The following is a 115,343-nucleotide window of genomic DNA, read 5'->3' as shown; positions in this document are numbered from 1 at the left end:
GAAGAGCGCGGCGAGGTCGAGCACGGCGCGGGACTGGAGCATCAGCGCCTGGGCGCGGGCCGCCACCGCGTCGGTGTCGTCGCCCTCGTCGGGGGCGTCGAAGGCGAGCTGGCCGGACTCGGCGACGGGGGCCGGGGCGAGCGAGCGGGCCAGGTACTCCTCGGCGAGCACCTCCAGGGTGAAGGTGCGGCGGCCGGGCTTCTCCAGGTAGGCGGCGAGGGCGGTGTCGGCGACGACGCCCTCGATGGTCCAGCCGCGTTCGGCGAAGGCGCGCATGACCTGCTTGGCGATGTGCAGGGCCTTGGGGGCGGCCGGGTCGGCCAGCCAGGCGGCGAAGGCGCGTTCGTCCTCCTCGGCGAGCAGCGCCGGGTCGAACCAGGCGGCGGCCTCTCCGGTGGCGAGCGCCACCTCGGTGACCTCGCCGGTGCCGAGCGCCCACCGGTAGACGGCGGCGAGTGCGACGGGCGCCTTGCCGGCGGCGTGCTGCCGGAGCCAGGCGGCGAGCGTGCCCGGGTCGGTGAGCAGCTCGCCGTCCACCTCGACGCCGGGGGCGAGCTCGGCGGCGGCCTCGGGCTCGGCGGCGGCCGGGTCGATGCCGTGGACGCGGTCGCGGAAGTTGGCGTTGCGGAACTCCAGCGACTCCATCAGGGTGGCGACGGCCTCGCGGTCGAACGCGGTGCGGCCCAGGTCGTCGATGCCGAGGGGGAGTTCGACGTCGCGGACGAGTTCGGTGAGGATGCGGTTGCGCTTGACCGAGTCGAGGTGCTCGCGCAGCTTCTCGCCGATCTTGCCCTTCACCTCGTCGGCGCGGGCGACGAGTTCGTCGAAGGAGCCGAACTGGTTGACCCACTTGGCGGCGGTCTTCTCGCCGACGCCGGGGATGCCGGGCAGGTTGTCGGACGGGTCGCCGCGCAGCGCCGCGAGGTCGGGGTACTGGCGGGGGGTGACGCCGTACTTCTCGGCGACCTTCTCCGGGGTGTAGCGGGTGAGTTCGGAGACGCCCTTGGTCGGGTAGAGGACGGTGACGTGCTCGGTGACCAGCTGGAGGGAGTCCCGGTCGCCGGTGACGATGTCGACGTCGAAACCGGCCGCCTCGGCGGCGGTGGCCAGGGTGGCGATGATGTCGTCGGCCTCGAAGCCCTCGACGGTCATCCGCGGGATGCGCATGGCGTCGAGGAGTTCACCGATCAGGGGGACCTGGCTGCGGAACTCGTCCGGCGTCTTGGCCCGGTTGGCCTTGTAGTCGGGGAACTCGGCGGAGCGGAACGTCTGCCGGGAGAGGTCGAAGGCCACCGCGAGGTGGGTGGGCTGCTCGTCCCGGACGGTGTTGGCGAGCATCGAGGCGAAGCCGTACACCGCGTTGGTGGGCTGGCCGGTGGAGGTGTTGAAGTTCTCCACGGGCAGCGCGTAGAACGCCCGGTAGGCCATCGAGTGCCCGTCGAGCAGCATCAGCCGGGGCCGGGCCCCGCCGCCACCCGCCGCGCTCTTGTCCGTACTCTGCGTAGCCACGTCAACGTCCGTTCCTGCCGATTCCACTGCCGGTCACCGATCCTATGGCCCGGCACCGACAAAAAGGGCGCGCCGGAGGCGCTGCCCGCCGCCCTCAGTGGCCGCCCGCCAGGCCGGGCCGCCGACGCGCCAGCCTCCCGAGGCGACCGCTACCGCCGAGTAGGACGGTCGTACGATCACTGGCAGCACGATGACGTGACCCCAAGCGGCAGGAGCTCCCCCATGACCGAAGCTGCCCCCGACGCGGCCCCCGTCCTGAAGGTCCCGCAGGAGGTGCTGGACCACTTCGCCAAGCTCGGCGTCGACCCGGCCACCTTCTCCGGCGGCCACCTCGGCGAGAAGCTCGGCATCCGGATCGTCGAGGCCTCGGGCGACCGCGTGGTCGGCACCATGCCGGTCGAGGGCAACCAGCAGCCGTACGGGCTGCTGCACGGCGGCGCCTCGGCGGCGCTGGCCGAGACCCTCGGCTCGGTCGGCGCGATGCTGCACGCCGGCCCGGGCCGGTACGCGGTGGGCGTGGACCTCAACGCCACCCACCACCGCTCGGCCACCTCCGGGCTGGTCACCGGGGTGGCGACCGCCGTGTTCAAGGGGCGCACCGCCGCCACCTACGAGATCGCGATCACCGACGACACCGGCCGGCGGGTCACCAGCTGCCGGCTGACCTGCATGCTCCGCGACCTCTGACGCACCGTCGGCCGGCCGGTCATCCCCGGACGTCCCGGGCGACCGTCAATTCCCTTGTCCGCCCCCTTGTTTGACCTTCGACTGCCCTGGGCAGGCGTTGGTCTATACAAGGGGGCATTGTCATGTTGGCAGACATTCAGAATGTAACACTGCGTAACAGGTAGGAAATCCGAGCATTCCGCACCTCCCGGACCCCCGTCTCGGCCCGGGATTCCGGCGTCCACCCCTCCACCGTCCGTTATTCGGACGCACACGCCCGAAACCAGTACCGCGAACGGTCGCGTCCGATTATCGGAGAGGCCAGGAGTGACCCGCATTTCTGGGCCTTACATCCACCTACCAGCCAGTAGACGCCCGGCAGTACAGGATCGATCGAACCGAAACGACCACATACTGAGACGGGCGCTCCGTGTGCTCATAACAAGAGAATCACAGCCTCGCCACACCACTGCCCGAGCCGCCGAACGGCATCTAGAGTCACGGCCAGTCACCGCGCCACCGGATCGGGCCAGGCCCACCGCGCATCCGGTTCCCGCCATTCCGGCGCGGCGCCCTCCCGAACCGAAGGGGACCCTCGTGCGTCACCGTTCAGCAGTTGTCGTGAGCATTGCCGTGATCGGCGCCCTGAGCCTCAGCGCCTGCGGCTCCCGCGACGAGAAGAAGTCCGGGGACGGCAACAACGCCGGGTCCAGCACCACCGTCACCATCGGTGTCGACGCCCCCCTCACCGGCGACCTCTCCGCCCTCGGCCTCGGCATCCGCAACTCCGTCGAACTCGCGGTCAAGCAGGCCAACGAGAAGAACGAGGTGCCCGGCGTCAAGTTCGAGATCAAGGCCCTGGACGACACCGCCAAGCCCGCCCCGGGCCAGCAGAACGCCACCCAGCTGGTCGCCGACAAGAACGTCATCGGCGTCGTCGGCCCGCTGAACTCCAGCGTCGCCCAGTCCATGCAGCAGATCTTCAACGACGCCAACCTCGTCCAGATCTCCCCCGCCAACACCGGCGTCGCCCTCAGCCAGGGCGAGAAGTGGGCCAGCGGCACCAAGGCCCGCCCCTTCAAGTCCTACTTCCGCACCGCCACCACCGACGCCGTGCAGGGCCCCTTCGCGGCCCAGTTCCTGGCCAAGGACGCGAAGAAGACCAAGGTCTTCCTCATCGACGACCAGAAGACCTACGGCGCCGGCCTCGCCGCCACCTTCAAGGGCGAGTTCACCAAGCAGGGCGGCACCATCGTCGGCGAAGAGCACGTCAACCCCGACGACCGCGACTTCGCCGCCGTCGTCACCAAGGTCAGGGCCTCCGGCGCCGAAGCCGTCTACTACGGCGGCGAGTACCCCGCCGCCGGCCCGCTCTCCCTCCAGCTCAAGGACGCCGGCGTCAACATCCCCCTGATGGGCGGCGACGGCATCCAGAGCGGCGACTTCATCAAGCTCAACCCCAAGAGCCAGGGCGACTACGCCACCGCCGTCGGCCTGCCCGTCGAGCAGCTCCCCACCGCCGCCAAGTTCATCGCCGACTACAAGACCGCCGGCTACAAGGACGCCTACGAGACCTACGGCGGCTACTCCTACGACAGCGCCTGGGCCATCATCCAGGGCGTCAAGGCCGTCGTGACCGCCAACAACGGCAAGCTCCCCGACAGCCCCCGCGCCAAGGTCGTCGAGGCCGTCCAGAAGGTCTCCTTCGACGGCGTCACCGGCAAGGTCTCGTTCGACGAGTTCGGCGACACCACCAACAAGCAGCTCACCGTCTACACCGTCAAGGACGGCAAGTGGGCCGTGGAGAAGTCCGGCACCTTCAACGGCTGATCCTGACCCTGCGTCAGTAGCACGACGGCACGTCGGAGTTACCCGCGCGGGGGCGCCACGAGTGCCCCCGCGCGCCTCACATCCACCACCCACGCGGACCCACCCACGCACAACGGAGGCCCAGCGGTGCACGACCTACCGCAGCAGCTGGCCAACGGCCTGATCCTCGGCGCCCTCTACGGGCTCGTCGCGATCGGCTACACGATGGTCTACGGCATCGTCCAGCTCATCAACTTCGCCCACGGCGAGATCGTCATGGTCGGCGGCTTCGGCGCCCTGACCGCCTACCTCGCCCTCCCCGGCGGCACCACACTCTGGCTGGCCCTACCGCTGATGCTGATCGCCGGCATCCTGGTCTCCACCCTCACCGCCGTCGCCGCCGAGCGCTTCGCCTACCGGCCACTGCGCAGCGCCCCCCGGCTCGCCCCGCTGATCACCGCGATCGGCCTGTCGATCGTCCTCCAGCAACTGGTCTTCTCCTTCTACCCCGACGCCAAGAAGGCCCGCGTCTTCCCGAAGATCCCCGGCGACCCCTTCGCACTCGGCTCCGTCACCATCCAGCGCAGCGACATCTTCCTGATCATCGCCGCCCCGCTCTGCATGCTCGCCCTCGGCTGGTTCGTCACCCGCACCCGCTCCGGCCGCGCCATGCAGGCCACCAGCCAGGACCCCGACACCGCCAAGCTCATGGGCATCGACACCGACCGGATCATCGTCATGGCCTTCGCCATCGGCGCCGCCTTCGCCGCCGTCGCCGCCGTCGCCTACGGCCTGCGCAGCGGCCAGGTCGACTTCCGGATGGGCTTCATCCTCGGACTCAAGGCCTTCACCGCCGCCGTCCTCGGCGGCATCGGCAACATCTACGGCGCCATGCTCGGCGGCGTCGCCCTCGGCCTCGCCGAAGCCCTCGCCACCGGGTACATCCAGCACCTCCCCGGCATGCACCTCTTCGGAGGCGGCGCCTGGAAGGACGTCTGGGCCTTCGTACTCCTCATCGTCGTGCTGCTCGTCCGGCCACAGGGCCTGCTCGGCGAGCGCGTCGCGGACAGGGCGTGACCACCATGACCACCACCCCCAACACCGAGACCACCCCGGTCATCCCCCTGCCCACCCGCGCCGCCACCCTCCTCACCGGCCTCGGCGCAGCCGCCACCGCCGGCTCCGCCCTGATGTCCTGGACCTGGACCTCCGAATTCCCCGGCGACCTCACCTACACCGGCTCCCCCGCCGGCCTCCAGTGGCTCGCCCTCACCGCCGGCCTGCTCACCCTCGCCCTGCTGCTCGCCACCCAAGGCGTCCCCGGCCTGCGCTGGGCCGCCCCCACCCGCAGCAACAACGCCGTCCTCGCCGCCGCCGCCGGCGCCTTCGCCGTCGGCTGGTTCTCCATCATCGCCATCGCCGTCGACCTCGGCGGCCTCGCCAACCTCGAACCCGGCGGCTGGGTCCTCGGCGCCGGCTCACTGCTCACCCTCGCCGGCGCCCTCGGCCTCCCCCTCGACCGGCGCACCGGCGTCAGACTGCGCATCCTCGACCGGCGGCTCTTCCTCCTCGTCCCCATCGCCCTGATCGCCTACCTCGGCGCCAACGCGATCCCCGAGAGCAAGCCCGTCGCCCCGGTCATGACCGCCCTCGCCAACGGCGTGGTCATCGCCGCAGCCGCCGTCCTCCTCATCCAGCTCGGCCACCTCGCCCACCACTGGCTTCGCCTCGGCACCATCACCCGGCCGCTCCCCGCCGCCCGCGAACTCCCCTCCTGGGCCGAGGTCCTGCTCATCGTCGCGGCCTTCGCCATCGGCCTGTTCGCCATCACCTTCGGCATCGACACCGAGTACGGCGAGCTCTTCATCGGCTACCTGCTGCTCGCCGGCGCCGTCGTGCCCGCGATCACCAAGTCCGGCCTGCTGCCCCGGCTGCGCGCCCTGACCGTCAAGTACCGCTCGGTCACCACCGGCGCCGCCTTCGCCGCCGCCGCCAGCTTCCCGTTCACCCAGACCAGCGACCAGTACACCTCGGTCGCCGCCAACATCCTGATCTTCGCCACCGTCGCCCTCGGCCTCAACATCGTCGTCGGCCTCGCCGGCCTGCTCGACCTCGGGTACGTCGCCTTCCTCGGCGTCGGCGCCTACGCCGCCGCCCTGGTCTCCGGCTCCCCCGCCTCGCCGATCCACGTCCAGTTCCCCTTCTGGGCCGCGATGCTGACCGGCGCCGTCGTCTCCATGGTCTTCGGCGTCCTCATCGGCGCCCCCACCCTGCGACTGCGCGGCGACTACCTCGCCATCGTCACCCTCGGCTTCGGCGAGATCTTCCGCATCACCATGCTCAACCTCAACGGCACCACCGGCCCCAAGATCACCAACGGCTCCAACGGCATCCCCCGGATCCCCGACCTCAACATCCTCGGCTGGGACCTCGGCAAGCCCACCACGATCTTCGGCATCGAACTCGGCCGCTTCTCCAACTACTACCTGCTGATGCTGCTGGTCACCGCCCTCGTGGTGCTGGTCTTCGCCCGCGTAGGCAACTCCCGCATCGGCCGCGCCTGGGTCGCCATCCGCGAGGACGAGACCGCCGCCGAAGCCATGGGCATCAACGGCTTCCGCCTCAAGCTCCTCGCCTTCGCCCTCGGCGCCTGCCTCGCCGGCCTCGCCGGCACCGTCCAGGCCCACGTCAGCTACACCGTCACCCCCGACCAGTACACGTTCGCCGAGGCCCTGCCGCCCAACTCCGCCTTCCTGCTCGCCGCCGTCATCCTCGGCGGCATGGGCACCATCAGCGGACCACTGGCCGGCGCCACCCTCCTCTTCCTCGTCCCGAAGAAGCTCGAATTCCTCTCCAACTACCAGCTGCTCGCCTTCGGCATCGCACTCATCGTGCTGATGCGCGTGCGCCCCGAAGGACTCATCCCCAACCGGCGCCGCCAACTGGAGTTCCACGAGGCCTCGATCCCGGCACAGCCCACCGGCGACGCCACCGCACTCACCAAGGCAGGGGCGTGAAAAGCCAGATGACCACCACCGACGCCCCCAGCACCCCCGCCGTCGCCAAGCCCCTCCTCGAGGTCTCCGGCGTCACCATGCGGTTCGGCGGCCTCACCGCCGTCAACGACGTCTCCCTCACCGTCGGCGAAGGCGAGATCATCGGTCTCATCGGCCCCAACGGCGCCGGCAAGACCACCTTCTTCAACTGCCTCACCGGGCTCTACGTCCCCACCGAAGGACGCGTCGCCTACCAGGGCACCGTGCTGCCCCCGAAGCCGCACCTCGTCACCCAGGCCGGCATCGCCCGCACCTTCCAGAACATCCGGCTCTTCGCCAACATGACCGTCCTGGAAAACGTCCTCGTCGGCCGCCACAGCCGCACCAAAGAAGGCCTCTTCTCCGCCATCCTCCGCGGCCCCGGCTACCACCGCGCCGAAGCCGAGAGCCGCGCCCGCGCCATGGAACTCCTCGAGTTCACCGGCCTCGCCGACAAGGCCGAGCACCTCGCCCGCAACCTCCCCTACGGCGAGCAGCGCAAGCTCGAAATCGCCCGCGCCCTCGCCTCCGACCCCGGCCTCCTCCTCCTCGACGAGCCCACCGCCGGCATGAACCCGCAGGAGACCAGGGCCGCCGAGGAACTCGTCTTCGCCATCCGCGACCGCGGCGTCTCCATCCTCGTCATCGAGCACGACATGCGGTTCATCTTCAACCTCTGCGACCGCACCGCCGTCCTCGTCCAGGGCCAGAAGATCGTCGAAGGCGACCGCGAAACCGTCCAGAACGACGAACGCGTCATCACCGCCTACCTCGGCGCCCCGCTCGAAGGCACCACCGCTTCGGAGGACAACCAGTGACCGCGCTCCTTGAGGTCGAGGACCTCCGCGTCTCCTACGGCAAGATCGAAGCCGTCAAGGGCATCAGCTTCACCGTCAACGAGGGCGAAGTCACCACCCTCATCGGCACCAACGGCGCCGGCAAGACCACCACCCTGCGCACCCTCTCCGGGCTCCTCAAGCCCACCAGCGGGAAGATCACCTTCGAGGGGCAGGACCTCGGCGTCGTCCCCGCCCACAAGATCGTCGCCCTCGGCCTCGCCCACTCCCCCGAAGGCCGGCACATCTTCCCCCGCATGACCATCGAGGAGAACCTCCTCCTCGGCGCCTTCCTGCGCAGCGACACCGCCGGCATCGCCGCCGACGTCGAGCGGGCCTACGGGCTCTTCCCCATCCTCGGCGAACGCCGCAAGCAGGCCGCCGGCACGCTCTCCGGCGGCGAGCAGCAGATGCTCGCCATGGGACGCGCGCTGATGTCCCAGCCCAAGCTGCTCATGCTGGACGAGCCCTCCATGGGCCTCTCGCCGCTGATGATGCAGAAGATCATGGCGACCATCGTCGAGCTCAAGGCCGGCGGGACCACGATCCTGCTCGTCGAGCAGAACGCCCAGGCGGCGCTCTCGCTCTCCGACCAGGGATACGTGATGGAGACCGGCCGCATCGTCCTCCAGGGCACCGGCGCCGACCTGCTCCACGACGAGTCCGTGCGCAAGGCGTACCTCGGCGAGGACTGACCGACCCCGCACACGGCGAGGGGCCCCGTCCGACCGGACGGGGCCCCTCTCGCGCTTCTCAGCCCTCGGACCTGCCCTCGTCGGCCTTCTTCTTGTCCTGGGCCTCGCCCTCCTCGATGACCGCCTCGGCCACCGCCGCCATCGTCATCCGGCGGTCCATCGACGTCTTCTGGATCCACCGGAACGCGGCCGGCTCGTTCAGCCCGAACTTCGTCTGCAGGACACTCTTCGCCCGGTCCACCAGCTTCCGGGTCTCCAGCCGCTGGGTGAGATCCGCGATCTCCTCCTCCAGCGTCCGCATCTCCGTGTACCGGGAGACGGCCATCTCGATCGCCGGCACCAGGTCGCTCTTGGAGAACGGCTTCACGATGTACGCCATCGCACCCGCGTCCCGGGCCCGGTCCACCAGCTCGCGCTGCGAGAACGCGGTCAGCATCAGGACGGGCGCCAGGTGCGCCTCGTGGATCTGCTCGGCGGCGGAGAGACCGTCCAGGACGGGCATCTTCACGTCCAGGATCGCCAGGTCGGGCCGGAGTTCCTCGACCAGCTTGACCGCCGTCGCCCCGTCCCCGGCCTCGCCGACGACGGTGTACCCCTCCTCTTCGAGCATCTCCTTCAGATCGAGACGGATCAACGCCTCGTCCTCGGCGATCACAATCCGGGTGATCTGGGGCATATCGGTCTCAAGCGGCTCGGCCTGCTCGTCGGCGGTGCTCACGGGGCTCCTCGTTCCGGCGGGGTACTGCATGCACGAGGGTACCTAGACACGGTATGTTTGAGACACGACGCGAGGGCAGTCGCCTTCAAATCGTAGGCCCCGATAGCCCAATTGGCATGAGGCAATGGTCTCAAACACCATACAGTGTGGGTTCGAATCCCACTCGGGGCACTTTTCCTTCAATTCGAAGGAAGTGCACACTGCAGAGCATTGGCGATCTTCATCATTGCGAGTGAAGATCCCCGGGTTCGCCCGTGCGCTTCCATCCACGCCTGCACTCTCGGCCGTATGTACGACATGGCCACACGGCAGCGAGCCATCACTCTCCACGCGTCCGGACTGACCTTCAGCCAGGTGAGCCGCGCAACGGGGATCTCCCGCTTCGCGATCCGCGAGTGGGCTTCCGGGATCGCACCCAGTCCACGCATGACCGCCGAATGCCCGGTCGTCCACGACCGGCTCGACCCCACGCGCCCACGTGCCGATTACGCCTATCTCCTCGGCCTCTACCTCGGCGACGGCTGCGTCAGCGAGGGCCGCCGCAACGTCCACGCGCTGCGCATAGCCTGTGGCGATGCCTGGCCCGGGCTCATCGACGAGTGTGCACGAGCCATCGCCGCCGTCATGCCGACGCCCCAAGTACTGACGGTGGCACGCTCCATGAGCGTGCCGCCATCGGTGAGCGGTGTCAGCCGTCCAGCGTCCCCACGTGGTGGACGCGGACGAGGTTGGTGGAGCCGGCGAGGCCGGGCGGGGAGCCGGCGGTGATGACGACGATGTCGCCCTTGCGGCAGCGGCCGAGGGAGAGCAGCGCGGCGTCGACCTGCTCGACCATCTCGTCGGTGGTGGCCGCGAAGGGGCCGAGGAAGGTCTCGACGCCCCAGGTGAGGGCGAGTTGGCTGCGGACGGCGGGTTCGTAGGTGAAGGCGAGGACGGGGATGGGCGAGCGGTAGCGGGTGAGGCGGCGGGCGGTGTCGCCGGACTGGGTGAAGGCGATGAGGTACTTGGCGCCGAGGAAGTCGCCGATCTCGGCGGCGGCGCGGGCGACGGCGCCGCCCTGGGTGCGGGGCTTGTTGGAGGCCGTGAGCGGCGGCAGGCCGGCGGCGAGGATGTCGGCTTCGGCCGCCTCGATGATGCGGCCCATGGTCCTGACCGTCTCGACGGGGTACTTGCCGACGGAGGTCTCGCCGGAGAGCATCACGGCGTCGGTCCCGTCGAGGACGGCGTTGGCGACGTCGGAGGCCTCGGCGCGGGTGGGGCGGGAGGCGTTGATCATCGAGTCGAGCATCTGGGTGGCGACGATGACCGGTTTGGCGTTGCGCCTGGCCAGCTTGATAGCGCGCTTCTGGACCATCGGGACCTGTTCGAGGGGCATCTCCACGCCCAGGTCTCCGCGGGCCACCATGATGCCGTCGAAGGCGTCCACGATGGAGTCGAGGTTCTCGACCGCCTGCGGCTTCTCGATCTTGGCGATGACGGGGACGAAGCGCCCCTCCTCCGCCATGACGCGGTGGACGTCCTCGATGTCGCGGCCGCTGCGGACGAAGGAGAGGGCGACGAGGTCGGCGCCGGTCCGCAGGGCCCACCGCAGGTCGGCGACGTCCTTGGCGCTGAGCGCGGGCACGGAGACGGCGACGCCGGGGACGTTGAGGCCCTTGTGGTCGGAGACGAGGCCGCCTTCGATGACGGTGCAGCGGACGAGGGGTCCGTCGACCTTCACGACCTCCAGGGTGACGCGGCCGTCGTCGACGAGGATCCGCTCGCCCCGGGTGACGTCGGCGGCGAGGCCGGCGTAGGTGGTGCCGCAGATGTTCTGGTCCCCGACGACGTCCTTGTCGGTGGAGATGGTGAACTCGTCGCCGCGTTCGAGAAGTACGGGCCCGTCGGCGAAGGTGTCGAGTCGGATCTTCGGACCTTGAAGGTCGGCGAGCACGCCGACGCTGCGGCCGGTCTCGTCCGCGGCCTTGCGGACCCGGCGGTAGCGCTCCTCGTGCTCGATGTGGGAGCCGTGGCTCAGGTTGAATCGGGCGATGTCCATCCCGGCGTCGACCAGGGTCTTGATCTGGTCGTACGAGTCGGTGGCGGGCCCGAGGGTACAGACGATTTTTGCTCGGCGCATGCTCCTGAGACTAGGCATTACCGGCGCGTAACATCGACGTGCGTCCGGACAGGGGGATGACCTTTGCCGGAAGGCGAGTTGAACAATCTGACACATGGTCGGACTGGTGTGCGCGCGGCGGTCGGCGGCCCGTTCGCCGATGCGATTCCGTGAAGGGGTGTTCACCCCTTGTTCACCGTGACTTCTGCCGCCGCTCGCGGCCCGGCGGGACGCTCGTCACCCGGGTGGGAGCCCGGGAAGGGAACCGACGAGGGGGAATCGTCCGGCATGAGGCGTGTGTTCGGGGTACTGACGGCGCTGGCGCTGCTTGCCGGGGTGGGAGTCGCGCTGTTCCGGGACAACGATCCCCCCGGTTCGGGCAAGGTCGTCACCATCTCCGGTCTGATCGGCTCGGAGAAACGGGAGTTCTTCGCCGACCCGGATGTCATCGCGGAGCTGCAGAAGCAGGGCCTCAAGGTGGTCACCGACACCACCGGCTCCTGGCTGATGGGAGAGAGCGACCTCACGCGGTACGACTTCGCGTTCCCGGCCAGCCTCTCGCCGGCGGAGGAGATCCGCAAGCAGCGGCAGATCAAGAGCGAGCCGGTGCGGCCGTTCTACTCGCCGCTGGTGGCGCTGGCCCACCAGTCGATGGCGGAGGTCCTCAGGGAGAACGGCCTGGCCGCCCGGAGCGAGTCGGATCCGAAGGTCTGGACGCTCAGGATGGACGCCTATCTGAAGGCCGTCCAGGAGGGCCGGAAGTGGCAGGACCTCAAGGGGGCGAGCAGCCACAACGAGTTGAAGGGCCTGCTCTTCCTGACCACGACCGACCCGTCCACCTCCTCCTCCGGGGCGCTCTACCTGGCGACGATCTCGTACCTGGCCAACGGCCACCAGGTGGTGTCGGACGATGCCGGGGTGGGCCTGGTCAAGGACGTGGTCCGGCAGGTGACGTCGGTGCAGGGCGACCAGAAGACCAGCAGTGACGGCCCGTTCAAGGACTTCCTGTCCGGGGTGGGCAACGGGCCGGTGCTGGCGTACGAGTCGCAGGTGGCGGCGCTGACCGCCAAGGGCGTGTCCACGCCGGGCGGTTCGGCGGGCGATCTGGTGGTGCTCTACCCGGACACCACGGTGTTCAGCGACCACACCCTGGTGGCGCTCAAGCCGGGGGCCGAGAAGCTCGCCGAACTGCTGCGGGACGACCAGGTGTTGCGTGATCTGGAGGCCAAGTACGGCTTCCGTCCGCAGGCCGACCCGCAGGCGCTCAGCAAGGCGGTCCGCGACAAGCAGGGCCCGGTCTACGCCCCCGACCTGGCGGCGGCGGGCGTGCAGCAGGCGCAGGTGCCGACGGTGGCGGTCCTGAACAAACTGATCAACGCTGCCAAGGGGAAGTGACGGGGATGGCGACGGCGATGCGTGTGAAGACCGCGGCTGGGCGCGGCGGCCGGGTGCTCGCGGCGGGGCTGGCCCTGCTGGTGGCGACGGCGTGCACCTCCTCCTCCGGTTCGTCTCCGGCTCCGCGGCCGACGGACGCGCCTGCGCCGACCGCGCAGGCGGGTGTGCTGCGGATTCTGGCCGGCAGTGAACTGCAGGACATGGCGCCGGTGTTGGAGGAGGCGCAGAAGGCGACGGGGGTGACGGTGCAGTTCGCCTGGACGGGTTCGCTGGACGGTGCGGACGCGGTCTCGTCGGGGCGGGCGGACGGTAAGTACGACGCGGTGTGGTTCCCGTCCAACCACTATCTGCGGTTGGACGACTCGGGCCGGTCCAAGTTGTTGTCGGAGACGCCGGTGATGGTGTCGCCGGTGGCGGTGGGTGTGCGTTCGGCGACGTTGAACGAGCTTGGCTGGGGCGATGGTTCGCAGGTGAGCTGGGCGCAGGTGGCGGACGCGGCCTCGGCCGGCAAGTTGGCGTACGGGATGGCGGACCCGTCGCGGTCGAACTCGGGTTTCTCGGCGTTGGTCGCGGTGGCGTCGGCGTTCTCGGGGGCGGAGGCGGCGCTCACGGATGCGGATGTGCAGAAGGCGACGCCGTCGCTGAAGAAGTTCTTCACCGGGCAGAAGCTGACGTCGGGTTCGTCGGGTTGGCTGGCGCAGGCGTACAGCCGGGCGGAGCAGGGCCGGGTGGGGGCGCTGGTGAACTACGAGTCGGTGTTGTTGTCGATGAACAGGACGCTGGCGGAGGGGCAGCGGCTGACGGTGGTGCGGCCGACGGACGGGGTGGTGTCGGCGGACTATCCGTTGACGCTGCTGGGTTCGTCGGCGCAGCGTGAGCGGGATTCGTTCCAGCGGCTGACGGCGTATCTGCTGAAGGACGATGTGCAGCGGCGGATTTCGGAGCTGACGTTGCGCCGCCCGGTGGCGGCGGGTGCAACGCCGGCGTCGTCGTTGCCGACTGACCGGCGGCGTGAGCTGCCTTTCCCGGGTTCGAAGTCGGTGGCGGACGGGCTGCTCGCGTCGTACCAGAACGAGCTGCGGCGGCCGTCGCGGACGGTGTACGTGCTGGATACGTCGGGTTCGATGGCGGGTGACCGGCTGGCGTCGTTGAAGAAGGCGCTGGGGCGGTTGACGGGGGCGGATGACACGCGGGGGGTGCGGCGGTTCCGCAATCGTGAGGAGGTGACGTTGATGTCGTTCGCGTCGAAGGTGAAGTCGGCGAGGACGCATGCGGTGCCGGCGGCCGATTCGCAGCAGGAGCTGGCGTCGATCAACGCGGATGTGCAGGCCTTGTCGGCGGACGGCGGTACGGCGGTGTACAGCTCGCTGGAGGAGGCGTACAAGCTGATCGAGCGGCAGCAGGCCGAGGCCCGGGACGACCGGTTCACGTCGATCGTGGTGATGACGGACGGCGAGAGCAACGAGGGTGCGTCGGACAGGGATTTCAAGGATTTCTACAACGGGCTCTCGTCGTCGCAGAAGGCGGTGCCCGTGTTCCCGATTCTGTTCGGTGATGCGGCGAAGGGGCAGTTGCAGGGGATCGCGGATCTGACCGGGGGCAAGTTGTTCGACGGGACGGGTTCGTTGGACGGGGCGTTCGAGGAGATCCGTGGGTACCAGTAGCGGTACCGGCCCTGGCCCTGGCCCCGGCTCCGGCTCCGGCTCCGGCTCCGGTGGGGCCGGGGGGCCGGGTGGCTCCAACGGTCGTGGGGGTGGCGGGGGTTCGGGCGGGCGCCGGGTACTGGGGTATCTGGAGTCGACCCGGAACCTGGTCGGTTGCGCGGCCGGTGCGGGTGGGTTGGGGTTGCACTTCGCGGGGCTGGGCGGTGCCTGGTGGCCGGGGATCGTGGCCGCGTTGTACGGCGCGGGGGTGCTGCTCTGGCCGGGCGGGCAGGGCGGACGGGGCGGCACGGGCACGCCGGGCACGCCGGGTGGGGCTGGCGGGACCGACGGGCAGGGCGGGACGGGTGGCCCGGTCCGGCCGCAGCCCTCGCAGTCCCCACGGCCCTGGCCGGAGCTGGACGAGCTGCGGGTCTACCTGCGGGGCGTGGCGCGACCGCAGGACCGGGCGAAGCTGGACGCGCTGCTGGAGGGGCTGCTGGACCGGCTGGCGGAGCTCGGGCCGCGGCCGTCCACCGAGTTGGTCGTCGGCGGGCGGCTGCCGGTGGCGGTGGACGGTTATCTGCGGGCCCGGACGTGGGAGCGGTGGCGGGCGGGGGCGGGCGATCCGGGGGCCGAGCTCGCCCACGAGGTCGAGCTGATGGCGGCGGGCCTGACCGGCTGACCGGACCGGGTGACCGGGCCCGGGGGATCGGGCCGGGCACAGGGCCCTCGGGCCCGTCTCAGCCCTCCAGCACCCGCGCCAGTTCGGCCCGGCGCCGCACGCCCAGTTTGCGGAAGCTGTTGGTCAGGTGCGTCTCCACCGTCCGCACCGCCAGGTGCAGCATCGCGGCGATCTCCGCGTTGGAGTTCCCGGCGGCCGCCAGACGGCAGATCCGCAGCTCGCTGTCGGTGAGTGCCTCGGCCCCGGCGTGCTCGCCCCGGCCGAGCCGGGCGCCGGAGACTCGTAGCGACTCCACGGCGACCGCCCTCAGCCGGACGGCGCCGAGCTGTTCGGCGCGGACGGCGGCTTCGCGCAGGGCCCGGCGGCCGGCGCCGCGCCGGCCGCCGTCGGCGAGCAGCCGGCCGTAGGTGATCAGTGCGGGGATCAGTTCGGTCTCGATCCCGGCGCCGCGCAGGAGTTCGACGGACTCGGCGGCGAGGTCGAGACCGTGCCGGCCGCCGGTGGCGGCGGCGAGGGCGCGCAGGGCACGGCCGATGGTGCGCGGGGTGCCCCAGATGCGGGCGAGCCGCAGCTCCTCCTCGGCGAGGGCGACGGCGGGGCCGGGTTCGCCGAGCAGGGTGTGGCAGTCGGCGGCGGCGGAGCGCCAGGGGGTGACGATGGGGCTCAGGACCTGCCGTTCGTCCTGCCGGCGTCCGCATTCCATCAGGTCGGCGAGGGCCGCGGCGGGCTCGCCGGTGGCGAGGTGGAGCATGCCGCGGGCGTACAGGTACTCGTTCCACTCCCAGGAGCCCTGGGCGCGGTCGGCGGCGATGGCGCGGGCCAGGCCGTGGGCCTGCCAGTAGCGGCCGGTCTCGGTGAGGGCGAGGACGGCCTGGGCGACCAGGTGGGCGTTCTGCTGGCCGAGCAGTCCGGCGTAGCGCGCGCGGGCGGCCTCGGCGCCTGCGGCTCCGTCGCGTCCGTCCCGTCCGTGCCGGTCCGGTCCGTGGCCGGCGGGGCCGGTGGCGGGCCCGTTCTCCGGTGGTGTGCCGCACCACCAGGACCAGACCGACCGCTCCTGCCGCTCGGGCTGTTCGGGCCGCTCCTGCCGCTCGGGCTGTTCGGGCCGCTCCTGCCGCTCGGGCTGTTCGGGCTGTTCCTGCCTGATCTGCGGCGTCCGGTCGCCGGCACCGCCGTGCTCGCGCACCCCCGGGCGCGGGTCCGCGGCCGGCGCCGGCCCGGTGAGGGCGAGGTCGTCCAGGAGTGCCTGGTACTCCCCCCGCATGACCCGTGCCTCGGCCCGGACGCTCAGCAGGCACTGGTAGCCCGGGTCCAGCGAGGGCCCCCGGTACGCGGTGAGGCCGTGCTCCACCAGCCGGTCGGCCTCGGGGAGCAGGTCGGCCCACTGGGCCAGGGTGGCCGCGGAGACCAGCACGTAGGAGCGGCAGAGCGGGTCGACCGGGGCGTCGAGCAGTTCCTGGATCCGTCCGGCGACCTCGGTGGCGGTCAGCACTCCGCTGGTCGAGTCGAACTCGGTGAGCAGCGCGTACGCGGGCGGCGCGGGCCGTTGGGTGCTGCGGGCGGCGAACCGCCGGACGCCCTCGACGACCTGGAGCCAGCTCTTCCCGTCGTGTGCGGCGATCAGGGCGGCGGCGGCCTGTACGGCGTGGACGAGGTCGTCGCGGTCGGCGAAGCGCTCGGCCAGCTCCTCCATCACCTCCAGCGCGGCGGGGGTGTCGCCGCGGGCGGCGAGGACGGCGCCGAGCGTGTTGGCGGTGCGGAAGACGCCCTCGTCGGACTGCTGGAGGTGGACGGCCTCGGCGAGGTGGCGGACGCCGGCGGTGCGCTCGTCCGGGCCGAGGGTCACCTCCAGGCTGCCGAGTTCGGTGAGGACCAGGCCGCGCCGGCGGTCGCCGAGTGGTTCGGCGAGGACGCGGCGCAGCAGGGTGACGGCGTCGGTGGGGCGGTCGGCGTCGGCGGCTTTGCGGGCGGCGCAGCGGAGGGTGTCGGCGGCCCAGCGGGGGCCGGGGGCGGGGGTGAGGAGCAGGTGTCCGGCGACGCGTTCGTCGGGGGCGCCGGCCCGGTGCAGGAAGGCGGCGGCGGCGCGGTGGACGTCGGCGCGGTGGCCGGGTTCGTGTCCGGTGAGGACGGCGTCGGCCAGGAGTGGGTGGGTGAAGCGGGGCCAGTGGCCGGGGCCGGGGTTGTCGAGCAGCCCCTGGGTGGTGAGGTCGGCGAGCCAGCCGGCGAGCTGGTCGGGGTCGGCGTCGGCGAGTTCGGCGAGCATGGGTGTGGGGTCGCTGTGGCCGGTGCCGGGCAGCGGTGCGGTGCGGGCGGCGGGGTGTTCCTGCATCCGGGCGATGACGCGGGCGGCGGTGAGGGCGCGCTCGCCGCCGCCGCGCAGCCAGGCCTCGACGGCTTCGGGGAAGGCGTCGCCGGGGAGCCGGGCGCAGGTGCCGGGGAGGGCCGGCGGGGTGGGTCGTTCGGGGTGGCGGTGCAGGTCGGTGAGGAGGGCGGTGAGCAGCAGGGGGTTGCCGCCGGTGGCGCGGAGGCAGTCGGTGGTGAGGGTGGTGGGGGTGGCGGGGCCGAGGTGGTGTTCGGTGAGCCGGGTGGCGGCGGGGGTGTCGAGCGGGCCGAGTGGGGTGGTCTCGGTCAGGCCGGGGGGAAGGTCCCGGCCGAAGCGGGTGGGCGGGGTGCCGAGGACGGACTGGCGGCGTTCGGTGGCGAGCAGGAGGACGGGGAGGCGGTCGATCCGGCGGGCGACCTGGAGCAGCCAGTCGTGGGAGGGGCGGTCGGCGTGGTGGATGTCGTCGACGGCGAGCAGGACGGGGCTGTGGGCGGCGTACAGGCGCAGCAGGGCCCAGAGGTCGGCGGCGGCGGGCTCTTCGGGCCGGTCGGTCCCGTGGGCGCGTCCGGCCTGTGCTGCCCGTGTTGCCCGTGCCGACGGGTCGGAGCGGTCGGCACGGGCAAGGCGTTCGGCCCGTTCAAGGCGTTCGGCCCGTTCGGCGCGGACAGGGCCGGCCTCGGGGCCGGTCTCGAACAGCTGGCGGGCGGCGGCGTAGGGGGTGCCGGCCTCGTCGGCCGCGCAGCGGGCCCACAGCACGGTGGTGCCCTCGGCGGCCGCGCGCCGGGCGGCCTCGGCGAGCAGGGTGCTGCGGCCGGTGCCGGCCGCTCCGGTGAGCAGCAGGACGCCTCCGGTGCCGGCCCGGGCGCGGTCGGCGAGGGCGGCGATCCGGTCCAGCTGGGGGTCGCGGGCCGGGAGGGTCACGCGGGGGGCCTGTTGCGGTCGGCGGATCCGGACGGTGCTCATCGGGGTCCTTTCGTGGATACCGCAGGCTTCGGCAGAGGGAGGAGGTGACACTCCTGCGGGGTGGGTCACGGATCGTCGTTTCGCCGTCACGGCGGACCGCTGTACGTCATCGAATGCCATCAGATGCCCCGGGAACGCCGAGGATTGCCGAGGTGGTCTGTGAGCCGAGGCCACTCCTGTGAAGCGGGCATTCACGTACCGCTTCCGTCCGGGCCGGCATCGCGTCGCCGGTGGCGCTTCCGGCCGCCGGCCGGGGCGGGAGCGCGGCCCGCAACGTCCTGGCCGCCGGACCGGCGGGGGTCGCAGCCTGTGGAGACGGTGTAAGACCTCAACGGAGCACTCCGGGCGGGCAGTCGTCGGTGAAGCAGGAATCAGTCCCACCGCAGCGCCACGCGCCGCGGCTCAGCCGCGAGACCGAGGGGACTTCCCCCGCGTTTCACGCGGGGGAGGAAGTCAACTGCTTCCCCTCCCCGTGGTGCCCCCTCCGGCGTGGCCGGTCGGGCACTCTTGGCCGTCATCCAGGGAAACGGATTGACTGCTTGTCAGCGCCTGGGCTAGTGATGTGATTCTCGTCGCACCCCGCCCGGGCGAGTACCGCACCCCCACCCGCGGACCCCGAGCGCCCTCTAGTTGTCCGTACAACCCGCCGTCCGGTGCCGCTCCGCAGCCTACCTCCGGGCCGCCGCCCGGGCGGCCCCTGCTGCGCCTCTGGGCTGCCCTTCCTGGCTGTGCCGAGGCCGCCGGGCGGCCCGATCTCGTGGTGGACCACGATGGCCGCGGTCACCCGTGGCGGGAAAGCATGGGAGCAACCGGGGGCAGCCGCTCCGGGTAGCCGGGGGCACCGCTGCCCCGGGACGCGTCACCGTACGGCCCCCCGTCCGGTCGAGTTCTTGCAACGCCCCCGGGGCGGCGCATACCGGCCGTCCGGGTGGCGGGCCGGGATTCTCCAGGAGGGGGCCAGATTGACTGTCCTGCACACCGAGCCCGACCACCGCGGCACGGCCCGGCGGGTGCCTGCCACGACGATGCCGCGCAGCGTCCCGGCCCAGCGGCCCGCGCCCGCACGCCACGCCCCCGCGGCCGCCGCCTCCCCGGGCGGCGGCGTCCGGACGGGCGTGGTGGTACGGGCCGCGGACCCGATCTCGCGGGCCGGTGCGGAGGCGCAGCTGCGCCGCCACCCGGGCCTGGAGCTGGCGGCGGACGACGCGACGGCGCCCGGCGCCGTCACCGTGCTGCTCGCCGAGTCGGCGGACGCCGCCGTGGTGGCGACGCTGCGCCGGCTGGTGCGCGGCGCCGACCAGAAGGTGGTGCTGGTCGTCGAGCGGATGCGCGAGGCCGAGCTGCTGGAGGCGGTGGAGTGCGGGGTGGCCGCGATCCTCTGGCGGCGGGAGGCGACCGCCGAGCGGCTGGGGCGGGCGGTACTCGCCGCGGCGCGCGGCGACGGGGACCTTCCGGCCGACCTGCTGGGCCGGCTGATCAGCCAGGTGGGCCGGTTGCAGCGGAGCGTCCAGGGGATGCCGGGGCATGCGCCGGCGGGGCTGTCCGAGCGGGAGTCGGATGTGCTGCGGCTGGTCGCCGAGGGTTGGGACACCGGGGAGATCGCGGCCCGGTTGTCGTACTCCGAGCGCACCGTCAAGAACGTGCTGCACGGCCTGACCACCCGTCTGCAGCTGCGCAACCGGGCGCACGCGGTCGCCCACGCGGTGCGCGAGGGCTACATCTAGGACGCTTGTCCGATCGTTCCGGGCAGCCATTCCACCCGCCCGCCGTGCCCGCACGGCGCGGCGGGTGGCGTGTTTTCCGGGCAGGGCTCTTCCGGGCGCACACGTCCCGCCCCACTTCCGGGCGCCGCTCTCGGACGGATCTCCCGGCCGGGCTTCCCGGGTCGGCAGGGCGCGCTCCGCGGTACGGCGAGGCTCGCTCCGGGGTACGGCCGGGCATGCCTCCCGGGTGCCGCCGGGCGCCCGTTCCCGGTACCGCCGGCGGCGTCCTCCCGGTACGGCGGGCAGCGCGGTCCGGGTACGGCCGGCAGCGCGGCCGGGGTACGGCCGGCAGCGCCTTCCGGGTACGGCCGTACCACGCAGCACCCGCCCGGCCGCGTCACGAACGAGTCGCCAAGATCTCACCTGCCGGAAACGTCCCGGGGCTATCAATCCGCGAGGCCGCGCGGCAAACTTCTACGCGCGTACCTCTACGCGCGTCACCAGACTATTGACGGTCCGTCCGCAGTCCCACCCGGGAGAGTCGTCCATGCCCCTGAACCGCCGTGACTTCGTCACCCGGTCCGCCGCCACCGCTGCCGGTGCTGCCCTCGCCGGTGGCGCCACGCTCGCCGCCGCCTCCCCCGCCGCGGCGGCCGGCCCGGACGACGCCCTCGCCAAGGGCAAGCCGGCCAAGAAGCAGGCCTTCACCGTCATGGGCACCACCGACCTGCACGGCCGGGTGCTGAACTGGGACTACTTCACCGACGCGGTGTACGCCGACAAGGCGCACAACGAGGTCGGCCTCGCCAAGATCTCCACGCTGGCCAAGCAGGTCCGCGAGGAGAAGGGCTGGGACCGCTGTCTGCTGATCGACGCCGGTGACACCATCCAGGGCACCCAGCTGACCTACTACTTCGCGCGCGTCGAGCCGATCGCCACCGACGCCGACACCGCGCCCGAGCACCCGATGGCGCTCGCCATGAACACCATGGAGTACACCGCCGCGGCGCTCGGCAACCACGAGTTCAACTACGGCATCGACACCCTGCGCGCCTACGAGGAGCAGCTGGACTTCCCGCTGCTCGGCGCCAACGCGCTGAACGCCAAGAACGACCGGCCGGCCTTCCCGCCGTACGTCATCCGCAAGCTGAAGCTGGGCAACGGCCCGGCCCTGAAGGTCGGCATCCTAGGCCTGACCAACCCGGGCATCGCGATCTGGGACAAGGCCAACGTCGCCGGCAAGATGACCTTCCCGGGCATCGTCGAGACCGCGAAGATCTGGGTGCCGAAGGTGAAGGCCGCCGGCGCCGACGTCGTCGTGGTGGCCTGCCACTCCGGCATGGACGAGGCCACCTCCTACGGCGACCAGCTGCCCTGGCCGGAGAACGCCTCGGTCGCGCTGGCCGAGCAGGTGCCCGGTATCGACGCGGTGCTGGTGGGCCACGCCCACAAGGAGATCCCGCAGCGCCTGGTCGTCAACAAGGAGACCGGCAGGACGGTCGTGCTCTCCGAGCCGCTCTGCTGGGGCCAGCGCCTGACCTGCTTCGACTTCGAGGTGGAGTTCGACAAGGGCGCCTGGAAGGTCTCCTCGCTCTCCGCCCGGGTGCTGAACTCCAACACCGTCCCGGAGGACCCGGAGATCGTCAACCTGATGACCGACCAGCACAAGAAGGTGGTCGCGTACGTCAACCAGGTGATCGGCACCGCGAAGATCGAGCTGTCGATCGCCGACGCGCCGTTCAAGGACGTCCCGATCATCGACCTGATCGGCCGCGTCCAGGCCGACGTGGTCAAGGCGGCGCTGGCCGGCGGCCAGTACGCCAAGCTGCCGGTACTCGCCCAGGCCGCGCCGTTCAACCGCACGGCGCGGATCCCGGCGGGCCAGGTCAAGCTGCGCGACGCGGCCGGCCTGTACATCTACGAGAACACCCTGGAGGCCCGCATCCTGACGGGCGCCCAGCTCAAGGACTACCTGGAGTTCTCGGCGAGGTACTACAACCAGCTCGCCCCGGGCGCCCCGGTCGACAAGGCCACCCTGACCAACGCCCAGAACACCCCGGACTACAACTACGACTCGGTGTACGGCCTGGGCTACGACATCGACATCGCCCAGCCGGCCGGCTCCCGCATCGTCAACCTCACCTTCGAGGGCAAGCCGATCGACCTCGCCGCCCAGTTCGTGCTGGCCGTCAACAACTACCGTGCCAACGGCGGCGGCAACTTCCCGCACGTCGCGGCCGCCCAGAAGGTGTGGGCCAACTCGGACGAGATCCGCAACGCGATGATCGCCTGGGTGAAGGCCAAGGGCGTCATCGACCCGGCCGACTTCGCCACCGAGTCCTGGCGCCTGGTGCGCGCCGGCCAGCCGGTCTTCTGAACCCCCTGAGCCGTACTGCGGCAGCCTCGGACGGTCCGGGGCTGCCGCACACCCGGGGTCTGCCCGTGCGGTGAGAGGATGGCGGCATGAGCGAGTTCCGCGCCCCCGAACGGCATGCCCAGCCGGTGGCCCACGCGCGGAGCCTCACCCCGCCGGCCGGCTGGAAGATCGAGGTGTCGGGCGACGAGATCATCATGATGGCCGGCCCGTCGGTGATCCATCAGCGCAAACCTGCTGATCGTCCGCGAGCAGTTCGACGCACACCGCCCGCCGGCCTGATGCCGAGCGAGGACACCGACCTGGCGTCGCCTGACGTCGGCAAGCTGCGCCATCCGGACCTCACCTACATCCCGGTCGCCACGGTCGAACTCGGCGGCAACGAAGTCCCCGCGGAGCTGGCGGCAGTTGCGATCGAGATCGTCTCGCCGTCGAACCCGGAGAACGACCTGGTCGGCAAGGTCCGGGACTATCCGCTGATGCACATCCCGCTGTACCTGGTGATCGATCCGCGCGAGGGCGTGCTCACCCTGCACTCCGAGCCCGACGGCGGCACGTACCGCGGCAGTGGGCCGGCAGGTTCGGGGACGAGGTGCCGGTCCCGGCGCCGTTCTCCTTCGGCCTCGCCACGGACGGGCTGCTCCGCTACCCGGCCGCCGGGCCGCGGGGCCCCGCCGGGCGGGGCCCCGCGCCTCCGGGTCAGAGTGGGAAGCGGCTGCGCCCGTGCTGGATGGAGATCCACTTCACGGTGGTGAAGGCGTCCACGGTGGAGTCGCCGTTGAGCCGGCCCACGCCGGAGTTCTTCTCGCCGCCGAAGGGCACGACGGGCTCGTCGGCTATGGTGCCGTCGTTGACGTGGATCATGCCGGTCTCGATCCGCTGCGCCACTCGCACACCGCGCTCGACATCGGCGGTGTGGACGGCGCCGCTGAGGCCGAAGGGGGTGTCGTTGGCAAGCCGGACGGCCTCGTCCTCGCCGTCGAAGGGCACCACCAGGACGACGGGGCCGAAGAGTTCGCGCTGGAGGATGGGCGCGCCGGCCGGCAGTCCGGCGAGGACGACCGGGTCCATCAGGCTGCCGTCGGTCCCGCCGCGCAGCAGGGCGGTGGCACCGGCGGCGATCGCCTGGTCGACCTGGGCGGTGAGGGCGTCGGCCTGGACGGGGTTGATCAGCGGGCCGATCTGGGTAGCCGGGTCCCTGGGGTCGCCGACGCGCAGGGCGGCGACCCTGGCGACGAACTTCTCGGTGAACTCGTCGGCCACGCCGCGGTCGACCAGCACCCGGTTGGCGGCCATGCAGACCTGGCCCTGGTGGGCGAAGCGGCTGAACACCGCGGCGTCCACGGCGTAGCCGACGTCGGCGTCGTCGAGGACGATCAGCGCGCTGTTGCCGCCGAGTTCGAGCACGGTCCGCTTGAAGTGCGAGGCGGCGACGGTGGCGACGTGCCGGCCGACCCTGTCGGAGCCGGTGAAGGAGATCACCTTGGGCACCGGGTGCTCGATGAAGGCGTCGCCGATCTCGGCGATGTCGGTGACGACCACGTTGAGCAGGCCGGCCGGCAGGCCCGCGTCCTCGAAGATCTTGGCGATGAGGGTGCCGCCGACGACCGGGGTCTCCTGGTGCGGCTTGAGCACGACGCCGTTGCCGAGCGCCAGCGCCGGGGCGACCGCCTTCATCGACAGGAACAGCGGGAAGTTGAACGGGCTGATCACGCCGACCACGCCGACCGGCAGGCGGTAGAGGCGGTTCTCCTTGCCCTCCACCGGCGAGGGCAGCAGCCGCCCCTCGGCGCGCAGGGAGAGCTGCATCGACTCGCGCAGCATGTCCTTGGTGAGGGCGAGTTCGAACCCGGCCTTGAGCGCGGTGCCGCCCAGCTCGGCCGCGATCGCCTCGGTGATCTCCTGCTCGCGCTCCTCGACGATGCGCAGTGCGCGCTCGAAGACCAGCCGGCGGGCGTAGGGGTTGGTGGCGGCCCACTCCTTCTGCGCCCGCTCGGCGGCCCGGTAGGCCTGGTCGACCTCCCCGACGGTGGCGACGGTGATGCCGGCGAGCTTGTCGCCGGTGTAGGGGTCGACGTCGACGATGTCCCAGGAGCCACTGCCGGCCCGCCACTCGCCGTCGATGTACTGCAGCGCCAACTCGGAAAGGTACGACATCTGGTCCCTCTCGTGCCGATGCGGGAAGACGCGCGGGCCTTCCCCGATCAGATCTGATCGGGCCTCATCGTACGTATGCTTCAAAGCTCTTGGCGTACGGAGCGAAGAAGTTCCCGTGTCCGGTCGGGGGAGAGTCCGTCCGCCGCCAGGCCGTCCATCGCGCCCGCGTACTCGGCCACCTCGGCGGGCTTGTCCAGGTACAGCGCGGTGGTGAACTGCTCCAGGTAGACGACGTCCGCGAGCTCCGGCTCGGCGAAGCCGAGCACCGAGAAGGCGCCGCCCTCCGCCCGCAGCCCTCCAAACCCCAGGGGCATCACCTGGAGCACCACGCTGGGCAGGTCGGTCAGCTCCAGCAGCCGGTCGATCTGGGCCCGCATCAGCTCCGGCCCGCCCCAGGGGCGGCGCAGCGCGGCCTCGTCCAGGACGGCGAGCAGCCGCGGCGGCCGCCCGGCGGTAAGGACCTGCTGGCGCCTCAGCCGGACCTCGACCCGCCGCTCGACCTCGCCCGGCTCGGTGACGTGGCCGCCGTGCGTGATCACGGCCCGCGCGTAGTCGGCGGTCTGCAGCAGCCCGTGGACGAACTGGACCTCGTAGCTGCGGATGTCGGAGGCGGCCTCCTCCAGCCCGAGGTAGGTCTGGAACCAGCCGGGCAGCACGTCGCCGTACGCGTGCCACCAGGACGTCGCGTTGGCGTCGCGGACGAGGCCGAGGACGGAGGCCCGCTCCTGCTCGGCCTCGACGCCGTACAGGGTGAGCAGGTCGGCGACGTCGCGCTCCTTGAAACCGACCCGGCCGAGCTCCATGCGGCTGATCTTCGACTCCGAGGCGCGGATCGAATAGCCGGCCTCCTCCCGGCTGACGCCCCTGGCCTCCCGCAGCCTGCGCAGCTGGGAGCCCAGCAGCAGGCGCCGTACCGTGGCACCCCCGGCTGCCTGAGTCATGCTCATCCTGTCAACCTCCGCACCTCGCGCAGCCCCCCGGCCGTCGGGCGCAGTCTGCCACTTGGCACCGACAAACAACAGTCCGTCAGCGGAGGCGTTCCAGGCGCAGCAGTCCGGGCACCGCGGCCAGGCTCAGCACCAGCAGGAACAGCCACGGCCAGGCGGCGCCGCGGCCGAGGAGGAGGGTGAGCAGGGCGGGGGCGACGGCCTGGCCGAGGTTCCAGGAGAGCTGGTAGACGGCGAGGTAGCGGCCGCGGCGGGCGGGGTCGGCGAGCGAGACGCTGAGCTCCTCCGCGTAGGGGGTGGCGACGGTCTCGGCGAGGTTGAAGACCGCCATCGCCGCGAACAGGCCGGCGGTGACGATCCAGCCGGGGGCGGCGGCCAGGAGCGCGAACAGGCCGAAGGAGAGCGCGTTGAGCAGGGCGCCGGCGGCGACCACCCGGGTGGGGCGGAACCGTTCGAGCCGGCGGGCCACCGCGTTCTGGGTGAGCACCACCTGGACGCCGTTGAGGACGAGCAGCGAGCCGGCCAGCCAGGCGTCGCGGTGCAGGCCCTCGGTGAGGTAGACGGCGAGCAGCATGCTGATGATCATCGAGCCGAAGACGAAGGCCAGGTGGACGACGACCAGCAGCAGGTACCGCCGGTCCCGCAGCACCGCCCGGTAGCCGCCGCGCTCCGGCTCCGCCTTCGCGGACGGTGCCTTCGCGGACGGTGCCTTCGCGGACGGCGCGGCGGGCTCCGCGGGGGCGGGCGTCGCCGCGGCCGGGCGCCAGGAGCCCAGCAGGCCCGCCGCCACCGCGTAGCTGGCCGCGTTGAGCACCACCAGTGCCCGCAGCCCGCCCGTCCCGTCGTCGGCCACCAGGACGGCGCCGAGCGCCCCGCCCAGTCCCATCCCGGTGTTGCGCAGCGTCTGCACCAGCGCGAACCAGCGGGTCCGCTCGCCCTCGGCGGAGGCCAGCACCACCAGGCCGGTGCTGGAGGTCCAGTAGGCCACGTGCCCGATCTGGGTGAGCAGGCAGACCAGCACGATCTGCCAGGCCTGCCCGGCGAGCAGGAAGCCGCCGTAGGCGAGCGCGGAGAGCGCGTTGCCGCAGGCCGCCACCGCCCGGGCGCCGTACCGGTCGATCAGCGGGCCGACGGCGATCGCGGTGGGCAGGGCCAGCAGCCGGGCCGTGGTGACGGCGGCGCCGATGGCGGCCAGGGTGAGGGTGGTGGTGCGGGCGAAGTAGACGAGTGTGAAGGCGAGGATCAGCCCGGTGCCGAGACTGTCCACGAGGTGGGCGCCGATCAGGCGGTGGCGGCCGGCGGTCTCCGGGAGGCCGAGCCGGTCCCGGAGCGGGGGGAGCGTGGCGGTGGTCATGGCACGAGCTTCCCGGGCATGATCACCTCTGCACAGAGATTCCATTCTGATCGAATCCTCGACGGAGGCCGCCATGCTCGTCTGGGAGTTCTCGGCCCAGGACCTCGCCCGGACGCGCTTCGCCGCCTCGCCGCTGTCGGAGGTCGTCACCAGCGTGGAGGTGCTGAAGGAGCCGGGCCGGCACGGCGTCCACCTGCCCTGGGTGCGGCAGGCCCGGCAGCGGCTGGCCGGTGTCCGCTGGGAGCTGCTCTCCCAGCTGGTCCGGCTGCCCACGGTGTACGTGCCCGACTTCCTGACCCCGGTACCGGTGCACTCCACGCTCACCATCGAGCAGGCGGTGGCCGAGCTGGCCGCCGCCGACCCGGCGGTGGTCCGCCGCGACCTCGCCCGGCTCGACGGAGAACTCCCTCCGCTGGTCGCCGAGTTGTGGGCCGACCCGGAGGCGGGGCTGGCCAGGCTGGCGGCCGAGGTCCAGGCGTACTGGACGGCCGCGATCGCCCCGCACTGGCCGCGCATCCAGCGGCTCACCGAGGGCGAGATCCTGCGGCGGGCCCGCCAGATGTCGGCGGGCGGGCCGGCCGCGCTCTTCGCCGACCTGCACCCCCAGGTGAGCTGGGAGCGTGACACCCTGCGGATCGCCCACCGCCTGGTGGACGTGCAGCGGCGGCTGGACGGCGAGCGCGGCCTGGTCCTCGCCCCCACCGTCTTCGCCTGGCCGGGCGTCTACTCCCAGCTGAACCCGCCGTGGCAGCCGGGCCTGGTCTACCCGCCGCGCGGGGTGGCCACGCTGTGGGAGACGTCCGGTGCCGCGGTGCCGGACGGCCTGGCCAACGTGATCGGCCGTACCCGCGCCCGGCTGCTCGCCGAGCTCGACGCGCCGGCCTCGACCACCGAACTCGCCGCCCGCACCGGCCTGTCCGCCGCCAACGTCTCGCACCACCTGACCGCGCTGACCGGGGCGGGCCTGACCGCCCGCCACCGCACCGGCCGTACGGTGCTGTACGCCCGCACCGAGGCGGCCGAACTCCTGCTGCGCCAGTGACCCGGACAGCCGGTCCCGGACGGCCGGTCCCGGACGCGAAGAGACACCGTACGCCGAGGGCCCCCGGACGCCGAGGGCCCCTGGACGCGAAGAGGCGCCCGCCCTCCACTGGTCGGGGAGAGGGCAGGCGCCTGAGTACCGCGTAGGCCCGGCGACGCTGGCGGGGGCAGCGGCTCGTACTCCCGGCAATGCGGTGCCGGGCGTTCGGGGGGGGTGGCCCGGTCCCGCCGGCGGTGGGGCCGCCGGCGGGTCGGGCGGGGCGTCAGACCACCAGCGGGCGGTCCGTGGGCCGGATCGGGGCGGGCAGCGGGGTCTTGCCGCCCAGGTACTTGTCCACCGCGGCGGCGGCCGAGCGGCCCTCCGCGATGGCCCAGACGATCAGCGACTGGCCGCGGCCGGCGTCACCGCAGACGTACACGCCGTCCACGTTGGTGGCGAACCGGCCGTCCCGCGCCACGTTGCCGCGGGCGTCCAGCTCGACGCCGAGCTGCTCGACCAGGCCGTTCCTGACGTCCGTGCCGGTGAAGCCCATGGCGAGGGTGACGAGCTGGGCCGGGATCGACCGCTCGGTGCCGGGCACCGGCTCGAACCGGCCGTCCTTGAACTCCACCTCGACGAGGTGCAGCTCCTGGACGTTGCCGTCCTCGTCGCCCGTGAAGTGGGTGGTGTTGACCGCGTAAATGCGTCCCTCCTTGCCCGCCTCCGGCGAGGAGGGTCCCTCTGCCCGGCTGTCCACCGTCTTCGTCTCCCGGACGTGGACGGCCTCCTCGTGGGCCGAGGTGACCTTGTACGTCATCGGCATGGTCGGCCAGGGCTGGTGGCCGGGGCGGTCGTCGCCGGGCCGCGGCATGATCTCCAGCTGGGTGACCGAGGCCGCCCCCTGGCGCAGTGCGGTGCCGAGGCAGTCGGCACCGGTGTCGCCGCCGCCGATGACGACGACGTGCTTGCCCTTGGCGGTGATCGGCGACTCGACGAAGTCGCCCTCCTGCACCTTGTTGGCCAGCGGCAGGTACTCCATGGCCTGGTGGATGCCCTTGAGCTCGCGCCCGGGCACCGGCAGGTCGCGGGCGGTGGTGGCGCCGGCGGCCACGACGACCGCGTCGAAGCGCTCGCGCAGCTGCTGCCCGGTGATGTCCTCGCCGACGTGGACGCCGGTGCGGAACCGGGTGCCCTCCGCGCGCATCTGCTCGATGCGGCGGTTGATGTGGCGCTTCTCCATCTTGAACTCGGGGATGCCGTAGCGCAGCAGGCCGCCGATGCGGTCGGCGCGCTCGTACACCACCACGGTGTGCCCGGCACGGGTGAGCTGCTGGGCGACGGCCAGGCCGGCCGGGCCGGAGCCGACGACGGCGACCGTCTTGCCGGACAGCCGCTCCGGGATCTGCGGCGTGACGCCGCCGCGGTCCCAGGCCTTGTCGATGATGGTGACCTCGACGTTCTTGATGGTCACCGCGTCCTGGTTGATGCCCAGCACGCACGCGGACTCGCAGGGAGCCGGGCAGAGCCGCCCGGTGAACTCCGGGAAGTTGTTGGTCGCGTGGAGCCGCTCGATCGCGCCGGCGAAGTCGTCGCGGTAGGCGAGGTCGTTCCACTCGGGGATGAGGTTCCCGAGCGGGCAGCCGTTGTGGCAGAACGGGATGCCGCAGTCCATGCAGCGGCCGGCCTGCTTGGTGATGATCGGCAGGAGGCTGCGCTCGACGTAGACCTCGTTCCAGTCCCGCAGACGGACGTCCACGGGCCGGCGCTCGGCCAGCTGCTTGCCGGTGGTCAGGAAGCCCTTGGGGTCAGCCACGTGCCGCCTCCATCATCTTGCGAGTGGTCTCGGCCTCGGAGAGGCCATCGCGCTCAGCGGCGTCCTTGGCGGCGAGCACAGCCTTGTAGTCGGTCGGCATGATCTTGGAGAAGCGGGAGACCCCGCTGCCCCAGTCGGCCAGGAGCTCGGCGGCCACGGTGGAGCCGGTCTCCTCGTAGTGCTGCTGCACGGTCTCGCGCAGCCAGTCGCGGTCGGCGGCGGTCGGGGCCTCGATGCCCACCATGCCGTCGTTCACGTTGGCGGGGCGCAGGTCCAGCGCGTAGGCGATACCGCCGGACATGCCCGCCGCCAGGTTGCGACCGGTCTCGCCGAGGATGACGACCCGGCCGCCGGTCATGTACTCCAGGCCGTGGTCGCCCACGCCCTCGACCACCAGGGTCGCACCGGAGTTGCGGACGGCGAAACGCTCGCCGGCCTTGCCGCGCAGGTGGACGCGGCCGCCGGTGGCGCCGTAGCCGATGGTGTTGCCGGCGATGACGTGGTTCTGCGCGTCGGCGCCGATCGCGGCGGCGTCCCGGGCCGGGCGGACGACGACCACACCGCCGGAGAGGCCCTTGCCGACGTAGTCGTTGGCGTCGCCCTCCAGCCGCAGCGTGACGCCCTTCGGCACGAAGGCGCCGAACGACTGGCCGGCCGAGCCGGTGAAGGTCACGTCGATGGTGCCCTCGGGCAGGCCCTCGCCGCGGTACCGCTTGGTCACCTCGTGGCCGAGCATGGTGCCGACCGTGCGGTTGACGTTGCGGATCGGCAGCTGGATGCGGACGGCGTCGCCGCGCTCCAGGGCGTCCTGGGCCAGGTCGATCAGCTGGTTGTCCAGGGCCTTGTCGAGCGCGTGGTCCTGCGTGGTGGTGCAGTGCAGGGCCGCGCCCTCGGGCAGCTCGGGCACGTGGAAGAGCGGGGCCAGGTCGAGCCCGGCGGCCTTCCAGTGGTCGATCGCGGCGGCCGCGTTGATGTGCTCGGCGTGGCCGACGGCCTCCTCGATCGAGCGGAAGCCCAGCTCGGCCAGGATCTCCCGGACCTCCTCGGCGATGAACTCGAAGAAGTTGACCACGAACTCGGGCTTGCCGGAGAAGCGGTCGCGCAGCACCGGGTTCTGGGTGGCGACGCCGACCGGGCAGGTGTCCAGGTGGCAGACGCGCATCATGATGCAGCCGGAGACGACCAGCGGGGCGGTGGCGAAGCCGAACTCCTCGGCACCCAGCAGCGCGGCGATGACCACGTCGCGGCCGGTCTTCAGCTGGCCGTCGGTCTGGACGACGATCCGGTCGCGCAGGCCGTTGAGCAGCAGGGTCTGCTGGGTCTCGGCGAGGCCGAGCTCCCAGGGGCCGCCCGCGTGCTTGAGCGAGGTCAGCGGCGAGGCGCCGGTGCCGCCGTCGTGGCCGGAGACCAGGACCACGTCCGCGTGCGCCTTGGAGACACCCGCGGCGACCGTGCCGACGCCGACCTCGGAGACCAGCTTCACGTGGATGCGGGCCGCCGGGTTGGCGTTCTTGAGGTCGTGGATCAGCTGGGCCAGGTCCTCGATGGAGTAGATGTCGTGGTGCGGCGGCGGGGAGATCAGGCCGACACCCGGGGTGGAGTGCCGGGTCTTGGCGACCCACGGGTACACCTTGTGGCCGGGCAGCTGGCCGCCCTCGCCGGGCTTGGCGCCCTGGGCCATCTTGATCTGGATGTCGTCCGCGTTGACCAGGTACTCGGAGGTGACGCCGAACCGGCCGGAGGCGACCTGCTTGATCGCCGAGCGGCGCTCCGGGTCGTACAGGCGGTCCGGGTCCTCGCCGCCCTCGCCGGTGTTGGACTTGCCGCCGAGGCGGTTCATCGCGATGGCGAGGGTCTCGTGCGCCTCGCGGGAGATCGAGCCGTACGACATGGCGCCGGTGGAGAAGCGCTTGACGATCTCGGAGACCGGCTCGACCTCGTCGACGGAGATCGGGGTGCGGCCGAGGCCGTCCAGCCGGAACAGGCCGCGCAGCGTCATCAGCCGCTCGGACTGCTCGTTCACCCGGTCCGTGTACTGCTTGAAGATGTCGTACCGGCGGTTGCGGGTGGAGTGCTGGAGCCGGAAGACGGTGTCCGGGTCGAACAGGTGCGGCTCGCCCTCGCGGCGCCACTGGTACTCGCCGCCTATGTCCAGCGCGCGGTGCGCGGCGGGGATGCCGGAGGCCGGGTACGCCTTGGCGTGGCGGGCGGCCACCTCCTTGGCGATCTGCTCCAGGCCGATTCCGCCGAGCTTGGTGGTGGTGCCGGCGAAGTAGGTGCCGACGAGCTCCTGGGAGAGGCCGATCGCCTCGAAGACCTGCGCGCCGCGGTAGGAGGCGACGGTGGAGATGCCCATCTTGGACATGACCTTGAGCACGCCCTTGCCGAGCGCCTTGATCAGGTTCTTGATGGCCTTCTCGGGCTCGACGCCCTCGATGAAGACGCCCTGGGCGACGAGGTCCTCGACGGACTCCATGGCCAGGTACGGGTTGACCGCGCCGGCGCCGTAGCCGATCAGCAGCGCGACGTGGTGCACCTCGCGGACGTCACCGGCCTCGACCAGCAGCGACACCTGGGTGCGCTGCTTGGTGCGGATGAGGTGGTGGTGGATCGCGGAGGTGAGCAGCAGCGAGGGGATCGGGGCGTGCTCGGCGTCGGAGTGCCGGTCGGAGAGCACGACGATCCGGGCGCCGTCGGCGATCGCGGCGTCGGCCTCGGCCGCGATCTCGGCCAGGCGGGCGGCCAGGCCCTCGCCGCCGGTGGCGACCTTGTAAAGGCCGGACAGGGTGACGGCCTTGAGCCCGGGCTGGTCGCCGTCGGCGTTGATGTGGACGAGCTTGGCCAGCTCGTCGTTGTCGATCACCGGGAAGGTGATGCCGACGGAACGGCAGGCGGCGGCCTCGGCGGCCAGCAGGTTGCCCTCGGGGCCGAGGTTGGACAGCAGCGAGGTGACGAGCTCCTCGCGGATGGCGTCCAGCGGCGGGTTGGTGACCTGAGCGAAGAGCTGCACGAAGTAGTCGAACAGCAGGCGCGGCTTCTCGGAGAGCGCGGCGATCGGGCTGTCGGTGCCCATCGAGCCGAGCGCCTCGCCGCCGGTCTTCGCCATCGGCGCCAGGATGACCCGCAGCTCCTCCTCGGTGTAGCCGAAGGTCTGCTGGCGGCGGGTGACCGACGCGTGGGTGTGCGCGATGTGCTCGCGCTCGGGCAGCTTGGCGAGCTGGATCTGGCCGCCGGCGACCCACTCCGCGTAGGGGTGTTCGGAGGCCAGCGCCGACTTGATCTCCTCGTCCTCGACGATGCGGTGCTCCGCGGTGTCGATGAGGAACATCTTGCCGGGCTGCAGGCGGCCCTTCTTGGCGACCTTCTCCTGCTCGATGTCGAGCACGCCGACCTCGGAGGAGAGGACGACCAGGCCGTCCTCGGTGATCCAGTAGCGGGCCGGGCGCAGGCCGTTGCGGTCCAGCACGGCGCCGATCTGGGTGCCGTCGGTGAAGGTGACGCAGGCCGGGCCGTCCCAGGGCTCCATCAGGTTGGAGTGGTACTGGTAGAACGCGCGGCGGGCCGGGTCCATGGTGGCGTGGTTCTCCCACGCCTCCGGGATCATCATCAGCACCGAGTGCGGCAGCGACCGGCCGCCGAGGTGGAGCAGCTCCAGGACCTCGTCGAAGGACGCCGAGTCGGAGTGGTCCGGGGTGCAGACGGGGAAGATCCGGCTCAGCCCCTGGCCCTTGCTGTTGGCGGGGATGAGGTCGGTGGCGAGCTGGGACTCGCGGGCGGTCATCCAGTTCCGGTTGCCCTTGACCGTGTTGATCTCGCCGTTGTGCGCGACGAAGCGGTACGGGTGGGCGAGCGGCCAGCTCGGGAAGGTGTTGGTGGAGAACCGCGAGTGCACCAGGCCGAGCGCGGAGGCGTAGAGCCGGTCCGACAGGTCGGGGAAGAAGGGCTCCAGCTGGCCGGTGGTCAGCATGCCCTTGTAGACGATGGTGCGCGCGGAGAGCGACGGGAAGTAGACGCCGGCCTCACGCTCGGAGCGCTTGCGGACGACGAAGGCGATCCGGTCCAGCGCGATGCCCTCGGCGCCGTCCTTGCCCAGGCTCTGCCCATGGCCCGCTGCCGCGAGGAATACCTGCCGGAAGCGCGGCATCACGCTGCGGGCGGTGGCGCCCAGCAGGTCCGGCGTGACCGGGACGTCGCGCCAGCCGAGGACGGTCAGGCCCTCCTCGGCGGCGATGGCCCCGATCTGCGCGACGGCGGCGGCGTCGGCCGCGTCCTCGTCGGGCAGGAAGGCGATGCCGACCGCGTACGCGCCGGCGACGGGCAGCTCGAAGTCGACCTTGGAGCGCAGGAATGCGTCCGGGACCTGCGTCAGGATGCCCGCACCGTCACCGGAGTCCGGCTCGGCGCCGGTGGCGCCGCGGTGCTCCAGGTTGCGCAGGACGGTCAGCGCCTGCTCGACGATCTTGTGGTCGGCGATGCCGGTCAGCGTGGCGACGAAGCCGACGCCACAGGCGTCGTGCTCGTTTCGCGGGTCGTACAGGCCCTGAGCAGCAGGTCGCGCATCCGGAACGAGCGCGTACGGCGGGCGCGCTGCGCCGGCCTGGGGCTCGTTGGCGGAGTGCATGGATGCAGACAGCATCGGCTCTCCCGTCGTCGTCATTCGTTACCTCCCAGCAGAGGGCTGGGGGAGCTGGTGCAGTAGGGACGACGTTGGCCCTGGTGCGATTTCGTGCAAGTTACATGATGCCCAAGATCCCGGGAAGCGGAATATCGCGTCCACATCGCGGACGGATGCGCAGGTCAAGGGCGCAATGAGAGGACGTGCCACAGCGCACGTCCCGACGATTGTGCCCGGCGGTGGGCCGCTCGAAACAGGGGCGAAATCCCCCGGCCACAGAAGCCGATCAAGGTCGCCTGCGAATCCATTCCCGGAGTCGGTCCCAGGATGCGAATCCGCGGCGCCCGGGCCCGAATGATGAGACTAGGCCAGGCGCCATCCGCCCTCTATGTGCGGAACGTCACGCGATCCATCGCATAATCATGCAGGTCGCTGTACCATCCCACGGCCCGGCCCCGGGCCGCTCACCCGCCCGACACGGCCGCTCGCCCGAGGTGGCCGCCGGCCCGCTCACCCGAGGTGGCTGCCCGGCCGATCAGCCGACGTGGCCGCCGATCAGCCAGCCCAGCAGGTACGTCACCCCGGCCGCCGCCCCGCCCAGCAGCAGCTGCCGCAGCCCGCTGAACCACCAGGTGCGCGCCGTCACCCGGGCCACCACGGCGCCGCACGCGAAGAGACCGGCCACGGAGAGCAGCAGCGCCGGCACCAGCGAGGTCGCACCCAGCAGGTACGGCAGCAGCGGCAGCAGCGCGCCGACCGCGAAGCAGACGAACGAGGAGCCGGCCGCGACCCACGGCGAGGGCAGGTCGTTGGGGTCGACGCCCAGCTCCTCCCGGACGTGCACCTCCAGCGTCCGGTTCGGGTCGGCGGAGAGCTGGCGGGCGACCTCGTGTGCCAGCGCCGGCTCCACCCCGCGCGCCACGTACAGCTCGGCCAGCTCGGCCAGCTCGCCGTGGGGGTTGCGGCTCAGCTCGAGCCGCTCGGCCTCGATCTCGGCCTGCACCAGCTCACGCTGGGAGGCCACCGAGGTGTACTCCCCCGCCGCCATCGAGCAGGCGCCCGCCGCCAGCCCGGCCAGGCCGGTCAGCACCACCGTGCTGCTGGAGACCGCGCCGCCCACCACGCCGGTCATCAGCGCGAAGTTGGAGACCAGCCCGTCCATCGCGCCGAACACGGCCGGCCGCAGCCAGCCGCCGTTCACATCGCGGTGGTGCCCGGCGGCGGGTATGCGGGGGTGGTGCCCGGCCTCGGGGTCAAGGGTGGTCGCGCTCACGGTTTCGGGCCTCCGTCCGATCGTCTGATGAATCGAACGTAGTCCGCCCGGCCTGGGCATTTCCAGCAAAGTAAGGCTGTCCGAACAGCGCTCCGGCCGCCCCCCGCGAAGCGCGGAAGAGCGGCCGGAGGCAATGGAAGTCGCTGGTCAGGTGAGGTTCTTGGCGTCCTTGCCGGCACTTCCGCGGGCCGCGTCGGCCGGCTCGGTGTCCACCTTCTTGTCCGAGGAGCGAGACTTTGCGGCGCTCCCCTCCGAGGCACCCGTCGCCTCGGAAGCACCGGACGGGTCGGTCGCCGCCGGATCGGTCGCCGTCGGGTCGATGCTCGCCGGGTCCTCCCGGCCGGGCCGCTTCTTCCCGACGATCACGAAGTAGGCGACGGCGGCCAGGAACACCGCGATCGCCACCCAGTCGTTGAGCCGCAGGCCCAGGATCACGTGCGCCTCGTCGATCCGCAGCCACTCGGTCCAGAACCGGCCGACCGTGTACGCGGCCACGTACAGCGCGAAGGCCCGGCCGTGGCCGAGGGTGAACCGGCGGTCCGCCCAGATCACCAGCAGCGCGACCCCGACGCACCAGAGCGACTCGTAGAGGAAGGTCGGGTGGTAGACCCCGGTGACGACCTCACCGTTGGGCAGCGTCTTGTCGATCTCCAGGCCCCACGGCAGCGTGGTCTCCCGGCCGTACAGCTCCTGGTTGAACCAGTTGCCCCAGCGGCCCATCGCCTGCGCGAGCGCGATGCCCGGGGCGATGGCGTCGGCGTAGGCGGGCAGCGGCACGCCCCGGCGGCGGGCGCCGATCCAGGCGCCGACCGCGCCCAGCGCGATCGCGCCCCAGATCCCGAGGCCGCCCTCCCAGATCTTGAAGGCGTTCCAGGGGTTCCTGCCCTCGCCGAAGTACAGCTGGTGGTCGGTGATCACGTGGTAGAGCCGGCCGCCGACCAGGCCGAACGGCACAGCCCAGACGGCGATGTCGCCGACCGTGTGCTTGCCACCGCCCCGGGCGACCCAGCGCTTGCTGCCGAGCCAGACGGCCACGACGACACCGAGGATGATGCAGAAGGCGTAGGCGCGCAGCGGGATCGGTCCGAGATAGAGGACACCCCGCGACGGGCTGGGAATGTAGGCGATATCCATGGCAGCTCCGACGCTACAGGGTCGGCGGCTCGCCCCGGGCACCCCCGGGGTCACAGATCCCGAACAACAGGGTGCGCAGCGGCGCGGCGCCCCCTCCGGACGGGGAGGGGGCGGCGGCGGGCGGCCCGGCCGGGCCGGTGCTCAGCCGGCCTTCGGCGACGGGTTGTTGCTCTCCGAGGCGGTGCTGGTCGGCGCCGGGGACTGGCCGTGCGAGCCGGTCGTGCCCAGCGGCTTGCCCTGGTTGGCGGCGTCCACCCACTTCACCAGGTTCTGCGGGGTGATCTCCTCGGTGCCGTTCTTCGGGTAGATCGGCTGGCCGTTGAGCAGCACCGTCGGCGTCGACTTGTAGCCGGACTTGTCGAAGTCCTGCTGGACGGCGGAGACCCAGCCGCCGTACTTGTTGTCGTTGACGCAGGCCTCGAAGGCGGGCGTGTCCAGACCGTCGACCTGCTTGGCGAGGCTGATCAGGGTGGCCTTGTCGCGGAAGGCGTCGTTGGTCTCGTCCGGCTGGTTGCGGTAGAGCACGTCGTGGTAGTCGCGGAAGTGCCCGGCGTCCTGGGCGCAGGCCAGCGCGTTGGCCCCGTACTTGGAGCCCTTGCCCGGCACGGCCCGGTCGATGAACGACACGATGTGGTAGTTGGTGTAGATCTTGCCGGCGTCCTCCAGCTGGTCGATGGTCGGCGAGAGCTCACGCTCGAAGATGCCGCAGGCGGGGCAGCGCGGGTCCTCGTAGACGGTGAGGACGGACGGGGCGTTGGCCGCGCCGACCGGGACGACCAGGTTCTTGTCGCCGATCGTGCCGGCCGGGGCGGCGGTCGGGGTCTCCGGCTTGGAGCGCTCGTTCTGCACCACGACGCCGGTGATCACGGCGGCGGCGATCACCGCCAGCACCGCCCCACCCACCAGCAGCTTCTTCTTCCGCCGGGCGCGGGCCTCGTCGGCCGCCCGCTCCGCCTGCATCCGCTCGCGGGCGGTGCGCTTGCCTTCTCGGTTCTTCTCGCTCATCTGCCTTGACATCCACAATCGGGGGGAGGGCCAGGGTCGGGGGTGGGTGCGGGGTGCCTGCCGGTCAGGTCGCCAGCCAGCCGTCCACGGAGAACTTGGTGCGGGGCCGCCAGAGCAGCCAGCCGGCCAGCAGCAGGAAGCCGGTGTCGCGCAGGATCTCCTGGAGGTACTCCGTCTGCGAGGCGTCCACCGCCCCGCCGCCGCCGAAGCAGCCGCAGTCGATCGAGATGCCGCGGGCCCAGGCGGAGGCGATCCCCCCGATGAAGGCGAGCAGCAGCAGCGCGGAGACTGCGGCCACCAGCCGCACCCCCAGCCCGATCACCAGCAGCGCCGCGAGCGCCAGTTCCAGGAACGGCAGCGCGTAGCCCACCGGTTTGACCAGCGACTCGGGCAGGATCTCGTATGCGCGCACGGCCTGGGCGGCCGCTGCCGGGTCGGAGATCTTGGCCAGACCGGCCCAGCCCCAGACCACAGCGAGGCCCAGCCGCACCGCCGTACCGACCCATTCCGTCCACACCACGCTGCTGCGCCGCACCGCCGGGCCGGCCGCCATAGAGGTAACCCCCTCGGGAAACACCTTCACTTCCTGATGAACCGTAAGAGATGAAGGGCGGTTCCTCCATATTCAGGAATTAAGCCGAAAGAGTGACGGCTTATAAGGTTCTGTCCGAATCCGCGCTAGCGGCCGCCGGTGCCGCAGCCGGGCGGGCGCCCCGGGCCGTCCAGCGCCGGGCGCCCCAGCAGATGCGACCGCGCGGCCCTGGCCACCGCGTCCGCCCGGGCCGCCTGCGCGCACACGTACGCCTCCCGCTCGGCGCGCTCCGCACCCCGCTTGGCCAGCGCCTCCCCCACCACGGTGTGGTCCGCCCCGACTGCGGCACCCAGCGCCAGCACGGCCGCGGCCGCCCGCAGCAGGACCGCTCGCTGGAGACCCGGCACCGGCGGACCCCTTCCGTTCGTCTCACGCCCCCGCGCACGTCGTTCGTGCACTCGTCCCTCCACTCAACGCCGGTCAACCCCCGCTGGTGCGTCAGAGCGCCTCTGTTCACCCGTTCGGGTTCCACCCGGGAACGACGACGGCCCGCCGCCCCCGGTGGAGGGGGCGGCGGGCCGTCACGGAGCGGGTGTGCCTACCGGCGGCGGACGCCCTCCGCCAGCTCGCCGGCCAGGGTGCGGACGGCCGCCAGTGCGGCCTGCTCGTCACCGTCGGCGTCCAGGATCCGCTGGACGAAGGCCGAGCCGACGATCACGCCGTCGGCGAAGCCGGCCACCTGGGCGGCCTGGTCGGCCGTCGAGACGCCGAGGCCGACGCAGACCGGCAGCGCCGTGGTGGCCCGGGTACGGGCGACCAGGTCCTCGGCGAGGTCACCGACCTGGGCGCGGGAGCCGGTCACGCCCATCACCGCGGCCGCGTAGACGAAGCCGGAGCCCGCCGCCGTCACCTCGGCGAGGCGCTTGTCCTTGCTGCTCGGGGCGACCACGAAGACGGTGTCGAGCCCGTGCTCGTCCGCCGCCTTGCGCCACTCCTCGGACTCCTCCACCGGCAGGTCCGGCAGGATGCAGCCGGCGCCGCCGGCGGCGGCCAGGTCGGCGGCGAACCGCGCGGGGCCGTAGCGCTCGACCGGGTTCCAGTAGGTCATGACCAGCACCGCCGCCCCGGGGTGGGCACCGGCCACCTCCTGGACGGTGCGCAGCACGTCCTTGATCCGCACACCGGCCCGCAGCGCGATGTCGTCCGCGGTCTGGATGGTCGGGCCGTCCAGCACCGGGTCGGAGTGCGGCAGGCCGACCTCGACGATGTCGCAGCCGCCCTCGACCAGCGCGTTGACGGCGCGCACGCCGCCGTCGACGCTCGGGAAGCCGGCCGGCAGGTAGCCGATCAGCGCGGCGCGGTTCTCCGCCTTGGCGGCGGCCAGGATGCCGCTGAGCTTCGAAGCCATGGTCACTTACCCCCGTTGCCGGCGCCGTCGGCCCCGTTGTCGCCGTTGTCGCCGTTGTCGCCGGCCGGGTTGTTGCCGGCCTCGTCGTACAGGCCGAAGTACTCGGCCGCGGTGTGCATGTCCTTGTCGCCGCGCCCGGAGAGCGAGACCAGGATGGTGGCCTCGGGCCCGAGCTCGCGGCCCAGCTCCAGGGCACCGGCCAGGGCGTGGGCGCTCTCGATGGCCGGGATGATGCCCTCGGTGCGGGACAGCAGCCGCAGCGCCTGCATGGCGGCGTCGTCGGTGACCGGGCGGTACTCGGCCCGGCCCGTGTCCTTCAGCCAGGCGTGCTCCGGGCCGACGCCCGGGTAGTCCAGGCCGGCCGAGATGGAGTGCGACTCGATGGTCTGGCCGTCCTCGTCCTGCAGGACGTAGGTGCGGGAGCCGTGCAGCACGCCCGGGTCGCCCTTGGTGAGGGTGGCGGCGTGCTTCGGGGTCTCGGCGCCCTCGCCGGCCGCCTCGCAGCCGATCAGGCGCACGCCCGCGTCAGGGATGAACTCGTGGAAGATGCCCATCGCGTTGGAGCCGCCGCCGACGCAGGCGACGACGGCGTCCGGCAGCCGGCCGGTCCGGTCCAGGACCTGCTGGCGCGCCTCGACGCCGATGACCCGGTGGAAGTCGCGGACCATCATCGGGAACGGGTGCGGGCCCGCCACGGTACCGAACAGGTAGTGGGTGGAGTCCACGTTGGCGACCCAGTCGCGGAACGCCTCGTTGATGGCGTCCTTGAGGGTGCGGCTGCCGGACTTCACGGCCACCACCTCGGCGCCGAGCATCCGCATCCGGGCGACGTTCAGCGCCTGGCGCTGGGTGTCGACCTCGCCCATGTAGATGGTGCAGTCGAAGCCGAACAGCGCGCAGGCGGTGGCGGTGGCCACGCCGTGCTGCCCGGCGCCGGTCTCGGCGATGATCCGGGTCTTGCCCATCCGCCGGGTGAGCAGCGCCTGGCCCAGCACGTTGTTGATCTTGTGCGAGCCGGTGTGGTTGAGGTCCTCGCGCTTGAGCAGGATGCGCGCGCCGCCCGCCTCCGCGGAGAAGCGGTGCACGTCGGTGAGCGGGCTGGGGCGGCCGGTGTAGTCCTTGAGCAGCCCGTCCAGCTCGGCGGCGAACGCCGGGTCGGCCTTGGCCTTCTCGTACTCCTCGGCGACCTGCTCCACGGCGGCGACCAGCGCCTCCGGGATGAAGCGGCCCCCGTAGGCACCGAAGTAACCGCGGGCGTCCGGCACCTCGGCGCCGGGCAGGTAGTCCTTCTCGGACATGGTGAAGTCCTTCTGGAAGATGACGACAGTGACGTCGGAACGGCTGGTCAGCCGCGCGTCCTGCGCCATCGCCGGCCCTGCACCTGCCCGGGCTCGCAGCCGATCACGTAGCGCACCCGCCTGCCCAGCACCCGGCGTGCGGGCGCGCGGCAGCCGCGCGGGCGGCAGCCGGGGGCGAGACGGGAGGCGAGTTTCATGGCGGCGGGGTCAGTCCTTGTGCCGCAGGGCGGGGTGGGCACCGGCCGCGACCAGGTCGGCCACGGCGGCGCGCGGGTCCTTGCCGGTCACCAGGGACTCGCCGACCAGCACCGCGTCGGCGCCCAGGTTGGCGTAGGAGATCACGTCCAGCGGGCCGCGCACCCCGGACTCGGCGACCTTGACGACGCTGTCCGGGATCGCGTGGACGACGTTGCCGAAGGTGTTGCGGTCCACCTCGAGGGTCTTGAGGTTGCGGGCGTTGACTCCGATGATCTTCGCGCCGGCGTCCACCGCGCGGGCGATCTCCTCCTCGTCGTGCACCTCGACCAGCGGGGTGAGGCCGATCGACTCGGCGCGCTCGATCAGCGACACCAGGGCCGGCTGGTCGAGGGCGGCGACGATCAGCAGCGCGAGGTCGGCGCCGTGGGCGCGGGCCTCCCAGAGCTGGTAGGCGGTGACGATGAAGTCCTTGCGCAGCAGCGGGGTGTCCACCGCGGCGCGGACGGCGTCCAGGTCGGCGAGCGACCCGCCGAAGCGGCGCTGCTCGGTCAGGACGCTGATCGCGGCGGCGCCGCCGGCCGCGTAGTCGGATGCCAGGGCCGCCGGATCGGCGATCGCGGCCAGTGCGCCCTTGGACGGGCTGGAGCGCTTGACCTCGCAGATCACCCGCACGCCTTCGCCCCGGAGGGCGGCGACGCCGTCCTTGGCGTCCGGAGCCTTGGCGGCGAGCTCCTTGAGCTCGTCCAGGGAGACCCGGGCCTGCCGCTCGGCGAGGTCCTCGCGGACCCCTTCGATGATCGAGTCGAGCACACTCACGCAAGCGCCCCCATCATGTCTGCTAGTTCTGCTAGCGAGGAGCCGGACGGCCAGTGGGCCCCCGGCCCTTCGATGGTATCGGCAAGGGGGGCGCGCAGCGCATCCGCCCGGCGCGCGTCTCGCGGAACGGACGCCCCCGGGGCAGCTCCGAGCTGCGATTTCACCGTCCCCACACCGACGGCCGGGTCAGACCAGCGGCGGTGCCAGCCCGGCCCCGATCGGCAGGTTGCGCACCACCGTGAACACCAGCAGGAGCAGCGCCACCAGCGCCCAGCGCCGCGCACCGAGCGCGAGCCCCGGCGCGGGCCCGCCGCTCACCGCCGCCCACACCCAGCGCACCCAGAGCACCGCCAGGACGGCGAACAGCAGCACCGCGGGCGCGTTGTCGTGCAGCGCGCCACTGAGGTCTCCGTGGGCGAGCGCGTGGACGCAGCGCAGCCCCCCGCAGCCGGGGCACCACCAGCCGGTGAAAGCCAGGAACGGGCAGGTCGGGTAGTGCCCGGGGGCGTTCGGGTCCACCACGGCGACGAACACGGTGGGGACGGTCGCCGCGGCCAGGGCGGTCAGCGGCGCGCCCAGCCGGCGCAGGACGGGCGGCCGGGCGGAGGCGGTGGAGGAGGCGGTCACGCCCATGATTGTGCCCGCCCGGCACGCCCGGCGGGCACCGTGACACCGATCGGGGAAACGAAAACGGCGGGCGTTGACGCCCGCCGTTCACAAGGTGCCGCGAGATCAGGCGGTGGCCAGCGCGGCCTGCTCCTCGTGGGTGTACACCATCGTGCTGGGCTGCCTGCCCATGCCCGCCATCGCCATGGCCTTGCCGACCACGCCGCCGAGCAGGACGACCGCGAGGCCGGCACAGACCAGCAGCACCGACGGGAGGATCATCGCGACGCCCGCGATCGCGAAGCCGACGAAGGCGATGGTCACGCCGGTCCAGGCGGCGGGGGTGTGACCGTGTGCTGCTGCTGCCATCTGATGGTGCTCCTTGGCTCTCCGGGGCCCGGCCGGGCCTGCCGGCCCCTGGCGGGTTGACGTGTTCCATTGTGCCGGGCCGCACGGCGGCGCCCCAAGGCGGGTGCTCGTCTATCGGGTCACACCGCCACGCGGCGCCCCCGGCGCGGTGCGACGCCGCGCGGGCGCAGTGCGTCGTCTCAGACCGCGGTCGGGTCCTCGCCGCGGTCCAGCGCCTTCCAGAGGTCGGCCGGGGACTCCGCGGCCTTCGCCGGCGCCTTGCGGGTGGGCGCCTCGTAGCGGCTGCCCATGGCCGGCCAGCCGCGCCCGTACCGGGCGGTGAGCAGCCCGGCCAGCGCCAGCAGCAGCCCGCCGAGCAGGGCCACCCAGGGCCAGGTGGTGTGGGCGACCTCGGTCGCGGTGGTGCTGGAGAGGGCGAGCTTGCGGGCCGCCTCGGTGTCCAGCGCGGCGGTGTCGCCGGCCCCCGCCGCTGCCGCGGCCGCCGCCCCGAGGCCGGCCAGCAGCGTCAGCAGGCCGACCGCGATCCGGCCGGCGCCGCGCACCGCGAACACCGCGACAGCTGCGGCCAGCGCCACCAGCGCCAGCCCGCCGGGCAGTTCGGAGATCTTCCCGCCGGTGACGGACACCTCCAGGGTGCCGGCCGCGCCCTCGGCCCAGACCCGGCCGGCGGCGGTCAGCACCAGCACCGCGCCCAGCACGGTCAGCAGCAACATCAGGCCGAGCGTGCGCCGCCCGGGCTTCGCCTCGGCAGGGGTGGACTGTGTCTCGGCACGGGACTGGTCAGGAACGCTCACCCGTCCACTATCCCCCGACTGATGTCTCACGCCTTACCCGGGGTGGGCCGCTCGATCGGGAACTCATCGGTCTCCACCACGAGCGTCCGATCACCGAGCGGCAGAAAAAGGTCGTTTCCGAACGGCACTCGTTCCGCCTCCCGGTACGCACCGCTGCGGGACGGAGCCGTGTGTACCGTACAGTTCCCGTCCGCCGGATCGATCACCACGTAAATCGGAATCCCGCACTCCGCATAGACCCGCACCTTCGTGACGTAGTCCTTGTCCTGACCCGACGGCGAGGCCACTTCGAGCACGGCCTCGACATCGTGCCACTCGTAACGCCCTCGACTGTTGTGCCCGGCCCCCGGAGCGATCACCGCCAAGTCGGGGGCATAGCCGAAGAGCGTGGACGGGAAGTCGATCATGACGCCCGACATGATCCGCCCGTGACCCGCGAGTTGCTCCTTGATCTGGGGCGATGCGCTGAGGATCACCTCCCACCGGCTCTCCCCCTGCGGCGTCATGATGATCCTTCCATCCGTGATCTCCACCCGGTAACCCTTCGGAAGGTTCACGCCCTCAAGAGCGTCCCAGGCACTCGCCGTAGTCGTCGAGGTCATCCTCGCCGCCTTCCTCAGCCACTCGGCGCCGTCCTCACGATAGCGGCGGGCGGAGCGTATTCGCCGTGGCCACGGCCCGCAGGACAGCGGCGGCCTTGTTGCGGCACTCGGTGTCCTCGCCGTGCGGGTCCGAGTCGGCGACCACGCCCGCGCCCGCCTGGACGTACGCGGTGCCGTCGCGCAGGACGGCGGTGCGGATGGCGATCGCGGTGTCGGAGTCCCCGGCGAAGTCCAGGTAGCCGACGCAGCCGCCGTACAGGCCCCGGCGGGTGGGCTCCAGCTCCTCGATGATGCGCATCGCGCGCGGCTTCGGCGCGCCCGAGAGGGTGCCGGCCGGGAAGCAGGCGGTCAGCACGTCGAAGGCGGTCCGCCCGGGGGCCACCTTGCCGGTCACCGTGGAGACGATGTGCATGACGTGGCTGTACCGCTCGATCTGCATGAAGTCGACCACCTCGACGCTGCCCGGCTCGCAGACCCGCCCGAGGTCGTTGCGGCCCAGGTCGACCAGCATCAGGTGCTCGGCCCGCTCCTTGGGGTCGGCGAGCAGCTCGGCGGCCAGCTCGGAGTCCTCGTGCGGGGTGGCGCCGCGGTGCCGGGTGCCGGCGATCGGGTGCACCATCGCCTCGCCCTCGGTGACCTTCACCAGCGCCTCCGGGCTGGAGCCGACGACGTCGAAGCCGCCCTCGGCGCCGCCGTCCGGGCCGGGGAAGCGGAACAGGTACATGTACGGGCTGGGGTTGGTGGTGCGCAGCACGCGGTAGACGTCCAGCGCGGAGGCCGGGCAGGGCGCCTCGAACCGCTGCGAGGGCACCACCTGGAACGCCTCGCCGGCCCGGATCCGCTCCTTGACCTCCTCGACGGCGGCCCGGTACGGCTCGCCGCCGAACGGCGAGCGGACCTCACCGGGACCGGACGGGGTGAAGGTGGCCAGGCCCGGGTCGACCGGCCCCCGCAGGTCGGCCTCCATCGCGTCGAGCCGAGCCACCGCGTCCGCGTAGGCCTCGTCGACGCCGGTGGTCAGGTCGTTGTGGTTGACCGCGTTGGCGATCAGCAGCACCGTGCCGTCGGCGTGGTCGAGCACGGCGAGGTCGGTGGCCAGCAGCATGGTGAGCTCGGGGAGCTTCAGGTCGTCCGGGTTGAGGTCGGGCAGCTTCTCCAGCCGGCGCACGACGTCGTACCCGAGGTAGCCGACCAGGCCGCCGGTGAGCGGGGGCAGGCCGTCGTCGGTGCGGCGCGGGGTGTGCAGCGTCTCCAGCGCGGCGCGCAGCACCTGGAGCGGGTCGCCGGTGGTGGGGATGCCGACCGGCGGGGCGCCGTGCCAGCGGGCCCCGCCGTCCTCGCCGGCGGTGAGCACGGCTCCACTGCGGACGCCGACGAAGGAGTACCGGGACCAGCTGCGGCCCTGCTCGGCGGACTCCAGCAGGAAGGTGCCGGGGCGCTCGTCGGCGAGGCTGCGGTAGAGGCCGATCGGGGTGAGGCCGTCCGCGAGAAGCCTGCGGGTGACCGGGATGACCCGGGTGTCGACGGCGAGCTTGCGGAAGGCTTCGAGGTCCATGGCGGGCGGCACCTTACGGGGTAGGAGAGGTCAGGAGAGCGGGAGCACGTCGGCGTCGAAGCAGGTGCGGTCGCCGGTGTGGCAGGCGGCGCCGGTCTGGTCGACCCTGACCAGCAGGGTGTCGCCGTCGCAGTCCAGCGCGACCGACCTGACCTGCTGGACGTGGCCGGAGGTGTCGCCCTTGACCCAGTACTCGCGGCGGCTGCGGCTCCAGTAGGTGCAGCGGCCGGTGGTGAGGGTGCGGTGCAGCGCCTCGTCGTCCATCCAGCCCAGCATCAGCACCTCGCCGGTGTCGTACTGCTGCGCGATGGCCGGGAGCAGGCCGTCGTCGGTGCGCTTGAGCCGCGCGGCGATCGCGGGGTCCAGGGCGGTGGAGCCGGGGGTGGCGGGTGTGGTGGGGGTGGCGGGGGTGGACATGGGGCCATTGTGTCAGCCCGGCCCGGCCCGGCGGTCCCCCGTCCGGATCCCGGCCCGGGGCCGCCACCGCCCCGGGGAGCGGCCCCGCCGGCGCAGGCCCCGGCCGCTCAGTGCGGCCGCTCGCAGCCGGCCGGCCAGATCCGGTGCACGAACAGCCCGGCCCGTCGGGCCAGTTCGGCGACCCGTGCGGGCTCGCTGCCGGATCCGCCGTCCCAGACCGCGATCAGCTCGTCGATCATTCCGACCACGGCCCGCCCGGTGTCGTCACCGGGGCCGCCGTGCTCGGCGGCGGCCAGCCGGTGGACGGCGTTGGCCTCGTTCATCAGCCGCAGCCGGGTGCCCCGGTGCGTGTGGTCGGCGCGGCCGACGACGGGTGCCCCGGCGGGGACGATGACCTCCAGCTTGCCGCCGTGCTCCAGCACGGAGTCGGCGAACCAGGTCTCCGGGCCCTCGTCCGCGCAGGTGACGCCGACCAGTTCGTACGGGCCGAAGGTGGTGACCAGCTTCCAGAGGTCCCCGCGGACCAGCATCTCGGTGATGCCCCCCGACAGGCCCCGGTGACCGGTGATTCCGACGCGCATCCGCCTACTCCTGGGATCGTGTCGTGCCGCCGGGAAGCCTAGCCGACTCCCGCGCACGGAGCCGGTCTGCTCGTACGAGTTGTGCCAACCGCCTGTCGGGCGGCCCCGGCGTGGGCCATCCTCGTGGCCATGACCTCCGAGCAGCCGCCCCCCGGGCAGTCGGGCCCCGGGCCGTCGGTCTCCGCGCAGCCGGCCGGGGCCGGCGCCGCCCGTCCGTCGCGGGGCCTGGTCCTCGCCGTCTTCGCCGTGCTGGCCGTGCTGCTCGCGGTGGTGGCCACCGTGCTGCTCTGGCCGGAGAAGAAGCCGGCCGCACTGCCGCCCCCGCCCGCCCCGAGCGTCAGCACCCCGGTCCCGACGCCCACCCCCACGCCCACGCCGACCCCGACACCCACCAAGGCGGTGCCGTACACCTTCTTCACGGCCGGCTCCTGCTTCGACCACCCGCAGCTGAACAAGTCGGTCACCAAGCCGGAGGCGCGCCCCTGCGAGGGCGCGCACGACGGCGAGGCGATCGGCAACCCGCAGCTCCCGGACGGGCTGACCGGCGACAGCCAGATCAGCAAAGCGATGCGGGACGGCTGCAAGGAGGCCCAGGCCGCGGCGGACGCCCGCCAGGGCGGCGGCGGGCCGTACTACGGCTACCCGTTCGGCCCGTCGATGACCTTCTACCAGCAGGGCTGGCGGGACTACACCTGCACCCTGACGGCCAGCAACCACCCGGGCGGCACCCGGCTCACGGGCCACCTGAAGTAGGGCCGGCCGACACGCCGTCCGCCACGCCGACCGGCACGCCCTACGCTGTGGCCATGTCGAACCACGCCCTCGCCGAGCGCCACCGGCTGGCCGCACTGCTGGCCGCCGCCGGGCCGGACGCGCCCACCCTCTGCGCCGGGTGGTCCACCCGGGACCTCGCCGCCCACCTGGTGGTCCGGGAGAGCCGGCCGGACGCCGCGGCGGGCATCCGCCTCGGCCCGCTGGCCGGCTGGACCCACCAGGTCCAGAGCGGGTACGCCGAGCGCCCCTACGAGGAGCTGGTGCGGCGGTTCCGGTCCGGGCCGCCGCTGCTCTCGCTGTTCGCCCTGCCCGGCGCCGACGAGGCCGCCAACACCGTCGAGTACTTCGTCCACGCCGAGGACGTCCGCCGCGCGGGCCCGCAGTGGCAGCCGCAGGCGGTGCCGCCGGGGCGGGCCGCGGCGCTCTGGCGCCGGCTGCCCCTGCTGGCCCGGCTGGAGGCGGGCCGCCGCTCCCCCGCCCGGCTGGAGCTGCGCCGCCCGGACGGGCAGAGCGTGACCGTCGGCCCAGCGGGCGCTCCGACCGTGCGGATCACCGGCGAGCCCGGCGAGCTGGTGCTGTTCGTCTACGGCCGCGGCGAGCGGACTGAGCTGTCGGTGGACGGTCCGCCGGACGCCGTCACCGCCCTGCGGCACGTGCTCCCGCTGCCGCCGGCGGAGCCCGTGGCCGGCGCGTAGCGGGAGTCCCCCGCACGGCCGGGGGCCTGCGGCGCGTCGGCGGCGCCCCGGCTGCGGATGTCGGTACCGGGGTGCAGACTCGCAGATGGCCGGGGTGGGGTGCGTCCACGCCCCCACGAACCCGCCCGGCCGTCCCTTCCCGTCGAAGGAGCACCACCCCATGCTCACCACCGACTTTCCCACCGGCACGCCCTGCTGGATCGACCTCGGCAGCCCGGACCCTGCCGCGGCCGCCGCCTTCTACGGCGCGGTGTTCGGCTGGACGTTCCAGGCTCTCGGCCCGGAGGCCGGCGGCTACGGCTTCCTTCAGGCCGACGGCAAGACCGTGGCCGCCGTCGGGCCGCTCACCGAGGAGGGTGCGAAGTCCACCTGGACGACGTACTTCAAGGCGCCGGACGCGGACGCCACCGCCAAGGCCGTCGAGCAGGCCGGCGGCGCCGTCCGGGTCGCGCCGTTCGACGTCATGGAGGCCGGGCGGATGGCCCAGGTCACCGACCCGCAGGGCGCCCGGTTCGCGATCTGGCAGGCGGGCACCACCCAGGGCCTGGACGCGGTGTCCACCGATAACGCGCTGGTCTGGGTGGAGCTGCACACCACCGACCCGGCGGCCGGCCTCGGCTTCTACCGGACGCTCTTCGGCTGGCGCTCGGAGAAGTTCCCGGCACCGGGCATGGAGTACCTGGTGCTCTCCACCGCCGACGGCGACCAGCGGGCCACCAGCTTCGGCGGCATCGCACCGGTGATGGGCGAGGGCCAGCCGCCGTCCTGGACGCCGTACTTCGCCACCGAGGTGGTGGACGAGCTGGTCGAGCGGGGGCGGTCGGCCGGCGGCACCGTGATGATGGGCCCGGAGCAGGTCCCGGACGTCGGCCGGATCGCCTGGCTGGCGGACCCGTTCGGCGCGCCGTTCGCCCTGATCAAGGGCGAGCCGCCGAAGGAGTCCTGAGCGCGGAGAAGAGCGGGCCCGCCCACCACGAGGGAACACATCGTGGTGGGCGGGCCCTCGCGCGTCACCGTACGGGGTGGCCGGCCTCGCGCAGCGCGGCCTTGACCTCGCCGATCCGCAGGTCGCCGAAGTGGAAGACGCTGGCGGCCAGCACCGCGTCCGCGCCGGCCTCCACCGCCGGGGCGAAGTCGGCTGCCTTGCCGGCGCCGCCGGAGGCGATCACCGGGACGGAGACGGTCTTGCGGACGGCCCGGATCATGTCCAGGTCGTAGCCGTCCTTGGTGCCGTCCGCGTCCATCGAGTTGAGCAGGATCTCGCCCGCGCCCAGATCGGCGGCCCGGCCGGCCCACTCGACGGCGTCCAGGCCGGTGCCCTTGCGCCCGCCGTGGGTGGTGACCTCGAAGCCGGACGGCGTCTCCGTGCCCTCCGGGCAGCGCCGGGCGTCCACCGACAGCACCAGCACCTGGCGGCCGAAGCGCTGCGCGATCTCGCGGATCAGCTCCGGGCGGGCGATCGCCGCGGTGTTGACGCCGACCTTGTCGGCGCCGGCCCGCAGCAGCTTGTCGACGTCCTCGACGGCGCGGATGCCGCCGCCGACGGTCAGCGGGATGAAGACCTGCTCGGCGGTGCGGCGCACCACGTCGTAGGTGGTCTCGCGGTCCCCCGAGGAGGCGGTGATGTCGAGGAAGGTGAGCTCGTCGGCGCCCTCGGCGTCGTAGAGCTTGGCCATCTCGACCGGGTCGCCGGCGTCGCGCAGGTTCTGGAAGTTGACGCCCTTGACCACTCGGCCGGCGTCGACGTCCAGGCAGGGGATGACTCGTACTGCGAGGGTCACGGCTGTTTGCCTTCCAGGGTGCTTGCGAGCCCGGCGCGGTAGGCGTCGAGTTCGACCTCGACCATCATCCGGGAGTCGATCAGTCCGGCGACCACCACCATGGTGGCGACCGGGCGGGCGGCGTCGAAGAGGGTGCGGTGGGCGCGGCCCACCTCGTCGGCGTCGCGGACGTGGGTGATGTACATCCGGGTGCGGACCACGTCGTCCGCGGTCAGGCCGTACGCGGCCAGGGCCTGGAGGCCGACGCCGAAGGCGGCGAGGGTCTGCCCGTACGGGTCTCCCTCGTGCTCGATCTTCCCGTCGACCCAGGCGGTGGAGCCGGCCACGTGCACGTGGTCCCCGGCCGCGACCGCCCGCGAGTAGCCGAACTGCCCCTCCCAGGGGGAGAATCCGGCGAGCCGGCCGCGTACGATCTGACGTTCCGTCATCCTGAAACCGCCTCCAGGGCCTCTTCGAGGGTGAACTTCTGCTCGTAGAGTGCCTTGCCCACGATGGCGCCCTCGACTCCCTCGCCGACCAGCGTGGCAATGGCGCGCAGGTCGTCCAGCGAGGAGACGCCACCGGAGGCGACGACCGGCTTGTCGGTGGCGGCGCAGACGTCGCGCAGCAGCTGGAGGTTGGGGCCGGTCAGGGTGCCGTCCCGGTTGACGTCGGTGACGACGTAGCGGGCGCAGCCCTCGGCGTCCAGGCGGGCCAGCACGTCGAAGAGCTGGCCGCCGTCGCGGGTCCAGCCGCGGCCGCGCAGGGTGGTGCCGACCACGTCGAGGCCGACGGCGATCTTGTCACCGTGCTCGGCGATGACCTTGGCGACCCACTCGGGGCTCTCCAGCGCGGCGGTGCCCAGGTTGACCCGGGTGCAGCCGGTGGCGAGGGCGGCGGCCAGCGACTCGTCGTCGCGGATGCCGCCGGAGAGCTCGACCTTGATGTCCAGCGCGCCGGTGACCTCGCGGAGCAGGTCGCGGTTGGAGCCGGTGCCGAAGGCGGCATCCAGGTCGACCAGGTGGAGCCACTCGGCACCGGCGTTCTGCCAGGCGAGGGCGGCGGCGAGCGGCTCGCCGAAGGAGGTCTCGGTGCCGGAGGCGCCCTTGACCAGGCGGACGGCCTGGCCGTCCCGGACGTCGACGGCGGGGAGCAGTTCGAGGCGGCTCATGGTGTTGACAACTCTCAGATCGTCAGAGGGTGTTGACCCAGTTGGTCAGCAGGGCGGCGCCGGCGTCGCCGGACTTCTCGGGGTGGAACTGGGTGGCCCAGAGCGGGCCGTTCTCGACGGCGGCGACGAACGGCTGGCCGTGGGTCGACCAGGTGACCAGCGGGGCGTTGATCCGCGCGCTGTGCACCTCCAGGTCCCAGGTGCGCACCCCGTAGGAGTGCACGAAGTAGAAGCGGGTGTCGGCGTCCATCCCGGCGAACATCCGGCTGCCCTCGGGGGCGTCCACGGTGTTCCAGCCCATGTGCGGGACGACCGGCGCGTCCAGCGGCTCGACGGTGCCCGGCCACTCGTCGCAGCCGGCCGTCTCCACGCCGTGCTCGACCCCCTTCTCGAAGAGGATCTGCATGCCGACGCAGATGCCCATGACCGGGCGGCCCCCGGCGAGGCGGCGGCCGATGAGCCAGTCACCGCGGACGGCCTTCAGCCCGCGCATGCAGGCCTCGAAGGCGCCGACGCCGGGGACGAGCAGGCCGTCCGCTTCCATGGCGGTCCGGAAGTCGGAGGTGACGGTGACGGTCGCGCCGGTGCGCTCGACTGCGCGCTGGGCCGAGCGGAGGTTCCCCGACCCGTAGTCGAGTACGACGACGTTCTTGCCCATGTTCAGGTGTCCATCTTCTTGGCGACTGCGCAGCCTCGGGGGCCACGTGGTCTTGGCGGCTACTCGGCGGTTTCCGAAGCGGCTCTGTACGGCGCCGTCACAGGCGCATGACGCCGGAGGCCAGGCAGAGCACCGAGCCTATGGCGAGCACGGCGATGACGCCCTTCGGAATCTTCTGCTTCCAGAACGAGATCACCCCGCCCGCCAGGAAGAGTCCGGCGAAGATGAGGACGACAGCGGACTTGCTCACAGCGCACCCTTGGTCGAGGGGAGGATGCCGGCCGCGCGCGGGTCGCGCTCGGCGGCGTAGCGCAGCGCCCGGGCCAGCGCCTTGAACTGGCACTCCACGATGTGGTGGGCGTTGCGTCCGTAGGGTACGTGGACGTGCAGGGCGACCTGCGCCTGGGCCACGAAGGACTCCAGGATGTGCCGGGTCATGGTGGTGTCGTAGCTGCCGATCATCGGCGCCATGTGCTCCGGCTCGGTGTGCACCAGGTAGGGGCGGCCGGAGAGGTCCACGGTGACCTGGGCGAGCGACTCGTCCAGCGGCACGGTGCAGTTGCCGAAGCGGTAGATGCCCACCTTGTCGCCGAGCGCCTGCTTGAAGGCGGCGCCCAGCGCGAGGGCGGTGTCCTCGATGGTGTGGTGGGTGTCGATGTGCAGGTCGCCGTCGGTCTTCACGGTGAGGTCGAAGAGGCCGTGGCGGCCGAGCTGGTCGAGCATGTGGTCGTAGAACCCGACGCCCGTGGAGATGTCGGTCTTGCCGGTGCCGTCGAGGTCTATCTCGACCAGGACCGAGGTCTCCTTGGTGGTGCGTTCGACGCGTCCGATGCGGGTCATGCGGGGTTACAGCTCCTGACTGGCTGCGCGCGCGGAGCGCGCACTATCAAGGGTGGGGGTGGGCCTGGGCCCCGCCTGCCCGAGGGCGGGCAAGGAGGGAGGGAGGGCGGTACGGACGGCGTCCAGGAACGCGTCGTTCTCGGCGGGGGTGCCGGCGGTGACGCGCAGCCACCCGGGGACACCGTTGTCCCGGACGAGGACGCCGCGGTCGAGGATGGCCTGCCAGACGGCGTGGGCGTCCGCGAAGCGGCCGAACTGGACGAAGTTGGCGTCCGAGTCGGTCACCTCCAGGCCCAGTGCGCGCAGCGCGTCGACCAGCCGGTCGCGCTCGGCCTTGAGCCGGCCGACGTATCCGAGCAGGGTGTCGGTGTGCTCCAGGCAGGCCAGCGCGGTGGCCTGGGTGACGGCCGACAGGTGGTACGGCAGGCGGACCAGCTGCACCGCGTCCACCACGGCCGCGTCGGCGGCCAGGTAGCCCAGGCGCAGGCCGGCCGCGCCGAAGGCCTTGGACATGGTGCGGGTGACCACCAGGTTGGGGCGGCCCTCCAGCAGCGGCAGCAGGGAGGCGCGGTGCGAGAACTCGACGTAGGCCTCGTCCACGATCACCAGGCTGGGCCGGGCGGCCTGCGCCGCCTCGTAGAGCCGCAGCACGGTGTCGGCGGCGACGGCGGTGCCGGTCGGGTTGTTCGGCGAGCAGACGAAGACGACGTCGGGCCGCTGCTCGGCGATGGCCGCGACGGCGGCCTCCACATCGATGGTGAAGTCCTCGTTGCGCGGGCCGGAGATCCAGTCGGTGCCGGTGCCGCGGGAGATCAGGGCGTGCATCGAGTACGAGGGCTCGAAGCCGATCGCGGTGCGGCCGGGGCCGCCGAAGGTCTGGAGCAGCTGCTGGAGGATCTCGTTGGAGCCGTTGGCGGCCCAGACCTGCTCGCGGGTGCGGGCGAAGCCGGTGGTCCTGGTCAGGTAGGCGGCCAGGCCCTCGCGCAGCTCGACCGCGTCCCGGTCGGGGTAGCGGTTGAGGTTGCGGGCGGCCTCGGCGACGCGCTCGGCGATCCTGGCCACCAGCTCTTCGGGGAGCTGGTACGGGTTCTCGTTGGTGTTCAGCTGGACGGGCACGTCCAGCTGCGGGGCGCCGTACGGGGTCTGTCCGCGCAGCTCGTCGCGGATGGGGAGGTCGTCGATCTTCACGCGCCCGGCACACTCCAGTCGAATCGGGCCTTGATCGCGTCACCGTGACCGGGCAGGTCCTCGGCGTCGGCGAGGTTGACGACGTGCGCGGCGATGCCGGCCAGCGCCTCGCGGTCGTACTCGACGACCTGGACGCCGCGCAGGAAGGTCTGCACGGAGAGCCCGGAGGAGTGGCAGGCGCAGCCGCCGGTCGGCAGCACGTGGTTGGAGCCGGCCGCGTAGTCACCCAGCGAGACCGGCGTCCACCGGCCGATGAAGATCGCGCCGGCGTTGCGGACCTTCGCGGCGACGGCGTGCGCGTCCCGGGTCTGGATCTCCAGGTGCTCGGCGGCGTACGCGTTGACGACCTGAAGGCCCTGCTCCAGGGAGTCGACCAGGATGATGCCGGACTGCCGGCCGCCCAGGGCCTCGGCCACCCGCTCGCTGTGCTTGGTCCGGGCGACCTGCGTCTTCAGCTCGGCCTCCACCGCGTCGGCCAGCCCGGTCGAGTCGGTGACCAGCACCGAGCCGGACGTCGGGCCGTGCTCGGCCTGGCTGATCAGGTCGGCGGCGACGTCCACCGGGTCGGCGCTGTCGTCGGCGAGGACGGCGATCTCGGTCGGGCCGGCCTCGGAGTCGATGCCGATGCGGCCGGCGAAGTAGCGCTTGGCGGCGGCCACGTAGATGTTGCCCGGGCCGGTGACCATGTTGACCGGCTCGCACTCCTCGGTGCCGAGCGCGAACATGGCGACCGCCTGGGCGCCGCCGACCGCGTACACCTCGGTGACGCCGAGCAGCGCGCAGGCCGCCAGGATCGTCGGGTGCACCCGGCCGCCGAAGGCCTTCTGCGGCGGCGAGGTCACCGCGATGCCCTGGACGCCCGCCTCCTGGGCCGGCACCACGTTCATCACGACGGAGGACGGGTAGACGGCCAGGCCGCCCGGCACGTACAGGCCGACGCGGTCCACCGGCACCCAGCGCTGGGTGACCGTGCCGCCGGGCACCACCTGGGTGGTGTGTCCGGTGCGGCGCTGGTCGGCGTGGACGAGGCGGGCGCGGCGGATCGACTCCTCCAGCGCGGCGCGCACCTTCGGGTCCAGCGTCTCCAGGGCCTCGGCGATCTGCCCGGCGGGCACCCGGGTGGACTCCAGCCGCACACCGTCGAACCGCTCGGTGATCTCGATCAGTGCCGCGACCCCGCGATGGTGCACGTCCTCGGCGATCGGCCGCACCGTCTCCAGGGCGGCCGCGACGTCGAAGTCGGCACGGGGCAGCAGGTCGCGCGGGTCGTCGAGGGATCCGCGCAGGTCGATTCGAGAGATCACGCCACCCAGTGTAAGGAGTGGCCGGAACCGACGGCCCCGCATTTCAGTCCGTGATACGAAAGGCGAGACGACCGGGGGAGACGGGGGAACGATGGCGGAGCGGGCACCGGACGGCTGGACGCCGGTGGAGCAGGGCTTGTGGGAGGCGTTCCGGCAGGGCGGGGTGTACGACCTGCGCACGGGCGACGCCGACCAGGACGACCCGTTCGGCGGGGCGGCCTGGGGCCCGGAGCGCACGGTCCGCGCCGAGGTGCTCTCCCGGCTGCTGCTGGCCGGGCCGGCCGCCGCCCCCGGCCGGGTCGCCTCGCTCAAGCTGACCGGCATCAGGGTCACCGGCCCGCTGCGGCTGGCCGGCGCCACCATCGGCCACTACGTCGAGGTGCACGACTGCCGCTTCGAGCAGAAGATCCTGATCTCCGAGGCCGAGGCCGGCACGCTGCGGTTCGTCAGCTGTCTGATCCCCCGCCTGGAGGCCTCCCGCCTCGCCACCTCCGGCGATCTGCACCTGGCCCGCTGCCGAATACCCGAGGGCGTCCGGCTCACCGACGCCCGGATCGGCACCGACCTGCTGCTCAACCAGGCGGTGCTGGGCGGCGACCGGTTCGGCCGGGCGCTCTCCGCCGACGGCATGGCCGTCAGCCAGGACTTCGAGGCCGACCGGCTGGAGTCCCGCGGCGAGGTCAGCCTGCGCACCGGCCGGATCGGCGGCCGGCTCTCGCTGCGCGGCGCCCAGCTGCACGCCGTCCCGGAGAACCACACCGCGCTGAACCTGGTCCGGGTCACTGTCGGCCACACCCTGTACCTCAGCGGCTCGGCGGACGGCGGCTGGTACGGCTCGCAGACCTACTACGGCTCCGGCTACGGCGAGATACCGCCGGCCGGCGCCCCCAGCACCCCGTTCCGGGCCCACGGGCGGGTCCGGCTCTCCGACGGCCGGTTCGAGGCCGCCTGCCTGCTCTCCGACGCCGAGTTCCGCCTCGGCCCGGACGACGAGCTGGCCCTGCGCCGCATCCAGACCCCCGAGCTGCGGTTCACCTGCCGCTTCCCCGACGGCGGCACCGTCTCGCTCTCCCGCGCCCGGGTCGGCAACCTGGTCGACGCGCCCGGCTCCTGGCCGCAGGGCAAGCAGCTCGGCCTCACCGGCTTCACCTACGAGTGCCTGCGCCCGGCCGTCCCGTTCACCGTCCAACAGCGGATCGCCTGGCTGGAGGGCTCCTCGGTGGACTTCCAGCCCGAGTCCTACGAGCAGCTGGCCGCCGCCCTGCGCCGCGACGGCGCCGACGACGACGCCCGCGAGGTGCTCTACGCCAAGCAGCGCCGCCGCCGGCAGACCCTGCCACTGCCCGCCCGGATCTGGGGCCGGATCCAGGACGTCACCGTCGGCTACGGCTTCCGCCCCGGCCGGGCCGCGCTCTGGCTGCTCCTCGCCTGGGCCCTGGGCAGCATCTACTTCGCCACCCACCAGCTGCAGCCGCTCAAGGCCGACGAGCGGCCGCACTGGGACCCGGTGCTGTACGCCCTCGGCCAGCTGCTGCCCGTCGTCGACCTCGGCCAGCAGGGCTGGAACCCCGGCGGCGCCGACCAGTGGGTCGCCTCAGGCCTGGTGATCGTCGGCTGGATCCTCGCCACCACCGTCGCCGCCGGAGCCACCCGGATGCTCCAGCGCGGATAACCCCCGGGCGTATTCACCGCTCGGGGAACTACGCTGTCCGCCGTGACAGAACGGCTGCCGCTCTTCCCGCTGAACACCGTGCTCTACCCGGGCCTGGTGCTGCCCCTGAACGTCTTCGAGGAGCGCTACCGCCGTCTGCTGGCCGATCTGCTCGCCCTCCCCGAGGACGAGCCGCGCCGGTTCGGCGTGCTCGCCATCAAGGACGGCCGCGAGGTCGCGCCGGTCCGCCCCGACGACGGCCCGGCCGGACCGCTCGACGGCCTCGGCACCGCCACCGGCGACCCGCTGGAGGCCCTGTACCACGTCGGCTGCGTCGCCGACGTCGCCTCCGCCCAGGAACAGCCCGACGGCCGGTACGAACTGCTGGTCACCGGCACCACCCGGTTCCGGCTCCGCTCGGTCGACACCGGCGGACCGTACCTGACCGGCGAGATCGAGCCGATCGAGGAGGAGCCCGGCGAGGGCGCGAGCGTGCTGGCCGCCGGCGTCGAACGGGCCTTCCGCGCCTACCAGAAGCGGCTGGCCGGCGCCCGCGAGGCCAGCACGGTCGGCCACCAGGAGCTCCCGGACGACCCGCAGGTGCTCTCCTACCTGGTGGCCGCCGCCTCGGTGTTCGAGACCCCGGTCAAGCAGGGGCTGCTCGCCTGCCCCGACACCGCGCAGCGGCTGCGCAGCGAGCTGGAGCTGCTGCGGCGCGAGACGGCCGTACTCAGCTGGCTGCCCTCGCTCCCGGCGGTGGACCTCACCCGCCAGTCGTTCAGCCCGAACTGAGCCCGCCTCCCGAGCCCGCCTTCCCGTTCCCGGAGACCTCCACCATGGCCAAGAAGCCCAGGAAGGGCGGCCAGGGCACCCCCGCCACGGTCGCCCTCGAGCACGCCGCCGTCGCGTTCACCGTGCACGCCTACGAGCACGACCCGGCCGCCGCCTCCTACGGCGGCGAGGCCGCCGAGGCGCTCGGCATCTCCGCCGACCGGGTCTTCAAGACGCTGGTCGCCGACGTCGACGGTGTCCTGACCGTGGGCGTCGTCCCGGTGGCCGGCCGGCTGGACCTCAAGGCGCTCGCCGCGGCGGTCGGCGGCAAGCGGGCGGTGATGGCCGACCCGGCCGCCGCCGAGCGCAGCAGCGGCTACGTCCTCGGCGGCATCTCCCCCCTCGGCCAGCGCCGCCCGCTGCGCACCGTGCTGGACGACAGCGCCCTCGCCCACCCGACGGTCTACGTCTCGGCCGGCCGCCGCGGCCTGGAGGTCGAACTCGCCCCCGCCGACCTCGTCACCGTCACCGGCGCCCTGACGGCCCCGATCGGCCGCTGACCCCCGGGCCGAGGGCCGGGGCGCGGCGTCAGGGCTTGTGCTCCTCCTGCGGCAGCGCGTCCTGCGGCTGCCCCGCCGAGCCCGGCGGCGTCCCCGGGGGTACGCCCGGCTGCGCGTCCACGGGCCGGGGCGCGTCGTACGGCCCGGCCCAGTACGGCGGCGGGTCCTCCTCGCGCTTGCCGAACGCCGCCGACAGCGCCAGCAGCACCACCATCGCCGCCATCGGCCAGGCCAGCAGCGCCCCGTACGCCCCCAGGTCGATGTCGGCGTTGAAGTGCCCGCCGTTGCCGACCCGCCGGGCCTCGGCGACCAGGTCGCTGCCCGGGCCGAGCCGGCGGCCCAGCGACCACGCACCCACCGAGGCCAGCAGGCCGCCGACCGCGAGGCCGACCGCGACCGCGATCCCGCCGCCGCGGCGGCGGGTGACCAGGAAGGCCCCGAGCGCGGTCAGGATGCCCATGCCCAGCCCGATCAGCACGAAGACGCTGTCGGCGCCGGCCCGCTGCTCGCCCTCCGGGTCGCCGTAGAGGATCTTGTTGCCGTCGACCACCAGCGGCACCTTCGGCGCCAGCCACGCCCAAAGGGCGGCCATCGCCACGCCGAGCACCAGGCAGACCAGCAGCGTGATCGCGCCGACCTTCAGCTCGGGCCGCAGCCGTTCCAGCACCGGCTGCCGCTCCGGGCCGGTGTGCGCGCCCGCCGGCAGGGGCGGGATGCCCGCGGCGTCCGGGGCCGGCGGCGGCGCGTACGGGTTCGGGGCGGCGGCCGGGCCCTGGCCGGCGGTGTCCGCGTCGGTGCCCGCAGCCGCGCGCAGGGGATCCGGAGGTGTGTTCGGTACGGTCACGGGCCCATCGTTTCACGACAGCCGCCCGAACGGCCCCGCCACCCGCACCGCGGACACCGGCCCCGCGGCGCCCTACCGGGTGGTGGCCCGCCGGTACGCCCAGGTGGCGACGGCCAGCGACACCGCGCCCACCCCCGCGCAGACGGCGAGGTTCCCCGCCACCGCCGCCCAGTCCGGGTCGGCCGCGAAGGTCCGGGCGAAGGCCTCGACCCCGTAGGTGGAGGGCAGCAGGTCACGCAGCCAGAGCACCGGCTGCGGCAGGTGGTCCACCGGGAGCACGCCCAGCAGCAGCGCCGCCGACATGCCGAGCTGCCCCAGCATGGTCGCGATCTCCTGCCGGGGGGCGAGCAGCCCGAAGGCCGCGCCGAGCCCGGAGAGCGCCGCACCGGCCAGCGGCACCACGGCGAGCAGCACCCAGAGCTGCCCCAGCGGCAGCCCGAACATCACGGCTCCCGCGGCGGCCGTCACCAGCGCGCCGGGCAACGTGAACGAGGCGTACGCGGCGGCCGCGCCGAGCACCACCGAGGCGGCGGGGACGGGCAGCGTGGCGTAGTGGTCGAGGCCGCCGGTGGCCCGCAGCCGGCCGAAGTACTGGGCGAGCAGGTTGAGCGCGACGAAGGCGACCACCAGCACGCTGGAGCCGGCCACCACCGAACGCGCGGCCGCGGTCTGCCCGGGGTCGACGACGCCCCGCATCATCACCAGGATGCCGAGCGACTGGAAGGTGGCCACGAACAGCAGCGGGATGCGGGCCACCTTGGCCCGGGCCAGCTGCGCCCGGTAGACGGCGGCCAGCGCGGGCAGCAGCCGAGCGGCCGGGGCCAGCGGGGCGGGCCCGGTGCCCTCGACCGGAGCGGTCTGCGGCGGCGCGGAGAGCAGCGTCACTTGGCCAGTCCTCCATGGCGGCCGCCCAGCTTGAGGTAGGCGTCCTCAAGGCTCGGGGTGGCCAGGGTGAAGTCGTCCAGGGCGGCGAAGGCCGGGCCGGTGGTGACGGCGGCGACCAGTTCGCGGGCCTGTTCGGGGGTGGTGCGCACGGTCCAGCGGCGGCCGGTGCGCTCGGCCCGTTCGGCCAGGGCGGCGACGGCGGGCACCGCGAGCGGAGCCTCGTCCCGCCAGACCAGGTCGAGCCGGACGTCACCGTCGACGAGCGCCTTGAGCCCGCCCGGGGTGTCGCAGGCGATCACCCGGCCCTCGTCCACCACCGCGACCCGGTCCAGCACGGTCTCCGCCTCGATCACGTTGTGGGTGACCAGCAGGACGGCGGTCCGCCGCTCGGCCCGGCGCCGCTCGACAGCGGTCCAGACGGCGCGGCGGGCGACCGGGTCCATGCCGGTGGTCGGCTCGTCCAGGACGAGCAGCGGCCGGTCCCCCACCAGGGTGGCGGCGAAGCAGGCGAGCCGGCGCTGGCCACCGGAGAGCTTGGCGAGCGGCCGGTGGGCGAGCGGCTCCAGGGCCAGCTCGGTGAGCACCTCGTCGGCGGCGGCCCGGGCCTGTGCCCGGCCGAGGCCGCGCAGCCGGCCGGTGGTCTCGGCGGCGAGCGCGACGGTCAGCTCGTCCAGCGCGGTGGACTCCTGGCCGAGGTAGCCGAGCAGCCGGGCGGCCCGCTCGGGGTGGCGCACGATGTCGTGGCCGAGGAGCTCGACGGAGCCGGAGTCGGGCCGCAGCAGCCCGGTGAGCTGGCGGACCAGGGTGGACTTGCCGGCCCCGTTGGGCCCGAGCAGCCCGAAGATCTCGCCCTGCCGGACGGTCAGGGTGATGCCGTCGTTGGCCCTGATCGGGTCGATGGGGCCGCCGCGCCCTGAGCGGTACGTCTTGACCAGGTCGCGTACGGCACAGCACGGCGAGGAATCCTGGGGTGCCCGCCCGGCCGTCTCGTCCACGATCGAAGACTTTACGCCGTGGAACCCGTGAACCGGACAAGGGGGCCCGTTCCCCCGCAACCGGCACTCCCCCGGCCCTCCGGCCGGGGCGGGTCCGACGATGCGCGCCCGGCCGGACCGGCTCTAGTCCTCGACCACCAGGTCCCCGCCGGGCACGCGGCCGGCCAGCTCCTTCCAGAAGCCGGCCCGGATCGCGTACCGGTCGTGCTCGTCGATCTGGTCGTCCTTGTGCGCGAGCAGGCCGAACCGGGCGGCGTAGCGGAGCAGCTCGCCGTCGACCCGGTGCGGGATGCGCGGGTAGTCGGGCCAGAGCACGGTGAGCCGCTCGACGTCGCCGAGCCGCTCGGTCCAGCGGCGGGCGAAGACCTGGCCGACCTCGTGGGCGTCACCGCCGATGGACGTGATGTCCTCCTCCCGGTCGGCCCAGCGCTGTTCGGCGGTGGTGAGCTGGGCCAGGGTGGGGAGGCTGTCGCCGGCGGTGACGGCCTGCTCGGCGGCCGGCCGCTCGACCCAGCCCCGGTCGGAGGACCAGCGCAGGACGGGGCCGGTCGGGTGCTGGGCGGAGGCGGGCTGCGGGGCGGAGGCGCGCCCGGCGATGTCCTTGGGCGTCGGGACGACCTTGAGCGCGGTGGCGGCCGCGGCCGGGCGCCCGTTGGCCACCGGCACGGCGGGCGCCGGGCCCGCCGCGGGCCGGACGCCGGGCGCCGGGACGACACCGGGCGGGGCGGCCGGCGGCGCGGCGAGGATCTTGGCGATCTCGTGGCGCGGCCCGGGGGCGGGGAAGACGGTGGAGGTCTCGCGCAGGCTGAACGAGCCCTCGATCCACTCCCGGTCCAGCACCCGCCGCTCGTCGGCCTCGCCGACCAGGTCCTCGGACTGGTTGAAGTCGCCGTCGGCGGCCTGGAGCGCCCAGAGGTGGACGACGACGCCGTGCTCCTTGGCGGACATCATGCCGGGCAGCAGGTCGCCGTCGCCGGTGATCAGCACGACGTCGGCGCAGGCCCGGTTGCGGGCGAGTTCGGAGAGCTCGGCGTGCATCGCGGCGTCCACGCCCTTCTGCACCCAGCGGCCCTCCGCCCGGGTGAGGGCGCCGAGCCGGACGGTCACCCGCGGCAGGACCCGCAGGCGGCGGTGCTCGGGCATCGGACGGCGGTCGGGCGCGGCGTCGAACCAGTAGATCCGCAGCAGCGGCAGGCCGGTCTCGGCCTCGGCCCGCTCGCGCAGGGCGGTGATCAGCGCGGTGTGGTCGACGGTGACCTTGGAGCGGGACGGATCCCCGGCGAGCAGGCTGGCGGCGGCGCCCAGCAGGTATCCGGCGTCCACCAGGACGACGCAGCGGTCCATCGCGCACCTCTTTTCGCTCGCCCTCGGGGTCAGGCGCCGCCTCGGCCGGCGGTACCGGGTGGGCGGCGGTGCGCCCGGCGTTCGGGCCCGCGTGGGGTGAGGGGGAGCCCGTGGCCGCCCGATCGTTGGGTCACCTTTACCCCTGGTTCGCGCGCCGAACCTCGGCGGATGTCGCGGTCCGGCAACAGGCGGTGCGGCTCTGCGGACCTTGCGGAAGCACGGCGGACCCCCGTCCGGAGACGGGGGTCCGCCGGGTGCGGCCGGGGCGTCAGCCCTTCAGCTCGGCAGCCACCAGCTCGGCCAGCTGGACGGCGTTGAGCGCGGCGCCCTTGCGCAGGTTGTCGTTGGAGACGAACAGCGAGAGGCCGTGCTCGACCGTCTCGTCCGCCCGGATCCGGCCGACGTAGCTCGGGTCCCGGCCGGCGGCCTGGAGCGGGGTGGGGATCTCGCTCAGCTCGACGCCGGGGGCACCGGCGAGCAGCTCGGCCGCGCGCTCGGGGCTGATCGGGCGCTCGAAGCGGGCGTTGATCTGCAGCGAGTGGCCGGAGAAGACCGGGACGCGCACGCAGGTGCCGGCCACCTTCAGGCCGGGGATGCCGAGGATCTTGCGGCTCTCGTGGCGGAGCTTCTGCTCCTCGTCGGTCTCGTTGGAGCCGTCCTCGACGATGGAGCCGGCCAGCGGCAGCACGTTGAAGGCGATCGGGCGCTTGTAGACCTTGGGCTCGGGGAACTCCACCGCGGAGCCGTCGTGGGCGAGCGCCGAGGCGCCGTCCACGACCTTGGCGGCCTGGTCCTGCAGCTCGGCCACGCCGGCCACGCCGCTGCCGGAGACGGCCTGGTAGGTGGAGACGACCAGCGCGGCGAGGCCGGCCTCGTCGTGCAGCGGGCGCAGCACCGGCATGGCGGCCATGGTGGTGCAGTTCGGGTTGGCGATGATGCCCTTGGGCCGGTCGGCGATCGCCTGCGGGTTGACCTCGGAGACGACCAGCGGGACCTCGGGGTCGCGACGCCAGGCGGAGGAGTTGTCGATCACCACGGCGCCGGCCGCGGCGGCCTTCGGGGCGAGGGCCTTGGAGGTGGCGCCGCCGGCCGAGAAGATCACGATGTCCAGACCCGTGTAGTCGGCCGTCTCCGCGTCCTCGACGGTGATCTCGGCGCCCTGCCAGGGCAGCGTGCGCCCGGCCGAACGCGCCGAGGCGAACAGCCGGAGCTGCTCCACCGGGCCCAAGCCACCGGGAAGTCCTGCGCGCTCCGCCAGGATCTCGCGGACCACGCCGCCGACCTGGCCGGTGGCCCCGACAATGCCGATCTTCATTCCGACTACTCCTCTTGATGTCGCTGGTCACAGCCGCACTCCGCCCATCATGCCTTGTCACTCGGGCGGGGCGACCTGGTATTCCACGGTGTGAGAGGCCATGCCTCGCTTACTGGTCCAGACCACTCGCCAGTCGCAGTGCCGCGGCCACCTCCACCGGGCCGGCCGGCAGCAGCGGCAGCCGGACGTCCGGGGTGGGGATCCGGCCCTGGGCGTGCAGCACGCCCTTGACCACGGACGGGTTCGGCGCGGCGAAGGCGGCGACCGCCAGGGCGTTGAGCCGGCGGCCCAGCGCACGGGCCTTCGGGACGTCCCCGCACTCCCAGGCGGCGGCCAGTTCGACGAACCGCGCGGTAGCCAGGTGGGCGGAGGCCAGGATGCCGCCGGCCGCGCCGAGCGCCAGCAACGGCGACAGGAAGACGTCGTCCCCGGCCATGACCGCGAATCCCTCCGGGGCGGCGGCGAGCAGCTCCACCGCGGCCTGGTCCACCCCGCCGGTCGCGTACTTGACGCCCACCATGCCCGGGACAGCCGCCAGCTCCAGCAGCGCACCGGCCGTCAGCTGCTGCCCCGTCCGGTACGGGATGTGGTACGCGACCAGCGGCACCGGGCTCGCCTCGGCCAGCGCCCGGAAGTGCGCGATCGTCCCGGCCTCGCCCGGCCGTACGAACGACGGCACGGTGACCAGTGCGGCCACCGCCCCCGGGACCCGCCCGGCCGGCCCGGCCAGCTCCTCGGCGACCGCCCGGGTGCCGGCCCCGCCCACGCCGACCAGCAGCTGCGCACCGCGCCCGGCACAGACCGACGCGCAGACCTCCGTCACCGTGCGCCGCTCGTCCGCGCTCAGCGTGGCCGGCTCGCCGGTGGTGCCGAGCGCCACCAGCCCGGCCGCACCGTCGTCCAGCACCGAGCCGGCCAGCTTTTCCAGTGCGTCCAGCGCCACCGAGCCGTCGGCGGCGAACGGGGTGACCAGCGGGACGTAGATGCCCTTGAGAACCGTGTGCTCCATGCCCATGATCCTGCGGGCCCCGGATCCCCCAGGTCCAGTTCACATTGGTGACGCTTCTCGTAAGCTGAGCCGATGCTCGATGTCCGACGCCTGCGCCTGCTGCGCGAACTCGCCCACCTCGGCACCATCGCCGCCGTCGCCGAGGCGCTCTCGTTCAGCCCTTCGGCGGTCTCCCAGCAGCTGTCCGTCCTGGAGAAGGAGGCCGGCGTCCCGCTGCTGGAGCGCACCGGCCGCCGGGTGGCGCTGACGCCGGCCGGGCGCAATCTGGTCCGGCACGCCGAGGCGGTGCTGGAGCGGCTGGAGCAGGCGGACGCCGAACTCGCCCACGCCCGGGAGGGGTTGGCCGGCCCGTTGCGGATCGGTACCTATCCGTCGGCGGCCCGGGCGGTCATCCCCGCGCTCCTCGCCGAGCTGGCCGGCTGGCACCCCGGCCTGGAGCCGATGGTGACGGAGGTGGACCCGGCGGCCGTGGCGGCGGCGCTGCGCGCGGGCGAACTGGACGTCGCGCTGGTGCACGAGTACGACCTGGTGCCCGCCGACCCGGAGCCCGGCCTGGCGGTGACCCGCCCGGTCTTCACCGAGCCGATGTACCTGGCGGCGCGGCGGGCGGGCACGGTCGCCGAGCAGCGCTCGGCGCCGTGGATCATGGCGCCGCGCGGGACGCTCTGCCACAGCATGGCCGTCCGGGCCTGCGAGAGCGCCGGCTTCGCGCCTCGCATCCGGCACCAGATCGACGACTTCGCCACCGTGCTCGCCCTGGTGGCGGCCGGCCAGGGCGTCGCGCTCGTCCCCCACCTGGGCACCGCGCAGACCCCGCCCGGCGTCGTCCTCACGCGCCTGCCGATGTACCGCCGCACCCGCGCCGCCTTCCGCGCGGGCGCGGGCTCCCACCCGGCGATCTCGGCCTTCGTCTCGGCCCTGTACACGGCGGTGCCGCCGGGCCTCGGCGGCGGGTCCTGACCGACGGGTCACCACCCGTCCGGTGGCGGCCCCGGCGGCCCGCCACCGGGTGGGGGGTCAGCCCGCCAGGCAGCTCGGCCCGAGCAGCTGCTTGAGGTCCCCGAACAGCGCCGGGTCCGACTTCACCCGGTGCCGGTCCAGCCGCAGCACCGTGGTGCTGCGCGTCCCCTCCAGCCGCAGCCGCACCTCGGTCGTCCCCTTGTGGCTGCTCAGCACCTCGCCGAGCCTGGCGACCAGCGGCGGCGTCACCTTCCCGCTCGGGATGTTGATGACGATCGGCGCCTCGGCGTGCGCGTTGGAGAGGTCCGGGACGGACAGCTCCATGCCCATCAGCCGGGGCACGTCCTCCCGCTTGTCCAGCTTGCCGCGGACGAACACCACGGCGTCCTCGACGAGTTGGGAGGAGACCAGCTGGTAGCTGGCCGGGAAGAACATGCAGTCGATCGAGCCGGCCAGGTCCTCCACGGTGGCGATGGCCCAGGCGTTGCCCTGCTTGGTCATCTTCCGCTGGAGGCCCGAGATGATGCCGCCGATGGTGACGATGGTGCCGTCCGGCCGTTCCGCCAGGTCGGCGACCGCGCAGTCCGCCTTGTCGGCGAGCACGTGCTCGATCCCGTGCAGCGGGTGCGAGGAGACGTACAGGCCGAGCATCTCCCGTTCCTGGGTGAGCAGGAAGGACTTGTCCCACTCCTCCTCGGAGAAGACCACGTCCAGCCCGAAGCTCGGTTCGTCGCTGACCGCGTCGCCGCCGAAGAGGTCGAACTGGCCCTCGGCCTCCTTGCGCTTGACCCCGACGACGTTGTCGATCATCGGCTCGAACTGCGCGGTGAGGCCCTTGCGGGTGTGCCCGAGCGAGTCGAAGGCGCCCGCCTTGATGAGCGATTCGACGGTCCGCTTGTTGCAGACCACCGACTCCACCTTCTCCAGGAAGTCCGGGAAGGAACCGAACTTCCCCTTGGACTTCCGGGTGCGGATCATCGAGTCCACCACCGGCCCGCCGACGTTGCGGATGGCCGTGAGGCCGAACCGCACCAGCTCGTTGCCGTGCGGGGTGAAGTCGGAGTCCGACTCGTTGACGTCCGGCGGCAGCACCTGGATGCCCATCTTGCGGCACTCGTTGAGGTAGACCGCCGACTTGTCCTTGTCGTCCTTGACGGACGTGAGCAGGCCGGACATGTACTCGGCCGGGTAGTTGGCCTTGAGGTAGGCCGTCCAGTACGAGACCAGTCCGTACCCGGCGGTGTGCGCCTTGTTGAACGCGTAGCCGGAGAAGGGGACGAGGACGTCCCAGACCGCCTGGATCGCCGCGTCGGAGTAGCCGTGCTCGCGGCAGCCCTTCCGGAACGGGACGAACTCGGCCTCCAGGATCTCCTTCTTCTTCTTGCCCATCGCGCGGCGCAGCAGGTCCGCCTGGCCGAGCGAGTAGCCGGCCAGGATCTGCGCGGCCTTCTGCACCTGCTCCTGGTAGACGATCAGGCCGTACGTCGGCTTGAGGATCTCCTCCAGGGGCTTCTCCAGCTCCGGGTGGATCGGGGTGATCTCCTGCTGGCCGTTCTTGCGCAGTGCGTAGTTGGTGTGCGAGTTGACGCCCATCGGGCCCGGTCGGTAGAGCGCGAGGACGGCGGAGATGTCCTCGAAGTTGTCGGGCTTCATCAGGCGCAGCAGCGAGCGCATCGGGCCGCCGTCGAGCTGGAAGACGCCGAGCGTGTCGCCGCGGGCGAGCAGTTCGTAGGTGGGCTTGTCGTCCAGGGGCAGATCAAGCAGGTTGATCTTGACGCCCTTGTTCCTCTCGATCGCCTTGACGGCGTCGTCCATGATCGTCAGGTTGCGCAGGCCGAGGAAGTCCATCTTGAGAAGGCCGAGGCCCTCGCAGGTGGGGTAGTCGAACTGCGTGATGGTGACGCCGTCGGTGTGCCGGGTCCAGACCGGGATGTGGTCGGTGAGCGGCTCGGCGGACATGATGACGCCGGCCGCGTGCACGCCGGGCTGGCGGATCAGGCCCTCGATGCCGCGGGCGGTGTCGATCACCTTGCGGACGTCGGGGTCGTTCTCGTACAGCCCGCGGATCTCGCCGGCCTCGCCGTAGCGCGGGTGCGAGGAGTCGGTGATGCCGGAGAGCGGGATGCCCTTGCCCATGACGTCCGGCGGCATCGCCTTGGTGATCCGGTCGCCCATCGCGTACGGGTAGCCGAGGACCCGCGAGGAGTCCTTGATGGCGGCCTTCGCCTTGATGGTGCCGTACGTGACGATCATGGCGACCTTGTCGGAGCCCCACTTCTCCGTCACGTACCGGATCACGTCACCGCGCCGGCGCTCGTCGAAGTCGATGTCGACATCGGGCATGGAGATGCGCTCGGGGTTGAGGAAGCGCTCGAAGATCAGGCCGTGCGGGATCGGGTCGAGGTCGGTGATGCCCATCGCGTACGCGACCAGCGAGCCGGCCGCCGAACCACGGCCGGGGCCCACCGCGATGCCCTGGCTCTTCGCCCACATGATGAAGTCGGCGACCACGAGGAAGTACGCCGGGAACCCCATCTGGATGATGGTGTCCATCTCGTACTCGGCGAGCTTCTTGTGCTCCTCGTCGTACCCGTCCGGGAAGCGCCAGTCCATGCCCTTCCACACCTGGGCCTTGAAGAAGTCCGCCTCGGACTCGTAGCCCTCCGGGATGGGGAAGCGCGGCATCAGGTTCTTGAACTCGAACATGCCGGCGGTGTCGACCCGCTGCGCCACCAGCAGCTGGCTGTTGCGGCAGCCCTCCTGCCAGGCGTCGGAGGAGTCCAGCCCGTACATCTCGGCGGCCGACTTGATGTAGTAGCCGGTGCCGTCGAAGCGGAAGCGGTCCGGGTCGGAGAGGTTCTTGCCGGTCTGCACGCAGAGCAGCAGGTCGTGGGCGCCGGCGTCGGCCTCGGTGGTGTAGTGGGAGTCGTTGGTGACCACCGGCGGGATGTTCAGCTTCCTGCTGATCTCCAGCAGCCCGTCGCGGACCCGCTTCTCGATGTCGAGGCCGTGGTCCATCAGTTCCAGGAAGTAGTTCTCCTTGCCGAAGATCTCCTGGTACTCGGCGGCGGACTTCAGCGCCGCGTCGAACTGGCCGAGCCGCAGCCGGGTCTGCACCTCGCCGGAGGGGCAGCCGGTGGTGGCCATCAGACCGGCCGCGTGCTCGGAGATGATCTCCTTGTCCATCCGGGGCCACTTCACCAGCCAGCCCTCGGCGTACGAGCGCGAGGTCAGCTTGAAGAGGTTGTGCAGGCCCTCCTTGTTCCGGGCCCAGATGGTCTTGTGGGTGTAGGCGCCGGACGCCGAGACGTCGTCCTTCTTCTGGTGCGGCTGGCCCCAGAGGACGCGCTTGGTGTTGGAGCGGGACTCCGGCGCGACGTACGCCTCGATGCCGATCACCGGGGTGATGCCGGCCGCGGTGGCCTGCTTGTGGAACTCGGCGGCGCCGTACATGTTGCCGTGGTCGGTCATCGCGACATGGGTCTGGCCCAGCCGCTCGACCTCCTTGAACAACTGCTTCAGCCGGGCGGCACCGTCCAGCATCGAGTACTCGGTGTGGACGTGCAGGTGCGCGTACGGCTGATCGCTCAAGGCGGGGCCTCCGGAGGCTTGTGCTGTCTGGCTGGCCGGCGAACGCGCAGGTCACGAAAGGTCCTGGAAACATATGAGGCCCGAGCCGCCTCACCAGGGGCCCGGACCGGCACTCACACGTTCACGCCCCTACTCTAGCCTCCGGCCCAGCTCGTCACTCTCCCAGAGGATGCCTTCCCATGGCTCACCCCCAGCCCGCCGCCGACCACCGTGCCGAGACCATATTGAGCGTCTTCGACACGGCCTTCGGTGACCTGCTCGCCAAGGACCCGGCGGCCTTCCGGGTGAAGTTCCGGAAGATGGCCGCCTCCGCCTTCGCCTTCTACCGGGGCACCGCGGGGCTCTACTACGCCGACCTCGCGGACGGCCCCTTCGCCGGGTACGGCGCCGCCTTCCTGGACGAGCGCACCAGCCGGGTCTGGATCCACGGCGACCTGCACGCCGAGAACTTCGGCACCTACCTCAACGCCGAGGGCCGCCTGGTCTTCAACGTCAACGACTTCGACGAGGCCTACGTCGGCGCCTTCACCTGGGACGTCCAGCGGCTGGCCGCCTCGCTGGCGCTGATCGGCTACGCCAAGGCGCTCTCCGACGAGACGATCACCCGGCTGGTCACCGCCTTCGCCACCGCGTACCGGGCCCAGATCGCCGCCCACGTCCGCGCCGGGGACGCCGCGCCGTTCACCCTGGACACCGCGACCGGCCCGGTCCTGGACACCCTGCGCCAGGCCCGGCTGCAGACCCGGGTCGCGCTGCTGGAGTCCGAGACCGTGGTCGAGGGCTACGACCGCCGCTTCCGCACCGTGGGCGGCGCGATCGAGCTGGACGAGCCCACCCGGGCCGAGGTGCTGGCCGCCTTCGAGAACTACCTCGCCACCCTGCCGCCCGCCTCCCGGACCCGCCCCGAGTCGCTGCGGGTCAAGGACGTGGTCGGCCGCCGCGGCATCGGGATCGGCAGCGCCGGCCTGCCCTCCTACAACCTGCTGCTGGAGGGGCACACCGACGCGCTCGAGAACGACGTGATCATCTACATGAAGCAGGGCCAGACCCCGGCCGTGTCCCGCCACGTCACCGACCCGGCGATCGCCGGCTACTTCGAGCACGAGGGCCACCGCACGGTCATCTCCCAGCGCGCCCTCCAGGCCCACAGCGACCCGTGGCTCGGGTACACCACCCTGCACGGCCACGGCCAGCTGGTCGCCGAGGTCTCCCCGTACGCCACCGACCTCGACTGGACGGACCTCAACGAGCTGAACGACCTGCTCGCCGTCACCGAGTACCTCGGCCGCGCGACCGCCACCATGCACGCCGCCGCCGACGAGTCCTCCAGCGGCCACAGCCTGGTGCCGTTCTCCACCGAACACGCCATCGACGCCGCCATCGCCCGCGACGAGGCCGGCTTCACCGCCGCACTGGTGGACTTCGCCCACGCGTACGGAGCCCGGGCCCGTCAGGACCACCAGCTCTTCGTGGACCTCTACCGCAACGGCCGCATCCCCGGCCTCTAGGGCGATCCGGTCAGGGTCGCCAGCCGAGCCCCGGCGGCGGCCCTGACCTCGGGCTCCTCCATCGGGTCGCCCCGAAGGTACGCCAGCCGATCGCGCACCTCGGCCCCGTCCGGGGCGTGCGCGATCCCGAGTAGCCGGGCGTCGTCCTCGCAGTCCCAGAGGCACTCGACGTACACCTCGGCGAGCCCCGCCGGGCCGATCGCGGCCAGCGCCTCCAGGTAGGAGGCGCGCTCGTACGAGTGCGGCGTCCACAGCCAGAACCGCCGCAGCAGCGACACGGCGTCCCCGACCCCGGCCCCGAACCGCCGCAGCCCCCTGGCCGTCCTCCGCGGCCCGCACCAGCGGCGCTCCACCCAGTCCCGTTCCAGCTCGGCGACCAGCACCGGAACGTCCTCGGGCTCCCCGTGCTCGGCCAGCACGTTGTGCCCCAGCAGCCGTAGCCACGCCGGCTCCGCCACGGCGGCCCACTCCCGGGCCGCCGGCACGGCCGACGTCCCCAGCTTCTCCACCACCCCGATCGCGGGCCACAGCAGGTGCTTTCCGTCCGCCGTCCCCAGCGAGGGCACCAACGGGATCACCCCGGGCTCCGGCCCCCGGTCATCGAGCACGTCGAGCGCAGCCGTCCTGCGTTCTTCCGGCTCCTCCGGATCCGCCAGCAGTTCCAGCAGCCCGGCGTTGCCCACCTCCGCCAACGGCTGCGGCCGACTCGGCCCGCGCACCGGGCGCGGCGCGGCCGGCCCCCAACGGTCCCACGGCTGCCCCCACCGGTCGTCCCGGTCCCGCCCCGCCCTGTCCCGCGCGGTCCCGGCCAGGTCGTCCCACCACTCCACGGGCCACCGGCGCGCCATCTCCTCGAGCGCCGCGACCCAGTGCTCCCCGTCCCGGACGTACGCCCGCAGCTCCTCACGCGCCTCGGCCGAGCCCCCCAGCGCCAGCAGCCCCAGCACCCTGGTGGCCCGCTCGCAGGTGTCCTCGTCCCCCGCCAGCAAGTCGGCCACCGGGCCGAGCGGCAGCGCCAGGTCCCGGACCAGCCGCGCCAGGTACAGCGCCCGCTGATCGACGGAGTCCCACCGCCAGTCCCAGCGGATGCACCCGTGCACCAGATCGCCGGCCGCCGCCGGATTCTCCGCGGCCATCCGCGCGCCCAGCCCCCGCCCGCGCTGCAGCAGCCCCGGCAGTGTGCCGGCCGGCGCGTACCTCACCCCCCGGCCCATCAGCCCTCCTGCTCGTCCAGCTCCGCCAGGAAGTCCAGCGCGACGGCCCAGGTCTGCTCGGCCGCCTCGGCGTCGTGGTCCGGCAGGTCCGGGTCGGTGAAGACGTGGCCCGCGCCCCGGTAGCGGTGCACCTCGACGTCCGCCCCGGCCTTGCGCATGCCCAGGTACCAGGCGTTCAGCCAGTCCTCGGACTCGAAGGGGTCCGGCTCGGCCACGTGCAGCTGGACCGGGATCGAGGTGGCCGCGTCCTCCCGGATGTCGGAGGTGCCGTGCAGGAGCAGCAGCCCGAGGGCCTTCTCGTCGGCGAGCGCGAGGTTCTGGGCGAGCGAGCCGCCGAGCGAGAGGCCGGCGTAGACGAGCGCGTCACCGGAGCCGAGCAGCGGGGCGGCGGCGCCGACGGCCCGGCGCAGCAGTTCGTCGCTGCCGAGCTCCTCCTTGTACGCCATGGCCTCCTCGATGTCGTCGAAGGTCCTGCCGTCGAACAGGTCGGGGGTGTGCACGGTGTGCCCGGCGGCACGCAGCCGGTCGGCGGCGGCGTGGACGGCCGGGCGCAGGCCGTAGACGGAGTGCAGGAGCAGGATCTGGGCCACGGGTCGAACTTCCTTGCAGGGTGGGCAGCGTCGCCTCCATCATCGCGCATGGCCGCCGGGTGGCGGCCCGTCTGCGGGGTGGTGGCGGGACGTCACGCGCCGGTGAAGCGACGACGAACAGTCAGTTCAGCGTATGGAACAGAGCATTACCGACCGGTAGCCTGTCGGCCGTGACTGACCTTGTCGATGACATGACCGCCGCCCGCCCGCACCGCCGCCAGGTGCTGAAGGCCACCGCCATCGCGGCCGGCGCCGCCGCCCTGCCACTGACCCTCGGCACCGCGGCCCAGGCCGCGACTGCCCCGCAGTTCCTCCACGGTGTCGCCTCCGGCGACCCGCTCCCCGACGGCATCCTGCTCTGGACCCGGGTCACCCCGACCCCCGAGGCCGTCCCCGGCTCAGCCACCGGACCGGACACCGAGGTCCGCTGGGAGCTGGCCACCGACAAGGCCTTCACCCGGATCGCGGCGAGCGGCACGGTGACCGCCACCGCCGCCTCCGACCACACCGTCAAGGCCGACGTCCGCGGCCTGGCCGCGGACACCGCGTACTGGTACCGCTTCACCGCCGGCGCCACCGTCTCCCCGGTCGGCCGCACCCACACCACCCCGGCCGCCGACGCCGCGCTCGACCGCCTCCGCCTCGGCGTGGCGTCCTGCGCCAACTGGGAGGCCGGCTACTTCTCCGCCTACCGCCACCTCGCGGCCCGCGGCGACCTCGACGCCTTCCTCTTCCTCGGCGACTACATCTACGAGTACAAGAGCGGCGAGTTCTGCGCCCGCGGCACCGTGGTCCGTCCGCACGCCCCGGCGCACGAGATCCTGGACCTGGCCGACTACCGCACCCGGCACGGCCGTTACAAGACCGACGACGACCTCCAGGCGCTGCACGCGCAGATCCCGACGATCGCGATCTGGGACGACCACGAGTTCGCCAACGACGCCTGGTCCGGCGGCGCCGAGAACCACACCCCGGGCACCGAGGGCAACTGGGCCGACCGCATGGCCGCCGCCAAGCAGGCCTACTTCGAGTGGATGCCGGTCCGCCCGTCCATCGCCGGCACCACCTACCGCCGCCTGCGCTACGGCAAGCTGGCCGACCTGCACCTGATGGACCAGCGCTCGTTCCGCTCCCAGCAGGTCAAGGTCGGCAACGGCGACGTCGACTCGGCCGACCGCACCCTCACCGGCCGCGCCCAGATGGACTGGCTGAAGGCCGGGCTCACCGCGTCCGACACCACCTGGCGGCTGATCGGCAACGAGGTGATGATCTCGCCCGTCGCGTTCTTCTCGCTGCCCGACTACATACTCCGGCCGCTGGCCAAGCTGCTCGGCCTGCCCGGCGAGGGCCTGGCCGTCAACACCGACCAGTGGGACGGCTACACCCACGACCGCCGCGAGCTGCTCGGCCACCTCAAGGCGAACGGCATCACCAACACCGTCTTCCTGACCGGCGACATCCACTCCGCCTGGGCCGCCGACGTCCCGAACGAGGCCGCCACCTACCCGCTGTCCGGCAGCGCCGCCACCGAGTTCGTGGTCACCTCGGTGACGTCGGACAACATCGACGACATCCTGAAGGTCGCTCCGCAGACGGTCTCGCTGGCGGCCGCCGCGGCCATCAAGGCCGGAAACCGCCACATCAAGTGGGTCGACCTGGACTCGCACGGCTACGGCGTCCTGGACATCACCCAGGGCCAGACGCAGATGGACTACTACGTGCTCTCGGACCGGACCCGCAAGGACGCCACCAGCTCGTGGACGCGCTCCTACCGCACCAAGTCCGGCACCCAGCAGATCGAGCGGGTCTACTCGCCCGTCAAGTGAGCCGCCGGCCCTGAGGGGTGCGCCCGCGAAGGCGCACCCCTCAGGACACCACGTCCTTGCGGGCGAACCCGCGGAACGCCAGCGCCAGCAGCACCACCGCGTAGGAGAGCGACAGCGAGACGCCCTGCACCATGCCGCCCCACTCCAGCTGGGGCTGCAGGGCGTCCGCCCAGGCGTACTGCCAGTGCGCGGGCAGCCACTCGCGCAGGCCGCCGAGCGCGGTGACGGCGTCCAGCACCCCGGTGATGATCGAGGCGAACACCGCCCCGCCGACCGCCCCCAGCGGCGCGTCCGTCGCGGTGGAGAGCCAGAACGCCAGCGCCGCGATCACCACCTCGCTCAGGAGGACGAACGCCACCGCGAGCGCCAGCCGCGGCAGCGCCTCCCCCGCAGACAGGCTCATCCCGGCCGGCAGCTTGAGGTCCCCCCAGCCGTACGCGGCGGTGCCCACCAGCAGACCGATCGCCGGCAGCATCACCACGGCGGCCGCCGAGAACGCCAGCCCCACCGCGAACTTGCGCGCCAGCAGCCGGGCCCGGGGCACCGGCGCGGCCAGCAGGTAGCGCAGCGAGGACCAGCTCGCCTCCGAGGCCACCGTGTCCCCGCAGAACAGCGCGACCGGGATCACCAGCAGGAAGCCGGTGCCCATGAAGAGCATGGTGGTCGCGAAGTTGGGCCCCGAGGCGGTGGCCAGCTCGATGAAGGTGGTCCGGTCGGTCCGGCCCGGTGTGCCGCCGATCTGGAACGCGGCCAGGATGACGAACGGCATCGCCGCCAGCACCCCGCCGATCACCATGGTCCGGCGGCGCCGGAGCTGGCGCATCGCCTCGACCCGCAGCGGCAGCGTCCGGCCCGCCCGGTAGCCGGCGGCGTGGTCCGGTGAAACGACCGTGCTCATGACCCCACCCCTCCCCCAGCCTTGGCGGCCGGGAGGTGCCCCCACCGCTCGGCAGGCGCTTCGCACAACGCGCGCCCCTTGATCATTCGCTCGCTTCGCTCGCTCACGCCGGGCCTCCGATCAGCGACAGGAACGCGTCCTCCAGCCGGCGGTGCGGCCCGGCCCGCTCCACCGGCACGCCGAGGCGCACCAGTTCGGCCAGCAGCCGGCTCGCCTCCATGCCGTCCAGCCGCACCAGCAGCCCGTCCTCGACCGCCTCGACCGAGCCGACACCGGCCAGCGCGCCCGCCTTGTCGGCGGCCGCCGCCAGCTCCTCCGGCCCGTACGAGGCCGGGGTGCCAACCAGCAGCAGCTCGCCCGCGCCGACAATCTCGGCCACGGCGCCGGTGGTGACCAGCCGGCCGCGGTCCATCACCACCAGGTCGGTGCAGCTCTGCTCCACCTCGGAGAGCAGGTGGCTGGAGACGATGACGGTCCGCCCCGCGGCCGCGTACCGGATCATCACCTCGCGCATCTCACGGATCTGCGGCGGGTCCAGCCCGTTGGTCGGCTCGTCCAGGATCAGCAGGTCCGGCAGGCCGAGCATGGCCTGGGCGATGGCGAGCCGCTGGCGCATGCCCTGCGAGTAGGTGCGCACGGCCCGGTCCAGTGCCTCACCGAGCCCGGCGATGGCCAGCGCCTCCTCCAGGTGGGCGTCCGTCTCCGGGCGGCCGGTGGCCTGCCAGTAGAGCCGCAGGTTGGCCCGGCCGGTGAGGTGCGGCAGGAACCCGGCCCCCTCCACGAAGGCGCCGACCCGGGAGAGCACCGGCGTGCCCGGCCGCACCAGGTGGCCGAAGATCCTTATCTCACCCTCGTCGGGCCTGATCAGGCCCATCAGCATCCGCAGGGTGGTGGTCTTGCCCGCGCCGTTGGGCCCGAGCAGGCCGAGCACCTGCCCCTGCTCCACCCGGAAGCTCAACTCCCGGACGGCGTACCGGTCGGCGGCGCCCTTGTAGCGCTTGCTCAGACCGGTGATCTGCAGTGGCACCACGGCCAGCGCCGGGTCGTACGCCGGCCCGCGGGCGCGCCGGCCGCGCCGGCGCAGCCGCGGCAGCATGAGCAGCGCGGCCGCCACCGCGACGGCGGCCAGCGGGAGCAGCCAGGTCCGCGCGGGCAGCGGCGCCGCCTCGGTGAGCAGCTCGTCGACGGTCGGCACGGTGAGCGCCCCGGCCACGGCCGCCCGGTAGGTGGCCGGCTCGGCGGGCGAGGCGTACGCCAGGTCGGTGGAGGCCAGCACCAGCCGCAGCCGGTGCCCGGCGGCGAAGGTGTGGTCGACGGCGGGCAGCGCCACCGTGACGGTCCTCCCGCCGGCCGCGTCGGCGCCGGTCACCCGGAGCGGGGCGGCCAGCTGTTGCGGCAGGCTCTGCTTGCCGTCCGGCCCGACGTCGTACAGCTTGGCGAAGAGCACCGCGTCGGGCTTGTCGGCCTGGACCCGGACCGGCACGGTGGGCTGTCCGGTCAGGTGCAGCGCGCCGTCCAGCGGCGCGCTGTCGAATGTGGCGTGCTGCCCGGGGAAGTCCAGTGAGAGCCCGGCGCCCAGGGCGGCCGCCTGGCTGAGCGCGCCGACGCCGGGCAGCGCGGAGATGTTCGGCGGGGCGCCGCCGGCCGGGTTGGCGAAGGTCTGCTCGGCGCCGGCCGTACCGCTGCGCAGCTCGACGGTGCGCGATCCGGTGCCGCCGAGGCCCGGGTAGGCGTCGGCGGAGGCGCCGCGCAGCACGGCCTGAAAGCCGGTGGAGTCGACCCCGCCGGTGCGGGTGACCCGGAACGCCGGCCCGGTGTCGTTCCCCGAGCCCTTCGGGTCGCGATTCTTCAGGAAGCGGTCGAACCAGGCACCCACCCGGTCGTCGACGCGGGCGCTGGTGTCGGTGCCGCCGTCGTGGCCGCCGGCGAACCAGTCCACCGCCACCGGAGCGCCGTTGGCCGCGACCGCCCGGGCGATCGCGTCGCTCTGGTCGAGCGGGAACAGCGAGTCCTGCTGGCCCTGGACGACGAGCGTCGGCGCCTTGAGCCGCACCGCTACGGAGGACGGGCTGGAGCGCTCCAGCAGCGCGACCGCCTCCGGATCGGCGTGCCCGGCGGTCGCGACCCGGTCGTACATCCGGCAGAGCTCGTCCAGGAAGCGCCCGCAGCCGACCGTCCCGTCCCCCGCGCCGTCCTGGGGACCACCCGGGGGAGCCCCCGCCGTGGGCCGGGGCACACCGCCGGACGGGCCGAGGTCGCCCGCGGAGCCGGTGGTGAAGAAGATTCCGGCCCAGAGCTTCTTGAACACCCCGTCCACCGCGCCCGAGCCCCGAACCCCCTGCGGGAACAGCGCGTCGGCCAGGTTCCACCAGGTGATCTGGCTGGCCACGGCGTCGATCCGGCTGTCGTAGGCGGAGCCGAGCAGCGCCACCGCCCCGCCGTACGAGGCGCCGGTGATGCCCACCCGCGGGTCACCGGGCCCGTCCAGCTGCACCTCCGGCCGCTGGGCCAGCCAGTCGACCAGGTGCTTGACGTCCTGTACCTCGCGGTCGGGCGCGTTGAGGCCGATCTTCCCGCCGGAGTGCCCGAAGCCGCGCGCCGACCAGGTCAGCACCGCGTAGCCCTGCCGGGCCAGCTGCTGGGCGCGCTCGCGCTCGCCCTCCTTGGAGCCGCCGAAGCCGTGGCCGAGCAGGACCGCCGGGCGCGGGCTCGTCCCGGTGGTGAAGAAGGAGGTGTCCAGCTGGATCTGCCGGTCGCTGCCGGGCGTCTCCGGCATGCCGAGGAAACGGTTCTCCTGGTGAACCGTCCGCTGCCCGCCGTCCGCCACGGCCACCGCCGTACCGGCCCCGGCCACCGCCACCAGGGCCATCGCGCCGGCCAGCAGTCTCCGTCCGGCCGCCGTTCCGCGACCGCGCCACCGGCGCCACGCCCCACCGAGCTCCATGGTCGGTGATCGTATCCGCCTGGCCGGTAGGCGTCCGATAAAGCCGCCCGGGACATCCCCGGGCCGAGCAGCGCCGGTTCGCCCGATTCACCCGCCTACGCCCGGGTGTCGTACGCACGTAACGTCCCGGCGCCCCGTAGGACCGGACACCCCCTGGCGGACCGGCGTCCGCCGCCTACAGCACCCGCGTCATCGTCCGGTGCGGGATCCCCGCGTCCTCGTAGACCGGCCCCTCCGCCGCGTACCCGAGCCGCTCGTAGAACCCCAGCGCCTGCACCTGCGCGTGCAGCTCCACCTCCCGTGCCGCGCGCCCGCGCCCGGCCGCCTCGACCGCCCGCACCAGCTCGGCGCCCAGACCCGTCCCGCGCGCCGCCTTCACGACCGCGAGCCGCCCGAGCAGCACCCGCCCCTCGGTCCCGCCGGTCAGCTCCAGCGCCTGCGCGCCGTGGATCAGCCGGGCCGTGCCCAGCGGCTCGCCGGCCGGTCCGACCGCCAGCAGGTGCTCGGAGGCGGGATCGAGGTGATCCCACTCCTCCTCCTCGGCGATCCCCTGCTCGACGATGAACACCTCGCGCCGGACGCCGTGCACCAGCGCCAGGTCGCCCTCGCCCTCGGCCACCCGGATCCGCACCGCGGGGGAACTCATGTCAGCTCTCCGAGGCGATGATGTCCAGCGCCTTGCGCAGGTCCGCCGGGTACTCGCTGCTGAACTGCACCCACTCGCCGTCCGACGGGTGCTCGAAGCCCAGCGAGACCGCGTGCAGCCACTGCCGGGTCAGCCCGAGCCGCTTGGCCAGCGTCGGGTCGGCACCGTAGGTGAGGTCGCCCACGCAGGGGTGGCGCAGCGCCGACATGTGGACCCGGATCTGGTGGGTGCGGCCCGTCTCCAGCTTGATGTCCAGCAGCGAGGCGGCCCGGTAGGCCTCGATCAGGTCGTAGTGGGTGACGGACGCCTTGCCGTCACGGGTGACCGCCCACTTCCAGTCGGAGCTGGGGTGGCGCCCGATCGGCGCGTCCACGGTGCCGCTCATCGGGTCCGGGTGGCCCTGCACCAGCGTGTGGTACTTCTTCTCGGTCACCCGGTCGTGGAACTGCCGCTTGAGGTCGGTGTAGGCGCGCTCGGACTTGGCGACCACCATCAGGCCGGAGGTGCCGACGTCGAGCCGGTGCACGATGCCCTGGCGCTCGGCGGCACCGGAGGTGGAGATGCGGTAGCCGGCCGCGGCGAGGCCTCCGATGACGGTCGGGCCGGTCCAGCCGGGGCTGGGGTGCGCCGCGACGCCGACCGGCTTGTCGACGAGCACGATGTCCTCGTCGTCGTGGACGATGCGCATGCCCTCGACGTGCTCGGCGACGATCTGCACGGGCGCGGCGGGGGCGGGGATCTCGACCTCCAGCCAGGAGCCGGCGGTCACCCGGTCCGACTTGCCGGCCACGGCGCCGTCGAGCGTCACCTTGCCGTCGGCGGCCAACTCGGCGGCCTTCGTCCGGGAGAAGCCGAACATCCGGGCGAGGGCGGCGTCGAGGCGCTCGCCCTCCAGGCCGTCGGGTACGGGGAGGCTGCGGATCTGCGCTGCGGTACTCACCCGTACGAGTATGCCGGACGCGGGGGCCCGCCCCTTACCCGTCCGGTCCCGCCCCCTGAGCCCGAACCCGTCCTACTCGCCCTTGCCGCCGTCGGCCTTCCCGCTCTTCTCGGCCTGGTGGTGGACGGTGCCGTCCGGGTTGCTGCCGCGGAAGGAGAGCAGGACGACCAGGATGCCGCCGCAGACGATCGCCGAGTCGGCGAGGTTGAAGACCGCGAAGTGCTGGACGGAGATGAAGTCCACCACGTGGCCGCGGAAGGCGCTCGGCGCGCGGAACAGCCGGTCGGTGAGGTTGCCCAGGGCGCCGCCGAGCAGCAGCCCGAGCGCGATCGCCCACGGCAGGCTGTAGAGGCGGCGGGCGATCCGCCAGATCACCACGATGACGGACGCGGCGATCACGGTGAAGACGATGGTGAGCGCCTGGCCCATGCCGAAGGCGGCCCCGGAGTTGCGGATCACCTGGAAGGTCATCACGTCGCCGATCACCTTGATCGCCGCATGGTTCTCGAGCCTGGCCACGACCAGCAGCTTGGTCCCCAGGTCGATCAGGAAGGCGACCAGCGCGACGGTCAGCAGGACTCCGATCCGCCGCCGGCCCCTCTGCGCCTCCTGCGCCGCCGGGGCGGCGGTCACCTCACCGGGCTCGGCCACGGCCTCCTCCACGGCTTCGGCGGGGGTGGGGACGGCTTCGTCCCGCGTCTGGGGGGAACCTTGCGTACTGATGATCCGCTCCGCTGCCGATGGGGATCCCCCCGGTCGAAGGTGGGGGGGAGAGTGGGCCGCTGGTCGCCGACCCGGGCCGGTCGGGCGACGTTACGGGGTCGAGCGTACGGCAAGCCCGACCCCCCGCGTCGTCCCGGTCAGCGGCGTTCCTGCTTGGCCTTGCACTGGACGCAGAGCGTCGCCCGGGGGAAGGCCTGCAGCCGGGCCTTGCCGATGGCCTGCCCGCAGGATTCGCAGATGCCGAAGCCGACGCCCTCCAGTCGCACGAGGGCGTGCTCGGTCTGGGCGAGGCTGTCCCGGGCGTTGTTGGCCAGGGCCAGCTCGCTCTCCCGCGAGATGTTCTTCGTGCCGGCGTCCACCTGGTCGTCGCCGGCTCCGTCATTGGAGTCACGCATCAGCCCGGTGATGGCGGCCTCGGCGGCGTCGATCTCGTTCTGCAGCCGGTCCAGCTCGCTGATCAGCTCGGCGTGCAGCTCGCGCACCTCCTCCGAGGTCCACGCGTCCTCGCCCGGGCGGACGGGAAGCTCGGCCGGGTCCACCGATTCGGCGCCTCCGCCGCGGGCCGCGGTGGCGGCCGACGCGCGGGTGCGGCCGGGGGCCACGAGGGTGGCGTCGTTGCTGGTCTTGTGCCGTGCGGTAGTGGTCACGGTCCCCTCCCCTGGTTCGCCTGCCACGGCCTTGCGTGTCCGCTTGGTGGCGGTACCCGCGCCGGTTGCCTTCTCAGCCATGGCTTCGACCCCATCTACGAACGAATCGAGCCGCCGGTTCCCGGCGGCTTCCAGTGCCGGAACGATAATCCCCATCAAAACCGGTCACAACATGACATACCGACGCCTCACCATGATCCCACCCAGGCAGCCGTCACAGCCGCCCCGCCCCGCGCGCTGACCAGAGTTGTGCCCAGATCACCCCTGTCTAACCACCTCCCGGACGCCGCTCCGGTGACAGCCGGAGCGACGGACAAAACCGACTTGCGGCGGCCGATACACTGGGCCTGCAAGGCGCAGATGGGACGAGTACCGACGTACGCAGCCACCAGCGACCCGGGGACGGTGCGAGCCCGGGGGCGTGCACGGCGGGAAGATCACCCCGGAGCCGCCGGAAGAACGGCCGAGGCAGCACGCCACGGCCCACTAGACCCGGCAGCAAGCCCAAACAAGAGGGCCGCAGACAGCACCGCGGCCAAGGAGGGTGGTACCGCGGGGCGGCATGCCGTCTCGTCCCTCCGTCGGATCCCGTCCACGCATCCGCCGGAGGTAGACGCCCGCGATGAGCCCCCAACCCGCCACCCACCACCGCCCTTCTGAGGACGCACTTCGCGCGGTCCCCCTCTATCGCCCCGTTCCCGCGCAGGTCGACCTGCCTGCCCTGGAGCACCGGATCCTGTCGTTCTGGCAGGACAACAAGGTCTTCCAGCGCAGCCTGGAGCAGTCCGAGGGCCGCCCCGAGTGGGTCTTCTACGAGGGCCCGCCGACCGCCAACGGCATGCCCGGCGCCCACCACATCGAGGCCCGCGTCTTCAAGGACGTCTTCCCCCGCTACCGGACGATGAAGGGCTACCACGTCGCCCGCAAGGCCGGCTGGGACTGTCACGGCCTCCCGGTCGAGCTGGCCGTCGAGAAGGAGCTCGGCTTCTCCGGCAAGCAGGACATCGAGGCGTACGGCATCGCCGAGTTCAACGCCAAGTGCCGCGAGTCGGTGACCCGCCACACCGACGCCTTCACCGAGCTGACCACCCGCATGGGGTACTGGGTCGACCTCGACGAGGCCTACCGGACGATGGACCCGTCGTACGTCCAGTCCGTCTGGTGGTCGCTCAAGCAGATCTTCGACAAGGGCCTGCTGGTCCAGGACCACCGCGTCGCCCCCTGGTGCCCGCGCTGCGGCACCGGCCTGTCCGACCACGAGCTGGCCCAGGGCTACGAGACCGTGGTCGACCCCTCGGTCTTCGTCCGCTTCCCGCTGACCAGCGGCCCGCTCGCGGGCCAGGCCTCGCTGCTGGTCTGGACGACCACCCCGTGGACCCTGGTCTCCAACACCGCCGCCGCCGTCCACCCGGACGTCACCTACGTCGTGGCCACCGACGGCAACGAGCGGCTGGTCGTCGCCGAGCCGCTGCTGCCCAAGGCCCTCGGCGAGGGCTGGGAGGCCACCGGCCCGTCGTTCACCGGCGCCGAGATGGAGCGCTGGGCCTACCGCCGCCCGTTCGACCTGGTCGAGATCGAGAACGCGCACTTCGTCCTCAACGCCGACTACGTCACCACCGAGGACGGCACCGGCATCGTCCACCAGTCCCCCGCCTTCGGCGCGGACGACCTGGCGACCTGCCGCCGCTACGGCCTGCCGGTGGTCAACCCGGTGCTCGCCGACGGCACCTTCGCCCCCGAGGTCCCGTTGGTCGGCGGCCAGTTCTTCAAGAAGGCCGACGAGGCCCTGGTCGCGGACCTCAAGGAGCGCGGCCTGCTCTTCCGCCACCTGCCGTACGAGCACAGCTACCCGCACTGCTGGCGCTGCCACACCGCACTGCTCTACTACGCGCAGCCGTCCTGGTACATCCGGACCACCGCCGTCAAGGACGCGCTGATCCGCGAGAACGAGGCCACCAACTGGTTCCCCGAGACGGTCAAGCACGGCCGCTTCGGCGACTGGCTGAACAACAACATCGACTGGGCGCTCAGCCGCAACCGCTACTGGGGCACCCCGCTGCCGATCTGGCGCTGCGAGGAGGGCCACCTCACCTGCGTCGGCTCGCTGGCCGAGCTCTCCGAACTGACCGGCGCCGACCAGAGCGGCCTCGACCCGCACCGCCCTTACATCGACGACGTCACCTTCGCCTGCCGCGAGTGCTCCGGCACCGCGACCCGGGTGCCCGAAGTGATCGACGCCTGGTACGACTCGGGTTCGATGCCCTTCGCCCAGTACGGCTACCCATACCAGAACAAGGAGCTGTTCGAGAAGCGCTACCCGGCGCAGTTCATCTCCGAGGCGATCGACCAGACCCGCGGCTGGTTCTACACGCTGATGGCCGTCGGCACCCTGGTGTTCGACAGGAACAGCTACGAGAACGTCGTCTGCCTGGGCCACATCCTGGCCGAGGACGGCCGCAAGATGTCCAAGCACCTGGGCAACATCCTGCAGCCGATCCCGCTGATGGACCAGCACGGCGCCGACGCGGTCCGCTGGTTCATGGCGGCCGGCGGCTCGCCGTGGTCGGCCCGCCGGGTCGGCCACAACACCATCCAGGAGGTGGTCCGCAAGACCCTCCTCACCTACTGGAACACCGTCGCCTTCCAGGCCCTGTACGCCCGCACCTCCGGCTGGTCCCCCTCGGCGGCCGACCCGGCCCCGGCCGACCGCCCGCAGCTGGACCGCTGGGTGCTCTCCGAGCTGAACACCCTGGTCCGCGAGGTCGACTCGGCCTTCGAGGCGTACGACACCCAGCGCGCCGGCAAGCTGCTCTCCGGCTTCGTCGACGACCTCTCCAACTGGTACGTCCGCCGTGGCCGTCGCCGGTTCTGGCAGGGCGACGCCGCCGCGCTCGCCACCCTGCACGAGGCGCTGGAGACCGTCACGCGCCTGATGGCCCCGCTCACCCCGTTCATCACCGAGCAGGTCTGGCAGGACCTGGTCGTCCCGGTCTCCCCGGACGCCCCGGCCTCGGTCCACCTGGCCACCTGGCCGGAGGCGGACGAGACGCTGATCGACGCCGACCTCTCCCGCCACATGGCGCTGGTCCGCAGGCTCGTGGAGCTCGGCCGGGCCACCCGCGCCGAGTCCGGCGTGAAGACCCGCCAGCCGCTCTCCCGGGCGCTGATCGCCGCCCAGGGCTGGGAGGAGCTGCCGGCCGACCTGCGCGCGCAGATCGCCGAGGAGCTGAACGTCTCCACCCTGGAGTCGCTGGCAGAGGTGGGCGGCTCGCTGGTCGACACCACCGCCAAGGCCAACTTCCGTGCGCTGGGCAAGCGTTTCGGCAAGGGCGTGCAGGACGTCGCCAAGGCGGTCGCCGCCGCCGACGCCGCCGCGCTCGCCGCCGGCCTGCGGGCCACCGGCGCCGCCTCGGTGGAGCTGAACGGTGAGCAGATCTCCCTCTCTCCCGACGAGGTGATCATCACCGAGACCCCGCGCGAGGGCTGGGCCGTCGCCAACGAGTCCGGCGCCACCGTCGCCCTCGACCTGGCCATCACGCCGGAGCTCAAGCGCCTGGGCATCGCCCGCGACGCGATCCGCCAGATCCAGGAGGCCCGCAAGAACTCCGGCCTGGACGTCGCCGACCGGATCGTCCTGCGCTGGCGCGCCACGACCGAGGAGACGGCCGAGGCCATCGCCGAGCACGGTCCCCTGGTCGCCGAGGAGGTCCTGGCCACCGACTTCTCCGCCGGCGCCGCCGACTGGGAGTCCGAGACCTTCTCCGACGAGGGCCTCGGCCTCGCCTTCCAGCTCCGCAAGGCCTGACCGAACGCGCCGAAGCCGCCGTCACCTCCCCGGTGACGGCGGCTTCGCCGTTCCCCCGCCCGTTCCCCTGGCGGGTCCCAGGCGCTCCCGGGGACGAAACGAGGGCGCCCCCACCGTGACCCGGAGGTCACAGAGGGGGCGCCCTCGATGTACTGCGTACCGCTTAGTTGTCGCCGTCCTCGTCGATCAGGAACCCGCGCATCGGCGCCGGCGCCTGCTGCATCGGCTGCGGAGGCTGCGGACGGACGGCCGCCATCGGCTGCGTCATCCCGGCCGGCTGCATCTGCGGCGCACCGGAGTTGCCGCCCGACGCCTGCCCGCCGAAGCTCGGCGCACCGGAGTTGCCGCCGAACGAGCTCTGCCCACCGAACGACGGCTGGTTGCCACCGAAGGACGGCTGGTTGCCACCGAAGCTCGGCGCACCGCTGCTCATCGCGGACGCACCGGCCGGAGCCATCGACGACACGGCCGGCGGCAGCGAAGCGGTGGCCGGGATGCGCGGCGGGGCGAGCGAGTCGTCCGCCTGCGACTCCAGCTGGCGCAGCTGGGTCTCCAGGTAGGACTTCAGACGCGTGCGGTACTCACGCTCGAACGCCCGCAGGTCCTCGACCTTGCGCTCCAGCGTGGCCCGCGCGGACTCCAGCGAGCCCATCGCGACGCGGTGCTTCTCCTGCGCGTCCCGCTCCAGGGCGTCGGCCTTGGCCCGGGCGTCGCGCTCCAGACCCTCGGCCCGGCTGCGCGCCTCGCCGACGATCTTGTTGGCCTCGGAACGGGCCTCGGAGATCGCCTGGTCGGCGGTCTGCTGGGCGAGCGCCAGCACGCGGGCCGCGCTGTCGCCACCGGGGCCCTGCTGCTGCATCGGGGCGCCGAGCGGGCCGCCCATCTGCTGCTGCTGCGGGCCGCCCATGGGGCCGCCCATCTGCTGCATCTGCTGCTGGCCCATGCCCTGGCCCATCGGGTTGCCCATCTGCTGCGGGCCACCGGGACCGCCCATGGGCTGGAGCATCTGACCGCCCATCGGCTGGACCAGCTGCTGCTGGCCGCCCATGGTCTGGTTCATCTGCTGCTGCGGGCCGCCCATCGGGCCGCCCTGGCCGGACGGGAGCTGCGGGGCGCCGGACGGCAGGCCGAGGGGCTGGTTGCCCATCTGCTGCTGCGGGCCGCCCATCTGCTGCGGACCGCCGGGGCCACCCATCTGCTGCGGACCGGGTCCCTGCTGCTGGCCAGGGACCGGCGGGCCGGATATGGCGGCCGGCACGGGGGCGCCGGGACGCGAGTCCTGCGGCGGCTCCTTGCGCATGTTGGCCTGGTTCTGCGCGGCGGCACGGGTCGCGGCGGCCAGCTTGGCGCGCAGGTCCTCGTTCTCGCGGAGAAGGCGGGTCAGCTCCGCCTCGACCTCGTCGAGGAAGGCATCGACCTCGTCCTCGTCATAGCCTTCGCGCAGGCGGACGGTCGTGAACTGCTTGTTCCGAACGTCCTCGGGGGTCAATGGCATCTCTTCACCTCAACGTGATCGTCGGCACACCGGCATCCTGTCGCATCGCTCACCTACGACTAGGGCCGCACAAGCGAGATCAGGACATACACAATGATCATCAGTACGAAGAAGGACAGGTCGAGCGCCACGCCCCCGAGACGCAACGGCGGAATGAACCGCCGAAGAAGCTTGAGCGGCGGATCCGTGACAGTGTACGTGGCCTCCAGGACCAGGACCATGGCCTTGCCGGGCCGCCACGAACGCGCGAACTGGAACACCCAGTCCATCACCAGCCGCGCAAGCAGGAACACCAGGAAGACGGTCAGCGCGTAATAGAGCACCGCCCACACGATCCCCATCGCGCTTCCCTCTCCCCGGTTCTCGGCCCTCGGGCCCTTGCTGCCTGTCGCTAACTCACTGTCGATCAGATCCACACGTAAAGTCGTGGTCGGGTCAGCTCTGGTTGAAGAACCCACCCTCGGCGATCCGAGCCTTGTCCTCCGCCGTGACATCGACGTTAGCAGGCGACAGCAGGAACACCTTCTGTGTCACGCGCTCGATACTGCCGTGCAGACCGAAGACGAGTCCAGCGGCGAAGTCTACGAGGCGCTTCGCGTCAGTGTCGTCCATCTCGGTCAAATTCATGATCACCGGGGTGCCGCCACGGAACTGTTCCCCGATGGTACGGGCCTCGTTGTAGGTCCGGGGGTGCAGCGTGGTGATGCGGTAGGGCTCTCGTTCGTTCACTACCTTGGGCATGATCACCGGGGCGCTCTTCTCCAGGTTGTGGCGGCGTTCGGGTGTGATGGACGACACTGGGGCCATCCTCGGAGTCTCCTGCCGGATCGGGACCGCGGCCGCCACGGGCTGCGGCGTGATCGAGGAGACCGGGGCGGGCGCCGGAGAGGCAGGCCGGGGGATGTCCTCCGTCCGCCCGGTGCGAATCGGCTCGGGGTCCGCGTCGTAGTCGTCGTCGGGGTCGTACCCCTGACCGTCGTACGTCTCGTCCTCCACGAGGCCGAGGTAGACCGCCATCTTGCGCATTGCGCCGGCCATGCTCCTGTCTCCTCCGCTCATGTCCACCTCGCTGCGCTCGGTGGCTGCTTCGCGAACGCGCACCTTCCGATGGTCGCCCGCTCCGCTCGCTCTGCGGACCGGCCCCGTCCCGGCGGCCACGCCGTACGGCCCTGCCTGCGGATTCCGCGGTCCGCCCACGACTGCCCGTCAGGCCGACGGCCGCTCAGAAGTCGTGGGTGGGGGCCGCGGAGCTGCGATCCACGGTTCGCTAGCGCTCTGGAAAGCTGCTAGTTTCTGTCCTATTTTGTCCTGCAGTCTGATCTACTACCCGGTGACGTTACCCGAGGGGGGACCGCACTCCGAGTACCGCCGTTCCGACGCGCACATGTGTCGCCCCGGCGGCAACGGCCTGCTCAAGGTCACCACTCATTCCTGCGGAAACCATGGTGGCAGCAGGATGGGCCGTCCGTACGGCGGTTGCGATTTCCGCCAGCCGCACGAACGCCCGGGCCGGGTCCGCGGCGAGCGGTCCGGCGAGCGGCGCGACGGTCATCACACCGTCCAGCCGGAGCCCGGGCGCCTGCGCGATCGCGTCGGCCAGCGCCCCGACCTCCGCCGGGGCGACCCCGGCCCGGCCCTCCCCCTCGCCCTGCTCCTTCTCCAGTGCGACCTGGACCAGGCAACCCAGCTCCGGCCGCCCGGACTTGAGCACCGCCGCGGAGAGCGACTCGACCAGCCGCAGCCGGTCCACCGAGTGCACGTGGTTCGCGTACCGGACCACCGAGCGGACCTTGTTGGTCTGCAGCTGGCCGACGAAGTGCCAGTCCAGCGGAAGGTTTCTGCACTGCTCCGCCTTGGGAGCGGCGTCCTGGTCGCGGTTCTCCGCGACATCGGTGACGCCCAGTGCGGCCAGCAGCGCGGTGTCCTCGGCCGGGTAGGTCTTGGTGACCACGACCAGCTTCACCTCGTCACGCGCCCGCCCGGCGGCCGCACAGGCGTCCGCGATCCGGCGCTCGACGACCTCGAGGTTGGTCCCGAGTTCCTCGTACCGGGCCCGCTGTCCCTGCGTCAGGGCGGAGAGGAATTCCTGGCTGCCCGGGAACGGTCCGTAGATGTCGTTCGTCATGAGAGTTCAGAGCCCAACCAGACGTAGCTCGCGAGCCGGCCCGTGCGCTGCTCGCGGCGGTAGGAGTAGTGATCGGAGGATTCGAGGGTGCAGACGGATGATCGCACCAACTCGGTGACTCCCGCAGCGGCCAGCTGAGCCGCCACTCCTTCCGGCAGGTCCAGGGCCGGCGTGCCCCAGGAGGTCTCGGCGTACGCGGCCGGCACCAGTCCGGCGACTTCGGCGCGCAACGCCGCCGGCACTTCGTAGCAGCGGCCGCAGACCGCGGGCCCGATCGCGGCGGTGATCCGCCCCGGCTCGGCACCCAGCTCCACCATGGCCCCGACCACCGCCGGCACCACGCCGGCCGCCAGCCCGGGCCGGCCCGCGTGGGCCGCCCCCGCCACGCCCGCCACCGGGTCGGCCAGCAGGACGGGGGTGCAGTCGGCGGTCAGGACCGCCAGTGCCAGCGGCCGGTCGGTGACCACCGCGTCCACCTTCGGGGCCTCTCCCGGCGGCTGGCGTTCCGCCACCACGGCGACGTCCGCGCCGTGCACCTGGTTCATCCAGACCACGTCCGCCGGGTCGAGCCCCAGCGAGCGGGCCGCGATCGCCCGGTTCTCCCGGACGACGGCCGGGTCGTCCCCCACCGCACCGCCGAGGTTCAGCTCCCCGTACGGCGAAGTGCTCACCCCGCCCCACCGGGTGGTGAAGGCGAAGTGAGCACCGTTGCGGGACGTGCGATCGATCACTTAAGGAAGTCCGGGACGTCGAGCTCCTCGGCGGGGCTCTCCACGAACGGCTGGCGGGCGGGCTGCACCTGCGGAGGCACGGGGGCGGCGGTCGCGGTGGACGGCGCCTCGGCCGGACGCGGCGCGCCGGCGGTCTCACCCTCCGGGCGGGCCGTCACCGAGCCGATGCTCCCGTACGAGGGCCGGCTCGCCGGGCGCTCCGGGGCGGGGGCCGGCGTGGCGGCCGGGGCCGTCTGGCCGGCCTTGACCACCGGGTCGCGGACGATGGCCGGCGGCTGGCCGCCGTCGAAGCCCGCGGCGATCACGGTGACGCGGACCTCGTCGCCGAGCGCGTCGTCGATGACCGCACCGAAGATGATGTTGGCCTCGGGGTGTGCGGCCTCGCTGACCAGCTGGGCGGACTCGTTGATCTCGAACAGGCCGAGGTCGGAGCCGCCGGAGATGGAGAGCAGGACGCCGCGGGCGCCGTCGATCGAGGCCTCCAGCAGCGGCGAGGAGATCGCCATCACGGCGGCCGCCTTGGCGCGGTCCTCCCCGCGGGCGGAGCCGATGCCCATCAGTGCCGAGCCGGCGTCCGACATGACGGACTTGACGTCGGCGAAGTCGAGGTTGATCAGGCCCGGGGTGGTGATCAGGTCGGTGATGCCCTGGACGCCGGAGAGCAGCACCTGGTCGGCGGAGCGGAAAGCGTCCAGCACGCTGACCTGGCGGTCCGAGATGGACAGCAGCCGGTCGTTGGGGATCACGATCAGGGTGTCGACCTCTTCGCGCAGGCCGGCGATGCCGTCCTCCGCCTGGTTGGCGCGACGCCGGCCCTCGAAGGTGAAGGGGCGGGTGACCACACCGATGGTCAGCGCACCGAGCGAGCGGGCGATGTTGGCCACCACGGGCGCGCCGCCGGTGCCGGTGCCGCCGCCCTCGCCGGCGGTGACGAAGACCATGTCGGCCCCCTTGAGGACCTCCTCGATCTCCTCGCGGTGGTCCTCGGCGGCCTTCCGGCCGACCTCGGGGTTGGCGCCGGCGCCGAGGCCCCGGGTGAGTTCACGGCCCACATCGAGCTTGACGTCGGCGTCGCTCATCAGGAGGGCCTGCGCATCGGTGTTGATCGCGATGAACTCGACGCCCTTGAGACCGACCTCGATCATCCGGTTGATGGCGTTGACACCACCGCCGCCGATACCGACGACCTTGATGACTGCGAGGTAGTTCTGCGGTGCTGCCACGTCGAAGGCCTCTCGCCTCGAATTTCCGGGTCGGCCCGACTCCCGGTGGGGTGTCGTTCCGACGGATGTCGATGGGTAGGGAGCCTGGTTTCTGACTGAATGTCCGAAATGCCGACCGCCGACCCCAACCCTAAACTTGACCTTTAGGGTTAGTCCTGTGCCCCCGTCACATCACCAGGGGACACAGTCTGGTGACACAGGACACTAGGTGGCCCCGGGCACGTGTTTCAACGAACACGCCGAGCTTCCCTTTTTCTTTTGAGCCTATGTGATCATCAACCAGCTTATGAAACCGGGGTGACCACCAAGGGTCAGGCCGACACGAAACCCGCGTCAACCCCTCCCCCAGACAGAGAACCTACCGGATCATCCGGACACCGCCGGCGCCTCCGGAGCACTGACATCGAAGTTCGTACCCTTCTGATGCAGCAGCGCCACCAGCACCCGGGCCTTGCGATCAGTCTGCTCCGGACTCCCCCAGCGGACCGTCGCACCCCCGCTGAGCTGCACCTGGATGTCGTCGTAGGAGTACACCAGCACCGCCCCGGCCCGTTGCCGAACCTCGGCGGGCAGGCCGGCGGCCACCGCCACCGCGCCCTGCACCAACTGCGAACGGGTGATCACCGAGTCCGCGTCCCGGGCCGGCTGACCGAGCCGCAGCTCGACCACCGGCACCCCCTCGGGGGCGGTCGCCTCGGTGGCGAAGCTCACGCCGCCCGCGTCCACCTGGGTGAACTGACCGTCCTCCCCCTTGACGGCGGCGACCGCCGTGCGCTGGACGATCTTCACCTGCAGCGTGTGCGGCCAGCCGCGCCAGACCTCGGCCCCGGCCACCCGCGGGATCGCGTTCACCCGCCGCTCGACGTCGGCCAGGTCCACCCGGGCCAGCGGGCCGCCGCCGACCTCGCCGATCGCCGCGCGGACCTGGTCGACCGTCAGCTTGTCGTCCTGCACGCCCTGCACCGAGACGCTGCGCACGTCCAGCACCGACGACAGGAACACCAGCCAGGCCAGCCCGCCGACCACCGCGGCGCCGAGCGCGCCCAGCACCACGATGCCCCGCCGGGAGAGCCGGAGCCGGGGAGCGTACCCCTCGTCCCCGAACTCCACCTCGTCCTGGGCGTACCCCCGGCCGGAGGCCGGGGGAGGGTCGGCGAGCCGGCCGTCAGCCACGTCGGCGACCACCCCGGGCGGCCTCGATCGCCTCGTACACCATGCCGACCAGCAGCTCGTCGGCGTCCCGGCGGCCGAACTCGGCGGCCGCCCGGCTCATGTCCCAGAGCTTCTGCGGGTCGGTGAGCACCGGCAGCACGTTCTGCAGCACCCAGTCCGGGGTCAGCTCCGCGTCGTCGACCAGCAGGCCACCGCCGGCCTTGACCATCGGCTGGGCGTTCAGCCGCTGCTCGCCGTTGCCGATCGGCAGCGGGACGAAGGCGGCGGGCAGGCCGACGGCGGCCAGCTCGGCCACCGTCATGGCGCCGGCCCGGCAGAGCATCAGGTCGGCGGCCGCGTACGCGAGGTCCATCCGGTCCACGTACGGCACCGGGCGGTAGGGCGGCATCCCGGGGATGTCGTTCACCTGCGGCAGCTCGTTCTTCGGGCCGACCGCGTGCAGGATCTGCACGCCGTACTGCTGGAGCCGCGGCGCGATCGCGGTGACGGTCTCGTTGAGCCGGCGGGCGCCCTGCGAGCCGCCGGAGACGAGCAGGGTGGGCAGCCGCTGGTCGAGGCCGAAGTAGTGCCGGGCCTCCGGGCGGGCCGCGTTGCGGTCCAGCGTGGCGATGGTCCGGCGCAGCGGGATGCCGATGTACCGGGAGTCGCGCAGCTTGCTGTCCGGCGTGGAGACGGCGACGAAGTCGCTGTACCGGGCGCCGATCTTGTTGGCCAGGCCGGGCCGGGCGTTGGCCTCGTGCACCACGATCGGCACGCCGGCCCGCTTGGCGGCCAGGTAGGCCGGCATCGCGACGTAGCCGCCGAAGCCGACCACGACGTCGGCGTTGACCCGCTCGATGATCTCCTGGGCAGCCCGGACGGTGCCGCGCAGCCGGCCCGGGACGGTGATCAGCTCGGGGGTGGGCTTGCGCGGCAGCGGGACGGCCGGGATCAGCTCCAGCTGGTAGCCGCGCTCGGGTACCAGCCGGGTCTCCAGACCGCGTTCGGTGCCCAGGGCGGTGATCCCGATGGACGGGTCGTGCCTGCGGAGGGCGTCCGCGAGGGCGAGGGCCGGCTCGATGTGACCGGCGGTCCCCCCGCCGGCGAGTACGACATGCACCGAAATTCACCGCTCCCTGCGCGCCGGCACCGGGGCCGGGCGCGCTGTGGTTCGTCGTCGTGGCAGCACCCGGGCCAGTCGTCTCCTGACCCGGGAGTTCTTGCTCCGGGCGGCCAGGGCCGCCTTCGCGCCCGAGGTGCTGCGTGCGAGGCAGAGCAGCACACCGATCGCGGACATGGCCGACAGCATGGCGGAACCGCCGTAGGAGAACAGCGGGAGCGGGACGCCCGCGATGGGCAGCAGTCCCAGCGCCGACCCGAGGTTGATCACGGCCTGTGCCATGATCCACGTGGTGGCGGCTCCCGCGGCGTACCTGACGAAGGGATCCTTCGTACCGATGGCCACACGGATACCCGCGTAGCCTAGTGCCGTAAAGAGGCCGATCACCGACAGCGTCCCCACCAGGCCCAGTTCCTCGCCGGTCGCGGCGAAGATGAAGTCGGTGTGCGCCTCCGGGAGCTGGCCCCATTTCTCGACGCCGGCGCCGAGCCCGGAACCGAAGAGACCGCCGAGCCCGAACGCCTGGATGCCGTGCAGCGCCTGGAAACAGGCGCCGGCCGGGTCGAGCTTGGTGACGCCGATGCAGGCGAGCCGTTCGGCCCGGTGCGGGACGGTCACCACCAGGGCGGTGCAGACCACGACGGCGACGCCGAGGGTGGCCACGAACAGCCGCAGCGGGGCGCCGACCATCCAGAGCAGGCCGAACAGCACGGCCACCAGGATCATCGAGGTGCCCATGTCGCCGCCGAGCATGATCATCGCCAGCAGCAGCAGGGCGCCCGGGACCAGCGGGACCAGCAGGTGCTTCCACTGGTCGAGGCTGCCGTTCTTCTGTTTGCGGGCGAGCAGGTCGGCGCCCCAGAGCATCAAGGCGAGCTTGGCGAACTCGGACGGCTGGAACTGGAAGAAGCCCAGATCCAGCCAGTTCCGGTTGCCGTTGACCTCCACCCCGATGCCGGGGACGGCGACCAGCGCCAGCGCGCCGATCACCCCGAACATCACCGGATAGGTGATCACCCGCAGCACCGCGACCGGCACGGACGCGAAGCCGATCAGCAGGACGAGCCCGAGCATCGCCGCGACCAGCTGCTTGAGGAAGTAGAACTGCGACGAGCGGTGCTGGCCGAGGGCGAGGATCTGCGAGGCGGAGAAGACCATCAGCAGGCCCAGCACCACCAGCAGCAGCGTCGAGCCGATGATCAGCAGATAGGGCGTCAGCGGCCGGTCCAGCGTGTACCGCAGGCGGGCCCGGAAGGCCTGTGCCCGGGCCACCGGGCCGGCCGACTTGTAGGCGGTCGTGGTGGCCGAGATCACCCGCCACGGATCGGCCGGGCTCTTCTCCGGCGCACCGGTACCGCCCGCCCTGCCCTGCCCCGCCACCACGCCCCTGCTCTCCTCTTCTTGCGCCTCGCGAGCCGAAGGGCCGCGGGGCGTGCCCCGGCCGAGGGTGTTCCTCCGGCCCTAGGGCGTGCCCCAGGTGCCTTCCAGCTGCCGGACCGCCGCCGCGAAGAGGTCGCCGCGCTCGCCGTAGTTGGTGAACATGTCCATCGAGGCGCAGGCCGGCGCCAGCAGCACGGTGTCACCCGATTGGGCGAGAGACGTGGCCGCGCGGACCACCTCGGTCATCGCCACCGCGCCAGTCTGGCCCTCGGCCGCCTCGATCACCGGGACATCCGGCGCGTGTCGTGCCAGCGCCTCCCGGACCAGCGCGCGGTCCTCGCCGATCAGCACCACGCCGCGCAGCCGCTCGGCCGCGCCCTGGACGAGGTCGTCGAAGGTGGCACCCTTGGCCAGGCCACCGGCGATCCAGACGATCGGCCGGTACGAGGCCAGCGAGGCCGCGGCGGCGTGGGTGTTGGTGGCCTTGGAGTCGTCGATGTACGTGACGCCGTCGACCACACCGACCTCGGCGATCCGGTGGGCGTCCGGGCGGAAGGCCCGCAGCCCCTCGCGGACGGCCTTCGGGTCGACCCCGTACGCCCGGGCGAGGGCGGCGGCGGCGAGCGCGTTGGCGATGTTGTGCGGGGCCGGCGGGTTGACGTCCTCGACCGAGCCCAGCTCGGCGGCGTTCTTGGCCCGGTCCGCCACGAAGGCGCGGTCCACCAGCAGGCCGTCGACCACGCCGAAGTTCGACAGGCCGGGCGCGCCGAGGCCGAAGCCGACGGCGCGGCAGCCCTCCTCGACGTCGGCCTCGCGGACCAGCTCCTCGGTGGCCGGGTCGGCCAGGTTGTACACGCAGGCGACGACGTTGCCCTCGTAGATCCGGCCCTTGTCGGCGGCGTACGCCTCCATCGAGCCGTGCCAGTCCAGGTGGTCCGGCGCCAGGTTGAGGACGGCGGCCGAGTACGGGCGCAGCGAGGGCGCCCAGTGCAGCTGGTAGCTGGAGAGCTCGACCGCGAGCACGTCGTACGGCTCCTCGGCGAGCACCGCGTCCAGCACCGAGACCCCGACGTTGCCGACGGCGGCGGTGCGCTTGCCGGCGGCGGCGAGGATCGAGGCGAGCATCTGGACGGTGGTGGTCTTGCCGTTGGTGCCGGTGACGGCCAGCCAGGGGGCGGGCTCGCCGGTGGACGGCAGCGGCTTGCGCAGGCGCCAGGCCAGTTCGACGTCGCCCCAGACCTCGACGCCGGCTTCGCCGGCGGCAGCGAACAGCGGGCTGCTGGGCGGCCAGCCGGGCGAGGTGACGACCAGCCGGGTGCCCTCGGGCAGGCTGTCGCCGTCGCCGAGGCGGACGGTGATGCCCTGCGCCCTGAGCTCGGTGGCGCGGGCCCGCAGGCCCTCGCCGGAGCCGCCGTCCACGACGGTGACGCGGGCCCCGAGGCCGTGCAGGACGCGGGCGGCGCTGATCCCGGAGACGCCGAGGCCGGCGACGGTGACCGGCAGTCCGGCCCAGTCGGGGTTGGTCATCCGGTCACCCATCCCGCGTAGAAGAGGCCGAGTCCGACGGCCACGCAGAGGCCCTGGATGATCCAGAACCGGACCACGATCAGGACCTCGGTCCAGCCCTTGAGTTCGAAGTGGTGCTGCAGCGGGGCCATCTTGAAGACGCGCTTGCCGGTCATCCGGAAGGAGCCGACCTGGATGATCACCGAGAGGGTGATGATCACGTAGAGGCCGCCGAGCAGCGCGAGCAGCAGCTCGGTGCGGGAGCAGATCGCCAGGCCGGCCAGGGCGCCGCCGAGGGCGAGCGAGCCGGTGTCACCCATGAAGATCTTGGCGGGCGAGGTGTTCCACCAGAGGAAGCCGAAGCAGGAGCCCATCAGGGCGGCGGCGACGACGGCGAGGTCCAGCGGGTCGCGGACGTCGTAGCAGTTGGCGGTGGCGGAGATCGTGTACGCGCAGCTCTGGCCGTACTCCCAGACACCGATGAAGGTGTAGGCGCCGAAGACCATCACCGAGGCGCCGGTGGCCAGACCGTCCAGACCGTCCGTCAGGTTCACGCCGTTCGACATCGCGGCGATCATGAAGTACGCGAAGATGACGAACAGCACCGGCCCGATGGACCACTTGAAGTCCCGGACGAAGGACAGGTGGTCGGAGGCCGGCGTGAGCCCCCGGTCGTCGGCGAACTGCATCGCCAGACCGGCGAAGGCGAGGGCCACCGCCGACTGGCCGACCAGCTTCGCCTTGGCCCGCAGGCCGAGCGAGCGGCGCTTGACGACCTTGATGTAGTCGTCCAGGAAGCCGACCAGGCCCAGGCCGACCGTCAGGAACAGCACCAGCAGCCCGGAGATCGTGGGGCTTTCGCCCGTTATCGCCTTGGTGGCGAAGTAGGCGATGAGCGTCGCCAGGATGAAGGCGATGCCGCCCATCGTGGGCGTGCCCTTCTTGCTGTGGTGCGCCTTGGGGCCGTCGTCGCGGATGTACTGGCCGTAGCCGTGCCGGGCGAGAAGCTTGATCAGGGCCGGCGTGCCGAGCAGCGACAGGATCAGACCGATCATGCCGGAGAAGAGGATCTGCTTCATTTACGCAGCACCGTCCGCGAGAAGAGCCTCGGCAACCTTCTCCAGCCCCACCGAACGGGAGGCCTTCACCAGGACCACATCCCCGGGCAGCAGCTGACTGCGCAGCAGCTCGACCGCCGCGTCCGCGTCGGACACCAGCACCGACTCCTCACCCCACGAACCTTCGTTCCTCGCGCCCAGTTCCATGCAGGCCGCCTCGCGCCCGCCGACCGCCACCAGCTTGGTGACGTCCAGCCGTACCGCGAGCCGCCCGATGGCGTCGTGCTCGGCCAGGCTCTCCTCGCCGAGCTCCCGCATCTCGCCGAGCACCGCCCAGGTCCGGCGGCGCTCCGGGCCACGCCCCCCCATCGAGACCAGCGCCCGCAGCGCGGCCCGCATCGAGTCGGGGTTCGCGTTGTAGGCGTCGTTGACGACGGTGACACCATCGGCCCGGTCGACGACCTCCATGCGCCAGCGGGACAGCGCACCCGCCTCGCTCAGTGCTTCGGCGGTGTCGTCGACGGACATCCCGAGCTCCACCGCCACCGCAGCGGCGGCGAGGGCGTTCGAGACGTGGTGCTCACCGTACAGGCGCAGGTGCACGGGTGCGGAACCGGCCGGGGTGATCAGCGTGAACGATGGCCGTCCGGTGGAGTCCAGGCGAACATCCTGTGCCCGGACATGGGCGTCCGGGGACTCCCCGAAGAGGACCACCTTGGCCTTGGTCCGGGAGGCCATCGCGCGCACCAGGCGGTCGTCGGCGTTGAGGATCGCCGCGCCGTCCGCGGGCAGCGCCTCGACCAGCTCGCCCTTGGCCTCGGCGATCGCCTCCTGGGAGCCGAACTCGCCGACGTGCGCGGTGCCGACGTTCAGCACCAGGCCGATCCGGGGCGGGGTGATCGAGGTGAGGTACTCGATGTCGCCCTTGTGCCGGGCGCCCATCTCCATCACCAGGTGCCGGGTGCCGGCCTCGACCCGCAGCGCGGTCATCGGGTGGCCGATCTCGTTGTTGAGCGAGCCGGGCGGGTAGACGGTCTCGCCGTGCCGCTGGAGCAGCTGGGCGATCAGGTCCTTGGTGCTGGTCTTGCCGGCCGAGCCGGTCAGCGCGACCACGGTCGTGGCCTCGGCCCGGGCGACCACGGCGCGGGCCAGCTTGCCCAGCGCGTCGACCACGCTGTCGACCAGGACGGCGGGAACGCCGACCGGGCGGGAGGCGAGCACGGCGACGGCGCCGGCCTCGACCGCCGTCCGGGCGTACTCGTGGCCGTCCACGCGCTCGCCGACGAAGGCGGCGAAGAGGCCGCCGGGGCGCACCTTGCGGGAGTCGACCTCGACCGGGCCGGTCACCGGGGTGTCGGGGTCGGCGCCGTCCAGGGTGCCCCCGACTGCTGCGGCCACCTCGGCGAGGGTCAGTGCGATCACGGCTGCTCTACTCCTCCGGTGCCCCGGGCGGCCGTGGTCTGCGTGATGGATTCGCGCAGCACCTCCCGGTCGTCGAAGGGGCGGATCTCGTCTCGTACGTACTGGCCGAGCTCGTGGCCCTTGCCGGCCACCAGCACGGTGTCGCCGGCCTGGGCGCGGGCCACCGCGAGGTGGATCGCCTCGGCGCGGTCGGGCACCACCAGAACGGCGCCGCGCTCGGCCTCGGGCACCGAGGCGGCGCCGGTCAGCATGGTGGCGAGGATCGCCAGCGGATCCTCGCTGCGTGGGTTGTCGCTGGTCAGCACGGCGGTGTCGGCCAGGCGGGCGGCGATGGCGCCCATCGGGGCGCGCTTGTGCGGATCGCGGTCGCCGCCGCAGCCGACCACCACGTGCAGCCGGCCCTTGGTGACCTCGCGCAGCGAGCCGAGGACGGCCTCCAGCGCGTCCGGCTTGTGGGCGTAGTCGACCACCGCGACGTACGGCTGCCCGGCGTCGACCCGCTCCAGCCGGCCCGGCACCCCGGGCACGGCGGCGATCCCGGCGACGGCCTGCTCCAACGGCAGCCCGGCGGTGACCAGCAGGGTGATCGCGGCCAGCGCGTTGGCGACGTTGAACGGGCCGGGCAGCGGGACGGCCGCGTCGGCCGCGGCGCCGTCGGGGCCGAGCACCCGGAAGGTCGAGCCGACCGGGCCGAGCTGGACGTCCACCGCCCGCCAGTGGGCCTCGGGCGCGCCGGTGGCGGAGAAGGAGGTGACCGGGATCTTCGCCTCGGCCACCAGCCGGCGCCCGTACGGGTCGTCCACGTTGACCACCCCGCGGCGGGACTTGCCGGGCTGGAAGAGCCGGGCCTTCGCCTGGAAGTAGTCCTCCATGTCCGGGTGGAAGTCGAGGTGCTCGGGGGTGAGGTTGTTGAACAGCGCGACGTCGTAGACCACGCCGTCGGTGCGGCCGAAGACCAGCGCGTGGCTGGAGACCTCCATGGTCACCGCGTCCGCGCCGCGCTCGCCCATGACGGCGAGGATCGCGTGCAGGTCGGTGGCCTCGGGGGTGGTCCGCTCGCTCTTGATCCGCTCGCTGCCGACCCGCATCTCGACGGTGCCGATCACGCCGGGGCTGCGCCCGGCGCCGCGCAGGCCGCCCTCGACCAGGTAGGAGGTGGTGGTCTTGCCGTTGGTACCGGTCAGCCCGATCATCAGCAGCCGCTCGGAGGGCCGGCCGTAGACCGCGGCGGCCAGCTCGCCCATCCGGGCCCGCGGCCGGTCGACCACCAGCAGCGGCAGGCCGGTACCGGCCGCCAGCTCCGCGCCGGCCGGGTCGGTGAGCAGGGCCACCGCGCCCGCCTCGGCGGCCTGGGCTGCGAAGGCCGCGCCGTGGTGGTTGGCGCCGGGGAAGGCCACGTACACATCGCCCGGGCGCACCGCGCGGGAGTCGTGGGTGACGCCGGTGACGAGGCCTCCCTCGACCGGCGCGAGGCCGAGCAGACGGGCCAGCTCGGCGAGCGGCTGGGCCTCGGCCCGGGCGGGGCGGGGCGGAGTCACGGTGGTTTGATCGGGTTTCGGCACGGCGGGAAGGCTATCCGCCGAAGGGTGCCCAGGGCCAAACCGGGCCTGCGCCGTGCCGTCGTCCCGCCCGGCCCGCTGGTCGCTCATGGTCGATCACGGCTTCCACTCGACGGGCAGGTTGGGTGCCTCGCTGCCGCTCGGCGGGACCTGCAGGGTCTTCAGGGTGAACTCCATCACCTGTTTGAACACCGGGCCGCAGAGCTGGCCGCCGAAGTGGCCGTTGACCGGGTCCTGGATGACGCAGGAGACGGTGACCCGCGGCTGGTCGGCCGGGGCGAAACCGATGAACGACGCGGTGTACCCGCGGTAGCCGCCGGTCTTCGGGTCCACCCGGTTGGCGGTGCCGGTCTTCCCGGCCACCCGGTAGCCGGGGATGGCCGCCTTCCCGCCGGTGCCCTGCTCGTCGGTGACGACCGACTCCAGCATCTCGGTGAGCGTCTTCGCGGTCTGCTCACTGACCACCCGGGACTCCGCCCCGGGCGCGGCCGGGGTGTACCGGCCGTCCGGCGCGGTGGTGCCCTGGACGATGCTGGGCGTGACCCGCACCCCGCCGTTGGCGATGGTGGAGAACACCGAGGTCGCCTGCAGGGCGTTGACCGACAGGCCCTGGCCGAACGGGATGGTGTACTGCTTGGACGCCTTCCAGTCCTCCGGCTTGTCCAGCAGGCCGGCGGTCTCGCCGGGGAAGCCCAGGCCGGTCTGCTGGCCGATGCCGAACTTGCGCAGGTAGTCGTAGAGCACCTGGTTGGCCTCGGGCTGGGTCGCGCCGAGCGTCTGGGCGGCCTCGATGGTGCCGATGTTGGAGGACTTGGCGAGCACCCCGGCCAGGGTCAGGTACCAGGTCGGGTGCTCGACGTCGTCCTTGAACGCCACGTCGCCGCGGACCAGCGGGTACGGGACGGTCACCTTGGTGTCCCAGGTGGCCTTGCCGGTGTCCAGCACGGCGGCCATGGTCATCAGCTTGGCGGTGGAGCCGGGCTCGTACGCGTCCTGCAGGGCCGCGTTGCCGAGCTGGGAGGACTTGGCGCTGCTCAGGTCGTTGGGGTTGAAGCCGGGTGAGGTGGCCATCGCCAGGACCTGGCCGGTCTTCACGTCCTGGACGACGACATAGCCCTTCTCCGCCCCGGCATTGGCGACCTGGTCGGTGATGGCGCGCTGGGCCGCCCACTGGATGTCCCGGTTGACGGTCAGCCGCAGGTCGGTGCCGGGCACGGCCGGGTCCAGCGAGCCCCCTGCGGTCGGCACCAGCCGGCCGCCGGACTGGGCGTAGCTGCTGTGACCGTCCTTGCCGGCCAGCACCTTCTGGTACTGCGACTCCAGGCCGCCGGCGCCCTCGCCCTCCGCGTTGACGAAGCCGACCACGTTGGCGGCCAGCCCGTCCGAGGGGTAGACGCGCTTCTGGGTGTCCCGGTTGAAGACCCCGCCCAGCGGGTTGAAGCACTCGTTGTCCACCCTGCTCCGTCCGCCCTCCGCCGCGGGCTTGTTCAGCAGGCGCCGCTGGGCCACGCAGGCCCGGGAGTTGGCCTGCTTCTCCAGGGTCGACTTGAGGTCGCTGATCTGGTTCTTGACGTCGGGGGTCTGCTGGGCGGCGAGCCGCTTGTAGCGGCTCTTGGGGGTGTGCAGGTCGGCGGTGATCTTCTCCTTGGGCAGGCCGAGGATCGGCGCGAGCAGCGCGGCCGCCTGCTCGGGTGCGTCGGGGATGCCGGCCGAGCCCGGGGTGAACATGGCCGGGTCGGCGGTGATGTCGTACGCGTCGACGGTGGTGGCCAGCGCCACGCCGTCGGCGGACGTTATCGAGCCGCGCTCGGCGGTGATCGGGATGTCCAGGTAGCGGTTGGTGTTGGCGTCGGCGGCCAGCGCGTCGGAGTCCAGCAGCTGGAGCTGGACCAGGCGGCCGGCGAAGACCGAGAACACCAGGGAGAGCGCCACGGTGACCACCCGGAGCCGGCGGCGCGAGTCGGCCAGCCGGATCGGCTTGGGCCGCGGGTGCTGCGGCGGGCGGGACTTCGGGCGCGGCCGGCCGGCCGCCTGGCCGCGGACCGGCGGGCGGGCCTCCGGGCGGCGCTGCTGCGGCGTCCGGGGCGCCTTGCCCTGGGGGCTCCGGGCCGGCTGGGCCTTGGCCGGCTGCTTGGCGGGCTGGGCCTTCGGGGGCTGCTGCGACCGTGCGGGCTGCGGCTTGGCCGGCTGCTGCCTGGCGGGCTGGGGCCGGCCGGGCTGTGCCTTGCCGGACTGTGCCTTGCCGGGCTGGGCGCGCGGGGCCTGGCGCGGCGCGGCGCCCTTGGCGGCGGGCCGGGGGCGTCCGGTGCCGCCGCCCCCGGACGGCTGTCGCGGCGTACTCATGCGCCCACCTCGCTGCACCCGGCGAGCGCTTCGCGCACCTTCCGGTCGTTTCGCTCGCTCATCGGCCCGCACCCCCGGTCGCGGTCGGCGCCGGCTGCGGCGCGGCGGGGTTGATCTGGACGGTGGTGTCGCCGCCGGCCGCGGGGGCCGTCGGCGCGGCGGTGCCCGGCTGGGCGCCCGGCGAGGGCTGCGGGTTCCCGGGCCACGGTTCGGCGGTGGACCGTTTCACCGGCTGGCTGTCCTGGGCCGGGCCGGGCGTGCCGAGCACCTTGCCGCCGTTCGGGACGTCCAGGAAGGCCATCCCGCCGGCCGGCACCATGCCCAGCTCGGCGGCCCGGCGCGCCAGCGCGTCCGGCGCGGAGTTCTGGTCGATCTGGTGCTGGAGGCCCTGCTGCTCGTCGGTGAGCACGGTGGTCTGCCGCTGGAGCCGGGAGAGTTCGAAGGAGCCCTCGTTGAGCGCGGTGTTCAACGCCAGCAGGCCGAGCAGCCCGGCCGCGAGCAGGACTACCACCAGGACCGCGAACGGCGTCCGCCCCCGTACCGGGCGCCGCCCGGGGCGGACCGTGATCCGCGCCCTGCCGCCCTGCCCGGGGAGCACCGCGCCCCCCGCCCCGCCTCCGGCCACCGGCCCCACGCTTTCTCCTCCGCCCTTCCGACCGCCCCGACCTGGTCAGCCCCGGGTGCTTCGGTCCCTGATCCTCTCCGCCACCCGCAGCCGCACGGGCGCGGCGCGCCGGTTCTCCTCGATCTCCTCCTCGGTGGCCAGTTCGGCACCGCGGGTGATCAGCTTCAGCCAGGGCTGGTGCTCCTCCGGGACGAACGGCAGCCCCGGCGGGGCGGTGCTGGTCGCTCCGGCGGCGAGGTACTGCTTGACCAGACGGTCCTCCAGCGACTGGTAGGACATCACGACGATCCGCCCGCCCAGCGCCAGGGCGTCCAGGGCGCCCGGGATCGCCCGGTCCAGCACCTCCAGCTCGCCGTTGACCTCGATCCGCAGCGCCTGGAAGGTGCGCTTGGCCGGGTTCCCGCCGGTACGACGGGTGGCGGCCGGGATGGCGTTGCGCACCAACTCGACCAGACGCGCGCTGGTGGTGAACGGTTCCTTCTCGCGCTCGCGCACGATCACCGAGGCGATCTTCCCGGCGAACCGCTCCTCGCCGTAGACCTTCAGGATCCGGGCCAGCTGGCCGTGGGTGTAGGTGTTGAGCACCTCGGCCGCGCTCAGGCCCCGGGTCTGGTCCATCCGCATGTCCAGCGGGGCGTCCTGGGAGTAGGCGAAGCCGCGCTCGGCCTCGTCCAGCTGCATCGAGGAGACGCCGAGGTCGAACAGGATGCCCTGCACCCGGGGGATGTCGAGGCGCTCCAGCACCTCGGGGATCTCGTCGTAGACGGCGTGCACCAGGGTGGCCCGGTCGCCGAACGGGGCCAGCCGCTCGCCGGAGAGCTTCAGCGCCGCCGGGTCGCGGTCCACCGCGACCAGCCGGACGTCCGGGAACTGGGTCAGCAGGGCCTCACTGTGCCCGCCGAGGCCGAGGGTGGCGTCCACCACCACGGCGCCCGGCTGCGAGATCGCCGGGGCCAGCGCGTCCATGCACCGCTGCAGCATCACGGGGACGTGCTTGGGAGCCGGTTCGTTGGTGCTCATGCGCCCGCCTCGCTTCGCTCGGCAGGGGCATTCGCCCACGCGCGCCTTTTCCTGGTTCGCTCGCTTCGCTCGCTCATGTTGCGCGGTGGCGCCCTTCCTCGGTGCGGAGCAGCCCGATGTCCGGGAGCTCCGACCATTTTGGCCCACTGCGTGCCGGAACCGGCGCCTGGGGGGAGCTGCCCCGGCCAGGGACGCGGCCCGTGGTCCCCGCCCGCTCTGGGGAAGGTCGTAACCGCCCGGCACCGGGGAAGGTGCGCCAGGTGGCACGGAGCGGGTGGAGGCCACGGGCCGCGTCGGCCGCCGCACCGGCCGGAAAGGCCCGGTTGACGGGCTCCGGCGGGCGTGCTCCACTGCGCCGCAACTCTATCGCGCGGACCCCGCCAGTCAATGGCCCGCTCCGGCGCACCACCCGGGCGGCGGTACGGATCACCGCAGGTCGCGGCCGTTCCGGCGAGCTGCGGGCGCGGCCGCCCGTGGTCGCGCGGCGGCTCCGCGCGCCCCCGGCCGGGCCGGCTCCCGTGCGGGGAGCGGACAAATCGGGCCGGAACGGCCCCCGGGGCCTGCGGGTTGTGGATATGCACTCGATCACAGCCGCCCGCTCTGTAGCCCCTGACTCCACCACGGACGGGAGAATCGCACTAACGTCTCCGATATGACAGTGACCCCCGACCGGCCCACGCCGACCGCCGCTGCCGACTCCACAGGTCCCGACATCATCGACCGCTTCGTCGCGGCCAACCGCGAGTACGCGGTGACCTTCCGCGACGGCGGCATGGACGCCCGCCCGGTCCAGAAGGTCGCCGTGGTGGCCTGCATGGACGCCCGGCTCGACCTGTTCGCCGCCCTCGGGCTCGAACTCGGCGACGCACACGTGCTCCGTAATGCCGGTGGTGTCGTCACCGACGACACCATCCGCTCGCTCACCATCAGCCAGCGCGCCCTCGGCACCCGCTCGGTCGCACTGATCCACCACACCGGCTGCGGCCTGCTCGGCCTCACCGAAGACTTCCGGCGCGAGCTGGAACTGGAGGTCGGCCAGCGCCCGCAGTGGGCGGTGGAGTCCTTCGTCGACCTCGACGGCGACGTCCGGCAGTCCATGCAGCGGGTCCGCACCTCGCCGTTCCTGCTGCACACCGACGACGTACGCGGCTTCGTCTTCGACGTCCACACCGGGCTGCTCCGCGAGATCTCCTGACCCTCTCCCCCGCTCCCAGCGCCGCCGTCGGCCCGGCCAGCGCCGTCCGGGCCCTCCGCGGCGTTCCCGTGGCACCCGCCTACCCGCTTCCCCCGCGCGCGACCCGGTGCTTCCCGGTGAGATGGTGACTTCTGGCCACCGCCCGGGGGAGAATGCGCCTGCCGGTCTGACCCCGAACCACCTGGGGCGGCCAGGCCGCAGGCCGCACCCCGGCACCGGCTCCCCCACGGAACCGCTCCCGGAGGGGCCGCGTCAAGCAGGGGTGGGGGCCGGCCTCGGGGTGAGGCGGGCGCAGCGTGCCAGGGAGCGTACGGGTGACGAGCTACAACGATCAGGCCGGTCTCGAAGGTCGTACGGGGGGCGATCAGCGGACGCCCGGGTACCACCAGGTCGGCCTGCCCGAGCTCGCCGCCGTCGTGGACCGGGTGCGGACCAACATCGAGAGCGTCATCGAGGGCAAGCCGGAGGCCGTCCGGATCGCCCTGACCGTGCTGCTCGCCGAGGGCCACCTGCTGCTGGAGGACGTGCCCGGCGTCGGCAAGACCATGCTGGCCAAGGCGCTGGCCCGGTCCGTCGACTGCACCGTGCGGCGTATCCAGTTCACGCCCGACCTGCTGCCCTCGGACGTCACCGGCACCAACATCTTCGACCAGCACCAGCGTGACTTCGAGTTCCGCCCGGGCGCGATCTTCGCCCAGATCGTGGTCGGCGACGAGATCAACCGGGCCTCGCCGAAGACCCAGTCCGCCCTGCTGGAGTCGATGGAGGAGCGCCAGGTCACCATCGACGGCACCAGCTACGAACTGCCCTCGCCGTTCATGGTCGTGGCCACCCAGAACCCGGTCGAGATGGAGGGCACCTACCCCCTCCCGGAGGCCCAGCGGGACCGCTTCATGGCCCGGATCTCGATGGGCTACCCGAGCCCCGAGGCCGAGCTCGCCATGCTCGACGTGCACGCCGGCGCCAGCCCCCTGGAGGACCTCCAGCCGGTCGCGCACGCCGCCGACATCCTCAAGCTGATCGAGCTGGTGCGCACCGTGCACATCGCCGACCCGGTCCGGCGCTACGCCGTCGACCTGGTCGGTGCCACCCGGACCAGCCACGAGCTGCGCCTGGGCGCCTCGCCGCGCGCCACCCTGCACCTGGTGCGGGCCGCCCGCGCCGCCGCCGCGCTGGACGGGCGCGACTACGTCACCCCGGACGACATCCAGCGGCTGGCCGTCCCGGTGCTCGCCCACCGTCTGATGCCGACCGCCGAGACCCAGCTCAGCCGCCGCACGTCCGAGCAGATCGTGACCGACCTCGTCGCCCGGCTGCCGCTGCCGCGCCCGCAGGGCGGCCCGGCCGTCCGGAGGGGCTGAGGTGGGGCCGTCCGACGCACCGTCGGGCCTGCGCGCCGGCCTGCGCGGCCTCACCACCCGGGGCCGCTCCTTCCTCGCCGCCGGGGCCACCGCGGTGGTCTGCTCCTACCTGCTCGACCAGGACGCGCTGCTGCGCGTCGGCGTGCTGCTCGCGGCCCTGCCGCTGGCCGCCGCCCTGCTGCTGGCCAACACCCGCTACCGGGTGGCCAGCGGCCGCCGGCTCTCCCCGCGCCGGGCCGTGGCCGGGCAGGAGGCCCGGGTCCACCTGCGGGTGGACAACGTCTCCCGGGTGCCCACCGGCCTGCTGCTGCTGGAGGACAAGGTCCCGTACGTGCTCGGGCCGCGCCCGCGGTTCGTGCTGGACCGGGTCGAACCGCGCGGGAACCGCGAGGTGTCCTACCGGGTCCGCTCCGACCTGCGCGGCCGCTACCCGCTCGGGCCGCTCCAGCTGCGGCTCTCCGACCCGTTCGGGATGTGCGAGCTGAACCGTTCCTTCGCCGCCTCCGACGTCCTCACCGTGGTGCCGCAGGTCCAGAACCTGCCGCTCGTGCGGCTCAAGGGCGAGTGGACCGGCCAGGGCGAGAGCCGCACCCGCACCCTGGCGCTGGCCGGCGACGACGACGTCATCCTGCGCGAGTACCGGCACGGCGACGACCTGCGCCGGGTGCACTGGAAGTCCACCGCCCGGTACGGCGAGCTGATGGTCCGCCGCGAGGAACAGCCGCAGAAGGCCCGCGCCACCGTGCTGCTCGACACCCGGGACGCCGGCCACCGCGGCAGCGGCCCCGCCTCCTCCTTCGAGTGGGCGGTCAGCTGCGCCGCCTCGGTCGCCGTCCACCTGCTGGAGCGCGGCTACCAGACCCGCCTGCTCACCGACACCGGCCACTGCGTCCCCGGCCCGGCCGCCGGCGGCGGCAACACCGCCGCCGAATCCTCCGGCCTGATCCTGGACGCACTCGCGGTGGTCGACCTCTCCGACGGCGGCGGGCTCTCCCGCGCCGAGGAGCCGCTGCGCACCGCCGGCGAGGGCCTGCTGGTCGCCGTCCTCGGCGAGCTGGACGAGGCGCAGACCGCCCGGCTGGCCCGGCTGCGCAACCGCACCGGCGGCGCCGTGGCCTTCCTGCTCGACACCGGCACCTGGTCCGGTCTGCGGATGCTCGCGCCCGAAACCGGCGGGGACGAGTTCCGCGACCGGGTCCGGCAGCTGCGCGAGGCCGGCTGGACGGTGCTCCCGGTGTGCGCCGGGGACTCCGTCCCCGAGCTGTGGCAGGCCGCCGACCGGACCGAGTCGCCCTCCCCCTACCGAGAAGAGGCCGGCGCGTGACCACCCGGGCCAAACTGACCGTGTACTCGGCGCTGGCCACCGCCCTGGCCGCACTCTGCCTCACCCCGCTGCTCACCGGCAGGAGCTGGATCGCCCACGCCCTCCTGGTGATCACCGTGATCGCGCTGGCCGGCGCGGGCCTGCGCCGGACGCCCTTCTACCGCTGGACGGTGCCGCTCGGGCAGCTGCTCGTCCTGTTCGTGCTGCTGCTGGTCGGCTTCGCGAGCGCCACCAACGAGTTCGGCGGCATGCTGCCCGGGCCCGAGTCGGTGCACACCCTCGGCGGCGTCCTCGGCCGCGGGCTGGACGACATCCGGCAGTACGCCATCCCGGCGCCGCCCGAGCCGGGCCTGCGGCTGATCCTCGTCGCGTCCGTCGGGCTGATCGCCATCATGGTGGACACCGTCGCGGTGACGTACCGGCGCTCGGCGCTGGCCGGGCTGCCGCTGCTGGCGCTCTACTCGGTCGGCAACGGCCTGGCCGGTGACCACGGCAGCTGGGTCTGGTTCGGGCTCGCCTCCGCCGGCTACCTGGTGCTGCTCTTCGCCGAGGGCCAGGACCGGGTCTCCCGCTGGGGCCGGGTCTTCCGCGGCACGTCGCGCGGAGCCGAGGGCTCCGGCACGCTCAGCCTGAGCGGCCAGCGGATCGGCGTCCTGGCGCTGGCGCTGGCCCTGCTGGTGCCGGTGTTCCTGCCGCACTGGGACGGCGGGCTGATCCACACCGGCTCCAACGGCGCCTCCAACGGCGGCACCGGCACCGGGGGTGTCTCCAGCCTCGACCCGCTGGTCACCCTGGAGTCCGCGCTGACCAAGCCCAGCGACATCGAGCTGCTCACCTACCGGATGGACAGCAGCCTGGCGGACACCGCCTACCTGCGCACCGGCTCGCTGGACTCGTTCGACGGCACCGCGTGGAAGCTCAGCAATCCCGGCACCACCGACTTCAAGGGCGCCTTCGCCGCCCCCGAGGGGCTCGGCAACCTCGACGTCCCGGCGGTCCAGGGCGACTTCCAGGTCTCCGAGAAGCTGGACTCCGCCTGGCTGCCGATGCCCTACCCCGCCAAGAACGCCACCGTCCCCGTCCCCGGCAACTGGAAGGTGGACACCCTCACCGGGACCGTCCAGCCGACCAAGGACAAGGCGATCAAGGGCCTGCACTACCAGGTCACCGCGTACGACGTCCGGCCCACCGCCGAGGAGCTGCGCCAGGCGCTGCCCGCCCGTCCGCAGATCGCCGGGCACTACACCGACCTGCCCAAGGACCTCCCGCCGGTGGTCCGGCAGCAGGCCGAGGCCGTCACCAGGAAGGCGCCCACCCCGTACGACAAGGCGCTGGCGCTGCAGGACTGGTTCACCGGCCCCGACTTCACCTACCGCACCGACATCAAGGCCGGCACCGGCAACGACGCGATCGTGGAGTTCCTGCGCAACCGCAAGGGCTTCTGCGTGCACTTCGCCTCCACCATGGCGGCGATGGCCCGCACCCTGGGCATCCCGTCCCGGGTCGCGGTCGGCTTCACCCCGGGCGACGCGAAGGGCGGCGACCGGTACTCGGTCAACGGGCTGATGTACCACGCCTGGCCCGAGCTGTACTTCGAGGGCTTCGGCTGGACGCGCTTCGAGCCCACCAAGGGCCGCGGGGTGGCGCCCCGTTACACCGAGCCGCTCCCCGCGGCCACCACCGCGCCGAGCACCGCGCCCACCGCCGCCGCGCAGAGCAGCGGGCCGGTCGCGGTGCCCTCCAACAGCAGCGACTGCGACGCGAAGCTGCGACGCATGGGCGAGTGCGGGGACCAGAAGAAGAGCGCCACCGGTGCCCAGGAGGAGTCCTGGCTGCTCTCCTGGCAGGTGCTGGCCGCCCTGGCCGGCGTCCTGGTGCTGGTCGCGCTGCTGCTGACCCCGATGCTCTGGCGGACGCTGCTGCGCCGCCGCCGGCTCGGCGCGGGCGGGCGGCGGCGGCCCGGCGGTGACGGCTCCGCGGAGCCGACCGACGAGCAGGTGCTGGCCGCCTGGGACGAGCTGATCGACTCCGCCTGGGACATCGGCATCCAGCCGGACGAGTCGCGCACGCCGCGCGCCGCCGCCCGGCGGATCTCCGAGGCCGCCGAACTGGACGAGGCCTCGGCGGCCGCCGCCGGCCGGGTGGCGCTGGCCACCGAGCGGGTACTCTACGCCCGCTCCGCCCAGGTGTCGGCCCCGGTGGCGGCGGACGTCCGGACCGCCCGGGACGGGCTGCGGGCCGGCGCCGGCCGGGCCGGGCGGACCAGGGCGGTGCTGCTGCCGCCGTCCTCGGCCCAGCTCTGGTGGAAGGTCTCCGACGCCGTGCTGGCAGCGCGGCTCACGGTGCGCGACCGGGTGGCCCGGGCGGCCGGCACGGTCACCGGTCCGGTCCGCCGGGCCTGGGGCCGGCTGCGGCGCCGGGGCGGTACGGGTGGCCCGGACGGCACCGCGTCCTGAGACCGGACACGCCGAGGGCGGGCAGTCGGATCGACTGCCCGCCCTCGCGGCGTTCGTGCGGTGGTACCCGCAGGCCTCGCGCCCGGAGGCTCAGAAACCGCCGGTCTGCTCGTCCCGGCGGCGCTGCCAGCGTTGCTCGACCCGGTCCATCATCCCCGCCTTGCGGCGCGGAGCAGCAGCCGGACGGGGGCCGGAGGTCTGGCCGGCCGGACCACGGCGCCAGCCCGTCACGGCGAAGACCGCACACCCGAGCATCACCAGGAACCCGACGACACTGACCCAGATCTGGTCGGGGACGACCATGCCGCCCATCAACAGGCCGATGCCCACCACGAAGCCGCCGACGGCCAGATAGACCCGTCGACGGGTGTGGGTGCGCAGCCCGGTTCCCTCAAGCGCCGACGCGAATTTGGGATCTTCGGCATACAGCGCTCGCTCCATCTGGTCGAGCAGTCGCTGCTCGTGCTCCGAGAGCGGCACGGAGTCCTCCTACTCGTCGGTCGCGGGTGCGACCGGTCCGCCGCCCCGGTCGGGGAGGCAAGTCCAATCAGCCTTGAGAACGTGCGGTCGGACGCCTGTGCGGGGGCCCGGGCCCGTGTCGTCCATATGCCCCATGCATCCGGCTGTCATGCTTTCCGGCTTTACCCAGATCATACGGTCCACGGGCCCGTTACGGGGTGGTCGGCCACGCGTGGGCCGGGCCACTCCGGGCCGTCCGGGCCGCACTGGGCTCAACGCGGTGAGGCCCGGACAAGTGCCCGACCGGGTGGAATCGGCCGGGACCTGGGGAGCTTCGGAGGAGAAGGGGAGGAGAAGAGGGGTGAGGCAGGTCGGCGAACGGTGCCGACCGCCCGGGTCAGGCCAGGGTGGCCAGCAGGTGGAGCTGGGTCGCCACGGCGTGGAAGGCGGGCTGCCCGGCGGCGGCCTCCTCCAGCTTGAGCAGCGCCTCCAGCGCACCCGGCTCGGCGTCGACCAGGACGCCCGGCACCAGGTCGGCGAAGACCCGCACACCGTGCACCGAGTCCACCCGCAGGCCCGCGCCGACGGCGAGCCGGTCGAGCTCCTCGCCGGTGAAGCGGCGCGGCATCGGGTCGGCCTCGCCCCAGCGACCGTCGGAGGCCTCCAGCACCGTCCGCGCGTCGTTGAAGTGGCCCCCGAGCGCGCGGGCCAGCACGGCGCCGTTGCGGTTGGCGGCCAGCAGGCTGACGAAGCCGCCGCGGCGCAAGGTCCCGGCCAGGCTGCCGAGCGCCTCGGCCGGGTCGTCCACGACCTCCAGCACGCCGTGGCAGAGCACCGCGTCGACGGTGCCGGGCGCGACCAGGTCGGGCAGCGTCTGGGTGTCGCCCTGGACGGCGCGGACCAGGTCGGTCACACCGGCCTCGGCGGCCCGGCGCTCCAGCGCGAACAGCGCGTCGGGGCTCGGGTCGACCACGGTGACCCGGTGCCCGAGCCGGGCCACCGGCACGGCAAAGTTGCCTGTGCCACCACCGGTGTCGACCACGTCGAGCACCGGCTGGTCCAGCTCGGCCGCCCGCTTCTCCAGGGCTGCCCGCACCACCTCCCACACCACGGCGGTACGCAGGGCGCTGCGGGGACGCGTCGGGTACAAGGTGGGACTCCTTGGCACGTGCAGATCGATCGGGACGCCTCCACCTTAGACCGGGCCGGCGGCCGGGCCGCGCCGCCCGGCAGGGGACCGGTCACCGCCGGGTGTCCGGTCACCGCCGGGTGTCCGGTTACCGCCGGGCGCCCGGTTACCGCCGGGCGCCCGGGTCGTGGGGGCCTCCGGCGTCGTCCAGCGGGAGCCGGGGGGCGGGCGGCGCCGGGTGCAGGCCGAGCAGCCGCTCGACCAGCCGGAGGAAGAGCGCGGAGTTGCGGATCAGGTCGTCGGCGTCACGGGCCGAGGCGGCACCCCTGATCCCGGCCTCGGCGGCGGCCCGGCGGCGGGCGCCGGCCGCAAAGTACACCGCCCACTCGGTGAGTTCGGGCGCGACCTCGGGCAACACCTCCCAGGCACTGCGGATCGCCCGGCGCCGCCGGGGGCTCTTCTCCGGCCGGCCCCGGACGGCGAGCACCGCCGCGACGGTGCGCAGCGCGGCGAGGTGGGCGGCGGCGTACCGCTCCAGTGGGTCCTCCAGGGCCCGGGAGCGGGTGAGGGTGCGGTGGGCGTCGGCGAGCAGGTCGAGCGCGGCGGGCGGGGCGGCGGCCCGGCGCAGCACCGGGTGGACGTCCCCGCCGGCGGGGACGTGGGTGCCCGGCCGGTCGGCCCCCGGCTGGTGGGTGCCCGGCCGGTGGGCGGCGAAGTGGAGGCGGGCGGTGACGGGCTCAGGCCGGCTGATGGTCATGGTCTCCCCCGTTCCGAGGCAGCGCACGGGTCGGATGATCCGTGCGTCTCCATCGTGAACGGGACCACTGACAATGCGGCCCCGAGGCGTCGCACGCCTGCTCCGGGCACGGACATGCGTGCGGGCGGCGGTCGCCGGCCGCTCCCTTGTCGGCCCGCGCCCCACCGCCCCGAACCCGCCGGAGCGCCGTCCCCCCACGGGCGGCGCTTCGGAGCCCCCGGGTCACCGGTCCCCCCTGACCCCGCTCCGCCGCCCCGTGTCGGCGGTGCGCGGCCTACGACCGGCTCCGGTGCGGACCCGCCGGTGTCGTCCGCCGGCCCCCGTGGCCGGCGGACGGCACGTGTCCGCCGTCCCGGGCCCGCAGTGCCCGACGCGCCGCCGACCCGGTGCCACCACTCTCCCGTCTCCGCAGGTCGGAGGCCATCCGCTCAGCTACTCAACCGTGCGTCTGAGTATCCGTACTCAGTCCGCCCGGGGAGGGAACCGGAGGGAACCCGCCCGGCGTCCCGGTACGGTACGGCGAGCCGGGCGGATCCCGGCGGCACTCCGAGGGAGGGAACGGATGACGATCGTTCCGCTGATCTTCACCAGCGGTCTGGCGAGCGGGATCAACGCGTACGCGGTGGTGCTGCTGCTCGGCCTGCTGGGCCGGTTCGCCGGGGCCGACTCGGTGCCGCACGCACTGGAGCGCACCGACGTGCTGGCCGCGGCGGCCGTGCTGTTCCTGCTGGAGGCGGTGGCCGACAAGATCCCGTACGTGGACAGCCTCTGGGACACCGTCCACACGGTGATCCGCCCGATCGCGGGGGCCACCGTGGGCGCGCTGATCGCGAGCACCGACCCGGGCTCGCTGCCCGAGGTCGCGGCAGGGGCGATGGGCGGTGCCACGGCGCTGGTCAGCCATCTGGTGAAGGCCTCGCTGCGAATGGCGGTCAACACCTCGCCCGAGCCCGCCAGCAACATCGTGGTCAGCCTGGCCGAGGACCTCTCGGTGGCCGGCCTGGTCACCCTGGCGATCTTCCATCCGTGGCTGGCCGCCTCCGTCGCCGCCGTCCTGCTGATCGCCGGCCTGCTCATGGTCTGGTTCGCGATCAACCGCATCCGGCGGTTCCGGGCCCGCCGCCGCGAGCGCAAGGCCGCCCGCGCGGCCGGCGCCCGACCGGCGGAGGAGGTGTCCGTCCTGCGGTCATAGGATGCGGGCCATGGCAAGGATCGTCATCATCGGCGCAGGAATGAGCGGGCTCGCGGCGGCCTCCCGGCTGGCGACCCTCGGACACCGGGTGACGGTCTGCGAGGCGAGCGGGACGTACGGCGGCATGGTCGGCCGGTACGAGCGGGACGGCTTCGCCTTCGACACCGGCCCCGGGCTGCTCACCCTCCCCGCCGTGTACCGCGACCTCGCCCTGAAGACCGGCAAGGAGCCGCTGGAGCAGCTGGTCGGGCTGGCCCCGGTCGACCCGGAGAGCCGGCACGTCTTCCCCGACGGCACCGACCTGGCACTGCCGAACGCCTCCCGCGGCGGCGTCATCCAGGCGCTGGACGCCGCGTTCGGCGCCGGTTCGGGCGCCCGCTGGGCCGAGGTGATGAACCACGGCCGCACGGTCTGGGAGGCGACCCGCCGCCCACTGCTGGAGGAGCCGCTCCCGGCCGACCCCGCACCGCTGCACACCGACCCGTACCCCGGCCCGCCCCGGCCCGGCCTGCTCGCCCGCCTGTTCGGCGCCGGGCCGTGGACCCTCGCCGACGTGGCCTCCCGCGAACTCGGCGGCCACCCGGCATTGACCGCCCTGCTGCACGAGCACGCCCTGCGGTTCGGCTTCGACCCGCGCACCGCCCCGGCGGGGGCCACCGTGCTGCCGTACATGGAGCAGTCCTTCGGCGTCTGGTACGTCCGCGGCGGCATCCGCGCGCTGGCCGACGCGGTGTACCGGCGCTGCGAGCAGCGCAAGGTCGACTTCCGCTTCGACACCCGGGTCGTGAAGGTGCTGGAGAAGGACGGCCGCGCCTGCGGCGTCGACACCACGGCCGGCCGGATCGACGCCGACGTGGTGGTCTCCGCGATGGATGCCCGGGTGATGTTCCACGAGTACACCGGCACGGCCACCTCCCAGGACGACTGGCCGTCGTCGATGCAGCGGCTCCACGCCGCCCCCGGCCGCGTCGTCGTCCTACTCGCCCTGCGCGGGCAGCGCCCGGCGGGCACCGTGCACCGCACGGTGGTGCACGCGGCGGACCGGGCCGCCGAACTGGACGGGATCTTCGGTGCCGGCACCGCGCTCACCGACCACCCGACCGTCCAGGTGCTGCGCCCGGACGACCCGTCGCTGCACCCCGAGGGCCACGAGGCCGTGGTGCTCACCGCGACGGTCCCGGCGACGGGCCTGGACTGGACCGTGCCCGGCGTCGCCGACCGCTTCGCCGACCGGATGATCGCCCGGGCCGACGCCGCCGGGCTGGGCCTCGGAGGGCGGGTGCTCTGGCGGGTGGTCCGCACCCCTGCGGACACCGAGCGGGAGACCGGCTCCTTCTTCGGCTCCGTCCCACTGCCCGCGCTGGCCGGTTCGCGCGGCGAGTACCTCCAGGCCCCGACCGAGGAGGCCCCCGGCTACTACCTGATCGGCGGCGCCGCCCACCCCGGCGGCGGGCTGGCCCGGGTCGGCATGTCGGCCTGCATCGCGGCCAACCTCATCGGCCCGGCCTGAGCGCGCCGCGCGGGGGAAACCGGCCCGGCCGAATCCCTCTGCGGGGCCGCGCCCGGCTCAGCCCTGCTGCTGCCAGGTGTTCTGCTGCTGGTAGCCGTACTCGTAGACCGGCTGCTGCGGGATGCCCTGCTGCGGCTGCTGCTCGGGCTGCCACTGCTGCTGGGCCTGCTGCGCCTGCTGCTCGTAGCCGTACGGGTCGGGCTG

Annotated in this window: 97 protein-coding genes and 1 tRNA gene (2 of these 98 running past the window's edge); 30 read left to right on the top strand and 68 right to left on the bottom strand. The window is 72.8% G+C overall.

The annotated features are described in order from the left end of the window. A protein-coding gene (polA, locus tag OG286_RS28900) for a DNA polymerase I (RefSeq protein WP_396319642.1) crosses the window boundary here: on the bottom strand, positions 1 to 1,449 show its 5' portion. It extends 1,251 nt beyond the left edge of the window; only the first 1,449 of its 2,700 coding nucleotides appear in the window; it begins with the start codon at positions 1,447 to 1,449; its stop codon lies beyond the left edge, outside the window. A 282-nt stretch (positions 1,450 to 1,731) separates the two neighbouring features. Between polA and OG286_RS28895 the strand changes: the two genes are divergently transcribed. From OG286_RS28895 to OG286_RS28870, 6 genes are all read left to right on the top strand, one after another. Then, a complete protein-coding gene (locus OG286_RS28895) occupies positions 1,732 to 2,196 on the top strand; it encodes a PaaI family thioesterase (RefSeq protein ID WP_148645592.1) in 465 nt (154 codons plus the stop codon). Positions 2,197 to 2,772: 576 nt separating this feature from the next. Then, positions 2,773 to 4,005 carry a branched-chain amino acid ABC transporter substrate-binding protein gene (locus tag OG286_RS28890; protein WP_396319304.1) on the top strand — a complete coding sequence of 411 codons (1,233 nt, stop codon included), beginning with the start codon at positions 2,773 to 2,775 and terminating at the stop codon, positions 4,003 to 4,005. A 126-nt stretch (positions 4,006 to 4,131) separates the two neighbouring features. After that, complete coding sequence (locus OG286_RS28885; RefSeq protein ID WP_396319305.1) at positions 4,132 to 5,061, top strand: branched-chain amino acid ABC transporter permease; 930 nt, start codon at positions 4,132 to 4,134, stop codon at positions 5,059 to 5,061. A 5-nt stretch (positions 5,062 to 5,066) separates the two neighbouring features. Continuing rightward, complete coding sequence (locus OG286_RS28880) at positions 5,067 to 7,001, top strand: branched-chain amino acid ABC transporter permease (protein ID WP_396319643.1); 1,935 nt, start codon at positions 5,067 to 5,069, stop codon at positions 6,999 to 7,001. Between the two features lie 8 nt (positions 7,002 to 7,009). Continuing rightward, positions 7,010 to 7,837 (top strand): ABC transporter ATP-binding protein, encoded by an 828-nt coding sequence (locus OG286_RS28875; RefSeq protein WP_396319306.1) that lies wholly within the window; start codon positions 7,010 to 7,012, stop codon positions 7,835 to 7,837. Then, positions 7,834 to 8,550, top strand: a complete 717-nt coding sequence (locus OG286_RS28870; protein ID WP_396319307.1) for an ABC transporter ATP-binding protein — start codon at positions 7,834 to 7,836, stop codon at positions 8,548 to 8,550. The genes OG286_RS28875 and OG286_RS28870 overlap by 4 nt, the downstream gene beginning before the upstream one ends. 58 nt (positions 8,551 to 8,608) lie before the next feature. Here the strand turns inward: OG286_RS28870 and OG286_RS28865 are convergent, their stop codons facing one another. Further along, positions 8,609 to 9,298, bottom strand: a complete 690-nt coding sequence (locus tag OG286_RS28865) for an ANTAR domain-containing response regulator (protein WP_396319308.1) — start codon at positions 9,296 to 9,298, stop codon at positions 8,609 to 8,611. A gap of 66 nt (positions 9,299 to 9,364) precedes the next feature. On the opposite strand from OG286_RS28865, the gene OG286_RS28860 reads away from it, so the two are divergent. After that, positions 9,365 to 9,439, top strand: a tRNA-Leu gene (locus OG286_RS28860). Between the two features lie 517 nt (positions 9,440 to 9,956). Here OG286_RS28860 and pyk read toward each other — a convergent pair. Beyond that, positions 9,957 to 11,387: a pyruvate kinase gene (gene pyk / locus OG286_RS28855; protein ID WP_405365873.1), complete on the bottom strand. Its 1,431-nt coding sequence runs from the start codon at positions 11,385 to 11,387 to the stop codon at positions 9,957 to 9,959. 267 nt (positions 11,388 to 11,654) lie between these two features. Here pyk and OG286_RS28850 point away from each other — a divergent pair, with 267 nt between their 5' ends. From OG286_RS28850 to OG286_RS28840, 3 genes are all read left to right on the top strand, one after another. After that, complete coding sequence (locus tag OG286_RS28850) at positions 11,655 to 12,761, top strand: hypothetical protein (protein ID WP_405365872.1); 1,107 nt, start codon at positions 11,655 to 11,657, stop codon at positions 12,759 to 12,761. Between the two features lie 5 nt (positions 12,762 to 12,766). Next, positions 12,767 to 14,425 carry a VWA domain-containing protein gene (locus tag OG286_RS28845; RefSeq protein ID WP_396319311.1) on the top strand — a complete coding sequence of 553 codons (1,659 nt, stop codon included), beginning with the start codon at positions 12,767 to 12,769 and terminating at the stop codon, positions 14,423 to 14,425. Positions 14,426 to 14,600: 175 nt separating this feature from the next. After that, positions 14,601 to 15,086 (top strand): hypothetical protein, encoded by a 486-nt coding sequence (locus OG286_RS28840; RefSeq protein WP_396319312.1) that lies wholly within the window; start codon positions 14,601 to 14,603, stop codon positions 15,084 to 15,086. 58 nt (positions 15,087 to 15,144) lie between these two features. Here the strand turns inward: OG286_RS28840 and OG286_RS28835 are convergent, their stop codons facing one another. Further along, positions 15,145 to 18,369: an AAA family ATPase gene (locus OG286_RS28835; RefSeq protein ID WP_405365871.1), complete on the bottom strand. Its 3,225-nt coding sequence runs from the start codon at positions 18,367 to 18,369 to the stop codon at positions 15,145 to 15,147. A gap of 1,025 nt (positions 18,370 to 19,394) precedes the next feature. Between OG286_RS28835 and OG286_RS28830 the strand changes: the two genes are divergently transcribed. The 3 genes from OG286_RS28830 to OG286_RS28820 all read left to right on the top strand — a co-directional run bounded on the left by OG286_RS28830 (position 19,395) and on the right by OG286_RS28820 (position 23,201). Then, entirely contained in the window at positions 19,395 to 20,093 is a 699-nt protein-coding gene (locus OG286_RS28830) for a LuxR C-terminal-related transcriptional regulator (RefSeq protein WP_396319644.1), read from the top strand. 526 nt (positions 20,094 to 20,619) lie between these two features. After that, a complete protein-coding gene (locus OG286_RS28825; RefSeq protein WP_396319314.1) occupies positions 20,620 to 22,449 on the top strand; it encodes a bifunctional metallophosphatase/5'-nucleotidase in 1,830 nt (609 codons plus the stop codon). An 86-nt stretch (positions 22,450 to 22,535) separates the two neighbouring features. Further along, positions 22,536 to 23,201 (top strand): Uma2 family endonuclease, encoded by a 666-nt coding sequence (locus OG286_RS28820; protein WP_405365870.1) that lies wholly within the window; start codon positions 22,536 to 22,538, stop codon positions 23,199 to 23,201. Here OG286_RS28820 and OG286_RS28815 read toward each other — a convergent pair. The 3 genes from OG286_RS28815 to OG286_RS28805 all read right to left on the bottom strand — a co-directional run bounded on the left by OG286_RS28815 (position 23,146) and on the right by OG286_RS28805 (position 26,904). After that, positions 23,146 to 24,603, bottom strand: a complete 1,458-nt coding sequence (locus OG286_RS28815; RefSeq protein WP_396319316.1) for an aldehyde dehydrogenase family protein — start codon at positions 24,601 to 24,603, stop codon at positions 23,146 to 23,148. The genes OG286_RS28820 and OG286_RS28815 overlap by 56 nt on opposite strands. 80 nt (positions 24,604 to 24,683) lie before the next feature. Continuing rightward, positions 24,684 to 25,550, bottom strand: coding sequence for a helix-turn-helix domain-containing protein (locus tag OG286_RS28810; protein ID WP_396319317.1), 867 nt, complete (start codon positions 25,548 to 25,550; stop codon positions 24,684 to 24,686). Positions 25,551 to 25,629: 79 nt separating this feature from the next. Further along, the gene (locus OG286_RS28805) at positions 25,630 to 26,904 is read right to left on the bottom strand and encodes an MFS transporter (protein WP_396319318.1); all 1,275 of its coding nucleotides are present in this window, start codon (positions 26,902 to 26,904) and stop codon (positions 25,630 to 25,632) included. A gap of 73 nt (positions 26,905 to 26,977) precedes the next feature. Between OG286_RS28805 and OG286_RS28800 the strand changes: the two genes are divergently transcribed. Continuing rightward, the gene (locus tag OG286_RS28800; RefSeq protein ID WP_396319319.1) at positions 26,978 to 27,946 is read left to right on the top strand and encodes a DUF5937 family protein; all 969 of its coding nucleotides are present in this window, start codon (positions 26,978 to 26,980) and stop codon (positions 27,944 to 27,946) included. Between the two features lie 262 nt (positions 27,947 to 28,208). On the opposite strand, the gene OG286_RS28795 is transcribed toward OG286_RS28800, so the two are convergent. From OG286_RS28795 to OG286_RS28710, 18 genes are all read right to left on the bottom strand, one after another. Then, positions 28,209 to 29,738 carry a glutamate synthase subunit beta gene (locus tag OG286_RS28795; RefSeq protein ID WP_396319320.1) on the bottom strand — a complete coding sequence of 510 codons (1,530 nt, stop codon included), beginning with the start codon at positions 29,736 to 29,738 and terminating at the stop codon, positions 28,209 to 28,211. Further along, the gene (gltB, locus tag OG286_RS28790) at positions 29,731 to 34,359 is read right to left on the bottom strand and encodes a glutamate synthase large subunit (RefSeq protein ID WP_405363690.1); all 4,629 of its coding nucleotides are present in this window, start codon (positions 34,357 to 34,359) and stop codon (positions 29,731 to 29,733) included. The genes OG286_RS28795 and gltB overlap by 8 nt, the downstream gene beginning before the upstream one ends. 529 nt (positions 34,360 to 34,888) lie before the next feature. Continuing rightward, positions 34,889 to 35,626 (bottom strand): VIT1/CCC1 transporter family protein, encoded by a 738-nt coding sequence (locus tag OG286_RS28785; RefSeq protein WP_396319321.1) that lies wholly within the window; start codon positions 35,624 to 35,626, stop codon positions 34,889 to 34,891. 147 nt (positions 35,627 to 35,773) lie between these two features. Beyond that, positions 35,774 to 36,760: a prolipoprotein diacylglyceryl transferase gene (gene lgt / locus OG286_RS28780; protein ID WP_396319322.1), complete on the bottom strand. Its 987-nt coding sequence runs from the start codon at positions 36,758 to 36,760 to the stop codon at positions 35,774 to 35,776. A 141-nt stretch (positions 36,761 to 36,901) separates the two neighbouring features. Then, positions 36,902 to 37,765 (bottom strand): DsbA family protein, encoded by an 864-nt coding sequence (locus OG286_RS28775; RefSeq protein WP_405365869.1) that lies wholly within the window; start codon positions 37,763 to 37,765, stop codon positions 36,902 to 36,904. Between the two features lie 64 nt (positions 37,766 to 37,829). Then, entirely contained in the window at positions 37,830 to 38,318 is a 489-nt protein-coding gene (locus OG286_RS28770; protein ID WP_396319324.1) for a MauE/DoxX family redox-associated membrane protein, read from the bottom strand. 125 nt (positions 38,319 to 38,443) lie between these two features. Continuing rightward, the gene (locus tag OG286_RS28765) at positions 38,444 to 38,704 is read right to left on the bottom strand and encodes a hypothetical protein (RefSeq protein ID WP_396319325.1); all 261 of its coding nucleotides are present in this window, start codon (positions 38,702 to 38,704) and stop codon (positions 38,444 to 38,446) included. Between the two features lie 191 nt (positions 38,705 to 38,895). Further along, positions 38,896 to 39,705, bottom strand: a complete 810-nt coding sequence (gene trpA / locus OG286_RS28760) for a tryptophan synthase subunit alpha (protein ID WP_396319326.1) — start codon at positions 39,703 to 39,705, stop codon at positions 38,896 to 38,898. A 2-nt stretch (positions 39,706 to 39,707) separates the two neighbouring features. Further along, on the bottom strand, positions 39,708 to 41,003 hold the full coding sequence (gene trpB, locus OG286_RS28755) for a tryptophan synthase subunit beta (RefSeq protein ID WP_405366085.1): 1,296 nt from the start codon (positions 41,001 to 41,003) through the stop codon (positions 39,708 to 39,710). A gap of 47 nt (positions 41,004 to 41,050) precedes the next feature. Continuing rightward, on the bottom strand, positions 41,051 to 41,200 hold the full coding sequence (gene trpM / locus OG286_RS28750; protein WP_174315761.1) for a tryptophan biosynthesis modulator TrpM: 150 nt from the start codon (positions 41,198 to 41,200) through the stop codon (positions 41,051 to 41,053). A 10-nt stretch (positions 41,201 to 41,210) separates the two neighbouring features. Then, complete coding sequence (trpC, locus tag OG286_RS28745; RefSeq protein WP_396319327.1) at positions 41,211 to 42,017, bottom strand: indole-3-glycerol phosphate synthase TrpC; 807 nt, start codon at positions 42,015 to 42,017, stop codon at positions 41,211 to 41,213. Between the two features lie 186 nt (positions 42,018 to 42,203). Beyond that, the gene (locus OG286_RS28740) at positions 42,204 to 42,650 is read right to left on the bottom strand and encodes a DUF2752 domain-containing protein (RefSeq protein WP_405359555.1); all 447 of its coding nucleotides are present in this window, start codon (positions 42,648 to 42,650) and stop codon (positions 42,204 to 42,206) included. Between the two features lie 99 nt (positions 42,651 to 42,749). Then, complete coding sequence (locus tag OG286_RS28735) at positions 42,750 to 42,992, bottom strand: HGxxPAAW family protein (RefSeq protein WP_396319329.1); 243 nt, start codon at positions 42,990 to 42,992, stop codon at positions 42,750 to 42,752. A gap of 179 nt (positions 42,993 to 43,171) precedes the next feature. Further along, entirely contained in the window at positions 43,172 to 43,786 is a 615-nt protein-coding gene (locus OG286_RS28730; protein ID WP_405365868.1) for a TIGR02234 family membrane protein, read from the bottom strand. 26 nt (positions 43,787 to 43,812) lie between these two features. Beyond that, positions 43,813 to 44,388, bottom strand: coding sequence for a Uma2 family endonuclease (locus tag OG286_RS28725; RefSeq protein ID WP_396319331.1), 576 nt, complete (start codon positions 44,386 to 44,388; stop codon positions 43,813 to 43,815). 34 nt (positions 44,389 to 44,422) lie between these two features. Beyond that, positions 44,423 to 45,943, bottom strand: coding sequence for an anthranilate synthase component I (locus tag OG286_RS28720; RefSeq protein WP_405365867.1), 1,521 nt, complete (start codon positions 45,941 to 45,943; stop codon positions 44,423 to 44,425). 30 nt (positions 45,944 to 45,973) lie between these two features. Further along, positions 45,974 to 46,360, bottom strand: a complete 387-nt coding sequence (gene hisI / locus OG286_RS28715; RefSeq protein ID WP_396319333.1) for a phosphoribosyl-AMP cyclohydrolase — start codon at positions 46,358 to 46,360, stop codon at positions 45,974 to 45,976. A gap of 107 nt (positions 46,361 to 46,467) precedes the next feature. Continuing rightward, positions 46,468 to 46,941 (bottom strand): hypothetical protein, encoded by a 474-nt coding sequence (locus OG286_RS28710; RefSeq protein WP_405365866.1) that lies wholly within the window; start codon positions 46,939 to 46,941, stop codon positions 46,468 to 46,470. 129 nt (positions 46,942 to 47,070) lie between these two features. On the opposite strand from OG286_RS28710, the gene OG286_RS28705 reads away from it, so the two are divergent. The 3 genes from OG286_RS28705 (at position 47,071) to OG286_RS28695 (ending at position 49,356) form a co-directional block, all read left to right on the top strand. Further along, a complete protein-coding gene (locus tag OG286_RS28705; protein WP_396319335.1) occupies positions 47,071 to 47,694 on the top strand; it encodes a hypothetical protein in 624 nt (207 codons plus the stop codon). A gap of 53 nt (positions 47,695 to 47,747) precedes the next feature. Then, positions 47,748 to 48,410 (top strand): TIGR03085 family metal-binding protein, encoded by a 663-nt coding sequence (locus tag OG286_RS28700; RefSeq protein WP_396319336.1) that lies wholly within the window; start codon positions 47,748 to 47,750, stop codon positions 48,408 to 48,410. Between the two features lie 160 nt (positions 48,411 to 48,570). Next, complete coding sequence (locus OG286_RS28695; protein WP_405365865.1) at positions 48,571 to 49,356, top strand: VOC family protein; 786 nt, start codon at positions 48,571 to 48,573, stop codon at positions 49,354 to 49,356. Positions 49,357 to 49,420: 64 nt separating this feature from the next. On the opposite strand, the gene hisF is transcribed toward OG286_RS28695, so the two are convergent. From hisF to hisD, 8 genes are all read right to left on the bottom strand, one after another. Continuing rightward, a complete protein-coding gene (gene hisF, locus OG286_RS28690) occupies positions 49,421 to 50,191 on the bottom strand; it encodes an imidazole glycerol phosphate synthase subunit HisF (protein WP_396319338.1) in 771 nt (256 codons plus the stop codon). Then, positions 50,188 to 50,619, bottom strand: a complete 432-nt coding sequence (locus OG286_RS28685; protein WP_396319339.1) for a RidA family protein — start codon at positions 50,617 to 50,619, stop codon at positions 50,188 to 50,190. Before OG286_RS28685 ends, hisF begins: the two co-directional genes overlap by 4 nt. Further along, positions 50,616 to 51,341 carry a bifunctional 1-(5-phosphoribosyl)-5-((5-phosphoribosylamino)methylideneamino)imidazole-4-carboxamide isomerase/phosphoribosylanthranilate isomerase PriA gene (gene priA, locus OG286_RS28680; RefSeq protein WP_148645547.1) on the bottom strand — a complete coding sequence of 242 codons (726 nt, stop codon included), beginning with the start codon at positions 51,339 to 51,341 and terminating at the stop codon, positions 50,616 to 50,618. The genes OG286_RS28685 and priA overlap by 4 nt, the downstream gene beginning before the upstream one ends. A 22-nt stretch (positions 51,342 to 51,363) precedes the next feature. Then, positions 51,364 to 51,999, bottom strand: coding sequence for an imidazole glycerol phosphate synthase subunit HisH (hisH, locus tag OG286_RS28675; protein ID WP_396319340.1), 636 nt, complete (start codon positions 51,997 to 51,999; stop codon positions 51,364 to 51,366). Between the two features lie 97 nt (positions 52,000 to 52,096). Further along, positions 52,097 to 52,249: a hypothetical protein gene (locus OG286_RS28670; protein ID WP_396319341.1), complete on the bottom strand. Its 153-nt coding sequence runs from the start codon at positions 52,247 to 52,249 to the stop codon at positions 52,097 to 52,099. After that, the gene (hisB, locus tag OG286_RS28665; protein WP_396319342.1) at positions 52,246 to 52,839 is read right to left on the bottom strand and encodes an imidazoleglycerol-phosphate dehydratase HisB; all 594 of its coding nucleotides are present in this window, start codon (positions 52,837 to 52,839) and stop codon (positions 52,246 to 52,248) included. The genes OG286_RS28670 and hisB overlap by 4 nt, the downstream gene beginning before the upstream one ends. 6 nt (positions 52,840 to 52,845) lie before the next feature. Beyond that, on the bottom strand, positions 52,846 to 54,027 hold the full coding sequence (locus OG286_RS28660) for a histidinol-phosphate transaminase (protein ID WP_396319343.1): 1,182 nt from the start codon (positions 54,025 to 54,027) through the stop codon (positions 52,846 to 52,848). Beyond that, a complete protein-coding gene (gene hisD, locus OG286_RS28655) occupies positions 54,024 to 55,331 on the bottom strand; it encodes a histidinol dehydrogenase (protein WP_396319344.1) in 1,308 nt (435 codons plus the stop codon). The genes OG286_RS28660 and hisD overlap by 4 nt, the downstream gene beginning before the upstream one ends. 91 nt (positions 55,332 to 55,422) lie before the next feature. On the opposite strand from hisD, the gene OG286_RS28650 reads away from it, so the two are divergent. From OG286_RS28650 to ybaK, 3 genes are read left to right on the top strand one after another with little or no spacing between them, the layout of a single operon-like run. Further along, on the top strand, positions 55,423 to 57,003 hold the full coding sequence (locus tag OG286_RS28650; RefSeq protein ID WP_405359561.1) for an oxidoreductase: 1,581 nt from the start codon (positions 55,423 to 55,425) through the stop codon (positions 57,001 to 57,003). A gap of 42 nt (positions 57,004 to 57,045) precedes the next feature. Next, positions 57,046 to 57,774, top strand: coding sequence for an LON peptidase substrate-binding domain-containing protein (locus tag OG286_RS28645; protein ID WP_396319346.1), 729 nt, complete (start codon positions 57,046 to 57,048; stop codon positions 57,772 to 57,774). Between the two features lie 44 nt (positions 57,775 to 57,818). After that, positions 57,819 to 58,313, top strand: coding sequence for a Cys-tRNA(Pro) deacylase (gene ybaK, locus OG286_RS28640; RefSeq protein ID WP_396319347.1), 495 nt, complete (start codon positions 57,819 to 57,821; stop codon positions 58,311 to 58,313). A 28-nt stretch (positions 58,314 to 58,341) separates the two neighbouring features. On the opposite strand, the gene OG286_RS28635 is transcribed toward ybaK, so the two are convergent. The 6 genes from OG286_RS28635 to OG286_RS28610 form a co-directional block, all read right to left on the bottom strand. Beyond that, a complete protein-coding gene (locus OG286_RS28635; RefSeq protein ID WP_396319348.1) occupies positions 58,342 to 59,157 on the bottom strand; it encodes a hypothetical protein in 816 nt (271 codons plus the stop codon). 72 nt (positions 59,158 to 59,229) lie between these two features. Then, positions 59,230 to 60,042 (bottom strand): ABC transporter permease, encoded by an 813-nt coding sequence (locus OG286_RS28630; RefSeq protein WP_396319349.1) that lies wholly within the window; start codon positions 60,040 to 60,042, stop codon positions 59,230 to 59,232. Next, positions 60,039 to 61,037: an ABC transporter ATP-binding protein gene (locus OG286_RS28625; RefSeq protein ID WP_405365864.1), complete on the bottom strand. Its 999-nt coding sequence runs from the start codon at positions 61,035 to 61,037 to the stop codon at positions 60,039 to 60,041. The genes OG286_RS28630 and OG286_RS28625 overlap by 4 nt, the downstream gene beginning before the upstream one ends. 123 nt (positions 61,038 to 61,160) lie before the next feature. Next, positions 61,161 to 62,381 (bottom strand): NYN domain-containing protein, encoded by a 1,221-nt coding sequence (locus OG286_RS28620; protein ID WP_396319351.1) that lies wholly within the window; start codon positions 62,379 to 62,381, stop codon positions 61,161 to 61,163. 268 nt (positions 62,382 to 62,649) lie between these two features. Beyond that, positions 62,650 to 63,696, bottom strand: a complete 1,047-nt coding sequence (locus OG286_RS28615; protein WP_396319352.1) for an aspartate-semialdehyde dehydrogenase — start codon at positions 63,694 to 63,696, stop codon at positions 62,650 to 62,652. Positions 63,697 to 63,805: 109 nt separating this feature from the next. Further along, complete coding sequence (locus OG286_RS28610; protein ID WP_396319353.1) at positions 63,806 to 64,705, bottom strand: dihydrodipicolinate synthase family protein; 900 nt, start codon at positions 64,703 to 64,705, stop codon at positions 63,806 to 63,808. A gap of 72 nt (positions 64,706 to 64,777) precedes the next feature. Here OG286_RS28610 and OG286_RS28605 point away from each other — a divergent pair, with 72 nt between their 5' ends. Then, on the top strand, positions 64,778 to 65,665 hold the full coding sequence (locus OG286_RS28605) for a LysR substrate-binding domain-containing protein (RefSeq protein ID WP_405365863.1): 888 nt from the start codon (positions 64,778 to 64,780) through the stop codon (positions 65,663 to 65,665). Positions 65,666 to 65,722: 57 nt separating this feature from the next. Here the strand turns inward: OG286_RS28605 and dnaE are convergent, their stop codons facing one another. Then, positions 65,723 to 69,256 carry a DNA polymerase III subunit alpha gene (dnaE, locus tag OG286_RS28600; protein WP_396319355.1) on the bottom strand — a complete coding sequence of 1,178 codons (3,534 nt, stop codon included), beginning with the start codon at positions 69,254 to 69,256 and terminating at the stop codon, positions 65,723 to 65,725. A 179-nt stretch (positions 69,257 to 69,435) separates the two neighbouring features. On the opposite strand from dnaE, the gene OG286_RS28595 reads away from it, so the two are divergent. Beyond that, positions 69,436 to 70,764 carry a DUF2252 domain-containing protein gene (locus OG286_RS28595; protein ID WP_396319356.1) on the top strand — a complete coding sequence of 443 codons (1,329 nt, stop codon included), beginning with the start codon at positions 69,436 to 69,438 and terminating at the stop codon, positions 70,762 to 70,764. Here OG286_RS28595 and OG286_RS28590 read toward each other — a convergent pair. Then, on the bottom strand, positions 70,761 to 71,978 hold the full coding sequence (locus tag OG286_RS28590) for a hypothetical protein (protein ID WP_405365862.1): 1,218 nt from the start codon (positions 71,976 to 71,978) through the stop codon (positions 70,761 to 70,763). The genes OG286_RS28595 and OG286_RS28590 overlap by 4 nt on opposite strands. Then, positions 71,978 to 72,568, bottom strand: coding sequence for a dienelactone hydrolase family protein (locus OG286_RS28585; protein ID WP_396319358.1), 591 nt, complete (start codon positions 72,566 to 72,568; stop codon positions 71,978 to 71,980). Before OG286_RS28585 ends, OG286_RS28590 begins: the two co-directional genes overlap by 1 nt. Before the next feature lie 191 nt (positions 72,569 to 72,759). Between OG286_RS28585 and OG286_RS28580 the strand changes: the two genes are divergently transcribed. Continuing rightward, the gene (locus OG286_RS28580; RefSeq protein ID WP_405366084.1) at positions 72,760 to 74,394 is read left to right on the top strand and encodes an alkaline phosphatase D family protein; all 1,635 of its coding nucleotides are present in this window, start codon (positions 72,760 to 72,762) and stop codon (positions 74,392 to 74,394) included. 40 nt (positions 74,395 to 74,434) lie between these two features. Here the strand turns inward: OG286_RS28580 and OG286_RS28575 are convergent, their stop codons facing one another. The 6 genes from OG286_RS28575 to OG286_RS28550 all read right to left on the bottom strand — a co-directional run bounded on the left by OG286_RS28575 (position 74,435) and on the right by OG286_RS28550 (position 81,192). Then, on the bottom strand, positions 74,435 to 75,292 hold the full coding sequence (locus tag OG286_RS28575; protein WP_396319359.1) for an ABC transporter permease: 858 nt from the start codon (positions 75,290 to 75,292) through the stop codon (positions 74,435 to 74,437). Between the two features lie 103 nt (positions 75,293 to 75,395). Next, on the bottom strand, positions 75,396 to 78,236 hold the full coding sequence (locus OG286_RS28570; protein ID WP_405365861.1) for an alpha/beta fold hydrolase: 2,841 nt from the start codon (positions 78,234 to 78,236) through the stop codon (positions 75,396 to 75,398). Between the two features lie 175 nt (positions 78,237 to 78,411). Beyond that, the gene (locus OG286_RS28565) at positions 78,412 to 78,882 is read right to left on the bottom strand and encodes a GNAT family N-acetyltransferase (RefSeq protein ID WP_396319361.1); all 471 of its coding nucleotides are present in this window, start codon (positions 78,880 to 78,882) and stop codon (positions 78,412 to 78,414) included. Position 78,883: 1 nt separating this feature from the next. Next, positions 78,884 to 79,822 (bottom strand): RluA family pseudouridine synthase, encoded by a 939-nt coding sequence (locus OG286_RS28560; RefSeq protein ID WP_396319362.1) that lies wholly within the window; start codon positions 79,820 to 79,822, stop codon positions 78,884 to 78,886. Between the two features lie 72 nt (positions 79,823 to 79,894). Beyond that, complete coding sequence (lspA, locus tag OG286_RS28555) at positions 79,895 to 80,473, bottom strand: signal peptidase II (RefSeq protein ID WP_396319363.1); 579 nt, start codon at positions 80,471 to 80,473, stop codon at positions 79,895 to 79,897. A 209-nt stretch (positions 80,474 to 80,682) separates the two neighbouring features. Then, complete coding sequence (locus OG286_RS28550) at positions 80,683 to 81,192, bottom strand: TraR/DksA family transcriptional regulator (RefSeq protein WP_396319364.1); 510 nt, start codon at positions 81,190 to 81,192, stop codon at positions 80,683 to 80,685. A gap of 622 nt (positions 81,193 to 81,814) precedes the next feature. Between OG286_RS28550 and ileS the strand changes: the two genes are divergently transcribed. Then, entirely contained in the window at positions 81,815 to 84,997 is a 3,183-nt protein-coding gene (ileS, locus tag OG286_RS28545; RefSeq protein ID WP_396319365.1) for an isoleucine--tRNA ligase, read from the top strand. A 163-nt stretch (positions 84,998 to 85,160) separates the two neighbouring features. Here ileS and OG286_RS28540 read toward each other — a convergent pair whose 3' ends face one another. From OG286_RS28540 to rsmH, 16 genes are all read right to left on the bottom strand, one after another. Then, positions 85,161 to 86,492: a DivIVA domain-containing protein gene (locus OG286_RS28540; RefSeq protein WP_396319366.1), complete on the bottom strand. Its 1,332-nt coding sequence runs from the start codon at positions 86,490 to 86,492 to the stop codon at positions 85,161 to 85,163. 59 nt (positions 86,493 to 86,551) lie between these two features. Continuing rightward, positions 86,552 to 86,833: a YggT family protein gene (locus OG286_RS28535; RefSeq protein WP_238740330.1), complete on the bottom strand. Its 282-nt coding sequence runs from the start codon at positions 86,831 to 86,833 to the stop codon at positions 86,552 to 86,554. Positions 86,834 to 86,927: 94 nt separating this feature from the next. Next, positions 86,928 to 87,530 carry a cell division protein SepF gene (sepF, locus tag OG286_RS28530; RefSeq protein ID WP_396319648.1) on the bottom strand — a complete coding sequence of 201 codons (603 nt, stop codon included), beginning with the start codon at positions 87,528 to 87,530 and terminating at the stop codon, positions 86,928 to 86,930. Between the two features lie 298 nt (positions 87,531 to 87,828). Then, positions 87,829 to 88,617, bottom strand: a complete 789-nt coding sequence (locus OG286_RS28525) for a YggS family pyridoxal phosphate-dependent enzyme (protein WP_396319367.1) — start codon at positions 88,615 to 88,617, stop codon at positions 87,829 to 87,831. After that, positions 88,614 to 89,348 (bottom strand): peptidoglycan editing factor PgeF, encoded by a 735-nt coding sequence (gene pgeF / locus OG286_RS28520; protein WP_396319368.1) that lies wholly within the window; start codon positions 89,346 to 89,348, stop codon positions 88,614 to 88,616. Before pgeF ends, OG286_RS28525 begins: the two co-directional genes overlap by 4 nt. Beyond that, the gene (gene ftsZ, locus OG286_RS28515; RefSeq protein WP_396319369.1) at positions 89,345 to 90,571 is read right to left on the bottom strand and encodes a cell division protein FtsZ; all 1,227 of its coding nucleotides are present in this window, start codon (positions 90,569 to 90,571) and stop codon (positions 89,345 to 89,347) included. The genes pgeF and ftsZ overlap by 4 nt, the downstream gene beginning before the upstream one ends. Positions 90,572 to 90,937: 366 nt before the next feature. Then, positions 90,938 to 91,744 (bottom strand): cell division protein FtsQ/DivIB, encoded by an 807-nt coding sequence (locus tag OG286_RS28510; protein WP_396319370.1) that lies wholly within the window; start codon positions 91,742 to 91,744, stop codon positions 90,938 to 90,940. Continuing rightward, the gene (gene murG / locus OG286_RS28505; protein WP_396319371.1) at positions 91,737 to 92,843 is read right to left on the bottom strand and encodes an undecaprenyldiphospho-muramoylpentapeptide beta-N-acetylglucosaminyltransferase; all 1,107 of its coding nucleotides are present in this window, start codon (positions 92,841 to 92,843) and stop codon (positions 91,737 to 91,739) included. The genes OG286_RS28510 and murG overlap by 8 nt, the downstream gene beginning before the upstream one ends. Positions 92,844 to 92,849: 6 nt before the next feature. After that, a complete protein-coding gene (ftsW, locus tag OG286_RS28500; RefSeq protein ID WP_396319649.1) occupies positions 92,850 to 94,157 on the bottom strand; it encodes a putative lipid II flippase FtsW in 1,308 nt (435 codons plus the stop codon). A gap of 147 nt (positions 94,158 to 94,304) precedes the next feature. After that, on the bottom strand, positions 94,305 to 95,750 hold the full coding sequence (gene murD, locus OG286_RS28495; RefSeq protein WP_396319372.1) for a UDP-N-acetylmuramoyl-L-alanine--D-glutamate ligase: 1,446 nt from the start codon (positions 95,748 to 95,750) through the stop codon (positions 94,305 to 94,307). Continuing rightward, positions 95,747 to 96,808, bottom strand: coding sequence for a phospho-N-acetylmuramoyl-pentapeptide-transferase (mraY, locus tag OG286_RS28490; RefSeq protein WP_396319373.1), 1,062 nt, complete (start codon positions 96,806 to 96,808; stop codon positions 95,747 to 95,749). The genes murD and mraY overlap by 4 nt, the downstream gene beginning before the upstream one ends. Further along, the gene (murF, locus tag OG286_RS28485; RefSeq protein WP_396319374.1) at positions 96,809 to 98,209 is read right to left on the bottom strand and encodes a UDP-N-acetylmuramoyl-tripeptide--D-alanyl-D-alanine ligase; all 1,401 of its coding nucleotides are present in this window, start codon (positions 98,207 to 98,209) and stop codon (positions 96,809 to 96,811) included. After that, on the bottom strand, positions 98,206 to 99,858 hold the full coding sequence (locus OG286_RS28480; RefSeq protein WP_396319376.1) for a UDP-N-acetylmuramoyl-L-alanyl-D-glutamate--2,6-diaminopimelate ligase: 1,653 nt from the start codon (positions 99,856 to 99,858) through the stop codon (positions 98,206 to 98,208). Before OG286_RS28480 ends, murF begins: the two co-directional genes overlap by 4 nt. A 6-nt stretch (positions 99,859 to 99,864) precedes the next feature. Next, on the bottom strand, positions 99,865 to 102,111 hold the full coding sequence (locus tag OG286_RS28475; protein ID WP_396319378.1) for a penicillin-binding transpeptidase domain-containing protein: 2,247 nt from the start codon (positions 102,109 to 102,111) through the stop codon (positions 99,865 to 99,867). 58 nt (positions 102,112 to 102,169) lie between these two features. Next, positions 102,170 to 102,745, bottom strand: coding sequence for a cell division protein FtsL (locus OG286_RS28470; protein ID WP_396319380.1), 576 nt, complete (start codon positions 102,743 to 102,745; stop codon positions 102,170 to 102,172). Positions 102,746 to 102,781: 36 nt separating this feature from the next. Beyond that, positions 102,782 to 103,756, bottom strand: a complete 975-nt coding sequence (gene rsmH / locus OG286_RS28465) for a 16S rRNA (cytosine(1402)-N(4))-methyltransferase RsmH (protein WP_396319381.1) — start codon at positions 103,754 to 103,756, stop codon at positions 102,782 to 102,784. Positions 103,757 to 104,408: 652 nt separating this feature from the next. Here rsmH and OG286_RS28460 point away from each other — a divergent pair. From OG286_RS28460 to OG286_RS28445, 4 genes are all read left to right on the top strand, one after another. After that, entirely contained in the window at positions 104,409 to 104,951 is a 543-nt protein-coding gene (locus OG286_RS28460) for a beta-class carbonic anhydrase (protein WP_396319382.1), read from the top strand. 395 nt (positions 104,952 to 105,346) lie between these two features. Continuing rightward, positions 105,347 to 106,312, top strand: a complete 966-nt coding sequence (locus OG286_RS28455; RefSeq protein ID WP_396319650.1) for an AAA family ATPase — start codon at positions 105,347 to 105,349, stop codon at positions 106,310 to 106,312. Between the two features lies 1 nt (position 106,313). Beyond that, positions 106,314 to 107,636 carry a DUF58 domain-containing protein gene (locus OG286_RS28450; protein WP_396319383.1) on the top strand — a complete coding sequence of 441 codons (1,323 nt, stop codon included), beginning with the start codon at positions 106,314 to 106,316 and terminating at the stop codon, positions 107,634 to 107,636. Beyond that, complete coding sequence (locus OG286_RS28445) at positions 107,633 to 110,092, top strand: transglutaminaseTgpA domain-containing protein (RefSeq protein ID WP_396319384.1); 2,460 nt, start codon at positions 107,633 to 107,635, stop codon at positions 110,090 to 110,092. The genes OG286_RS28450 and OG286_RS28445 overlap by 4 nt, the downstream gene beginning before the upstream one ends. A 90-nt stretch (positions 110,093 to 110,182) precedes the next feature. Here OG286_RS28445 and OG286_RS28440 read toward each other — a convergent pair whose 3' ends face one another. The 3 genes from OG286_RS28440 to OG286_RS28430 form a co-directional block, all read right to left on the bottom strand. Then, a complete protein-coding gene (locus tag OG286_RS28440) occupies positions 110,183 to 110,572 on the bottom strand; it encodes a DUF3040 domain-containing protein (protein WP_396319385.1) in 390 nt (129 codons plus the stop codon). Positions 110,573 to 110,948: 376 nt separating this feature from the next. Continuing rightward, the gene (locus tag OG286_RS28435; protein ID WP_396319386.1) at positions 110,949 to 111,701 is read right to left on the bottom strand and encodes a methyltransferase domain-containing protein; all 753 of its coding nucleotides are present in this window, start codon (positions 111,699 to 111,701) and stop codon (positions 110,949 to 110,951) included. A gap of 145 nt (positions 111,702 to 111,846) precedes the next feature. Further along, positions 111,847 to 112,437, bottom strand: coding sequence for an SAV_6107 family HEPN domain-containing protein (locus OG286_RS28430; RefSeq protein ID WP_405365860.1), 591 nt, complete (start codon positions 112,435 to 112,437; stop codon positions 111,847 to 111,849). A 562-nt stretch (positions 112,438 to 112,999) separates the two neighbouring features. Here OG286_RS28430 and OG286_RS28425 point away from each other — a divergent pair. Together OG286_RS28425 and OG286_RS28420 are read left to right on the top strand one after the other, a co-directional pair. Then, entirely contained in the window at positions 113,000 to 113,629 is a 630-nt protein-coding gene (locus OG286_RS28425) for a DUF4126 domain-containing protein (RefSeq protein ID WP_396319388.1), read from the top strand. Positions 113,630 to 113,639: 10 nt separating this feature from the next. Then, positions 113,640 to 115,139: a phytoene desaturase family protein gene (locus tag OG286_RS28420; RefSeq protein WP_396319389.1), complete on the top strand. Its 1,500-nt coding sequence runs from the start codon at positions 113,640 to 113,642 to the stop codon at positions 115,137 to 115,139. Between the two features lie 57 nt (positions 115,140 to 115,196). Here the strand turns inward: OG286_RS28420 and OG286_RS28415 are convergent, their stop codons facing one another. After that, a protein-coding gene (locus OG286_RS28415) for a hypothetical protein (protein WP_405365859.1) crosses the window boundary here: on the bottom strand, positions 115,197 to 115,343 show its final stretch. 741 nt of this gene lie beyond the right edge of the window; only the last 147 of its 888 coding nucleotides appear in the window; the start codon falls outside the window, past its right edge; it ends in the stop codon at positions 115,197 to 115,199.

Source organism: Kitasatospora sp. NBC_00039, from assembly GCF_045160625.1.
In the GTDB taxonomy this organism is placed as follows: Bacteria; Actinomycetota; Actinomycetes; order Streptomycetales; family Streptomycetaceae; genus Kitasatospora.
The sequence above is the reverse complement of the archived record's forward strand: the minus strand, read 5'-3'. Positions and strand labels throughout refer to the sequence as shown.

Coding starts and splice junctions, on each gene's coding strand:
- OG286_RS28700 (WP_396319336.1), top strand. CDS start 47,748: ATGTCGAACCACGCCCTCGCCGAGCGCCACCGGCTGGCCGCACTGCTG.
- hisI (WP_396319333.1), bottom strand. CDS start 46,360: ATGTCCACCCCCGCCACCCCCACCACACCCGCCACCCCCGGCTCCACC.
- trpM (WP_174315761.1), bottom strand. CDS start 41,200: ATGAAACTCGCCTCCCGTCTCGCCCCCGGCTGCCGCCCGCGCGGCTGC.
- OG286_RS28650 (WP_405359561.1), top strand. CDS start 55,423: ATGGCGGAGCGGGCACCGGACGGCTGGACGCCGGTGGAGCAGGGCTTG.
- OG286_RS28695 (WP_405365865.1), top strand. CDS start 48,571: ATGCTCACCACCGACTTTCCCACCGGCACGCCCTGCTGGATCGACCTC.
- OG286_RS28610 (WP_396319353.1), bottom strand. CDS start 64,705: ATGGAGCACACGGTTCTCAAGGGCATCTACGTCCCGCTGGTCACCCCG.
- OG286_RS28605 (WP_405365863.1), top strand. CDS start 64,778: ATGCTCGATGTCCGACGCCTGCGCCTGCTGCGCGAACTCGCCCACCTC.
- hisB (WP_396319342.1), bottom strand. CDS start 52,839: ATGACCCGCATCGGACGCGTCGAACGCACCACCAAGGAGACCTCGGTC.
- OG286_RS28710 (WP_405365866.1), bottom strand. CDS start 46,941: ATGCGCGTCGGAATCACCGGTCACCGGGGCCTGTCGGGGGGCATCACC.
- OG286_RS28575 (WP_396319359.1), bottom strand. CDS start 75,292: ATGAGCACGGTCGTTTCACCGGACCACGCCGCCGGCTACCGGGCGGGC.
- ileS (WP_396319365.1), top strand. CDS start 81,815: ATGAGCCCCCAACCCGCCACCCACCACCGCCCTTCTGAGGACGCACTT.
- rsmH (WP_396319381.1), bottom strand. CDS start 103,756: ATGAGCACCAACGAACCGGCTCCCAAGCACGTCCCCGTGATGCTGCAG.
- OG286_RS28800 (WP_396319319.1), top strand. CDS start 26,978: ATGCTCGTCTGGGAGTTCTCGGCCCAGGACCTCGCCCGGACGCGCTTC.
- OG286_RS28580 (WP_405366084.1), top strand. CDS start 72,760: ATGACCGCCGCCCGCCCGCACCGCCGCCAGGTGCTGAAGGCCACCGCC.
- OG286_RS28775 (WP_405365869.1), bottom strand. CDS start 37,765: ATGAGCGAGAAGAACCGAGAAGGCAAGCGCACCGCCCGCGAGCGGATG.
- OG286_RS28805 (WP_396319318.1), bottom strand. CDS start 26,904: ATGACCACCGCCACGCTCCCCCCGCTCCGGGACCGGCTCGGCCTCCCG.
- OG286_RS28825 (WP_396319314.1), top strand. CDS start 20,620: ATGCCCCTGAACCGCCGTGACTTCGTCACCCGGTCCGCCGCCACCGCT.
- gltB (WP_405363690.1), bottom strand. CDS start 34,359: ATGCACTCCGCCAACGAGCCCCAGGCCGGCGCAGCGCGCCCGCCGTAC.
- OG286_RS28525 (WP_396319367.1), bottom strand. CDS start 88,617: ATGACGAACGACATCTACGGACCGTTCCCGGGCAGCCAGGAATTCCTC.
- OG286_RS28880 (WP_396319643.1), top strand. CDS start 5,067: ATGACCACCACCCCCAACACCGAGACCACCCCGGTCATCCCCCTGCCC.
- trpA (WP_396319326.1), bottom strand. CDS start 39,705: ATGGCTTCGAAGCTCAGCGGCATCCTGGCCGCCGCCAAGGCGGAGAAC.
- OG286_RS28480 (WP_396319376.1), bottom strand. CDS start 99,858: ATGAGCGACCAGCGGGCCGGGCGGGACGACGGCACGGCGCAGGCCCGG.
- OG286_RS28850 (WP_405365872.1), top strand. CDS start 11,655: ATGAGGCGTGTGTTCGGGGTACTGACGGCGCTGGCGCTGCTTGCCGGG.
- OG286_RS28565 (WP_396319361.1), bottom strand. CDS start 78,882: ATGAGTTCCCCCGCGGTGCGGATCCGGGTGGCCGAGGGCGAGGGCGAC.
- OG286_RS28820 (WP_405365870.1), top strand. CDS start 22,536: ATGAGCGAGTTCCGCGCCCCCGAACGGCATGCCCAGCCGGTGGCCCAC.
- lgt (WP_396319322.1), bottom strand. CDS start 36,760: ATGGATATCGCCTACATTCCCAGCCCGTCGCGGGGTGTCCTCTATCTC.
- OG286_RS28705 (WP_396319335.1), top strand. CDS start 47,071: ATGACCTCCGAGCAGCCGCCCCCCGGGCAGTCGGGCCCCGGGCCGTCG.
- OG286_RS28740 (WP_405359555.1), bottom strand. CDS start 42,650: ATGGGCGTGACCGCCTCCTCCACCGCCTCCGCCCGGCCGCCCGTCCTG.
- OG286_RS28845 (WP_396319311.1), top strand. CDS start 12,767: ATGGCGACGGCGATGCGTGTGAAGACCGCGGCTGGGCGCGGCGGCCGG.
- OG286_RS28430 (WP_405365860.1), bottom strand. CDS start 112,437: ATGACCATCAGCCGGCCTGAGCCCGTCACCGCCCGCCTCCACTTCGCC.
- OG286_RS28590 (WP_405365862.1), bottom strand. CDS start 71,978: ATGGGCCGGGGGGTGAGGTACGCGCCGGCCGGCACACTGCCGGGGCTG.
- OG286_RS28460 (WP_396319382.1), top strand. CDS start 104,409: ATGACAGTGACCCCCGACCGGCCCACGCCGACCGCCGCTGCCGACTCC.
- OG286_RS28875 (WP_396319306.1), top strand. CDS start 7,010: ATGACCACCACCGACGCCCCCAGCACCCCCGCCGTCGCCAAGCCCCTC.
- OG286_RS28815 (WP_396319316.1), bottom strand. CDS start 24,603: ATGTCGTACCTTTCCGAGTTGGCGCTGCAGTACATCGACGGCGAGTGG.
- OG286_RS28420 (WP_396319389.1), top strand. CDS start 113,640: ATGGCAAGGATCGTCATCATCGGCGCAGGAATGAGCGGGCTCGCGGCG.
- pyk (WP_405365873.1), bottom strand. CDS start 11,387: ATGCGCCGAGCAAAAATCGTCTGTACCCTCGGGCCCGCCACCGACTCG.
- OG286_RS28570 (WP_405365861.1), bottom strand. CDS start 78,236: ATGGAGCTCGGTGGGGCGTGGCGCCGGTGGCGCGGTCGCGGAACGGCG.
- OG286_RS28685 (WP_396319339.1), bottom strand. CDS start 50,619: ATGACGGAACGTCAGATCGTACGCGGCCGGCTCGCCGGATTCTCCCCC.
- OG286_RS28475 (WP_396319378.1), bottom strand. CDS start 102,111: ATGAGTACGCCGCGACAGCCGTCCGGGGGCGGCGGCACCGGACGCCCC.
- OG286_RS28615 (WP_396319352.1), bottom strand. CDS start 63,696: ATGAAGATCGGCATTGTCGGGGCCACCGGCCAGGTCGGCGGCGTGGTC.
- OG286_RS28425 (WP_396319388.1), top strand. CDS start 113,000: ATGACGATCGTTCCGCTGATCTTCACCAGCGGTCTGGCGAGCGGGATC.
- OG286_RS28895 (WP_148645592.1), top strand. CDS start 1,732: ATGACCGAAGCTGCCCCCGACGCGGCCCCCGTCCTGAAGGTCCCGCAG.
- OG286_RS28735 (WP_396319329.1), bottom strand. CDS start 42,992: ATGGCAGCAGCAGCACACGGTCACACCCCCGCCGCCTGGACCGGCGTG.
- sepF (WP_396319648.1), bottom strand. CDS start 87,530: ATGGCCGGCGCAATGCGCAAGATGGCGGTCTACCTCGGCCTCGTGGAG.
- trpB (WP_405366085.1), bottom strand. CDS start 41,003: ATGTCCGAGAAGGACTACCTGCCCGGCGCCGAGGTGCCGGACGCCCGC.
- priA (WP_148645547.1), bottom strand. CDS start 51,341: ATGAGCCGCCTCGAACTGCTCCCCGCCGTCGACGTCCGGGACGGCCAG.
- OG286_RS28830 (WP_396319644.1), top strand. CDS start 19,395: ATGCCGCGCAGCGTCCCGGCCCAGCGGCCCGCGCCCGCACGCCACGCC.
- OG286_RS28835 (WP_405365871.1), bottom strand. CDS start 18,369: ATGAGCACCGTCCGGATCCGCCGACCGCAACAGGCCCCCCGCGTGACC.
- hisH (WP_396319340.1), bottom strand. CDS start 51,999: ATGGGCAAGAACGTCGTCGTACTCGACTACGGGTCGGGGAACCTCCGC.
- murD (WP_396319372.1), bottom strand. CDS start 95,750: ATGACCAACCCCGACTGGGCCGGACTGCCGGTCACCGTCGCCGGCCTC.
- OG286_RS28620 (WP_396319351.1), bottom strand. CDS start 62,381: ATGGACCGCTGCGTCGTCCTGGTGGACGCCGGATACCTGCTGGGCGCC.
- OG286_RS28720 (WP_405365867.1), bottom strand. CDS start 45,943: ATGGACCTCGAAGCCTTCCGCAAGCTCGCCGTCGACACCCGGGTCATC.
- ybaK (WP_396319347.1), top strand. CDS start 57,819: ATGGCCAAGAAGCCCAGGAAGGGCGGCCAGGGCACCCCCGCCACGGTC.
- OG286_RS28595 (WP_396319356.1), top strand. CDS start 69,436: ATGGCTCACCCCCAGCCCGCCGCCGACCACCGTGCCGAGACCATATTG.
- OG286_RS28725 (WP_396319331.1), bottom strand. CDS start 44,388: ATGACCTCGACGACTACGGCGAGTGCCTGGGACGCTCTTGAGGGCGTG.
- OG286_RS28810 (WP_396319317.1), bottom strand. CDS start 25,550: ATGAGCATGACTCAGGCAGCCGGGGGTGCCACGGTACGGCGCCTGCTG.
- OG286_RS28770 (WP_396319324.1), bottom strand. CDS start 38,318: ATGGCGGCCGGCCCGGCGGTGCGGCGCAGCAGCGTGGTGTGGACGGAA.
- OG286_RS28865 (WP_396319308.1), bottom strand. CDS start 9,298: ATGCAGTACCCCGCCGGAACGAGGAGCCCCGTGAGCACCGCCGACGAG.
- mraY (WP_396319373.1), bottom strand. CDS start 96,808: ATGAAGCAGATCCTCTTCTCCGGCATGATCGGTCTGATCCTGTCGCTG.
- OG286_RS28535 (WP_238740330.1), bottom strand. CDS start 86,833: ATGGGGATCGTGTGGGCGGTGCTCTATTACGCGCTGACCGTCTTCCTG.
- OG286_RS28540 (WP_396319366.1), bottom strand. CDS start 86,492: ATGCCATTGACCCCCGAGGACGTTCGGAACAAGCAGTTCACGACCGTC.